We start from the raw sequence: 115,343 nt of genomic DNA, 5'->3' as shown, positions 1-115,343 counted from the left end.
ACTGGCGCGTATCGAAGAAATCCTGCGGGAAACCGGGGCCGACAAGGTCAACCTGATCGGTCATAGCCAGGGCTCGCTGACCGCCCGTTATGCAGCGGCCAAGCGCCCGGACCTGGTGGCATCGGTGACCTCGGTGGCGGGGCCGAACCATGGTTCGGAGCTCGCCGATTACCTGCACGAACATTATTCCCACGAGAGCGTCCGTGGTCGTCTGCTGTGCTTTTTGCTACGGATCGTCGGCGCGTTGATGGGGTTGTTGGATACCGGTTACCGCGGGCCGAAGCTGCCGGTGGATATACCTGCGTCCCATCACTCCCTCACCAGCGCTGGCGTCGCGCTGTTCAACCAGCGTTATCCACAGGGGCTGCCCGACACCTGGGGCGGTCATGGGCCGGAGGAGGTCAACGGCGTGCGCTATTACTCCTGGTCCGGCACCTTGCAACCGGGCATTACCGATCGCGGGCGCAACCTGCTGGACGGCACCAACCGCAGTTGCCGGCTGTTCGCTAAAACCTTCGTCCGCGAAGCCGGGCATTGCGACGGCATGGTCGGGCGCTACAGCTCGCATCTGGGGACGGTGATTGGCGATGAGTATCCGCTGGATCACTTCGATATCGTCAACCAGTCGCTGGGGCTGGTGGGCAAGGGGGCTGAGCCGATCCGGTTATTTGTCGAGCATGCGGCGCGGTTGAGTGCGGCCGGGCTCTAGTCCGCGTTATCGTTCATCGCGGGCAAGCCACGCTCCCACAGGTTTCCGGTTGTTCACAGAAATCAGATTCGACACAAAACCTGTGGGAGCGAGCTTGCTCGCGATGGCGTCAGATCAGGCAACACTGACCTTGCGCCCCAACACCGTCGTCCAACGCTCGGAAACGATCACCCCGCCCAAGGTCAACACCCCGCCCACCAGGTGATACATCGCCAGTTGCTCATGCAGCACCACCGCCGCAATCAATGCGGTAATCAGCGGCAGCAAATTGAAAAACTGCGTGGTCCGGCTCGGTCCCAAACGCACCACGGCCTGCATCCACGCCAGCGGCGCGACCATCGAAGCCAGCAGGCAGGCGTACAGCACCAGTGGAATGTTCTGCAGGGTCGGGCCGACTTTCGGTGAGGCGATGAACAGCGGGAACAGCACCACCACGGCCACCAGCACCTGCAGATACAGAAGCACCAGCGGCGGCAGTTTCAGTTGCCACTTTTTCAACAGGGTGCTGTAGACCGCGTAGGCCAGGGTGGCGATCAGCATCATCGCATCGCCCAGGTTGACCCCGTGTTCGAGCAGTGCGCCAAGGCTGCCGGACGACACCACCACCAGTACACCTGCAAACGACAGCACCGCACCGGCCAGGGCACCCATGGTCAGGCGCTGGCCGAGGCTGATGATCGCCATGGCGAGCGACATCAGTGGCATCAGCGACAGGATGATGCCCATGTTGGTGGCCGAGGTCAGGCTCGCGGCGAAGTACGCCAGGCTTTGATAGACCGCCATGCCGAGCACACCGAGGACAAAGATCTTGCCCAGTTTCGGGCGGATCTGCGACCAATGGGCGAGCACCGGTTTGAGCATGAAGGGCGTGAACAGCAACCCGGCCAGCAGCCAGCGGTAGAAGCCGATCTCGGCGGGGAAGATCGCCCCGGCCGACATTTTGGTGATCACGGTGTTGCCGGCCCAGATAAAAATGGCCAGCAGGGGATAAGCGTATTGCATCGGGAAAAACCAGAACGTTAATGAAGGGCAATTATCCGCTTGTCTGGATGCAAGCCTATACTTCGATCCAGACAACCGGCCCCTGATGACGGACAGCATGCGCAGTAAACACATCGATCTGCTGGATTTCAGCGAATTGCCTTCGGCGGTGTACTTCCGCTACGCCGATTTCAATACCCACGAATTCGCCGCTGCGCACCGTCATCCGTGGGGCACTCTGGAGTATGCGGCCCACGGGGTGTTGCACATGGATGTCGACGGCAGCCGTTTCCTCTCGCCGCCGCAATACGCGGTGTGGGTGCCCCCCGGAAATCGAGCACAGTTTCTACAGCCACCAGCCGATCAACTACCGTGCCGTTTGCCTGGCGCCGGCGGTCTGCGAGGATCTGCCACAACAGGCCTGCACGCTCGCCATCAGTGACATCCTCAAGGCGATCCTCAAGGACTTCGCCGTCCGTGACGTCAAGATTCCCGAGCAGGCCGCGGATAAACGCCTGGCTCAGGTTCTGGTGGATCAGTTGCAACAGGCGCCGGTGCATGAGTGTTACCTGCCCTATGCCAGCACACCGGGACTGCTGGGCATATGCGAGGCCCTGCAAGCCGAACCCGGTGACAACCGGCCCTTGGCGCATTGGGCGGCGCAGGTTCACGTCAGTGAACGGACCCTGGCGCGGCAGTTTGTCCGCGAGTTGGGCATGAGTTTTGGTGAGTGGCGTCAGCGTCTGCGATTCCTGGCCGCGATTGAAGCACTGGACAGCCATCGCAGCATTCAGGAAATCGCCTTCGACATGGGCTACAGCACCGGTTCGGCGTTTATCGCGATGTTCCAGCGTCAGGCCGGGTGCACGCCCGACTACTATCGACGCAACAAGAAGTTTTAACGCACTCGTTAAGAATTTTCATACAGCATTATCCGAAACAAACTTCATGGGAACAGAATTGGGGCGCTGTAGGCTTCGATCCTCTCTCTAAGTTTGCGAGTAATGATTGTGAAAAATTTGTTGTTGAAGTCTGCGAGTAGCCAAGATTATTTCGATATAAACCAAGAGCACAGTACTCACTACAACTTTATCAAAAGCGCCATTCCCGACTGGATTGTCGATTCTTCGCTTCAGCGGGTGGGTGATTTACGCAACACACCCAAAGTTATTCCCGCCTGGAGCAAAGCGGCGTCCCATACGGAGCATGTGGCAGCGAAAGAAGCCACAAAGGTCAGTTGGCAGGCGCAGAACCAGGTCGACCGGATGCTCGGGAAGCTGCAAGATGCCGAATCCTTTGCCCTGCCACTGCTGACCAATGCCCTCAAGAAGCAATTCGGTGTAGTGGTCGATGTTCGTGAAATTTTTCTGCGGTTGTATTTTTCGGCTAAAACATCCGCTTGGGCATTCAATGTCACCGGCGGTGTCGGCAGTCGAACTGTCTCGTTACTTAACGCATCTCTGCAAAATTTTGCCGAGGGCGAAGTATTTACCAGCGACTCTGCATTTATCACCAGGCCCGACGACATCGGGCGGTTTGAAATAAAGAAGTTGGGAATAACGATCGAACAGTTCAAGACGCTGTGCCGAACTCTGGATATTGGGTCCCAATATAAAAAGTATCTGGAAAGTTATCTGGCTCCTGAAGGTGCCATGGTCCGGGAGGCGGTGCAGCACCGCATCGTCGCCAGTCAGAAAAGCGCCATGAAAGCTGCAGCACATCTGGCATTGATGAAGAAGGACATCGGGGCAGCGGCCTACCTGACCGTGTTGAACATGGTCCTGGGTAAAAAGGGACTGGTGTGGGATGGCGGTCCCGTGCGTTTCTACCACTTGAGCATGCTCGACACCCGTCTGACCGGGATTGTACTGATCGCCGCCGATCTCGATATCCCCGGTGCGAATGTCCGGCGCGTCATTGCCTACGTACCGCACGATCCCGAGCATCCGCTGAAAGAGTATGCCTCGACGGCCGAGTTCGCGCTCGAACTGACTCACCAGCTACGGGGCAACGATCAGGCATCCGGCGCTACCCGGCGCAGCTATCAGGCGTTTTTCAGTCGATTCGTGGATCATTACCAGCGTGGTCATTTCTTCGCCGCGCTCAACGCGAAACTGTGGGAAATCACTTACCACGGCACACAACCGGGCTCCAATCTGCCTGCCTGGCGCGAAACTCAAGTAGATCGCCCCGATTTGCGGATAGCCGCGGTATCGTTCGAAAACGATACCGTCAGCCGTTATAACGGCGATCCGTGGGTTTATCTCTATCAGCAGCAAGTTGACAAGATTTTTGCCGACGGGCGCGCGCTGGCCGTGACCACCGCCGATGCGGACAGTGCCGCACGTTGGGCGTGGATCGAAAACCTGGAAAAAATGCTCTCCGACATCATGCAGGTTGCCTTGCTCGTCGCGACCCCCTTTGTCCCGGTGCTCGGGGAGCTCATGCTGGGGTATATCGCTTATCAACTAGTAGACGGGGTCGTGGAAGGTGTCGTTGAACTCACCCAGGGCGAGTACGTTGAAGCGGCGGAGCATCTGGTCGGCGTCGCTGAAAACCTGGTTCAGTTGGGCACGTTTGCCGTGGGCGGTGCTATCGCCACTCAAGTGGTGAAGCCCAGGTTGTCGTCCTTCCTCGAAGGCGCCCGTCAAGTCACGCTCCGAAACGGTGAGCAGCGGCTATGGGGGAAAAATCTGCAGCCGTACCTGCAACAAAACCTGCGTCTGGCGACGGATTCCAAACCTGACCTTTACGGTCTGCATCAGCATCAGGGCCGGCAGATTCTGTCTTTGGACGATGATCATTTCGAACTCAGGTTCGATTCGCAAACCGGCAAACACCGGGTTCAGCATCCGACCCGTCCCGAGGCCTATCAGCCGGTGGCGGAGAGTAACGGTACTGGCGCTTTTGTAATCGAGGGTGAAACACCTCACACCTGGGATGCCGATGCGCTGATCAAGCGACTCGGTCCGTCGGTGGAGGGGTTGACCGACAAGTTCGGCGACATTCGCACTGTCAGCCGTGCCGATGTCGGTGCGCTGGTACGCATGTACGCCGATAACGAGCGGGCGATCCCTTTGCTCAGCGATACGGTGACCCGGTTCCGGATCGACCGGGATATCCACACCTTCATCCAAAACATCGGCAGCGCCCGTGCACAGGATTATTTGCAGGCCGACCCGCTCTGGCAGTTTCAATTGCTGGACGGCTTGTGGCCCGGCAGAGCGATTGAGCTCAAGGGGGCCGATGGACGAGTGCTGTACGCCATCGGGGTCGACGACGAACCTGTCTCTTTCTCTGTGAACCAACTGGCGGATACCGACCTGATCGACACCTTGCTGTTGTTTCTCGATGATGCCGAGACCCGGCAACTGCTGGGTGATGAGCCTGATGCACTGGTCGGCAGCCGCACACAAAATGCCACGCGTTTGAGGGGGCAACTCGCGCAATTGGCAGATCGGCGCAAGGCCTCGTTGTTCGACAAACGTTACCGGGATGTCGGGCAAGCCGTCAGTGCCGAGGCAAGGTTCATCCAGGGCGAGGTTCCAGGAATGCCCGGTGTCGTTGCACAAGAGCTGGTCGCGCTGGCGCGCCCGGAGGAGTTGCAGACGCTCAAGCTGCGCAGGCTTCCCGAGCGACTGCAAGGGTGCGCCGATTGGGCGCTCAGGGACGTGCGGATCAGCCGTGCGTACGAGGGTTTTTATCTGGAGTCGGTCGACAATCCGGACTTCGACGCCCTGGCGTTGCATTCCCTGGAAAACCTGCCGGGCTGGAATGCCAATGTGAGGATCGAGCTGCGTCACTACCGTTTCGATGGCCAACAACTGGACAGCATCGGCCCCGAGGATGCCGCCATCCGGCGTACGCTCGTCTTAAGCGAAAACGGGTTGATCCAGGCTTGCGACGAGCAAGGCAATGCCCTGCATTCGGGCGGTGATTTGTTTACCTCGATCTTGCAGGCATTACCCGATGCCGAGCGTGATGCGTTGCGGATTCATATCGGTCAGGGCCCGGTCCTGAAGGCTGCATTGCGCGACCATGCCCTGAAACCCTACAGGCTGTTAAGTGTTCTTTCCGGTTTGCCGGAGTTGAAAATTCCGACGTTTGATCCGGCGATCATGCGCCTGCGTGGGGGGGCTCCTACCGTGACCGGTGAGATTGCGCAACTGCAGGACGTCGAGCAACGCAGCGTGGCTTTTGTCGACGGTGCATTCCATCCGAGCGTCCCCTCGTTTGAACGATATAACTATCTGCGCGGACTCAAGTTGATGGACGAAAGCTTGTCCGACGATTGCTGGCGCGCGCTCTGGTATGGGCTCAGGAAGGCGAATGCCGAGGGCTCCGAGGCCAATCTGCGAACGGTACAAAGTATTGAAGTATTGCCCGATCTGCAAAAGCTGATGTCGCCTGAGCAGTTCGATGCATTGGTCGAGCGGTTGTTCACCGTACAGGGGTTGGTGGAGCTCACGGAGTCCGAGCGCAATCTGGGCGCCCGCGCGCGCGATCTCGAGCAAACCGGGCGTCTCGATGAATATCAGGCGCTGCAGCGCGCCGTGAGGGAAAACCTCCCGGTGTCCAGCGACCGATGGGTGCCGTTGCAGAAGTATGCCGCTGACCTTGAAAGCGACGTCACGACGGCCGCGCAGCCAATTGAAGTGACACCCCAGGTCATGGCCAATCTGCGACAGGCACAGCGTGCCATCCATCGATCCAAGGAGCTGTTGCCTCTGTCGGGCAACCAGCTGCCGAGCATCTGGGAAAACGGCGGTTCAGCGATCGCGAAAATCAAGGGGCTGCGAGGACTGGATCTGCAGGAAGGTCAATTCACAGCACGGATGTCTCTCGCCGAACATGCGCGTAAAGCCATTGAAATCAAGGGAGGCAATTGTTCGGAAAACTCCAAGGTGACCTTCGCGCTGCTGGCCAGCCAACCGAGAACCTCGCGGATCCACCTCGTCAGAGCCACCGCATTCGATCATCAGTACGTGGTCATTGGCGATGACTTGACCGATCTCAAGCAACTGGTGGTTGCCGATTCGTGGCCGGAGTTCCCTGCCGCCCATATGGCGGATAATGGTCGTTTCGAGTTTGAACTGCCCCCCATTGCAACCCTTGAACCGGGACCCGCCAACGCGGATTTTGCCTTTATCAACGATGTGCCTGCAGGCCCGGCGATGCTGCCGGAGGTTTCCCGGGACAACACCATCAGGCAGATAACCATAAACAAACTGTACCAGTCGGGGGCTTATGCTCAATTCACGTCATTGAAGACGTTGGCGACACGATACAGTGTGCCTGGGGAAGCCTGGGTGTCGTTTGAGCGGTTGCCGGGTTCCGTGATCGAAAAGCGCCTGTCAGCCTGGCGAGACTATCAACACGCCTTCAAGAACCTGCTGGAGCAACAGTCCGCTGGTACCTCACCGGGCGAATGATCATCTGTGGCTGGAGGAAGGTGTAACAAGGCTTGACTACACTCCTCGTGGAGGCCGCATCTCTCGATGCGGCGACACGGAGAAAACTCCATGAAGATAATGCGTGCCCCTTTGTTGATGATCGGTTTGCTGCTCTGTTCCCAAATCTTCGCCGCCACAGACCAACAGAACAAGATGACCACCTGCAACGCCGAGGCGACTGCAAAAACCCTCAAGGGCGATGAGCGCAAAGCCTTCATGAGCAATTGCCTCAAGGCCACCCCGGCGGCCAACGGTGCCGGCAAAGCCTTGACCCCACAGCAAGAGAAGATGAAGACCTGTAACGCCGACGCCGCCACCAAAGCCCTCAAGGGTGACGAGCGCAAGGCATTCATGAGTGATTGCCTGAAGAAGAAATAAGATCGGCTCAAGGACAGTGGTGGCTGTGCTGGCTCCATCGCGAGCAGGCTCGCTCCCACATTTGTCCGGTGTACTCAGTTCCACTGTGGGAGCGAGCTTGCTCCGGGCGGCGCTCCGACGATGGGGCCGCAGAAGGCGCTGCAAGAAATCCTGAACCACCACTAAGGTCGCCCCACACAATCCCTAGTGCTCGCACCGGATCGCTGGCAGACTGCCAATCCTTTTTACGCCGTTCGTTTTTGAGGCTGTATGCCAACGTTTTCTCAGCGTCAAGTCTTGCTGGTCATCAGCTGGGTCATCATTTTTGGCGGACTGCTGCTGGTCCTGCCGCTGCGATTGCTGCCCAGCCTGCTCGCCGGGTTGCTCGTGTTCGAACTGGTCAACATGCTCACCCCGCAACTGCAACGGCTGATCGAAGGCCGGCGTGCGCGCTGGCTGGCGGTGGCGTTGCTGGGGACTCTGATTGTCAGCGTGCTGTCGCTGATCTTTGCCGGTGCCTTCAGCTTCCTGCTGCACGAGGCGGAAAACCCCGGCGCGTCCCTCGACAAGTTCATGGGAGTGGTCGACCGCGCGCGCGGGCAATTGCCGCCGTTCATCGACGCCTATCTGCCGGCCAGTGCCGCGGAGTTCCGCGTGGCGATTGGCGAATGGGTCAGCAAACACCTCAGTGATTTGCAACTGGTGGGCAAGGACGCGGCGCACATGTTCGTGACCTTGCTGATCGGCATGGTGCTGGGGGCGATCATTGCCTTGCAGCGCGTTCCGGACCTGACCAAGCGCAAACCGCTGGCCGCGGCGTTGTTCGAACGTCTGCACCTGCTGGTCCAGGCGTTTCGCAACATCGTGTTCGCTCAGATCAAGATTTCCCTGCTCAACACCGTCTTCACCGGGATTTTCCTGGCGGTAATCTTGCCGATGTTCGGTATCAAGCTGCCGCTGACCAAAACCCTGATCGTGCTGACGTTCCTGCTCGGCCTGCTGCCGGTGATCGGCAACCTGATGTCGAACACCCTGATCACCATCGTCGGTTTGTCGTTGTCGATCTGGGTCGCTGTGGCGGCACTGGGTTACCTGATTGTTATCCACAAGCTCGAATATTTCCTCAACGCGCGCATCGTTGGCGGGCAGATCAGTGCCAAGTCGTGGGAGTTGCTGCTGGCGATGCTGGTGTTCGAGGCCGCGTTCGGCCTGCCGGGGGTGGTGGCGGGGCCGATTTACTACGCGTATCTGAAGAGTGAGTTGAAGCAGGTGGGGATGGTTTGATCCGCTGGATCTTTGTTGGCTGATCTGGCCCCATCGCGAGCAAGCTCGCTCCCACAATGGACCTGTGCTCGCAGGACTAATGTGGGAGCGAGCTTGCTCGCGATAGAGGCGCCTCGGTTTTGGATCAGTCCATAGAGCCGTAACGCTTGGCCGCTTCAATCGCCAGACCGCTACCGATACTGCCAAAGATGTTCCCTTCCACATGCCGTGCATTCGGCAACATCGCCGAAACACTGTTGCGCAGTGCCGGAATCCCGCTCGAGCCACCGGTGAAAAACACCGTATCGACCTGATCGACCCGCACATCGGCGTCTGCCAGCAGTTGGGTGACGCTGTTGCGCACCCGCTCCAGCAAGCTCTCGATGGCTGACTCGAACAGCGCACGGCTCAGGTCCACGCTCAAGCCCGCTTCAATGCGATCCAGCGGCACGTGGCGATTGTCGGCGTGGGTCAGCTGGATCTTGGTTTCTTCCACTTCCATGGCCAGCCAGTGTCCGGCGCGCTGTTCGATCAACTTGAACAGGCGATCGATGCCGCCGGTGTCCTCGATGTCATAGCGCATGCTGCCCAGGGCCAGTTGCGACTTTTGCGAGTACACCGAGTTGATGGTGTGCCAGGTCGCCAGGTTCATGTGGTGACTGGTCGGCATGTAGGCGCCGCTCTTCATGCGGCTGCCGTAGCCGAACAGCGGCATCAGGCCTTGCAGGCTGAGCTGTTTGTCGAAGTCGGTTCCGCCGATGTGCACACCGCCGGTGGCGAGGATGTCCTCGTGGCGGTTATCCACACCCCGACGCTCCGGCGACAGGCGCACCAGCGAGAAGTCTGATGTACCACCGCCGATGTCCACAATCAGGACAAGCTCTTCTTTCTCGATGGTCGACTCGTAGTCGAACGCGGCGGCAATCGGTTCGTACTGGAACGAGACTTCCTTGAAGCCGATCTTGCGCGCCACGTCTACCAGGGTGTCTTCGGCTTCCTTGTCGGCCATCGGGTCATCGTCGACGAAGAACACTGGCCGACCCAGTACCACCTCTTCGAATTCCCGACCAGCGGCGGCTTCGGCGCGGCTCTTGAGTTGACCGATGAACAGCCCGAGCAGGTCCTTGAACGGCATCGCCGTGCCCAAGACGCTGGTGTCGTGCTTGATCAGCTTGGAACCCAGCAGGCTCTTGAGCGAGCGCATCAGGCGGCCTTCGTAGCCTTCCAGGTACTCGTGCAGCGCCAGCCGGCCGTACACCGGGCGACGTTCTTCGATATTGAAGAAGACCACCGACGGCAGGGTGATCTTGTCGTCCTCCAGCGCGATCAGCGTTTCCACGCCGGGGCGCAGCCAGCCGACAGTGGAGTTGGACGTGCCAAAGTCGATACCCAAGGCACGGGCTGGAGATGCGTTGTTCATGTCTTTCAGGTTCCGGTTAAAAAACGGCCGCGCAGTGTATGTCAGAGCGCGCCAGATTCGAAGGCCGGTTATCTGCTAATTCTTCGCAGACAATGCCTTGAAAGATGGGGCATCCCCCCCAAACTACCCTGCATCAACCGGACAGCCGCGGGAGTGCTCGCAAGAAGCCCCGCCTACTGCCGATAAACTTCTGCTGCGCCGCCCGGTCACAAACTTGAGATCGGTCAAACCAATGGCTGCAAACAAGCGCATGCTGTGGCCTGTGGCGCGATTCTGATAACGGATGGTGATTCCCTCGATGGACTTCAAAGACTATTACAAGATTCTCGGTGTGGAGCCGACCGCAGACGACAAGGCGATCAAGGCCGCCTATCGCAAGCTGGCGCGCAAATACCACCCCGACGTCAGCAAGGAAAAGGATGCCGAGTCCAGGTTCAAGGATGCCTCGGAAGCCTATGAAGCGCTGAAAAGCGCCGACAAACGTGCCGAATATGATGACTTGCGTCGCTATGGCCAGCACGGCCAACCGTTCCAGGGACCTCCGGGCTGGCAGAGCCGTGGTGGCTTCGGTGGCGGTGGCCAGGACACGGGCGATTTCTCGGACTTCTTCAGTTCGATCTTCGGTAACCGTGGGCCAGGTTTTGGTGGTGGTGGACAGTCGCGTCGCAGCACCGGACGTCGAGGGCAGGACGTGGAAATGGAACTTGGGGTCTTTCTCGAAGAAACGCTGTCGACCGAGTCGAAGAAGGTGACCTTCCAGGTACCTCAGTACAACGCGGCCGGCCAGCATGTGAGCAACACCAGCAAAAGCCTGAACGTGAAGATTCCGGCCGGTGTGAGCGACGGTGAGCGCATTCGCCTCAAGGGGCAGGGTGCTCCGGGCGTGGGTGGCGGGGCCAATGGCGACCTGTACCTGACGATCCGTTTTGCGCCGCACCCGAAGTTCGACGTCGAAGGCGAGAACCTGATCATCACCTTGCCACTGGCACCGTGGGAGCTGGCGCTGGGCGCCGAAGTCGCCGTGCCGACCCTGACCGGCAAGATCAACCTCAAGGTCCCGGCCGGCAGCCAGAACGGCCAGCGCATGCGCGCCAAGGGCCATGGCCTGATGAACAAGGCCGGTGAGCGCGGTTACCTGTTCGTGCAGTTGAAGGCTGTGATGCCGAAGAAATCCGACGATGACATCAAGGCCCTGTGGCAGGAGCTGGCGAAAAAAGCCGCGTTCGACCCGCGAGAGCATTTCTGATCCCTTGGAACCGAGGAGTCACTGACTATGAGCAGTCCCCTGATCGTTCAACTGGACATGGCCGAATTCTGTGAGGCGACCGAGTTGTCGGACGTCTACGTGATCGAAATCGTCGAGCACGGCATCCTCGAACCTCAGGGCGCTCAGCCCAAGGACTGGGTTTTCAACGACTACGAGTTGACCCTGGCCAAGCGCGCCGCCAAGCTGCGGCGCGATCTGGACCTGGAATGGGAAGGCGTCGCCCTGGCGTTGGACCTGCTTGAAGAAGTCCAGCAATTGCGGGCCGAGAACCGCATGCTCAAGCAGCGATTGGGGCGGTTGGTGGTCGAATGATTTCCAACAAGCACAAAAGCATCAGACCTTTCTGGGCAACTCCACGGTAAACGTCGTGCCATCAAGCTCATGGGAGCTGACTTCAATCGTCCCCTCATGGGCGTCGACCACTTCCTTGACGATAAACAACCCCAACCCAAGGCTGGTAGTAGGCTCGCCGAGCTCTTCACAGGCGCTGCGCACCAGCGGGTCGAAAATGGTCGGGATCGCATCGGAGGGGATCGGGTCTCCGTCGTTGTGCACTGTCAGTCGGACACTGTCGGTCTCACCCTTGAGAGTCAACTTCACCTCGCGTTTGCTTGAACCATGCTGCAAGGCATTGCCGATCAGGTTCTGCAGCATCTGATCGAGCCGGCGCAGGTCCCAGGTGCCACGTGTGTCACCCTGTACATCCAGGGTCGGTTCGCATTCCGGTTGACCGGCACTGGCCCGGGCAATCGCTTCGCGCGCCGCTTCGGCCAGGTCCATGGGCGCCGGCTCGATCGGCAGACGCTTGCCCAGGCGGCTGCGCACCAGTTCAAGCAAGTCCCCGACCATCACCGCCAGGTGCCCGGTACTGCGCTGGATATTGACCGCGCACTTGAGCGCATCACCTTCGAGCACGGCTTTGCGCAGCAGTAGTTCGGTGGACATGCTCACCGCCTGCAGGGGCGCGCGCAGGTCGTGGCCGAGGATCGCCAGAAAAATGTCCCGAGAGCGATTGACCTGCTCGGCATAAGTGGCCGTGGACTCCGCCAGGGCTTCGTCGATGGCTTCGTTGAAGCGGATCATGTCCTGGAAGTAGGTCAGGTCAGGCGATTGCAGGCTGTTGACCCACAGGCGGATGACACAGGCGCGCAAGTGACGGAACTCACTGGTCATTTGCACCAGATCAAAACCCACGGTATGGCGCAGTTCGCCGTGGCTGGCACCGGCCACGTCGAGGCTGGGGGTTTTCTCCGGTCCTTCGCCGCGCGACTTGGCCGCCTGTTCGGCAGGTGTCTGGGGCTTGCACATGTCCCGCGCCGAGGCCAGCAGGATCGACCGGGCATGGTCGCGCAAGGCAGCGCTGTCCATGGTTTCGGCGGCCGGGGTGATGGTTATGGCGAACTGCTCCCACTCATCGACGATGCGATCAACATGTAACACGATGAATTCGGAAAGACGCATGGCGGTTACCTGAGCAAATCGGGGACAGCGATTCGAATAGTAGTCCCTTTGCCGGAAAAAACACGACCGCTCATGCAGCGGCATAACCGCAGGCATTTCTGGTGGTACATATCTATCGATGGCTCCTTGATTTTCGAACCTTGCGGGCCTTTTTTCAGCCTTGGCCCAACAGTAATTTGGACTTTTGTTTCAGGCGCGGGTGGATAAGTCTGTTAGCTCCAACCCAGCCATCAAGGTGAAAAAACAGTGTCTGATTTGCATGGAAGCAACTCGCTGGAAACGCCCGCCCCAAACAACGGCGTTCATTACGAGCGTGTACTGGGCGCCATACCCGACGCGATAAAAAAGGCGTCGATGTCGAGAATGAAAACCCTCGAAACACTAAGGCCCGAGATCCCCGAGTGGTACAGCGCTGCACGGGAAATCGACCGTCAATACCTGAAGGAGTTGATTGAAGAGCAGGGACGCTTGCAAGGCACTCTGGACAAGACCCTGGGCAACTTGCAACACGACATCAATGCCTTCGCCAAACCGCTGCTCAGTGCGTCGATGCAGGCGAACTTCAATACTGTGGAGAATTTCGACGCACTCAGCGTGCAACTTGAAGTACCCAGTAAAATTGCCTTTGTCATTGATACCGGGGCCAGTCGCGTTCGACAGTCCACGTTGCTGGAAGCGGCGTTGCACAATTTCGAGGAGGCAGAAACTACCGAAGACGCCTGGCGCAGCAGCTCCGGTATCTATCGCAAGGATGAGCGCGGCAGCCTTGCGCTTGAGCCCGCGATTTCCTTGCCCAGGTTTGCATCGATGTGCCGCAGCCTCGACATTGGCGGACAGTACCAGCGGCATATCAAATCCATCCTGCTGCCGACCACAGCTGAAGCGCGACGTGCCTTGCAGGACGAGTCGGTGGCCAGTGAAAAAGCCGCTTTCCAGGTGGCGTCACTGGTCGCCCGAATGAAAGGCGATATCAGCGACCATGCCTACGGCAAACTCGGGCAGATACGCGAGAGCCAGGCCGATACCACGCTGTACGACCGGCCGCTGCATGGTCATCGATTGTCGCTGATGGGCTTTCGCTTGACGGGCATCGTGCTGTTCAGTGCCGTCAGCGATCCGTCGCAGATCAAGCAGGCGATCGATGCCTTGACCCCCGACTCAGTGAAATTCTGGAGCGAATGGTCGCAGCGCCTCTCGATATTGCCTGGTGCGGAGTACGAGCGGTTCAAATTACTGCAGGCGTTTTTCGCCAATGGGCCGCAGGGGCTCAACGATGAGCTTTTGCGCCGCGACGACATCTACCATCAGAGTCGTTTGTCCGGCCACGTGATCGCCTATGTACCGGATGATCCGCAACATCCGCTCAAGGAATACCCCTCGCTGGCCGCGTTCATGAAAACCCTGATCGGTCAGCTGCGAGACACGCAATACCAGGCGTTTTTCAGCCGATTCGTGGCGCAAAAGGACAAGGGGCTGTTTTTCAGCCGGGTCAACGAACGTCTGAAGACGTTTACCTGGCAGCAACGCGAGCCATTGGACATGGGGCCATGGTGGCGTGAAACGGCGGTCGAGAATCCCGATGCAGAACCCATTACCAATCAGATCACGGGCGACCTGTGGGTGACATTGTTCGTTGAACGCCGCGACAAGGCCATCGTCGATGCCCGACGCATCGCGGTGCCGACCGGCGACGAGGACGCCAGCGCCCGCTTCAAGCGCCTGACCAGTTACCTGAACATTGGCTGGAACCTGTTCAATTTCGCCGCGATGCTGGTGCCCGGTCTGGGCGAAGCGATGCTGGGCATCATGATTGCGCAGATGCTCGCCGAGGTTGCCGAAGGCATCGAAGACTGGAGCAAAGGCGACAAGGAAGAGGCCTCCGCCTATTTCAATGGCGTGCTGATCAACTTTGCGCAGTTGGCGCTCATGGGCGCCGGTCACGGGTTGCCAGGCGGCCAGCTGGCGCCGATCAAGGTCTCGCCCTTTGTCGAAGGGCTCAAGCCTGTGGAGGTCGCCGGCAAGCAGCGTTTGTGGAATCCGGACCTGACGTCATATCAACAATCGGTCACCTTGCCCAGGGATGGCGTCGTCGGTGAAAAAGGCTTGTACCGGCACCAGGATCAGGACCTGCTGCATCTCGACGACAAATGCTACGAAGTCAAACAGGACCCGAACACTGGCCAGCATCGCCTGCAACACCCCTCGCGAGCCGATGCCTATCAGCCCTTGCTGGAGCACAACGGCACCGGCCTGTGGAAAACTGAACTCGATCAACCGCTGGAATGGGATCGGCGTCAATTGCTCCAGCGTCTGGGCGCCTCGGTGGATGGGTTCAGCGATGAAACACTGGAGCAGATCCTGACCGTCAGTGGCGTCAACGAAAATGCGTTGCGCCGGCTCCACGTGGAGCACGAAACCCCACCCGCGCTGCTGACCGATACCCTCAAGCGCTTCAAGGCGTACGCCGACGCCGAAGCTTGCGCAGAGCAGATCCTGGCCGACCGGGTCGGCCAGGAGTGGGCCGATCTTGCCGTGCGCTTCATGACTGAGTTGCCGGGCTGGCCCGAGGGCAAGGCCATCGAAGTGTTCCAGGGGCCGGGCCTGTCGGGGGCGGCGTTCAAGGAGGGCTATGCCGGCGCGTTGCCCGCCGATACCTTGCAGATGACCTGGCAGGATTTGCTCGCCGGTGCGCTGCCTGCACGTGTGGTCGGGTTCCTGGATGAACAGGCCCTTCGCGAGATGCAGGGGCAGTGGTTTTCCGGAGACAAAACGGCGCGCACCAAGGCCTTGCGCGATCGCCTGGCCGAGCAGGCGCGGGGCAGCAAAAGGCGTTTGTTCGACAAGTTGTACGAGCGTCGGGAGCGTGCAGACGATCCCCGTGTGAGCTTGCTCAAGGGGCACGAGTCGTCGCTTTCGACCAGTGTGGCGCAAGCGCTTGTGGAACACGCACACCCCTCGGACCTGCAACATTGGGCCGAGAAACAGCGCGTGCCCTTGAGGTTGTCCCAACAGGCCTTCGAAGCGGCGGACCAGCTGCGAGTGGCGCGAGCGTATGAAGGCCTGTACCTCGGCGAGCTGCACAACACCGACACCGAGCGCCTGGAGCTGCACTCACTGGCAGCCCTGCCGGGCTGGCCCTCGGACCTGCGCCTGGAAATCCGTGAACGTTCTTTTTCAGGGACGCTGCTAGACAGCCTCGGCCCGCAGGACGCGCCCATCCGCAGAGTGTTGATCCAGAGTTCGGATCTCCGATATGAAGCACGGGACGCGGGCGATCAACACCTGCACGGGTTGGACAATCTGTATGCCGCCGTGCTGCACGCATTGCCCGACTCCCAGCGTGTCGCCCTGGGTTTTGAAATTCATGACGCGGCAGGCCTTGAGCAGGCAGTAAAGACAAAGCCACTGGATCGAGCTGTGCTCGAGCCGATCCTGCGCGACAACCCGGTGCTCAAACCGTCCTACGACCCGACCGTCATGCGCTTGCGCGGCGGCATGCCGGGTTATGCGCAACAGGTCCCGCGCGGCATGGGGTTGCGCCAGCGGGCTCGCTCGCTGTATCCGGCCTTCACCCCGGAGGAAATCGAAACGCTGTTGACCGGGTTCAGCCAAAACGGTGGTTCGGTCCATGAAGGCCTGGCCGCGCTGGAGGCCGAGCTCAATCAGTTGAACCGCGCCATGCAACGCTGGATGAACTCGCCGACCGAGTCCTTTCGTTTTAGCCCGGCGGGCGTGGCGCAGTGGCATGCGCGAAACAACATCTACAAAGCGCTCAGGCAATGCTGGCAGCGCACCGGGCCGGAGGGCATCGAGGCTTCCGGCATCGTGCGGCCCCAAGCGTTGAAACTGGACAACATTCCCAAGTTGAGCCAGCTGCTTGAAACCCTGCCGAGGCTCGAGGCCAACTTCGATCATGTCACCAGCCTGAGCCTGCGCGGTGGGCAGTTGCGTTCCGGGAACATGTCGTTCCTCGACTCGTTCCATCAGGTGCGCTACCTCAATCTGCAAGACAATCTGCTGACGGCCATTCCGCAAGGGCTGAAGGACATGCGTCATCTCACCGACCTGTTCCTCAACGACAACCGCATTGAGATGGATGTGCTGGCGGTGGATCGCCTGAAGAATCTGACACGCTTGAGGTCGTTGGGGCTGCGCGGCAACCCGCTGAAGCTCATTCCTGATGTCAGCCGGATGCCGCATTTGCAGGTGCTGATGCTGAGTGACGCCGGTCTGGACAGTTGGCCTGTCGGACTGTTTTCCCAATCGCGGCCTCGCAGTATTTTCATTGATCTGAGCCGCAATCCGATCAGCCGGATACCGGAAGTCGCACCCGGATCGTTTCGCGCCGAGTTGCTGGCGCGCACGGTGATCAGTCGGGGGCCGCACTGGATCTCGCCGGAAAACCTCGACACCCTCAAGTTTTACATCGAGTCGGTCGGCATGGACCCGGACCGCCCTTACCCACCCCGAGGCCTGCTCGACAGCTCGGAATGGGCGGCGGGCATGACCGAGCGGCAATGGCAGGAAAAACAGGAAGTCTGGAACGCCGTCGAGGATGAATTCGATTCGGTGCCGTTTTTCAACGAAGTCCGCAAACTCACCCAATCCGCCGACTTCAAGGCCGGCGATACCTATCAGTCGGAACTGACGGCCAAGGTCTGGCGCATGCTTGAGGCCATGGCCAGCGACACTGAACTGCGCATCAAGTTGTTCAACGAAGCCGCAACCCCCACCGAATGCGTGGATGGCGGGACGCAACTGTTCAATGCCATGGGCGTGCAGGTGATGGTTCACGAGGCCTACGCCCTCGTGCGCGCGGATCTGATCGAGACGCAATTGCTTGAACTGGCCCTGGGTAAATCCCGGCTCGATGAACTCGGCGCCATCGCCCGTCACCGGGTGTCTGAGCGATTGGCGAAGGGAGAACAGTTCCGTCGGACTGGTGCCGATGGCGAAGTGACCGGCACTATCGATGAAGTGGAAGTACACCTGGCCTACATGACCGATCTGGCGCAGCGCCTGGATTTGCCGTGGCAGGCACGGGGCATGCAGTTTCGCAGCATCGCCGAGGTCAGCAAAGAGATGATCGAGGCAGCGCTCCAGCGGATCAAGGCGCTGGAGGAGGGTGATCTGCTGATCGACCGGGTCTTTGAGCAACCGCTCTGGAAGTCCTGGCTGGAGTCGACTTACCGCGAGGAATTGAATGGCTTGAAACGCCGGATCGACGCCACCACCGATTTGCAGGACGCGTTGCAGCGCAGGGCTGAAGGTACGCGGCTCACCACCGAGGAAAAGGCTGCAGTGGAGTTGGAAATCAAGGGGCTGTGCAGCGAATTGGACAAACCTGAAACTGACTTTGCGGATGGCCGGCTGATGACTGAAGAGGCGTATGGTCAAGCCTTGAATGACATCGACCGACAGATCACGCAGCAGCTGAAAAACCTGACCCGAGAAGCGATGACGCGGGCCAGGCTGGACCGACTGCGGATTGGGGCCGATCAATAATCACGGAAAAAACAAAGGCCTCGACACCCTGGGTGCGAGGCCTTTGTGTGGGGTGCAACAAACGGCTCAGAACAGGAAGTAACGCTGGGCCATCGGCAAGGTTTGCGCTGGCTCACACCACAGCAACACACCGTCGGCCTTGACCTGATAGGTCTGCGGATCGACGTCGATGTTCGGCAGGTAGTCGTTGTGGATCAGGTCGGTTTTTTGCACGTCGCGGCAACCTTTGACCACTGCGATTTTCTTTTTCAAACCCAGGGCTTCGGGCAAGCCTGCATCCTGCGCCGCCTGGCTGATGAAGGTCAGGCTGGTGGCGTGCAGCGAACCTCCGTAGCTGGCGAACATCGGGCGGTAGTGCACCGGTTGTGGCGTCGGGATCGAGGCATTGGCGTCGCCCATCAGGCTGGCCGCGATGGCACCACCCTTGAGAATCAGCGTCGGTTTCACGCCAAAAAACGCCGGGCGCCAGAGCACCAGGTCGGCCCATTTACCCACTTCGACCGAGCCCACTTCATGGCTGATGCCGTGGGTGATCGCCGGGTTGATGGTGTACTTGGCGATGTAGCGTTTGGCGCGGAAGTTGTCGTTGCCTGCACCATCGCCGGGTAGCGGCCCGCGTTGTCTTTTCATCTTGTCGGCAGTCTGCCAGGTGCGGGTGATGACTTCGCCGACCCGCCCCATGGCCTGGCTGTCTGAGCTGATCATCGAGAACGCACCGAGGTCGTGGAGGATGTCTTCGGCGGCAATCGTCTCGCGGCGGATTCGGCTTTCGGCGAAGGCCACGTCTTCGGCAATGCTTGGGTCGAGGTGGTGGCAGACCATCAGCATGTCCAGGTGTTCATCAATGGTGTTGCGGGTGAACGGCCGGGTCGGGTTGGTGGAGCTTGGCAGCACGTTAGCAAGACCGCAGGCCTTGATGATGTCCGGCGCGTGACCGCCACCGGCACCTTCGGTGTGATAGGTGTGAATGGTGCGGCCCTTGAAGGCGGCGAGGGTGGCTTCGACGAAACCGGACTCGTTGAGGGTGTCGGTGTGGATCGCCACCTGCACGTCGAACCGGTCGGCCACGCTCAGGCAGTTGTCGATACTCGCCGGCGTGGTGCCCCAGTCCTCATGCAACTTGAGGCCGATGGCGCCGGCCTTGACCTGTTCGATTAACGGCTCGGGCAGGCTTGCGTTACCTTTGCCGGTGAGGCCGATGTTCATCGGGAAGGCATCGGCGGCCTGGAGCATGCGCGCCAGGTGCCACGGCCCGGAGGTGCATGTGGTCGCATTGGTGCCGGTGGCCGGTCCGGTGCCGCCACCGATCATGGTGGTGACGCCGCTCATCAATGCCTCTTCGATCTGCTGCGGGCAAATGAAGTGGATATGGGTGTCGATGCCGCCGGCGGTGAGGATCATGCCTTCGCCAGCGATGACTTCGGTGCTGGCGCCAATGGCGATGGTCACGTTCGGTTGCACGTCCGGATTGCCCGCCTTGCCTATGCCGGCGACCCGTCCGTCCTTGAGGCCGATGTCAGCTTTGACGATGCCCCAGTGATCGATGATCAGTGCGTTGGTAATCACCGTGTCGACCACTTCGGTGGCGAGCAGCTGGCTTTGGCCCTGGCCGTCGCGGATGACTTTGCCGCCGCCAAATTTCACTTCTTCGCCGTAGGTGGTGAAGTCCTGTTCCACTTCGATCCACAACTCGGTGTCGGCCAGGCGCACCTTGTCGCCGACGGTGGGACCGAACATGTCGGCGTAGGCTTGACGGGAAATCTTCATGTGTTCGCCTTGAGATTCAATTGAATTTGAAATCGTTCGCTGCGCTCACATCGCGAGCAAGCTCGCTCCCACAGTTGATCGCGTTCCCCTGTGGGAGCGAGCTTGTTCGCGATGGGGGCGGTACTGACAACGCATTAATCAGAGATCGCCCATGATCTGCCCGGCAAACCCGAACACCCGACGATGCCCCGCCAGATCGACCAGTTCGACCTGGCGACTCTGCCCCGGCTCGAAACGCACGGCGGTGCCGGCGGGGATGTTCAGGCGCATGCCGCGGCTGGCGGCGCGGTCGAAGTTCAGGGCGTCATTGGTTTCGAAAAAGTGGTAATGCGAACCGACCTGGATCGGCCGGTCACCGCTGTTGGCCACCGTCAGGCTGATCGTGCGGCGGCCGACGTTAAGTTCGATGTCGCCGGGCTGGATCTGGTATTCACCGGGAATCATCAATGGGCTCCTTGGAGAATCTTGTAGAAGAAGGCAGTGGGCTTGTAGCGGCCGCTCGGGTCGCAGGCGTAATCGGGAATTTCCCCGGCCCGGGTGTAACCCAGGGCTTTGTAGAAATCTTCGGCGGGCGAGCCTGCTTCAGTATCGAGGAAGAGCATGCCGCGCTTGTGTTGCAGGGCGGCCTGTTCCAGCGCACTCATCAACTGTTGGCCTAGACCACGCCGCCGGGCATGCTCGCGCACCAGCAGTTTCTGCACTTCGGCACGGTTCAAACCGTTGGCTTTGCGGCACAACCCCAATTGCACGCTGGCTTGCACCTGTTCGTCCTTGACCACCACCCACAGCAACACATTGCCCTTGATCAGATTGTCCTGAACCTCATCGAAATAGGCGTGTGCCTGCGTCGCATCGAGATCGGCCATGAAGCCAACGCTGGCGCCATAGCCGACGGCGTCGAGTAGCAGATCAATCAGGCCCTGACGGTAGTGCGCGAAACTTTCTACATTGACGCGTCGCAGTTGGGCGGGGTTCATGGGCAATCACTCCTTGTTGGCGGCAGGTGGCTGTGCGCCAGGATTGAGGGTCAGTTGCATGAAGGTCAGGTCCAGCCAGCGACCGAACTTGGTGCCCACCTGTGGCATCTGCCCGGTGGTAATAAAACCGATGCGCTCATGCAGGCGAATCGAGGCGGCGTTGCCACTTTCGATGGCCGCGACCATGACGTGTTTGCCACAGTCTCTGGCGCGCTCGATCAGCACGTCCATCAGCTTTGGACCGAGGCCATTGCCGCGTTGATCGCTGCGCACGTAGACCGAATGCTCGACGGTGTGGCGGAAGCCGTCGAACGGGCGCCAGTCGCCGAACGAGGCGTACCCGAGCACTGTGTCGTCGGCATCGACAATCACCAGAATCGGATAAGCCTGGGATTGCCGGGCGCTGAACCAGGCCTGGCGGTTGCCGAGGTCGACCGCCTGCTCGTTCCAGATCGCCGTGGTGTTGAGTACCGCGTCGTTGTAAATGTCACGGATGGCTGGCAGGTCGGCATGCACGGCATCGCGGATGTGGTAGGTCATGGCGCGGCCTCAGGCGATGGGTTGGTGGACGGTGACCAGTTTGGTGCCGTCGGGGAACGTGGCCTCGACCTGGATTTCCGGGATCATTTCCGGGATGCCTTCCATCACTTGTTCGCGGCTCAGCAGGGTGGTGCCCAGGTGCATCAGGTCGGCCACGGTCTGGCCATCGCGGGCGCCTTCAAGCAGCGCGGCGGAAATGTAGGCCATGGCCTCCGGGTAATTGAGTTTCACGCCTCGAGCCAAACGTCGCTCGGCCACCAGGCCGGCGGTGAAGATCAGCAGCTTGTCTTTTTCGCGTGGGGTCAGGTCCATCGTAGACATCCATCCGGGCAGATTAAAAAGAGTGGGATCTGCTTGCACAGAACCCCTGTAGGAGCGAGCCTGCTCGCGATGGCGTCGGCACATTCAACATAAATGGCGCCTGATACACCGCTATCGCGAGCAGGCTCGCTCCTACAGAAAAGCAATTCAGGTGTTCCATATTCTGGGTGGCAAGGCTTCACGGCCAAGCAAGACTGGGCGCAACAACTTCCAGAGTTCAATCAACCACCCCCGCGCCAACAGCGCTTCACTGGTCAGACACCGCGCCACCAACAACCCCGGCAACTGCGTCAGATCCCCGCGCACGTCATGGCTCAGCGAGCGGCAGCGCTCCAGCAGTTCGCTATCAATTTCACCCGTCACCAGCAATGTCGCAAACACCGGTTGCCCATCCAGCCCAATCGGCGAATCGAGCAAACCGTCCGCCCCGACAATGCGCTGGCGTTCGTGCCAGAGCAACTGGCCGTCGCGGCGGATATCCAGTTGTGCCTGAAAATGCCCGAGGTCGAAGCGTTCGCCACTGGCCGGACGGCCCAGGGCCACGACGTCCCAGTAGAACAAACGGGCATCACCTTCAAGGTCAATCCCGGTGCTGAGTTCAGCCTGCGCCGCACTGAAAATGATCGTTTCCTGGGGCAACCATTCCAGTGTCGCACCGGCCGCCACCTTCAACTTCAGCTGCTGATAGGCGGGGCCAGCGGCGCGATACCACTTGGCCGCGCCGGGGCTGGTGATTTGTGCCCAGGCATCACGCTCGACGCTGGCCGAAATGTCCAGCCGATCACCGCCGGCTATTCCGCCGGGAGGGTGGACGATGATGTGCTGGCAGACCTCTGGCCCCTCTGCATACAGGTGCTTTTGCACCCGCAACGGACCTTTGTGACGGCGCTGGACCGGGCGAGTGGTGTTGTCGAATCGGGCGTAGCCCAGTTCCAGTTCGGCATGCCAACTGGGGGTAAACAAAACGCCGGATGCAGGAAGAGTCATGGTCAGTGCTTATCGAGAGGTCCTCAGGAGGGTTGCAAAGGCTGTGCCGCAGGGCATCACTGGAAGGAGAGCGCTGTTGAACGTCGCCGCGCACCAGTTGAGGGCGCGGCGTGGAAGATGGTGCGACAAAATGGTGCTTCGAGCCCGCTGTGGACAGAAGCTCAGATCGTGACCAGCCCGCGCACCCCTTCAGCTTCCATATTCTCGCCGCGACCCTGTTGCACGATTTCGCCCCGGGACATCACCAGGTATTGATCGGCCAGCTCGGCGGCGAAGTCGTAGAACTGCTCCACCAGCAAAATCGCCATGTCGCCACGGGCGGCGAGTTTCTTGATCACCGCGCCGATCTCCTTGATCACCGAGGGTTGGATGCCTTCGGTGGGCTCATCGAGGATCAGCAGGCGAGGGCGGCTGGCCAGTGCACGACCGATCGCCAGTTGCTGTTGCTGGCCACCGGACAGGTCACCCCCTCGGCGTTGCTTCATTTGCAGCAGCACCGGGAACAGCTCATAGATGAACGCCGGCACTTCTTTCGCCTCGCTGCCGGGAAACCGCGACAGGCCCATCAGCAGGTTTTCTTCCACGGTCAGGCGACCGAAGATCTCCCGGCCCTGCGGCACGTAGGCGATACCGGCATGCACCCGCTGGTGCGGCTTGAAGGCGGTGATTGGTTTGCCTTCCCAATTGACCGCGCCTTCTTTGGCCGGCAGCAGACCCATCAGGCATTTGAGCAGGGTGGTCTTGCCCACGCCGTTACGCCCGAGCAGGCAGGTGACTTCGCCGACCTTCACGTCAAACGTCAGGCCGCGCAGGATGTGGCTTCCGCCGTAGTACTGGTGCAGCTTTTCGACTTGCAGCATTTCCAGATTCTCCTCAGATCCCACAGTTGGATAGGTGTTTGCAGGTTTAGCGACCGAGATACACCTCGATCACCCGCTCGTTGTCCTGCACCTGCTCCAGCGACCCTTCGGCCAGCACGCTGCCCTGATGCAACACCGTGACGTGGTCGGCAATCGAGCCGACGAAGCCCATGTCGTGTTCCACCACCATCAGCGAGTGCTTGCCGGCCAGGCTCTTGAACAGCTCGGCGGTGAATTCGGTTTCGGCGTCGGTCATGCCCGCGACCGGTTCGTCGAGCAGCAGCAATTGCGGGTCCTGCATCAGCAGCATGCCGATCTCCAGGAATTGTTTCTGGCCGTGGGACAACAGGCCGGCCGGGCGATTGACCGACGAGGTCAGGCGAATGGTATCCAGTACTTGGGCGATGCGGTCTTTCTGCTCGCCGCTCAAGCGCGCCCGCAGGCTGGCCCAAACGGATTTGTCGGTTTTCTGCGCCAGCTCAAGGTTTTCAAACACGCTCAAGGCTTCGAACACCGTGGGCTTCTGGAACTTGCGGCCGATACCGGCCTGGGCGATCTGCACTTCGCTCATTTGCGTCAGGTCCAGGGTTTCGCCGAACCAGGCCTTGCCGTGACTGGGGCGGGTCTTGCCAGTGATCACGTCCATCAGCGTGGTCTTGCCCGCGCCGTTGGGGCCGATGATGCAGCGCAGTTCGCCGACACCGATGTACAGGTTCAGATTGTTCAACGCGCGGAAGCCATCGAAGCTGACGCTGATGTCTTCCAGGGTCAGGATGGTGCCGTGGCGCGTGTTCAGGCCTTTGCCGGCACGTTGGCCGAGGCCGATGGCATCGCGGCTGCTGCCGGCGTCGCGGTTGGGTTCCAGTGGCGGAAAGAACGCCGGTTCGAGCATGAATTCAGCGGTTGCAGTGACTCTCATTGCTCACCTCTTTTCTTCAACAGACCGATCACGCCCTTGGGCAGGTACAGGGTCACGACGATGAACAGCGCACCAAGGAAGAACAGCCAGTATTCGGGGAATGCCACGGTGAACCAGCTCTTCATGCCGTTGACCACACCGGCACCGAGCAACGGACCGATCAAGGTGCCGCGACCGCCAAGGGCCACCCATACCGCGGCTTCGATAGAGTTGGTCGGCGACATCTCACTCGGGTTGATGATCCCCACTTGCGGCACGTACAGCGCACCGGCCAGGCCACACAACACCGCGCTCAATACCCAGACAAACAACTTGAACCCGCGCGGGTCGTAGCCGCAGAACATCAGGCGGTTTTCTGCATCGCGCAGCGCAGTCAGTACCCGTCCGAATTTGCTTTGCGCCAGGCGCCAGCCGATAAACAGGCTCGCCACCAGCAACAGCACCGTGGCGAAAAACAGCACCGCGCGGGTGCCCGGCTCGGTGATGCCGAAGCCGAGAATCGTGCGGAAGTTGGTGAAGCCGTTGTTGCCGCCGAAGCCGGTTTCGTTGCGGAAAAACAGCAGCATCCCGGCGAAGGTCAGGGCCTGGGTCATGATCGAGAAATACACACCCTTGATCCGCGAGCGGAAGGCAAAGAAGCCGAACACCAAGGCCAGCAACCCCGGCGCCAAAACCACCAGGCACAGGGTCCAGAGGAAGCTGCTGGTACCGGTCCAGAACCACGGCATTTCGGTCCACGACAGGAACGTCATGAAGGCCGGCAAGCCATCACCCGCGGCCTGGCGCATCAGGTACATGCCCATGGCATAGCCGCCGAGGGCGAAGAACAGGCCGTGCCCCAAGGACAGCAGGCCGGCGTAACCCCACACCAGGTCCAGCGCCAGTGCGACGATGGCGTAGCAAAGAATCTTGCCCACCAGGGTCAGCGTATAGGCTGAAACATGCAGTGTGCTGTCCACCGGTAACAACGACAGGAGCGGCAGCGCCAACAGTAGAGCGAGGATCACTGCACCGACGGCAATCGAGGCTTTAGGGCCGGCTTTTTGGGTCGCGGTAACGAGCAGGGGCTGGTTCATCAGTCGATCACCCGTCCTTTGAGTGCGAAGAGGCCTTGCGGACGTTTCTGGATGAACAGAATGATCAGCGCGAGGATGAGGATCTTGCCGAGTACGGCACCGATCTGCGGTTCGAGAATCTTGTTGGCGATTCCCAGGCCAAACGCCGCCAGCACGCTACCGGCCAACTGACCGACACCGCCGAGCACCACCACCAGGAACGAGTCGATGATGTAGCTCTGGCCGAGGTCCGGGCCGACGTTGCCGATCTGGCTCAGGGCCACGCCGCCAAGGCCGGCGATGCCCGAACCGAGACCGAAGGCGAGCATGTCCACGCGTCCGGTGGGCACGCCGCAGCAGGCGGCCATGTTGCGGTTCTGGGTGACGGCGCGAACATTCAGGCCCAGGCGAGTCTTGTTCAGCAGCAGCCAGGTCAGCACCACCACAAACAGCGCAAAGGCAATGATGACGATGCGGTTGTACGGCAGCACCAGGTTCGGCAGCACTTGAATGCCGCCCGACAGCCACGCGGGGTTGGCCACTTCGACGTTCTGCGCGCCGAACACCAGACGAACCAGTTGAATCAGCATGAGGCTGATGCCCCAGGTGGCGAGCAGGGTTTCCAGTGGGCGGCCATAGAGGTGGCGAATCACCGTGCGCTCCAGCGCCATGCCGATGGCCGCGGTGACGAAAAACGCCACCGGTAGCGCGATCAGCGGATAGAACTCGATGGCCTGCGGGGCGAAGCGCTGGAACATCAGTTGCACGACGTAGGTCGAGTAGGCGCCGAGCATCAGCATCTCGCCGTGGGCCATGTTGATCACGCCGAGCAGGCCGAAGGTGATCGCAAGTCCCTGGGCCGCGAGCAGCAGAATCGAGCCCAGGGACATGCCGCTGAATGCCTGGCCGAGCATCTCGCCGACCAGCAGTTTGCGTTTGACTTGAGCGAGGCTGGTTTCGGCCGCAGTGCGTACGGTGGCATCGGCTTCAACGCCAGGCTCGAGCAAGCCTTCGAGACGGGTGCGGGCCAGCGGGTCACCGGTTTCACCGAGCAGGCGGACGGCTGCGAGGCGCACGGCCGGGTCGCTGTCGACCAATTGCAGGTTGGCCAGGGCGAGACTCAGGGCACTGTGGACGCCTTCGTCCTTTTCGCCCGCCAGCTGCTGGTCGAGGAATTTCAACTGCGCCGGTTTGGCACTTTTCTGTAGTTGCTGCGCAGCGGCCAGACGCAGTTTGGCGTCGACGGCGAGCAGTTGGTGGCTGGCCAGGGCGGTGTCGATCAAGCCCCGCAAGCGATTGTTCAGGCGCAAGGTTTTCGGCTGGCCGTCGACGGTCAGTTCGCCTTGTTGCAGGGCGTTGATCAATTCGATGCGGGCCGGATCGGGCTGCGCGGCCCAGGCTTCCAGCAGCCTGGCTTGCTGCACGGGATTGGCGGCGACGAAGTCTTCGGCGTCGCCAGCGTGAGTGGCCATCGGCAGCAAGAGTGCAATGGCGAAAATGATGCGGTAAAGGGCGGTGGGCATAGAGAGTCGCCTTGACGCGGAACATTGTGGGAGCGAGCTTGCTCGCGATAGCGGTGGCCCAGTCAAAGAGATGTCGAATGTGCCGACCTCATCGCGAGCAAGCTCGCTCCCACAGGGAGTTGTGTCGGCCTCAGGCACTGAGCCTGGCGCCGACATCCAGTGGCTTAGTTGCTCTTCATCGCGTAGTCCGGTTTCTTGTCGTTACCCGGAATGAACGGGCTCCACGGCTGGGCGCGGATCGGGCCTTCGGTCTGCCACACCACATTGAACTGACCGTCGGCCTGGATCTCGCCGATCATCACCGGCTTGTGCAGGTGGTGGTTGGTCTTGTCCATGGTCAGGGTGTATCCGGACGGCGCGGCAAAGGTCTGGCCGCCCAGGGCTTCGCGAACTTTGTCGACGTCGGTGGACTTGGCTTTTTCAGCCGCTTGCGCCCACATGTGGATGCCGACGTAGGTGGCTTCCATCGGATCGTTGGTCACCGCTTTGTCGGCGCCCGGCAGGTTGTGTTTCTTCGCGTAGGCTTTCCAGTCGGCGACGAATTTCTTGTTCGCCGGGTTCTCAACCGACTCGAAGTAGTTCCACGCCGCGAGGTTGCCCACCAATGGCTTGGTGTCGATGCCACGTAGTTCTTCTTCGCCCACCGAGAACGCCACGACCGGCACGTCGGTAGCTTTCAGACCCTGGTTGGCCAGTTCTTTATAGAACGGTACGTTGGAGTCGCCGTTGACAGTGGAGATGACCGCCGTCTTGCCGCCTGCCGAGAACTTCTTGATGTTGGCGACGATGGTCTGGTAGTCGCTGTGACCGAACGGGGTATAGACCTCTTCGATGTCCTTGTCGGCCACGCCTTTGGAGTGCAGGAACGAACGCAGGATCTTGTTGGTGGTTCGCGGGTAGACGTAGTCGGTGCCGAGCAGGAAGTAGCGCTTGGCGCTGCCGCCTTCTTCGCTCATCAGGTATTCAACGGCAGGGATCGCCTGCTGGTTCGGCGCAGCGCCGGTGTAGAAGACGTTCGGCGACATCTCTTCGCCTTCGTATTGCACCGGGTAGAACAGCAAGCCGTTGAGTTCTTCGAACACCGGCAGTACCGATTTACGCGATACGGAAGTCCAGCAACCAAACACCACGGCGACCTTGTCCTGGGTCAGCAATTGACGACCCTTCTCGGCGAACAGCGGCCAGTTCGAGGCAGGGTCGACCACCACCGGCTCGAGCATCTTGCCGTTCACGCCGCCCTTGGCGTTGATCTCGTCGATGGTCATCAGCGCCATGTCTTTCAACGACGTTTCGGAGATCGCCATGGTTCCGGACAACGAATGCAGAATACCGACCTTGATGGTCTCGGCGGCCTGGACAGTCCAGGTCATGCCCATCGCGGCAATGGATGCCGAGAGTGTGAAAGCCTTGATCAAACTGCGACGCTTCATTGTGCGATCTCCATGAACTTATGAGTTTTCTTGGTTGGCAGATGCGGACTACTGAAGGTGTGTTTTGCAAGGGCTGTGCCCGGTCGGCAAAGGCAGGGAAATGTCGGTTTAGAGCGGTCGTGCGGTTTGATGGCGCACCATGAAGGATCGCGACAGGCGTGTTGGTGCGAAGAGGTGCGCCAGATTGGAGCGCAGATCTTGTGGGCAACCCCAATCAACTGTGGGAGCGAGCTTGCTCGCGATAGCGGTGGGTCAGACACCGTCATGTTGGATGTGCCGCCGCCATCGCGAGCAAGCTCGCTCCCACAGGGATCAGCGACGGCGCATCAGGCCGATGAAGAACAGTCCGCCAATCGCGGCGGTAGCGACGCCAATGGGAAGATCTTCAGGAGCAATCATGGTCCGGGCGGCGACGTCGACCCAAACCAGAAACACGCTGCCAAGCAACACGCACACCGGCAGCAACCGTCGGTGTTCAGCCCCGACCAGGCGCCGCGCAATATGCGGCACCATCAACCCGACAAAACCAATCGAGCCGCTGATCGACACCAGCACTCCGGTCATCAACGAGGCAATCAAAAACACCCGCAGGCGCACGGTGCGTGCATTCAGGCCCAGGGTCACCGCTGTCTGCTCACCGGCCATCAGTGCATTCAGCGGTCGCGCCATACCCAGCAGCAATATCAGCCCGAACAACACACTGGCTGTCGGTACCGCCAGCAATTCCCAGCGTGCCAACCCGAGCCCGCCGAGCATCCAGAACATCACCGCCGAACTGGCTCGATGGTCGCCCATGAACAGCAGTAAATTGGCAATCGCCATCATCACGAATGACACCGCCACGCCGCACAGCAGCAAGCGGTCACTGTCCAGGCGTCCATGACGACTGGCAATCATCAGCACCACCAGCATGCTCAGCAATGCCCCGATGAATGCCGCGATCGGCAAGGTCAGCAGGCCAATGATTTCACCGACATGCAGCACCACGATCACCGCGCCAAGTGTGGCACCGGAAGTCACGCCGAGCAGGTGCGGGTCAGCCAACGGGTTGCGCGTGACTGCTTGCAGCACCGCGCCGATCAACGCCAGGCCCGCGCCCACCAGCGCGCCGAGCAGCATGCGCGGCACGCGGATCAGCCAGACGATATGTTCCTGTCCGGGGTTCCAGTCCACCACACCGAAACCGAACAGTTTATGCAACAGGATGCGCCACACCACATCCAGCGGCACCCGCGCCGGGCCGAAACCCAGGGACACCACGCACGACACCAGCAACAGGGCACCGAGTGCGATCAGCATCAGGGCGTAGCGACGGTTGGTCATTCGCCGTGGAAACCCTTGGCCAGGGTTGCGACCGCCAGCACGTTATCGATCCCCGGCGTGGCCTGCACGTAAGGGATGACGATGAAGCGCTGGTGCCTGATCGCGTCCACCGATTGCAGGGCCTTGTTGTTCAGCAGGAATTGAATCTTCTGATCGGCAGTGACTTCGCTGTAGTCGACGATCACGATCACCTGCGGGTTGCGCTCGACCACGGTTTCCCAATTGACCCGGGTCCAGCTTGCGTCGACATCCTCCAGAACATTGCGCCCGCCAGCGGCGTCGATCAGCGCTTGCGGCATACCCAGGCTTCCTGAGGTCATGGCGCGATCTTCGCCGCTGTCGTACAGGAAGACCCGCGGTTTTTCCGCGGGCAGGTCTTTGCCAATGTTTGCCACTTGCGCCTGCATGTGGGTGATCAGGGCATTGGCGCGGTCCTGCACGTCAAAGATTCTGCCGAGGTTGCGCAGGTCGTTGTAGGTGTCTTCGAGGCTGGCCGGCGGGCGCTTCATCACGAAGGCGCAGGACTCGCTCAGCTCATACACATTGATGCCCAGCGGTTGCAGGGTTTGCGGCGTGAGATCGCCGCCGATACGCATGCCGTAGTCCCAGCCGGCGAAGAAGAAATCGACGTTGGCATTGAGCAGGGTTTCCACCGACGGGTACTTGGCCGCCAGTTCCGGCAGGCCTTCGAGAATGCCCTGCATCTCAGGCGTCACGGCCTTCCAGCCACTGATGCCGCTGTAACCGGCCATCCGTGGTTTGAGGCCGAGGGCGAGCATCATCTGGGTCATGTTGATGTCGTGGCTGAGCGCGTGTTTTGGTGCCTGCTTGAAGGTCACTTCGCGGTTGCAGCTTTTGATTGTCAGCGGGTAACGGGTGGCTTCGGCCAATGCCTGGACGCTGCCCAGCAGCATCACGAGAGAGAGGCAGGAGCGCAGCAGGGAACGCAAAGTCATGGTTGGGTTATCCAGGTGATTCGTGGGTAGCCGTGCAGTGGATGTTCATCGATCAGTGCTTGGACGCCGAACACATTGCGCAGCAGCGCAGCGGTCAGGACTTCTTTCGGCGTGCCGCTGGCGACGATACGACCATGGTTGATCACGTACAGTCGATCACAAAAAGCCGCCGCCAGATTGAGGTCGTGGATGCTCGCCAGGGTGCCGATATTCAAGCACTTGACCAACTTCAAAAGCTCAAGCTGATAACGCGGGTCGAGGTGGTTGGTCGGCTCGTCAAGGATCAGCAGTTGTGGTTGCTGGGCCAGAGCGCGGGCGAGGATGACCCGCTGTTTTTCACCACCGGAGAGAGTGGCGAACCCGTGGTCTTCGAAGCCCTTGAGGCCGACGGATTCCAGGGCCTGATTGACCAGGTCGCGGTCTTCAAGGGTGTCGCCATCGAACAAGCCTTTGTGCGGCGTGCGGCCCATGGCGACCACCTCCTCGACGGTCAGGCCGAAGGCATCAGGGAACTCCTGCAACACCACGGCGATGCGTTGCGCGCACCAGCGCGAGGAGTGCTTCCAGACGTTCTGGTGATCGAGTCTGACCTCGCCGCTTTCCGGTTGATTGAAGCGCCAGGCACACCGCAACAGGCTGGTCTTGCCACTGCCGTTGGGGCCGATCAGCCCGACGAACTCACCGGCGGCCACGTGTAGCGAGGCGTCACGCAGCTGGAATTGGTGGTGGCAATGGCCGTGACCCAGTGGGGACCAGGTAAGGTTTGTCAGATTCAGCGAGGTCATGCAGTGACTCTTGAGGTGATGCTGATGGCCCCTTCGCGGGCAAGCTCGCTCCCACAGGTCTTACGCAATCCCTGTGGGAGCGAGCTTGCTCGCGATGGGGCTGAGGTGATGCGCGGGGAGTTTACAGTGCCTTTCTCCCGGCGCATCTCGCCTGTTTCAAGATGAAGATGAAGCCGACTCAGTTTGCCGGGTAAAGCGCGACAGCAGCACGCGATCGAGCACCCACACCGCCACCAGAGAAGCACCCACCAACGGGAAGGCCACTGCCAGGGCGAACATGATCACCATCGCGGTTTTCCATTTTGGCAGGTCATGGCGCAGCGGCGGCACGCCGAGTTTTCCTTGCGGACGGCGCTTCCACCAGATCACCACGCCGCTGACCGCGCTGAGCAAAATCATCAGGCAGATCAGCAATACGACGATCTGGTTGAACACGCCGAACATCTTGCCCTCGTGCAGCATCACGCCGATTTCCGTGGCGCGGGCGACGGTGCCGTACTGCTCGAAGCGTACATCGGCCAGGACTTTGCCGGTGTACTGATCGATGTGCAGCGTGGCGTCATTGCGCGGGTCGTCGGCGAATACGGCGATGGTGAACACGCCGGTCGCGGTGGTCGGCAGGGTGATGCTGTAGCCCGGTTCGACCTTGCGCTCTCTGGCGATGTTTTGTACGTCCTGCAGGCGGATGGTCGGCGATGCCGGACCGGCCGCTGCGCCGTCGTGGGCCATGTGCTCGGCATGGTCGCCAGACATCGGCATCGGGGTGTTTTCCATGGCCCACGGCACGGTCTGGCGGGTGGCGGTGTTGAGGCTGCGTGCCTCGACGTCGGACTTCGGCACGTCATCCCACATGGCCGCCGGGAATACGTTCCACACTTCGGCGTATTGCTTGCCCCAGAAACCGGTCCAGGTCATGCCGCTGAGCAGCATCACCAGCAGCAGGGACGCGCCCCAGAACCCGGTGACCGCGTGCAGGTCGCGCCACAATACGCGACCTCGACTGTTCAGGCGTGGCCACAAAATGCCTGCCGCCTGACCGCGCGGCCACCACAGGAAAATGCCGGACACCACCAGCACCACGCCCCACCCGGCGGCCAGTTCGATCAGCCGATCGCCAACGGTGCCGATCATCAGCTCGCCGTGAATCGACCGGGCGATGGCTTGCAGGTTCTTCTTGGCGTCTTGTTCACCGAGGATGTCACCGTGGTACGGATCAACGAAAACGTTCAGCTCCTTTTCATCGTTGAGCACGACAAACTGCGCGCTGCGCTCGGCAGTGACCGGCGGCAGGTACTGGGTGACCTGACCTTGTGGGTAAGCCGTTTTCACCCGTGTCAGCAGGTCGTCGGCCGGGACGGTGTGATGACCGGCCGGGACGTTGAGCAGGCTGCTGTACATCAGCGAGTCGAGCTGCGGTTTGAACAGGTAGACGGTGCCGGTCAACGCCAGCATCACCATGAATGGCGCAACGAACAATCCGGCATAGAAATGCCAGCGCCAGGCCAGGTTGTAGAAATTCACTTTGGGCTGTTTCATCACGTGTGCTCCGCTTGGCTGGATCTTTTAGTTGTTTGTTTTTGCGGTTGCTGCGCAACCGATCGCGAGCAGGCTCGCTCCCCTGTAGGAGCGAGCCTGCTCGCGAAGCTTTTAGAAACTCATGTCCACCTTGGTCCAGAGCGTTCGCCCCGGTTCCTTGATGGCTTGCGGGTCATTGGCCGGGTAGCCGAAACCGGCGTTGCCGGCCAGGTTCAAGTGTTCGGCGTAAGCCTTGCCGAACAGGTTGTCGACGCCGCTGCTGACCTTCCAGTTGCTGTTGATCCGATAGGCTCCGTTGAGGGAGAACACGCCGAAGCCCGGCGTCTTGTCGAAGTCCTTGCCGACCACGTTGCCCTTGTTCTGGTCGATGCGGTTTTGTGCGGCGACCACTCTCCACAGTGCGCCGGCGCTCCAGTTGTTTTCGCTGTAGGTCAGGCCGAAACGGGCATCCAGCGGCGGCATCTGCGGCAATGCACTGCCATCGCTGCTGTTCTTGCCCCAGGCGTAGGCCAGGATCGCGTCGGCTTTCCAGTTGTCGGTGAAGTTGTAAGCGGCGCCCAGTTCGCCGCCCATGATTCGCGCGTCGATGTTTTCGGCTTGCGAGGTCGTACCCATCATTGTCGGGGTGTAGTTGAACAGGATGTAATCGCGCACCTGTCCGACGTAAGCCGAGGCCCAGGCTTCGAGGTCTTCGGTCTTGTATTGCAGGCCGAAATCGAGCTGGGTGGTTTTTTCCGGTTTGATCGAGTCGAAGGCATTCACCGAGCCGGCGGGGCCGGACTTGGGAGAGAAAAGCTCCCAGTAATCCGGGAATCGCTGGGAGTGACCGAGGCCGGCATACAGGGTGGTCGGGCTGTCGGCCAGGTCATGCTCATAGCGGATGAAACCACTCGGCAGGGTGTCGGCGCGGGTGTCGTCGGCGGTCGGATTGGGGCGGGTCATCATGCCCGAGCCGGTGGTCTGCCGATAATCCTTGGCCGAGGCGCGGTCCAGGCGCGCGCCGCTGATCAGGCGGTCACGGTCGGCGGCGTACCAGGTCAATTCGCCGAAGACTCCGTAGTTATGGAAGTCGGCATCCTTGGTGTACGGCAGGTCCTTGTAGGTGTCGACGCCCATGGCGCCGCGCTGGCGATGTTCGTTGGTCTGCGCGTCGATGCCGCTGATCAGTTGCACATCAGTCCAGCGCCAGGTGGCCTTGACCCGGGCGCCGAGGGTGCGGCGGTCGACGTTGGAGGCCATGGGGCCGGCCATCATCCCGGTGCCGGAGGGCGTGCGCAGGGTGTAGTTGTCCATCACGTGATCGGCGTAGTTGTAGTAGACCTGCGCCTCGACCTTATCCAGTACCTCGCCGATGTTGGATTGCTCGAAGCGCAGGCCAAGGCTTTCGCGCAGGAACTGCGAACCGTCCATGCCGCGCCCGGCGTAGCGGGCTTCACCATCGCCATGGCCGGCGGTCAGTTCCAGCAAGGTGTCGGTATTCGGCGTCCAGCCGACGGCCACGTCGCCGTTCCATTTGTCATAGCGCGACGCCACGGTGTCGTTGTTGCCGTCCTGGTAGTCGTCGGAGTGCGCGGTGTTGCCGATGACCCGCACATAACCCGATTGTCCACCGACGGCAGCGTCCACCAGTTTGTCGAAGCGGCCGTTGGAGCCGGCCAGCACGCTGGCGTTGACCCGGGTGCCGAGTGCGCCGAAGTGCTCCGGCTCGCGGTCGAACAGGATAGTGCCAGCCGAGGAACCCGGTCCCCACAGCACGGTTTGCGGGCCTTTGATCACGGTGAGCTTGTCGTAGGTTTCCGGCGAGATGTAGGAGGTCGGGGCGTCCATCCGGCCCGGGCAGGCACCGAGCATCATGCTGCCGTTGGTGAGGATGTTCAGCCGCGAGCCGAACATGCCGCGCAGCACCGGGTCACCATTGGTGCCGCCATTGCGCACCATGGCAAAGCCGGGGATGGTCTTCAGGTAATCGGCGCCATCGCTGGCGGGCACCGGTTGTCGCGGGTCCTTGGGGTTGGTGACGATGGTCAGGGGCGAGCTGGGCGCAACGGCGGTAATCACCGTCGGGCTCAGTTCTTCGGTGTGACCGGCATGATCATCGGCCAGCGCAGAAGGCGCCAGCAATGCACCGCACAGGATGGCGGTGGCGTGTCTGAAACGAACACCGGATTCGTTCAGGGCATAAGAGGCTTGGGCAGGGCTCAAGCACGGGACAGCGGAAAACCTGGACATGACAATTTCCATCGAACAGTCGTAAACGACACGGCCGGCAGCCTGAAGCTGTCCCTGTGGGAGCGGGCTTGCTCGCGAAAGCGGTGTGCCAGACGACATCAACGTTGACTGACACTTCCTCTTCGCGAGCAAGCTCGCTCCCACAGGTTGCTTTGGCTGTCTTGCGGACCGTGTGAAATCAGAAGTGAGTGTTTACGCGACGACGGGCGGGGCGCGGGTGCGGGCGCCGGGGAAGAAGGTTGGCCGGGCATGGCCCTGGCGCGCAGAGGGTGTGGTGAAGGTATTGATGGGCGGGATGACGAAGTTGGCGAAAGACACGCCACCGGTCAGCGCCGGGCAATTGAACAGCAGGCTGCAATAGCCACACTTTTCCCACAGCACATGGTGCCCGGGGGCTGGCGGGCAATGCTCGGTGGTGGCTTGCGTGGCTTGCGTGGCATGGTCGGCATGCTCCATCGCCGACATGTCCATGCTCATACCCGTAGGCATGCTCATCGACATGGCGCGCGAATCCATCGGCATCGACTGAGAAATCAGCGGACCGATAAAGATCATCAGCATGGCGAACAGGCTGATCCAGCTGCCACGTGTCAGGCTCAATGCCTGATTGCGTGACCTGAATGACCTGGCGCTAAGCGGGCGCATGGGCGTATTCAGCGCGGGTGGTTATTGCGCGTGCTTGTGTTCTTGCATGGCGTCCGGCGCCTGCTTCTGCACCGCGACTTCGACCGTCACGTCACCGGACTTCTCGAAGTGCAGCGTCATGGGGAAGCGCTTGCCGTCAGTGAGCAGGCTGCGGTCCTTGAGGCCCAGCAACATCACGTGATAGGCCATGGGTGCGAAAGTGACCTCGCCACCGGCGGGCACTTCCACGCTCGGTACGTGCTGCATTTTCATCATGTCGCCTTGCATCACGTGCTCATGCAATTGCGCTTCGCCCGCAATGGGGGTGTCGACGCTGAGCAGGCGGTCGGCGGTCTTGCCTTGATTGTTGATCACGAAATACGCCGCAACGGTGGGCGCATTGGGCGGCAACTCCTGGGACCACGGATGAGCGATTTCCAGTGTGCCGACCTTGTATTCGTGGGCATTGGCAAAGCAGGCAGGCAGCAGCAACGCAGCCAGAACGATGAGTTTGTTCAACATGGCAATTCTCCGGAACGATTTAAAACGCAGTCAATTGCGAGAAAAAATCACACCAGAGGGGACGCGCGGGGGTTGAGACTCGGCCATTGCTGGCGCGGTGACGGGCTTTCCAGAGAGGCGGCAGGCAGGCTTCGGTTGGACTCGAAGTGCGCGAAATACAGTTGTGGCGTATGCCCCGGCAACGCCACCAATGGCGCGGAACCCGAGCAGCACCAGCAATGCTGCATGTTGGAATGATCGTCGCTTTGCGGGGCTTTGTGTTCAAGGTCCCCGATGGAAATCGCCACCATCCTGGTGCCACTGGAGCTGCAGAAGCTACCCCACAACAACTGTTCGGCGGATGACTTCGCCGTTTGCGCCATCGCTCCGGACATCGGCATGGCGAGCATGTTGAACAGCACTGCGAAGCAGGCTATCCAGGCAATTGCGAGCCGGTGTCGGGACATGGGACAAAATCCGTTTGGGTGGGCGATCAGGCGCGGGCTATTTAGCCTGATCAGGGCCGATAAGTAAAAAGGCGGCGTGCGGTGTGGTGTCGCAGCATCAGACAGCGATGGCGTGCAAACGCAGACCCAAGGCTTTCATAACCTTCATGATAGTCGCGAATTCCGGATTGCCACTACTGCTCAGCGCCTTGTACAGACTCTCGCGCCCCAAGCCGGCATCACGGGCTATTTGTGTCATGCCCTTTGCCCGGGCGATATCGTTGAGCGCTGCACGTATCAGCACGCCGTCTCCGGCATCCTCTTCAAAGCAGGCATCCAGATAAGCCGCCATTTCTTCCGGTGTCTTGAGAAACTCGGCGGCATCAAAACGGGTAAATTGTTCGGCCATGATTTACTCCTCATTACCGATATTGTGTGCCATTTGAATAGCACGTTTGATATCTCGTTTTTGAGTCGACTTGTCACCCCCGATCAACAGCAAGTAAATCACCTCATCTCTGCGAGTGAAGTACAACCTGTAGCCTGGGCCGTAGTGAACGCGCATCTCGTAAACCGCAGCACCTACAGATTCGCAATCACCAAAATTTCCATACTCGGCTGCCCGGAGTCTGGCGATTATTCGAGCTTTGCCGATGGTGTCCCTCAGCGAGTTGAGCCAGTCAGCAAATACTTGGGATCGCTCAAAATCGATCATGTTGAATCGTATTCCTTGGGATACAGAGTGGCAAGCGGCACTTTCTTTTGGGCGAGGCCATTCATCCCCGTGGATGTCGGGTGCGCTTGATCGGTTCAGGAGGAGGCGAACTATAGGACTGCGGTCGTAGAGTAGATAGCCAGCTGCGTCTGAGTTTATTGCCAGCGCAATCACTGGATTTAGCAACTCTCAGGAACAGTCCTACATCGATAGGACATCCAGCATATCCGCCACCGAGAGGAATTCACGATCCACGTCGGGCAACACCGGCCGCTTCAAGACAATCACCGGCACCCCACGTTCACGTGCGACTTCCAGTTTCGGTTCGGTCGCCGTGCTGCCGCTGTTCTTGCTGATCAGCACGTCGATGTTTCGCCGTTCGAACAACTCACGTTCATCGTCGATCAGGAAGGGCCCACGTGCGCCAATCACTTCGCAGCGCTCGTTACCCGGATACACATCCAGTGCGCGCAGGGTCCAGAATTGTTCCGCTGGAATTTCGTCCAGGTGTTGCAGGGGCTCGCGACCGAGGGTGAACAGCGGTCGACGGAAGGGCTTCAGGGCGTCGATCAGTCCGGCCCAATCGCTGACTTCCCGCCAGTCATCACCCGCTTGGGCTTGCCAGGCCGGACGCCGTAGCGCCCAGCAGGGAATGCCGCTCAAGCGCGCGGCGGTCGCGGCGTTCTGGCTGATCCGGGCGGCGTAGGGGTGAGTGGCGTCGAGCAGCAGATCGATGCCTTCATCGCGAATAAATTGCGCCAGACCCTCGGCACCACCGTAGCCGCCGACGCGCACCTGGCATTGCAGATCCGTCGGAATCCGACCGACACCGGCCAGGCTGTAGATATGCTGCGGTCCCAGCGTGCGGGCAATGGCCATGGCTTCGGTCACGCCGCCGAGCAACAGGATGCGCTTCATTGAAAGGCTCCCGCATGGCCAACGATCCCGCCCTGGCGATCGATGGCGAAGACTTCCACCTGAACCTGCGCCGGCACCACGCTGCGGGCAAAATCCAGGGCGTGCTGACAGACGGCATCGCCCAGGGCGACCCCGGCTGTGGCGGCCATGGCCAGTGCCTGCTGGCTGGTGTTGGCCTCGCGGATGCTCTGCTGCAACGCCACATCGGCGCCGACCTGCGCCGCCCATAACGCCAGTTGCGGCAGGTCAATGCTCGAATGGCGACTGTGCAAATCCATGTGCCCGGCCGCCAGTTTGCTGATCTTGCCGAAACCACCGCACAGGCTGAGTTTATCCACAGGTACTTTGCGCAGGTGCTTGAGCACGGCGCCAACGAAGTCGCCCATTTCGATCAGGGCGATTTCCGGCAGGTTGTAGACCCGGCGCATGGTGTCTTCGCTGGCGTTGCCAGTGCAGGCGGCGATGTGCAGGTAACCGTTGGTTTTCGCCACGTCGATACCCTGGTGGATCGAGGCGATGTAGGCCGCACAGGAAAACGGTCGGACGATACCACTGGTGCCAAGGATCGACAGACCACCAAGGATGCCCAGGCGCGGATTCATGGTTTTCAGTGCCAGTGCCTCGCCGTTCTCGACATTGACCGTGACCTCGAAACCACCGCTGTAGCCAAGCTCGTCAGCCAGTCGGGCCAGGTGTTCGCTGATCATTTTGCGTGGCACCGGGTTAATCGCGGGCTCGCCGACTCCCAGCACCAGCCCGGGCCGGGTCACGGTGCCGACACCGCGACCGGCCTTGAAGCGCGTCCCCGGTTCGCTGCTCAGGCGCACCTGGGAGTAGAGCAGGGCACCGTGGGTCACGTCCGGATCGTCACCGGCATCCTTGAGGGTTCCCGATTCGGCGCCGTCCTCGGTGAGGCGGCAGAACTCCAGGCGCATCTGCACCTGTTTGCCCTTGGGCAACACGATTTCCACCGCATCGGCCGATGTGCCAGCCAGCAGCAGACGTGCGGCGGCAAGGCTGGTGGCCGTGGCGCAACTGCCGGTGGTCAGGCCGCTGCGCAGAGGGGCGGGGTGTTCGGCGGTTTCGTCACGCATCGAAGGGTTTCGTCACGTCCAGCAAGGTAATCGGCAAGGCCTGGCGCCAGGTGTCGAAGTCGCCCAGTGGTTGGGCCTGGGCGATATGAATTCGCGTCAGCTCCCCGCCGTGTTGCTCGCGCCAGGCCATCAGGGTCATTTCACTTTGCAGTGTGACTGCGTTGGCAATCAGTCGGCCACCGGGTTTGAGTTCGGCCCAGCAGGTATCGAGCACGCCCTCGCGGGTGACACCGCCGCCGATGAAAATCGCATCTGGCCGCTCCAGCCCGGTCAGTGCCTGCGGCGCGCTGCCGCGAACCAGTTGCAGGCTGGGAACGCCTAGGGCATCGCGGTTGTATTCGATCAACGCTTGTCGGCCCGCATCTGCCTCGATGGCCAGTGCGCGGCAACCGGGGTGGGCGCGCATCCATTCGATGCCGATCGAGCCACTGCCGGCGCCGACATCCCACAACAGTTCGCCGGGGGTCGGGGCCAGGCGCGCGAGGGTGATGGCGCGCACATCGCGCTTGGTCAGTTGGCCGTCGTGCTTGAAGGCGGAGTCCGGCAGGCCGGCCAGTCGCGACAGGCGTAGCGTGTCCGGCTCGGCGATGCACTCGATAGCGATCAGGTTCAGGTCGGCGATCACAGGATCGGTCCAGTCATTGGCGATACCGTCGACACGTCGCTCGGCTTCACCGCCCAAATGTTCGAGCACCGTTATCCGGCTCGGACCGAAACCACGTTCACGCAGCAGTGCGGCGATGGCGGCGGGGCTGCGGCCGTCGTTACTCAACACCAGCAAGCGCACGCCACTGGACAATTGCGCGTTGAGTGCGGCGACGGGGCGGGCAACCACTGACAACGTGACCACTTCCTGCAAAGGCCAACCCATTCGCGCCGCGGCGAGCGAGCAGGAAGAGGGAGCGGGCAGAATAAGCATTTCATCGCTGGATAAATGTCGGGAGAGACTGGCTCCCACCCCGAAAAACATTGGATCACCGCTGGCCAGGACGCAAACGGGTTCTCCCTGTTTCGCCAAAACCGGTTCAAGGGCGAAAGGACTGGGCCACAATTGCCGTACACCGCAGATGCAGGCTGGCAACAGGTCCAGTTGCCGTTGACCGCCAATGATCCGCGTAGCGTTCAGCAGAGCGTGTCGGGCATTTTTGCCAAGCCCCTTGAAGCCTTCTTCTCCAATGCCTATCACTGTCAGCCAGGGGGTCATGCTGTTCCTCTTCTATCAATCGAAGCCAAATCATCGCGCTGCCGGTCTGTGTCGACCTGTGCGGTGGTGCATCATAGCGCGGTGTGGATTGAGTTCGCCGGTTGTCAGCGGGAGAAAGCGTCATTGACGGTGATAGCGCACTATTACGGATGTATTGTTGGTACCTTTTGCAGGTCGAATCTCTTCATCCTGATTTCGCTCCGTTTGCGGTCTATGAGCGCTCTTTTGCTTTCGAGTACGTTTTTGTCAAGTTTCAGAGTGGCTCGGTGCTGAATGATCTTTGTCGTCTGTTCTTCCATGTGAAAAAATAGAAAATTGCTCCTTTTTGTAGATGTCACCAATTCGAGATTAAAAACTGCGATCTCAAGAAAACCCTTTGAATCATAGCGTGCAGGTATTACCTGAAACCGCTCTCCCAAGAGACTTTGTTGATCCAGCGAATACAGCGCGGGCTCGTCGGTTTTCAGCGCGTCGAGCGTGTCAATCATGGCGTTCCCTTGTCGGATGTCCGGCATGGCTTGAGCGCTTTGGACCAGAAACTCCGCAATGCTTTTCGAGAAGGTGTGTTGAGTGCGGGTAAAGATCGCATCCTGAAAGACGGACCAGCCAAGAAAATTCAACGTTGTGACGTATTCATGCAGCCACTTTGTCGAGTTGGCAAAGCGACTGCTGACCATGTCGGCGGACTGGGTGGCTATCTGAGTGCAATGAGTGAAGTCATCGTAATCTTGCAGCGAAAGTTGCTCAATGCATGAAATGAGATTGTGGGCGGTCAATGCTCCAGCCGGTGTTTCCGTGTTCATGTACTACTCCTTGAATATATCTAAATTCCGGTGTTGTTTGTTTTGTATGTTGGGCAAAAGTACAAGAGTGGCCGTGTGGTTTGAATAAGATTGATGGGTGAAGTTGATTCTTGCTGTTTGCAAGCGAAGCAACGTTATGTCTGGATCGAGAGTATTTCGTCGTCAAGCCGCTTGGGCTTTTCATCAGACCGCCCAAAGCAGGCATAATGCTGTCCTTCGTCTTGTACCGGTCGTCCTGTGAAGTCACGTCAGATACCCAACCGCTTGCGCCCTTCCGCCTGTCCCGGGTTGTTGCGTGTCGTCCAGGCATTGGACGGTGGTATTTGCCGGATCAAACTCGACGGTGGCGCCATCCGCGCGCACCAGGCAATCGCTGTGGCCGATGCCTCCGAGCGATATGCCAGCGGAGCGATCGAGGCGACCAACCGGGCCAACCTGCAGATCCGCGGCATTGGCAACGAACAAGCGGCGTTGATCGACAGCCTGCTGGCCGCCGATCTGGGGCCGCGTACGGCGGCTGGCGACGATGTGCGCAACCTGATGCTCAGCCCCGGTGCCGGGATCGATCGGCGCATGCTGTTCGACACCCGCCCGCTGGCCGGGCAGATCCTCGCCACACTGCAAAACCAGGAAGCGTTCCACGACCTCAGTGCCAAGTTCGCCGTGCAGCTTGATGGCGGTGAAGACCTGACGATGCTCGAGCATCCCCATGACCTGTGGCTCTCGGCGTTTGAACAAGACGGCGAGCGACGGCTGGCGTTCGGTCTGGCGGGATGTCCGACGGACAGCCCCGCCGGTTCGGTTGCACTGGCTGACGGGCACGCGCTGGTAGTCGCGGTCCTTGAGTTGTTCCTTGAACTGGCGCGCCCCGAGCAGACGCGAATGCGCCATTTGCTGGCCGAGTACCCGATCGGGGGCATTGTGCTTCGACTGGCTGAGCGAGTGCCGCTGCAGGCCGTTATCGGTTGGCAACGGGTTTCGGGCTCCAGTGATTTGCACATGGGTGCCCATCCCCAGGCCGAGTCCGGTGTTGTCTATGTGGGAGCCGTCCCGCCGCTGGGGCGACTCGATCCGGCGATGCTGCGGGGTGTGGCACAACTGGCGCGGGAGTTCGGTGATTCCAGTCTGCGCTTCACGCCTTGGCAAAGCCTGCTGTTGCCCAATGTCCGCACGGAAAACGCCGCTGAGGTCATTCGGCAATTGCAATGTCTGGGCTTGCAGTGCGAAGCCGATCTGCCATTGTCCCGGTTGATTGCCTGCACCGGCTCAAACGGCTGCGGTAAAAGCCTGGCCGAGACCAAGGGTGATGCCTTGCAACTGGCGACATTGCTGCAACGTCACGGACAAACGCCGAGTGTCCATTTGAGCGGGTGCGCGCGCTCCTGCGCCGCCGCGCATACGGCGCCCGTCACATTACTGGCCGTCGCCCACGGTCACTACGACCTCTATTTTCGCGATGCAGCGCTGCCGGGTTTCGGCGCGCTGCACGCACGCAACCTTACTATTGAAGCGGTCGCGGCCCTGCTCGACGCCCGCTCACGGAGCCCCCTTGATGCTTGATTACATCCGCGACGGTCAGGAGATCTATCGCAACTCCTTCGCGATCATTCGCGCCGAGGCCAACCTCGACCGAATCCCGGACGATCTGGAGAAACTCGCGGTCCGTGTCATTCACGCCTGCGGCATGGTCGAGGCCATCGACGGCCTGCAGTTTTCCGAAGGTGCGGGCAAGGCCGGGCGTGATGCCCTGGCGGCCGGCGCGCCGATTTTGTGCGATGCGCGGATGGTCTCCGAAGGCGTGACCCGTGCGCGGTTGCCGGCGAACAATCCGGTGATCTGCACCTTGCGCGACGAGAGTGTTCCGGAACTGGCTCGTGATTTGGGTAACACCCGCTCAGCCGCTGCGCTGGAACTGTGGCGCCCGCATCTGGAGGGTAGCGTGGTGGTCATCGGCAACGCTCCGACGGCACTGTTTTACTTGCTGGAAATGCTTGACGCCGGTGCGCCAAAACCGGCGCTGATCCTCGGTTTTCCGGTGGGCTTCGTCGGCGCCGCCGAATCCAAGGCCGCGCTGGCGGCTGACAGCCGTGGAGTGCCTTTTGTCATCATGCAGGGTCGCCTGGGCGGTAGCGCCATGGCCGCCGCCGCCGTCAATGCCCTCGCCACGGAGATCGAATGATGCAGCAACCTGGACGTTTGATCGGCCTCGGCGTCGGTCCCGGTGATCCGGAACTGATTACCGTCAAGGCCCTGCGCTTGCTGCGCGAATCCCCAGTGGTGGCGTACTTCGTGGCCAAGGGCAAGAAAGGCAACGCTTTCGGCATCATCGAGGCGCATCTGCAGGAAGCGCAGAATTTGTTACCGCTGGTGTACCCGGTGACCACCGAAGCCTTGCCGGCACCGTTGTCCTACGAGCAAGTGATCAGCGACTTCTACGATGACGCAGCCGACGAATTGGCGGCGCATCTCGATGCCGGTCGCGACGTGGCGGTGATCTGCGAGGGCGATCCGTTCTTCTACGGCTCCTACATGTACCTGCACGACCGGCTCGCCGAGCGTTATCAGGCCGAAGTCGTGCCCGGTGTGTGCTCGATGCTCGGCGGGGCCTCGGTGCTCGGTGCGCCGCTGGTGTATCGCAATCAGAGTCTGTCGGTGTTGTCCGGTGTATTGCCGCATGACGAACTCAAGCGTCGCCTGGCCGATGCCGATGCGGCGGTGATCATGAAGCTTGGGCGCAACTTTCCCAAGGTTCGCCAAGTGCTGGAAGAACTCGGCCTGGCCGAGCGCGCGTTGTACGTCGAGCGCGCGACCATGGCCAATCAGAAGATCGTGCCGCTGGATCAGGTCGAGCCGATGTCCTCGCCGTACTTCTCGTTGATCATCGTTCCTGGTGAAAGGTGGCAAGGCTGATGACCCGTCCAGTTCCGGCGATTGTCATTCTTGGCAATGGCAGCCTCGCCACCGCGCGTAGTATTCAGCAGGTGTATCCCGACGCCCTGATCCATGGCTTGGCCGAACGGGTCGAAGGTGCGGATCGGGCCTATCACGAGTTCGGTGCGACCCTGCGCGAACTCTATCAACAGGGCACGCCGATCATTGCTCTGTGCGCGGCCGGGATCGTGATCCGCACGCTGGCGCCCTTGTTGCTGGAAAAAGGCGCCGAACCACCGGTATTGGCGGTAGCCGAAGACGGTAGCGCCGTGGTTCCACTGCTGGGTGGTCTTGGTGGGGTAAATGTGATGGCGCGGGAGATTGCCGCCGCGCTGGAAGTCGCGGCGGCGATCACCACCAGCGGCGAGTTGCGTTTCGGCACGTGCCTGCTCAACCCGCCCAGTGGCTATGCCCTTGGTGATCTGGAGTTGGGCAAGCGTTTCGTTTCCGATTTGCTCGCCGGCGAAACGGTGCGCATTGAGGGTGAGGCTCCGTGGCTGGCACACGTGCAGTTGCCTGAGAATGAGCAGGCGCGGCTGACCGTTCACGTCGGCCATACCGAGCGCGAGCCAGCCGCCAACGAATTGCTGATCTATCCACGCAACGTGCTGGTTGCCGTCACGGGCGAATCGAGCAATGTGTCGGGGACCATTCGCGAGGCTTTGCATCAGGCCGGAATCGCCGTGCAATCGATGGCTTGCCTGTTGGCCGCCGACACCGAAATGGCCAGCTCCGCGCTGCGCGAAGTTGCGCTTGAGCTGGGTGTGCCATTGCGTTTTGTCAGTGCTGCAGGTGCGGCCAGTGAACTGCTGCGGCATGCCATAGCGCAGCCTGTCTCCATCGTTGGTGATGACACTATTGCCATTGCGGTCGCCGAGCAGCCGCTGGACCCCTTGCAGATCGGCCGCCCTCGCGGGCGCCTGGCGGTGATTGGTCTCGGGCCGGGCGCTGCCGAATTGATGGTGCCGGCGGTGAAGGCGGAACTGGCTCGTGCCAACGATGTTCTCGGCTACGAGACCTACGTGCGCATGGCCGGGCCGTTCCGGGCTGATCAGATCCTGCACTGCACCGATAACCGTGAAGAAATGCAGCGCGCCCGTCACGCCTTTGAACTGGCTGCCCAAGGTCGGTCGGTGGTGGTGGTGTCGTCTGGCGATCCGGGTGTCTTCGCCATGGCAGCCGCTGTGCTTGAGGCGCTTCACGAGTCTAGCGATGCCATCTGGCACAGCGTCGATCTTGAGATTTTGCCGGGTGTCTCTGCTTCGTTGGCAACGGCTGCCCAGGCCGGTGCGCCCTTGGGGCATGACTTCTGTGTGCTGTCGCTGTCGGACAACCTCAAGCCTTGGTCGATCATTGAAAAACGCCTGGATCTGGCCGCTCAAGCCGATCTCGCTCTGGCCTTTTACAACCCGATCTCACGTTCGCGGCCGTGGCAATTAGGGCGGGCGCTGGAGATTGTTGGCCAGCATCGTGAACCGGCCACTCCGGTTGTGTTGGGGCGGGACATCGGCCGTCCGGGTCAGACCTTGCGGGTGACAACACTCGGTCAACTGAGTGTCGATCAGGTGGACATGCGGACCATGGTACTCATCGGCTCTTCGACAACGCGCGTGATTCCTCGCCTCGATGGCAGTACGTGGGTGTACACGCCGCGCAGCTATGGCGATAAGCTCACCCCCCTATAACAGTCAGTATTTTTTAGTTATTGGATAAAACCGGATCGTCATAGGTTAATGACGGTCCGGTTGTCTTGCGTGCTTTATTTGTATGTGCTCTTAGTAAATATTGATTGAGGTACATATGTTGTATTTAGTCGCTGTTGATAGTCTGGATAGGGCAGGTTAGATTCAGGGCGCTCCCGGATGGGGCGCTTATTAATATATAAAGGAGTATTGTTTGTGGATGATTTTGAGAGTGCGGTAAGTGTTTCGCAACGCGTTGACTTTGTAAGAAAGTGCATTCAGAAGCGTAAAGTTGCCTTGGCTGGCAGGCCGCGTGTAAGGTCCTTGGCTTTGTCGATTGCATCGAGCCCTACAAAGGAGCTCAACGCGGTGGTACTTGGCAACAGTCTAGTCGGGTACGGAGACAAAATAAGTCTCGAGAACATGGCGATTGTTGAAAACTTGATCACCATGTCGAAGATGGAAGCAACTTACGAGGTTTCTGATAGTAAGGATCCCAAGGCTTGGTACCATGCGTTTACAAAGTGCATGGAGGATCTTGGATGTTTCGTGCCGGATAAAGGCTATTCAAAATACAGCGCCACTTCGCTTAAGGTAACGATGGATAATGTCATGGTCGATATTATTCAGGCGGCCGTCGAAGCCGCAAAGGCTGCAATTCCAGGGGCATCCGTGCTCAGTGCAGTGACCAGTTCTACATTGGATGCATTGAAGAAAGAGCCTGAGGCGATCAACCTGTTGAATCTTGAGTCGAAGAATGCCGAAGGCGTGCGCTTGTCCACTATTCCCTGCGAACAAATGGCAAACGGAATTATCCTGATTGCGATAGGCGCGGTTGATCATCAGGGTGGGGGGAAGGACGGCGGCTTGCTGTTTGTTGATTGGAAGACGTCCTCTCTGGATATTTTTCACGGAAAGTCGTTCATTACTTTCAATCCCGTCCGTTATGCGGAAATCAAGTCGGATATCGAAGAGTATCTTGGCGTCCACCGAAAGGAAGTTCTGGTCAAGCGTTTCAGCCGGCGCAAGTGAAGGGGCAAGGCCAGAGGCTTTGTGTCTCTGGCCTTCTTGAAAAAAAGGAAAGCGTATGGCGTATTCCGTATTGATAAATTCAGGCAGCGTTTTGCTGTTGTCGACGTCGTTGTCGGCTGCAGTCGGGCAGGACGCCCTTGACACTATTTTATTTGCGCAACTCGCGGCAGAGGAAGATTTTCCAGGCGGCAGGAACCACGCTCAATGGACCGATGTATTTGTGGATACGCTGGTTGCCTGTGGTTGGAAGTTCCACGATCAAGGGAGAACTTCGGGAATGTTCCCGGTTGCAGGTGTTACGGTTTTCTCAATACAGGACGCTGTCCATGCGGCCTTTCAATCAAGTCTGTCCGCTGAGCAGATCGTGCTGACGGCAAGTGCTTTGCGCAGGGTCGCGCAATTGCCGGAGACGTCGGTGGCAGCCGGTGTTTTCCGTGGGCAATCGATCATGACTGTCGAGACTGAATCGGCGAGCACGGCAGGTCATTACGCCGGCAACCGTCATCATCGCGTGAGAGTGCTGGCAGGCGTTGTCGAGGCTGATGGCTTCCTGACGTTGGCTTCGGTGTTTTTTGAAACGGGTCAGCCGATAGATCGCCAGTTCATCAGGCAGGATTTTGCCTTGAGTCGCGTTGTGGGAGGTGTGAGCACTTCGTTCCTTCATTCGCGGTTTTCGGTCGACGAATACAAGGCATTCAGAGAAGACACAGTGCTGTGGTTAGGGTCGCAACGACAGGCACTGTGCATCAAGGTCAGCGAGCACGCTGTGCAGTCTCCTCGTTGATTGATGCCGGTTTTCCGACACCGCTCAAGGGGAGACCGAGAACAAGAACGGTGAGAGACATGACGGGCTAAGGAAGCAGGTAGCCCCTGACCCCGGTGAAGATGATCTGTGCCGCCAGTGCACACACGAACAACCCCATTAATCGGCTGACGATCTGTAACCCCTGGTCGCCGAGAATCCGTTCGATGCGGCTGGACAAGAACAGCACGACGCCCACGGTAAAACTGGCCAGAGCAATGCCGACAATGGCCGTGAGCTTGTCGTCCCAGTGCGGCTGGCTCACGCCCATCACCAGCAAGGCACCGATGGTGCCGGGGCCGACTGTCAGCGGGATGGTCAATGGAACGATGGTGACATCCTGCTGCACATTGTCGGTCTGTACCGCCGATTTGCCTTGCGCCATGCCCAGCGCCGAGATGAACAGCACACTGCCGGCACCGATACGAAAGGCGTCCACGGTAATGCCGAACACACTGAAAATCACTCGGCCGAACAAGTACAGCAGAACGCTGGAGACCAGGGTGGCGACCGCTACTTTCCAGGCCAACCGACGCTGTTCCTTGCGCGAATAACCACGGGTCAGGCTGATGAAGCAGGACAACACGAAGAATGGGCTGTAGAGCACCAGCATCTTCAGATAAACGCTGAACAACACATGGAGCATGGTGCCGGGCTCACTGGTGAGGGAAGTCGAGGGGGAGTCTATCAGGGGTTGCGAAGTCTGTCGGCTCAGGACGTTGGGGTCGTCGTGCGTTTCTGCTGATCACGCTGGGCGACCCAGTGTTCGATTAGTTCGCGCAACTGCGACAGTTCCACCGGCTTGGCCATGTGTCCGTCCATGCCAGCCTGGCGCGCACGCTCTTTGTGTTCGGCAAGGATATGGGCGGTCAATGCCACCACAGGGGTGCGAACCCGCTGGTTGCCGACTTCCCAGGCACGCAATTGCTGGGTGGCCGAGAAGCCGTCGAGGATCGGCATTTCGCAGTCCATCAGCACCAGGTCGTAACGCTGGGCTTTCATCGCCTGCAGGGCTTCTTCGCCGTTGCAGGCGGTATCCGGTTGCAGGTTGAGCTTGCTCAGCATGCCGCGGATCACCTTGGTCGAGATGCTGTTGTCTTCAGCCACCAGAATGCGGAAGTCGCAGGGGACCTTGACCGGCAGCGTCGGGCCGATTGGCACGGGCTGGGTCGCGACGAGCCCTTTGTTGCGCTGGGTCAGTTCGTCGGCCAGAGTGGTCTTGAGGGTGTAGCCGGCAACCGGCTTGGCCAGGATGCGCTTGATCCCGGAGTTGCGCGCGATGATCTTGCTCGGTGCGTTGCTGATGCCGGTGAGCATGATCAGCAGGATGTCATGGTTCAGGCTCGGGTCTTCCTTGATCTTGGCCGCCAGTTGCATGCCGGTCATGCCGGGCATGTTCTGGTCCAGCAAGACTATATCGAAGTAGTCGCGCAAATGAGCCTTGGTGCGCAGCAGGGCCAGCGCCTCCTTGCCGGAAGATGCGGCGCTGACGTTCAGGCCCCAGGCGCTGCATTGCTGCACCAGCACCTTGCGACAGGTGTCATTGTCATCCACCACCAATACCCGCGCGCCTTGCAGCGGGCCGTCGAGGTCGGAGGTCGGGTGTTCGAGGCGATCCGGGTCCAGCGGCAGGGTCAGCCACAGGGTGCTGCCCTGGTTGTTGCCGCTCTTGATCCCGAATTCCCCCTGCATCAAGCGGATCAGCTGGCGGGCTATCACCAGCCCCAGGTTGCCGCCCAACTGGGTGGCCGAAAGAAAATGCCGGCTGTGCAGTTCGGCGTGCATCAGGGCGTCACGCTCTTCGGCGTCCATGGGCTCGCCGCTGTCCTGCACGGCGATACGCAGGCGTGGTTTGGTGTTGCGCTCGTCGAGCGCCACGACGATCAGGATTTCGCCTTCATCGGTTTTTTTCAGGGCGTTTTCAAGCAGGCTCAACAGCGTCTGGCGCAAGCGTGTCGGGTCACCGCTGATCACCCGCGGCACTTGCGGCTGGATGAAGCTGATCAACTCGACGTTTTGCTGCTCGGCCTTGGCGCGGAAGATGCTCAGGCAGTCTTCGATCAGCGCGTTGAGGTCGAACTGCACGTCGTCCAGTTCAATCTGTCCGGACTCGAGTTTGGAAATGTCGAGAATTTCGTTGATCAGTGTCAGCAGTTCGTTGCCGGCGCTGTGGATTGTCTGTACGTAGTCGCGTTGCTTGACCGATAGCGGTGTGCCCAGCAGCAGTTCGGTCATGCCGAGGACGCCGTTCATCGGGGTGCGGATTTCATGGCTGATTTTCGCCAGGAACTCGGCCTTGGCGTTGATCTCGGCGTTGCTGGCCGCCAGGTCACGACTGATGCTGAAGCGGTCTTCGGTGATGCGTCGCTGGCGCTCGCTCAGTGCAATGCTCATCAACAGGCCGCTGATGCAGATGAACGCCAGCAATGTGGTGATCAGGCCATGGGGTTCGATCAGGGTCAGCCCCAACAGAGCAGGCAGGATGACCAGTGTCCCGAGGTTGAACACCACCATGGCCGCCACGAAGAGGCGAGCCGGGCGATAACCTTTTTGCCAGTGATAGGCGCTGATGAACAGCATGGTCAGGCCAGCCAGGGCTACCAGGCCGTAGGTGATGAAGTTCAGCGGCAAGGTATTGACGAACAGCAGCATCAGGCTGCAGGCGGTGATCAGCACGACCTCGCCAAGCAGCAACCGGTTCAGCGGATGCGGCCCGAGCGGGGCGAAGAAGCGATAGGCAAGCATCAGGCCGCAGGGGGCAGTCATTAATAATGCCAGGTAAGCCCCCGGCGTTTGCAGTGCATGCCAGTCCGGCAGCCAGGGGCCGGCGAGATTCAGCAACAACAGCAGACTGAGCATCAACAGCCCTTCGCACGTCGCCAACCAGAGGGCGCTGTGCGAGCGGGTGTAGGCGTAGCGGATGAGGTTGTGCAGGATCAGCATGGCGATGCAACCGAACAGCAGGCCATAAATCAGCGTCTGGTTCTGGTTGGCGGCCGAGTTGATCGCTGACTGCAGGGTGATGTAGGGTCGTAACTGGTGGTCGGAGGCCAGTCGCAGGTATACGTCGAGGGGGGTGTCGCTTTGCGGCAGGGCCAGCATGAAGTCGCTGCTGGGCAATGGTCGCTCGGATTGGGGGTGTTCGTTGCCCGTGCTGGATTGATCGATCAGCTTGTCGCCGTCCAGTACGTACATGTTGAACTGGCGCAGGTCAGGTGCGAACACGCGCAGCAACTGTTCATGTTTGCCCGGTGCAAGCCTGAATCGCAACCATAACGCGCCATCGGGTTCGGCGGCGGTAATGTGGTCGAGTTCGATAGGGCTGAATTGATTGGTGTAACGTGCGGAACGGATGTCGCTCAGTTGCAGGTCGCCCTGTTCGTCGAGCAATACCGCCCAGCCACTGCCTTGCGCGGCCTGGGCCGGTAGCATGCAGAGCAAGGTCAGCAAAGTGACGGTCAAGCTTATGGCAATCCTGAGCCAGCGCACGGCGAAATCCCTTCGTTAGGTTGATGCCAGAATATAACGATGCGCGGCGCCGGAATAGCCAGGCAATAAACAGTGTTCATTGCCTGGCGCGGTGTTTACCTTATTCCTGATTTTCGCCACGCTCGCGGGCAATGGCGCGGTAGCCAATGTCCTTGCGATAGAAGCAGCCTTCCCAGTCAATCGAAGCCGCGAGCTTGTAGGCCTGCTGCTGTGCAGCGTCAACGCTGGCGCCCATGGCCGTTGCGCAAAGCACCCGACCGCCGGCCGTTACGACTTGACCGTCCTTGAGCGCAGTACCGGCGTGGAAGACTTTGCCTTCCAGTGCGGCGGCTGCATCCAGCCCCTTGATGGCCACGCCTTTGGCGTAGTCACCAGGATAGCCGCCAGCGGCAAGCACGATTCCGACGCTCGGGCGTGGATCCCATTGCGCTTCTACTTTGTCCAGCGCCTGGGCCAGAGCAGCCTCGACCAGCAGCACCAGGCTCGACTGCAGGCGCAGCATCACCGGTTGGGTCTCAGGGTCGCCGAAGCGGCAGTTGAATTCGATGACTTTTGGGTTACCAGCCTTGTCGATCATCAGACCGGCGTACAGGAAACCAGTGTAGACGTTGCCTTCCTCGGCCATGCCGCGCACGGTCGGCCAGATCACCAGGTCCATGACGCGCTTGTGCACTTCGGCGGTGACCACTGGCGCCGGGGAGTAAGCACCCATGCCGCCGGTGTTTGGCCCGGTGTCGCCGTCGCCGACGCGTTTGTGGTCCTGGCTGGTGGCCATCGGCAGGACGTTCTTGCCGTCGACCATGACGATGAAACTGGCTTCTTCGCCGTCCAGGAACTCTTCGATGACCACGCGCGAACCCGCATCGCCAAAGGCATTGCCCGCCAGCATGTCGCGCACGGCGTCTTCGGCTTCGGCCAGGGTCATGGCGACGATCACGCCTTTACCGGCGGCCAGGCCATCGGCCTTGATCACGATCGGAGCGCCTTTTTCACGCAGGTAAGCCAGGGCCGGCTCGATCTCGGTGAAGTTCTGGTAATCGGCGGTCGGGATCTTGTGGCGAGCCAGGAAGTCCTTGGTGAAGGCTTTCGAGCCTTCCAGCTGCGCAGCGCCAGCGGTCGGACCGAAGCAATCCAGGCCACGGCTGCGGAACAGATCCACAACACCGGCAACCAGCGGCACTTCAGGGCCAACGATGGTCAGGGAAACGTTTTTCTCGGCAAAGTCTGCCAGTTGCTCAAGCGCCAGAACGTCGATGGCGACGTTCTCGCACTTGGCTTCGATGGCGGTACCGGCGTTCCCCGGAGCTACGAACACCTTCTGCACGCGCGGATCCTGAGCCACTTTCCAGGCCAGGGCGTGTTCACGGCCACCGCTGCCAATGATCAAAACATTCATTTCAAAAACCTCGGATGACGCAAATCTGGGAACTGTAGGAGCGAGCTTGCTCGCGATGGTGGTTAACGATAACGCGGGGTGTCTGAAACACTGTGGCGTCTAGTCGTTCTTCGCGAGCAAGCTCGCTCCTACAGGGGAATGCTGTGCTGTCAGTGACGGAAGTGGCGCATGCCGGTGAACACCATGGCGATGCCGGCTTCATCAGCTGCAGCAATCACTTCGTTGTCACGCATCGAGCCGCCTGGCTGGATCACTGCAGTGATACCGACCTTGGCCGCGTTGTCGATGCCGTCGCGGAACGGGAAGAATGCGTCGGATGCCATGACTGCACCTTGAACCTGCAAACCGGCATGTTCGGCCTTGATTGCAGCAATACGCGCGGAGTTCACGCGGCTCATCTGGCCGGCGCCGACACCGATGGTCTGGCGATTCTTGGCGTAGACGATGGCGTTGGACTTCACGTACTTGGCAACTTTCCAGGCGAAGATCAGGTCATGGATTTCCTGCTCGCTCGGTGCGCGCTTGGTCACCACTTTCAGGTCGTCGGCGCCAATCATGCCGATGTCGCGGCTCTGTACCAGCAGGCCACCGTTGACGCGCTTGTAGTCCCAGGCCGCCGCGCGGTCAGCCGACCACTCGCCGCAGGCCAGCAGGCGTACGTTGGCTTTGGCAGCGACGATGGCGCGGGCCTCTTCGCTGACCGACGGAGCGATGATCACTTCGACGAACTGACGTTCGACGATGGCCTTGGCAGTCTCGGCGTCCAGTTCGCGGTTGAAGGCGATGATGCCGCCGAAGGCGGATTCGGTGTCGGTGGCGTAGGCCAGGTCGTAGGCCTTGCGGATGCCGCCTTCGGCATCAGGGCTGACAGCCACGCCGCACGGGTTGGCGTGCTTGACGATCACGCAAGCCGGCTTGACGAAGCTCTTCACGCATTCCAGCGCGGCGTCGGTGTCGGCCACGTTGTTGTACGACAGTTCCTTGCCTTGCAGCTGGGTCGCGGTGGCGATGCCGACTTCGGCAGGCTTGGCTTCAACATAGAACGCCGCGCTCTGGTGCGGGTTCTCGCCGTAGCGCATTTCCTGGGCCTTGATGAACTGGCTGTTGAAGGTGCGCGGGAACTCGCTGCGACCTTCGGTGCTCAGGGTGTCGGCAGACTGGTTCACGGTGCCCATGTAGTTGGCGATCATGCCGTCGTAGGCGGCGGTGTGCTCGAACGCCTTGAGCATCAGGTCGAAACGCTGGACGTAGGTCAGGCCACCGGCCTTGAGGTTTTCCAGGACGCTGGCGTAATCGCTGGCGTTGACCACGATGGCCACGTCCTTGTGGTTCTTGGCGGCGGAACGGACCATGGTCGGGCCGCCGATGTCGATGTTCTCGATGGCGGTCGGCAGGTCGCAGCCTGGCTTGTTGATGGTGGCTTCGAACGGGTACAGGTTGACCGCTACCAGGTCGATCGGCTTGATGCCGTGCTCGTTCATGATGGCGTCGTCGATACCGCGACGACCGAGGATCCCGCCGTGGATTTTCGGGTGCAGAGTCTTCACCCGGCCGTCCATCATTTCCGCGAAGCCTGTGTAATCCGCGACTTCCACTGCGGCAACGCCGTTGTCCTGCAGCAGCTTGAACGTCCCGCCGGTGGAGAGGATCTCGACGCCCAGGGCTTCAAGCTCCTTGGCGAATTCGAGGATCCCGGTCTTGTCGGAAACGCTGATCAAGGCGCGGCGGATCGGCAGGCGGGTAGTCTGGTCGGTCATCTCAATTTCCATCAAAAGCAAAGGAAGTCAGCAAAAAAGGCGACCGGTTTTACGCGGGCGCCTTTCTGGTTTGATTGAATGCTTACAACAAATCGTACTGCTTGAGTTTCTTGCGCAGCGTGCCCCGGTTAAGCCCGAGCATCTCGCTGGCCTTGGTCTGGTTGCCCTTGACGTAGTTCATCACGCACTCGAGCAGGGGAGCCTCGACTTCGGAGAGCACCAGGTTGTACACATCCGTGACGGCAGCGCCCTCAAGGTGGGCGAAATAATTGTGCAGCGCCTTCTCGACACTCCCGCGAAGGGTCTGACCTTCTTCGCTTGGCGTATTGAGGTGCTGTTTCAAATTCACGTTGTCGCTCACGGGTGTTGTTCCACTCACTAAAGTCTCGGTCATCATCGTCATGCGGCCACCCACTCTCCGTCCCCTGTCAGGCTCTTGTAACGCTCGGCGAAAAACGCCCGAACGTTGGCGCATTGTGCATCCGTACCATCCAAACGATTGAAGTGGGCGCGAAACTCCCTGGCGCCCGGCAGGGTTGCGAGATACCAGCCCACATGCTTTCGAGCAATGCGTACGCCCATGACATCACCATAGAAGGCGTGCAGGGCAGCCAGATGCTCTAGCAGAATGCGTTCCACCTCGATCAGTTCCAGCGCCGGGAGTTTCTCGCCGGTACGCAGGAAATGCTCGATCTCGCGAAAAATCCATGGCCGCCCCTGGGCAGCCCGGCCAATCAACAGGCCATCGGCACCGGTCGCGTCGAGCACGTACCGGGCTTTTTCCGGCGAATCGATATCGCCATTGGCGAAGACCGGAATCGACACCGCCTGCTTGATTGCGGCAATGGTGTCGTACTCGGCTTCACCGGTGTACAGGTCGGCACGGGTGCGGCCATGCACCGCCAGCGCCGTAATGCCTGCCTGTTCGGCGATCTTCGCCACCGTCAGGCCGTTCTTGTTGTCCCGGTCCCAACCGGTCCGGATCTTCAGGGTAACCGGCACATCGACCGCAGCCACGACGGCCTGCAGGATCTCGGTTACCAGGGGTTCATCCTTCAACAGTGCGGAACCGGCAGCCTTGTTGCAGACTTTTTTTGCCGGACAGCCCATGTTGATATCAATGATCTGCGCACCCATTTCAACGTTGGCACGTGCGGCGTCCGCCAGCATCTGCGCGTCCCCACCGGCGATCTGTACCGAGCGTGGCTCGGGATCACCTTCGTGGATCATGCGCATGCGCGACTTGCGGGTGTTCCACAAACTCATGTCGCTGGTGACCATTTCCGAGACGACCAGTCCCGCGCCCAAGCGCTTGCACAGCTGACGAAAGGGCTGGTCGGTGACACCCGCCATGGGGGCGAGAATCAAGCTGTTATGTAATGTGTATGGGCCGATGCGTACCGCCGACATAGGACTTCCCTGTTGTGGGGCCGGATCATGAGAGTTCGAAAAAGGGTTGGCATGATACCCGCTCTCGATGACTGGATAAAGGCTGAATTGAACAAATTCTGAACAGTTATTCTGTTATTACCCGTGGTTTGGTTCGCCTGGAACAGCCAGAAAGCCGGAGTTAATCCGGGAGTAATGAAGCGTTTCACTCCGGAGAGTGGAAGCTCAGACTGTAGTTCACGGCCTTGGCACCTGGGTCGAGAATGTCCAGGGCGATGTGGATCGGCGTTTGCGGAGGCATCTCCGCCATGCCTTCGAGATCGCCATTGAGGTACTCGCCAGGCTTGAAGCGACGACTGGCGATCAGATGGCCATTGAGGTCGGCGAAGCGCAGTTCCAGCAGCGGGAAGGGCTGGGAGAAGGGCGCGCGGTTATAGATGATCGCATCGACCACCAGGGCGCCATTGAACTCGGGGTGGCTGCGCACCACCAGGTTGCTGCTTTTGATTTTCGCGATGTCGACTTTGGAGGGCACGGTGCAGCCGATTTGCGGGCACAGTTGCTGGAACCACGGGCGATATTGATCCTGTCGCGCCAGTTCGTCGAAATGGTAGGCGATGTACTGGCCAGCGAGGGCGCCTGCGGCAATCAGCACCAGCAGCAACCACAACAGCCGTCGGCCCCAAGGTGAGCGGCGTTTTTGCCAGTCCAGTTGCAGCGGGTCGTCGGTCAGGTCTTGCAGCGCTTCGGCGCGCACGCCCGGTTCGCTGCGTTCGCGTCGCTTGCGCAGCGGTTCTATCGAGGGCAGGTTGTCGTCGATTTCGCTCTCGTCGGCGGCCGACAGGCGTTCATGGTTCAGCGGCGCATCAAGAGGGTCGTGCAATCGCAAATGGGGTGGTTGCGATTCGTCGTCGAGATCAACCGGTTCCAGGGACAGCGAAGGTTCGGTGCGTGAGGTTTTGCTCGTTTCGACCGTCGGCTCTGGTGTTTCAAGGCTGTCGAGCGGTTCGTCGACTGGCGCACGATCGGCCGCCGACGCGCTGAACAGGCTGTCGGACCACGGCTCTTCGTCGTCCTGCCCGGCGCTGTCGCGACGGGCGCTCAGCGAGTCGTCGCGATGGCGGCCGAGTTCGGTGGCCGGCTGGATTTCCCGCTGTTCGAGCCGGGCGAGTTCTTCGTCGAGGTCGAGACTGTCCAGGTCCAGTTCGGTCGCGCTCCATTGCTTTTGGCTGATGGCGCGCGGTGGCGATGGCTCAAGGGGCTCCTCAGGCTGCACAGGCGGGAGCGGCGTCGCGACCGGTGCCTCCTTGCCGGCCTGCTCAAGCAATTGCCTGGCGGCATTGAACACCTGCAGGCAGGAGCCGCAACGAACCACCCCGCGAGCCACGCTCAACTGGGCATGGCTGACGCGGAAGCTGGTTTGGCAATGCGGGCACTGGGTGACGAAGCTGTCGGTCATGCGGCGATCCGGATTATGCAGGCGATCATTCTAGCGCCGACGGCCAGTGATGCGCACCCAGCCATCGCGATTGGCGATCGGGTCCAGATCGAAGTCCTTGGCGTAGGCGGCAGCGACTTCGTCACCCTGTTCGGCGAGGATGCCCGACAGCGCCAGGCGACCGCCCGACTTGACCAGGCCCGACAGCTGCGGCGCCAGGGAAACCAGCGGGCCGGCGAGAATGTTGGCCACCAGCACATCGGCCTGAACCTGCGGCAAATCTTCCGGCAGATACAGTGGGAACAATTCATCAGCGATGTTATTGCGCCCGGCGTTGTCGCGAGAGGCTTCCAGCGCCTGCACGTCGATGTCGGTACCCACGGCCTCCTTGGCGCCCAGCAACAGGGCGGCAATCGCCAGAATCCCCGAGCCGCAGCCGAAGTCCAGCACGTTGCAGCCTTTCAGGTCCTGGCCGTCGAGCCATTCCAGGCACAGTGCGGTGGTCGGGTGGGTGCCGGTGCCGAACGCCAGACCCGGGTCCAACAGCAAATTCACTGCATCAGGCTCCGGCGCGGCGTGCCAGCTCGGCACGATCCACAGGCGCTGGCCGAAACGCATTGGCTGGAATCCGTCCATCCAGCTGCGTTCCCAGTCCTGGTCTTCGATCACCTCGCTGTGGTGCTCGGGCAACGGGCTGCCGGTCAGCAGCTCCAGATGGGCCAATACCGGGCCTGGCTCGGTGCCGCCTTCGAACAGGGCCAGCAGGTGCGTGTGGGACCACAGCGGCGTGGTGTTGAGTTCCGGCTCGAAGATCGGCTGATCTTCGGCGTCCATGAAGGTCACCGACACGGCGCCCACTTCAAGGAAAGCGTCTTCATAGGTTTCGGCTTGTTCTGGGCTGATGGCGAGACGGACTTGCAGCCAAGGCATGGCGGGCACCTTTGAAAAATATTGATTGCAGCCTAGCGGGCTGCGAGAAGCGCGCAAGTTTACGCGAGCGCGGAGGTTTTGTGGGAGTGGCTTGCCCTGTACATCGACACATACCCCTGTGGGAGCGAGCTTGCTCGCGATGGCGGTCTATCAGTCGACATCGATAGTGGATTTGCCGACGCTATCGCGAGCAAGCTCGCTCCCACAGGGGGGGCAGTCGGATGAAATGTCCAGATACAACAAAGCCGCCCGAAGGCGGCTTTGTTGATCGGGTCGAAGCTTAGTGCTTCTCGCCAGCCAGCTTGTGCTCGAGGTAGTGAATGTTCACGCCCCCTTTGCAGAAGCCTTCATCGCGGGTCAGGTCGCGGTGCAGCGGGATGTTGGTCTTGATCCCGTCGACCACGATCTCGTCCAGCGCATTGCGCATGCGCGCCATGGCTTCGTCGCGGGTTGCGCCGTAGGTGATCAGCTTGCCGATCAACGAATCGTAGTTCGGCGGAACCGCATAGCCACTGTACAGGTGCGAGTCGACACGAACGCCGTTGCCGCCTGGAGCGTGGAAATGCTTGACCGTGCCCGGGCTTGGCATGAAGGTTTTCGGGTCTTCGGCGTTGATCCGGCATTCCAGCGCGTGACCGCGGATGACCACGTCATCCTGGGTGAACGACAGCTTGTTGCCGGCGGCGATGCTGAGCATCTCCTTGACGATGTCGATGCCGGTGACCATTTCCGAAACCGGGTGCTCTACCTGGACACGAGTGTTCATCTCGATGAAGTAGAAGCGGCCGTTTTCGTACAGGAACTCGAAAGTGCCTGCGCCACGGTAGCCGATATCGATGCAAGCCCTGACGCAGCGTGCGAGTACTTCCTCACGTGCGTTTTCGTCGATACCTGGTGCCGGCGCCTCTTCAAGAACCTTCTGGTGACGACGTTGCAGCGAGCAGTCGCGGTCGCCCAGATGGATAGCCTGGCCCTGGCCATCGGAAAGGACCTGGACTTCCACGTGACGTGGGTTGGTCAGGAATTTTTCCAGATAGACCATCGGGTTGCCAAACGCCGCGCCTGCTTCGGAGCGGGTCAGTTTCGCCGAGGCAATCAGGTCTTCTTCCTTGTGCACAACGCGCATGCCGCGACCACCACCGCCGCCAGCGGCCTTGATGATCACCGGGTAACCGACTTCGCGACCAATGCGCAGAGCGGTTTCTTCGTCTTCCGGCAGCGGGCCGTCAGAACCCGGAACAGTCGGTACGCCGGCAGCGATCATGGCGTGCTTGGCCGATACCTTGTCGCCCATCAGGCGAATGGTTTCGGCTTTCGGGCCAATGAACGCAAAGCCGGATTTCTCGACCTGCTCGGCGAAGTCGGCGTTTTCCGCAAGGAAACCGTAGCCCGGGTGAATGGCGGTGGCGCCAGTCACTTCGGCCGCGGCAATGATTGCCGGAATGTGCAGGTAGGAGTGGGCGGCCGATGCCGGACCGATGCAGACGGATTCGTCTGCCAGGCCCAGGTGCATCAGTTCCTTGTCAGCCTTGGAGTAAACGGCGACGGTCTTGATGCCCATCTCTTTGCAGGCGCGCAGGATCCGCAGGGCGATCTCACCGCGGTTGGCGATCAGAACTTTTTCCAACTTCGCAGTCATCAAAGGCTCTCCGCGGTTCAAACGATGGTGAACAGCGGTTGGTCGTACTCAACCGGCTGGCCGTCTTCGACGAGGATGGATTCGATCACACCGCTGGTTTCAGCTTCGATGTGGTTCATCATCTTCATGGCTTCAACGATGCACAGGGTGTCGCCTTTCTTCACGGTCTGGCCGACTTCTACGAAGGACGGCGAGGTTGGCGAAGACTTGCGATAGAACGTACCGACCATCGGCGAACGGGCAACGGTGCCGTTCAGTGCTGGCGCGGCGGCGGCAGCAGGTGCGGCAGCGGCAACCGGAGCGGCGGCAGCGACAGGCGCGGCAGCCGGAGCATGCATTGGAGCTGGCGCGTAGTACTGCTGAGCCGGGGTCTTGCTATGACGGCTGATGCGTACGGACTCTTCGCCTTCCTTGATCTCGAGCTCGTCGATGCCGGACTCTTCCAGCAATTCGATCAGTTTCTTAACTTTACGGATATCCATGAATCATCAACTCCCAAGGGTCGGTCAGGGGCGGTTAACTTGTTGTTCAAGCTGTTCCAGGGCGGCCTCCAGGGCCAGTCGATAACCGCTGGCGCCAAGGCCGCAGATCACTCCCACCGCTACGTCGGAGAAGTAAGAGTGATGGCGGAAAGGTTCGCGTTTGTGCACGTTAGACAAATGCACTTCGATGAATGGGATGCTCACCGCCAGCAGCGCGTCACGTAATGCGACACTTGTATGTGTAAAAGCTGCTGGGTTGATCAGAATGAAGTCCACGCCTTCACTGCGGGCAGCGTGGATGCGGTCGATCAATTCGTACTCGGCGTTGCTTTGCAGGTGCAGCAAATGGTGACCGGCTTCGCGGGCACGGCGTTCCAGGTCCTGGTTGATCTGCGCCAGCGTCGTGGCGCCGTAGGTGCCCGGTTCGCGAGTGCCGAGCAGGTTCAGGTTGGGTCCGTGCAGAACGAGTAACGTCGCCATCGGCGGTTCCTATGTTATCTGTGAGCAATTGTCAGAACCCGGCGACTATGCCGCAAAGCCTTTGTGACTGTCCAGTTCTCTGCAATAGCCAGCACGATGACCGATGTTTGCGCGAAATATATGACTGCTTGATTAAAATTGGTCATTCGCCCTGATTACACGTTCGGCGAAGTCCCTGGCGTTGATCTCGCCGATCACTCGCACATCGGCGCGTTCGACACCGTCCTTGCCAAAAAACATCAGGGCCGGGGGGCCGAACAACTGGTAGCGATCGAGCAGGGCGCGTTGCTCGGCGTTGCTGGCGGTGATGTCGAAGCGGATCAGCCGGTAACCCTTGAGGCGTTCGATGACGACAGGGTCATCCAGTACCTCGCGTTCGATGACCTTGCAGCTGATGCACCAGTCGGCGTACCAGTCGAGCAGCAGCGGTGTACCGGACGACCGGGCCTCAGCGAGCACGCGGTCCAGATCGGCGGAAGTGCTGACGGTTTGCCAGGTGCTGGTGTTTTGCGCGGGTCCGTTGTTTTCAGCGATACGGGGCTGGCCGATCGGGTTGAACGGGTCGGTCTGGCCGCTGAAGGCGCCATACCAGCAGGCCAGTGCGTAAAACAGCAGGAACATGCCGAACAATTGCCCCAGGCGTTTGCGTGGTGGTTTATAGACGAACTCCAGCGCACCCATGAACAGGCCGACACCGCCGGCCAGCAAACCGATCAGCAGCAAGGTGACCTGCCCTGGCAGGACACGGCTGAGCAGGCCGACGGACAACCCGAGCAACAACACACCAATGGCGTTTTTCACGTAGACCAGCCACGGACCGCTCTTCGGCAGCCAGGCTGCGCCACCGGTGGCCACCAGCAACAGCGGCGCGCCCATGCCGAGGCCGAGCATGAACAGTTTCAAGCCGCCGCCCAGCGCATCGCCACTGGCGCTGATGTACAGCAGCGCCCCGGCCAATGGTGCCGAAACGCAGGGTGAAACCAGCAGGCTGGAGACCACGCCCAACACTGCGGCGCCCAACAGTGATCCGCCTTTGGTGCGGCCGGCGATGCGGTCCAGGCGACTGCTGATGGCATGCGGCAGCTTGAGTTCGAAAACGCCGAACATCGCCAAGGCAAACACGGCAAAAAACATCGCGAACGGCACCAGCACCCAGGCCGATTGCAGCCGCGCCTGTAGATTGAGCTGGGCGCCGAACAGGCCCATCAGGGCGCCGAGCAGGGCAAAACAGGCGGCCATCGGCAGCACATAGGCCAGCGAAAGATTGAAACCGCGCCAGCCACCGACCTGACCGCGCAGCACCACCCCGGAAAGGATCGGCAGCATGGGCAGCACGCATGGCGTGAACGTCAGGCCCAGGCCGGCGAGGAAAAACAACGCCAGTTCGCGCCAGCTCCATTGATAAGCCGTCGCCGGAGCGCCGCTGCCGTCGATGCTCAGGCGCTCGGTTTCCGGCGGATAGCACAGGCCTTTGTCGGCACATCCCTGATAGGTCACGACCAGGGTGAAGGCACGTTGGTCGGTGCGCGGCAACTCAACGTCGAGAATGCCGTGGTAGACCTCGACATCGCCGAAGTATTCATCGTGCTTTTTCTGGCCGTCGGGCAGTTTCGCCGCGCCGAGGAGGACATCGGCCGGGTCGGCGCGAAACTGAAAACGGTGGCGGTAGAGGTAGTAACCTTCGGTGGCGACGAAACGCAACTTGATCGATTGCGGTGTGCTGTCTACCAGGCTCAGCTGGAAAGCTTCGCGCACCGGCAGGAAGTCGGCGCTGTTGTTGATCGAGCCCAGGCTTGAGCTGGGTCGGTTCTCCAGCAAGCCAGTGGCGCTGGCCGGCAGGACGAACACTAAAAACAACAGGCAGAGCAAGCGGCGCATGACGATCTCGCGTATCGGAATTGGGGGGATGATAGCGGACGGCGGCGTGATATGCAGGAGGGGAGTCTGAGGTGTTTGTTCTGACGCCATCGCGAGCAAGCTCGCTCCCACAGGGGATTTGCGTCGTGCACAAATCAAATGTGGGAGCGAGCTTGCTCGCGATGGCGGTCTATCAGACGCGGAAGGCCTGAACGGCTGTATGCAATCGACCACCCAGCACCAGAAGATTTTCTCCCTGTTCACGCCCTTCACCAATGCGCAGCAAATTATCCCCGCCCAGCTGGTGAATCCGCTCACTGTGGTCACGGATTTCGCTGACAGCACCGCTTTGCTGGGCGGTGACATCGGCGATGCGTACCGCCGTGTCGGAAATGGTCTGGATCGCCCCGACGATTTTATCCAGCGCGCCATCAGCGGCCTGGGCCTGGCTGGCCGTGGCTTCGGCGTGTTCGACCTGGGCTCGCATGCCCTCCACCGATTGCCGCGCGGCGGTTTGCAGCCCTGCGATCAGCGTCTGGATTTCTGCGGTGGCCCCGGCGGTACGTTGCGCCAGTGAGCGCACCTCTTCGGCAACCACCGCAAAGCCTCGGCCCATTTCCCCGGCCCGGGCCGCCTCGATGGCGGCGTTCAAGGCCAGCAGGTTGGTCTGGTCGGCAATCGAGCGGATCACCGTCAACACGCCGCCGATGGTGGCCGACTCTTCGGCCAGGTGTTCGATCATTTGCGCATTGCCTTGCACTTCATCCACCAGCGCATGCAGGCCGGTGAGGCTCAGGCCGATGACTTTCTGTCCATGCTCCACGGCCAGGCCGGCGTGGCGGCTGGCTTCGGCGGCCTGGCTGGCGTCGCCGGCGACTTGTTGAATGGTCGCTTCCAGTTCGCTGAGGGAGTCGCGGATCAGTGCCGTGTCGCCAGCCTGATGCTCGGCACCGTCATGCAGGTCGTTGCTCAGGTCGGCCAGGGTGCGGCTGCTGCCGGCCACCTGTTCGGCGTTGCGGCGAATGGTCCCCACCAGGTCCACCAGATAAGCGCGCAAGCGGTTGAGGGAGGCTTCAATGTCATGCAATTCGCGGTTGGTGTTGCCCAGTTGAATGTCGCGGCTGAAGTCGCCTTCGGCCCAAGTCGAGAGGGCCGGGGCGAGGTTGGTCAGGGTCCGTGCGAGTTTGCGTTGCAGGGTGTCGATCAGCAATGCGATCAACAGAATCAAGCCGATCATCACGCCTTGCATCAGCCGTACTTCTCCCTGGATCTGCCCGTGCTGGGCGCGCACCACCGGTTCCATCCCTGCAATGGCCTGTTGCACGTCGGCGATTTTCAGGTGGGTCGCCGCGCTGAGGTCGGCGCGTTTGCGGATTTGATCGCGAGTGCGCGAGAGCTCGGCCGGATAGCGGATGAGCAGGCTGTTGAGCTCGCGCTTGAGGCCGACGCCGGCATCTTCGGCGACGGTTGTTTCCTTGTTCTCCAGGCCCATCATCGAGGCGAAATCATCGGTGTTCGACTCGCTGCTGGTGGTCACGCCCAGCAATGGCAGGGCGTCGAGTTTCTCTGCCTGGATACGGATGTTGGCCACTTCGCGTTCGACATCGGCGGCCAGTTCGCTACGGCCGCTGCTGACCAGTTTGTCCCGGGTCAGGGACAATTTTCCCAAGTGTTGCGATGCGGTGAGCAGCGGCGTGAGGTAGGCCGCATTGCCACTGGCGTACTGGCTGAGCTGATCGAGACTGGCGCCCAGTTCCCGCTCGGCCTGCAGCAGCAAGGCCTGCGGATCACCTGCCAGTTTGCCGGCGGCCAGCAGGTCGGTCTTGCTGAATTCTTCAAGGGTCGACAGGCTGGGGCGCAACGCCTCGGCCAAGGCCGGTGGCAATTCGCCGAGTTCTTTTTGCAGGCTGTCGATGCCTTGGGCGGCACTGCTCAGGCGCAGCGCATCGCCGCTGCCCAGGTAATCCTCAATGCTGCGGGCGACGTCATTCTGAAATTGCTGCGACAGGCCCAGGTAGCGCTCCATTAATAGATATGGACGCTCCAGGGCTTTCTGCGACCACCACAGCGTAGCGCCGAGGGCCACGCACACGGCCACCAGAAGGAGGGTATTGAGATTGGTCAGCAGCTTCAGGCGCATTACGGACTACCAACGGCAGAAATGGTAAGTGCCTGAAGTTATTGCGTTTCTGTTACAGGGTTATGACCGTATCGGTCGATTCCGATAAAAAAGTGGCACTTTGCTTTGATGTGCGTGCGCCCTGTACGCGATTGCGTCCGCCGTGTTTGGCGCGATACAGCGCTTCGTCCGCCTGGTTGGCCATCATCAGGCTGTCGGAGCTTTCGCAAAGCTCAACCACTCCGGCACTGAAGGTGCACCACAGATCCTCGGGTTGCGCGGGGTAGTGAATCTCGGCAAAGCGCTGACGGATTTCATCGAGCACGTTGTAGGCCGCTTCGATATCGGTATCCGGCATGACGATGGCGAACTCTTCGCCACCGTAGCGGCCGATGAAGTCGGTTTTGCGCAGGCGTTGCTTGAGAAACAGCGCCAGGCTCTTGATCACCCGGTCGCCCATGGGGTGGCCGTGGCTGTCATTGACCCGTTTGAAGTGGTCAATGTCGAGCATGGCAAAGCTCAGTGGCTTGCTTTCGCGGCGGGCGCGGAACGAGCAGTCTTCGAGCAATTGCAGGATATGCGTGTGGTTGTACAACCCGGTGAGACTGTCGCGGACCATCCGGGCCTTGAGGTTGCGTGCCCGGGCCGCGCGGTTGCGCACGGTGGTGATCAGGTGCCGGGGCTTGATCGGTTTGGTCAGGAAGTCGTCGCCGCCCTCGCTCATGGCGTCGAGCTGCTTGTCCAGGTCGTCTTCGGCCGACAGGTAAATGATCGGCACGCTGACGTAACGGTCGTTATGGCGGATCACCTTGGCCAGTTCCGTACCGGTGCAGGCCGGCATGTACATGTCGAGGATGATCAGGTCCGGCTGGAAGTCCGCCAGTTCGGCCATGGCCTGGATCGGCTCGATGAGCGTGCGGGTGACGATCCCGGCGCTGTTGAGCAGACGCTCGGTGTGCAAGGCCTGGGCGCGGGAGTCGTCGATGATCAGCACTTTATATGGCTCGTACTGGGCAACGCAGGTCAGGACTTCGATCTTCTCCAGCAGGCTCGACGCTTCGAGGGTGCCGGTAAGGAATTCCTGGCCGCCGGCACGCACGGCGGCCAGGCGGGTCGGGGTGTCGGTTTCGTGCAGGCTGAAGAACAGCAGCGGCAGCTGATGATCGAGGCCTTCCTGGGCTTCGGCGGCCAGTTTCAGGCCGACACCGGTGCCACTGAAGTCCACGTCCATGACAATCGCCGCCGGCATGCGCTCGACCATCGATGAGCGAAACGCGTCTACGCTGTCCAGGGACTGGGCGCTGAGGCCGAAGAATTCCAGTTGTTTGGCCAGGCGCTCGGCGCGGTCGTGATCCTGCAACATCACGTAGATGGGCTTGCGCAGCGGCGGCAGGAAGGTTTGATCGAGTTGGTCGCCATGGCGCAGGCCAGTGCGTGACAGGCGCTGCATCAAGCGGTTGAGATCGGTGATCAGGCCACTGCTCAGGCGTCCGCGATTGGCGTCGACCGCTTCCAGTGCCTGACCGATGTGGCGTGCCAGTTGCGAGTGTTCCGGTTGTTCGAAACGCTCGGCGAAACGCAGCAGGCGCAGATTGGCCTCGCTCAGTTCCGAAAGGTCGGCGGTGGACCACTCACTGCGTTGCAGGCGCTGCCATATCTCAAGAATCTGACGAGCCTGATGAATTACCCGCTGGGCAAAGTGGTGCTTGAGGCGCTCGCGGCTGGGATCTTCTGGCTCGGTCATATCCTGACTACTAGTTAGGGTGCACACTGAGGTCGAGTGGTGGCTCTATGCTAGCACCACTTTTCCATTACATGAGTGCTGTACGTCAATAATCTGCAATGTGTCTTTATTCAGTTTGTGACTGGCCGGTCTTGTTCTAGCCTTTCAAGTCGCGGTTTTAAGGGGCGAAGTACCTGAATCAGGGCACTTGGCGGGGGCGGGGTGGAAATGGGCGAGTGACGGAACGCCGGCCATTCATGATTTTTTTGCCAGTGCTGATCGGCCCGTTTTTTCGGGTATTAGAGGGTCGGGGATTCCCTTAGGGTGGCAATCCAAACCATTAGGGGGGATTTTGAGGGTCGCCGCGTCGTCGGATGCGCAGACGTTCTTTTGATCCGCAAGCCCGGTAATTTTCCGCATCGGTGCGATGGCGGGTGCCGGGCCAAGGCACGTTGTTGTATGGTTGTGGTCGAACCGTTGAACTCAAGAGCTTGAAAGGATATCGCCATGCTGGACTGGAAGAACCGCACAGACAGTGCGCCTGAACGTGCCGCTGAACCGAAGTCGGAGACCCGCAGTTATCTGGGTGGTCTGTTGTTCAGCCGGGCGCTGGCCACTCTGCTGGGCATCTACCTGTTGGTGGCGAGTGTCCTGGGCTGGTACTGGAGCCAGGAGCCGGCGCTGTTCCCGGTCCAGCAAACCGCTCAACTGGCGGCCGAAAAAGAAGGCAAGCAGATGGTCGTCGGCTACACCACGGTGGAAACCCTCAAGACCGTTGCCGGTACCTTGCTGACCAAGCAGGGCGGCTATATTTCCAACGACCGATTCCCGCCAGGCCTGTGGATGGACAACATGCCGAGCTGGGAATATGGCGTGCTGGTGCAGGTCCGCGACCTGAGCAGGGCACTGCGTAAAGACTTCGCCCGTTCGCAATCGCAGTCCGCCGAAGACGCCGACCTGGCCAAGGCCGAGCCGCGCTTCAACTTCGACAACAAGAGCTGGGTGCTGCCATCCAGTGAGTCCGAGTACCTGGAGGGCATCAATTCCCTGAGCCGCTATCAGGCGCGACTGTCCGATCCTAACCAGAAGAGCGCGTTGTTCTATGCCCGCGCCGACAACCTGAACAACTGGCTGGGTGACGTCGGCACCCGTCTGGGTTCGCTGTCGCAACGACTGTCGGCCAGTGTGGGCCGGGTCAAGCTCAACACTGCGCTGAAGACCGAGGTGGTGACGCCGGGTGTGGCGCCGCAAGTCGATGAGGAAATCGTCGAAACCCCATGGCTGCAGATCGACAACGTGTTCTACGAAGCTCGCGGCCAGGCCTGGGCTCTCTCGCATTTGCTGCGCGCCATTGAAGTCGACTTCGCCGATGTGCTGGCCAAGAAGAACGCCACGGTCAGCGTGCGCCAGATCATTCGTGAACTGGAAGCGTCGCAGGAGCCGGTGTGGAGTCCGATGATCCTCAACGGCAGTGGCTTCGGCGTACTGGCCAACCACTCGCTGGTCATGGCCAACTACATTTCCCGGGCCAACGCGGCGGTGATCGATTTGCGTCAACTGCTCAATCAGGGCTGAGTCATGGTCGATAATGCCAGGGAAGCCGCGCACCGTGCGGCTTCCGATGCCGAACAGATCGCCTGGGTTGACGAGCAGGACAACCTGCTCGGCGCCCTGGTCCGTTCCGATTTGCGCGAGCGCGGGCTGATCGGGCGCGGCACCTACATTATGTTGTTCAACTCCGCTGGCGAGCTGTGCGTGCATCGCCGCACCCTGAGCAAGGCAATCTATCCCGGTTTCTGGGACGTGGCGGCGGGGGGTATGGTGCTCGCCAGTGAAACTTATGCCGAGTCGGCGGCAAGGGAGCTGGAGGAAGAACTGGGCGTGAGTGGTGTGGAACTGACCGCCCATGACCACTTTTACTTTGAGGACACCGGCAATCGCCTGTGGTGTTCGGCGTTCTCGGCGGTGTGGGACGGCCCGTTGATCCTGCAACCGGAAGAGGTGCTCGAAGCGCGCTTTATCCCCATCGATCAGGTCATGCTGGAAATCGAGCAAAAGCCTTATTGCCCGGACTCTCTGGCCGCATTGAAGCGCTATTTGCGCTCACGCCGGATCGACGTCGCAAAACAGCTATAAATTGGCGCCGATTGGCTCTTAGCAATCGGCGTTTTTGCCGTTACACTGCGCGACCTTTTTAAACTGAACCGGTATTGCTGGTTGTTGCTGTAGGAGCGAGCTCGCTCGCGATGGACGTCAACGATAACGCGGGCATCCAGAATGAACGCGTCGCTTTTGAGTTCATCGCGAGCGAGCTCGCTCCTACAGTGAAATGAATGTCGTACCGTTTCAGTAGCGCTGCCCCTGCCTGAGTGGGGCTTCGCGGTCGATAGCCTTCCCAAGTGCTGCGACCAGTCTTTGTCCTCCGAAGAGGATTGCCGGTGGCCAAAAAAGCCGCATCCTTCGCCGCCTTGGGCGGCCTGGTATTTTCCACCGACGCAGGTCGTCATTGCCCGGAATGCAGTAAACCGGTGGACGCCTGCATCTGCAGACAGACCGTTATCCCGGCCGGCGACGGCATCGCTCGCGTGCGTCGCGAAAGCAAGGGCCGTGGCGGCAAGACGGTGACCACCATCACCGGCGTGCCGTTGGCTGAAGACGCGCTCAAGGACCTGGCCACGACGTTGAAGAAACGTTGTGGTACCGGTGGGGCGCTGAAAGACGGTGTCATCGAAATCCAGGGCGATCATGTCGAGCTACTCTTGGCAGAACTGATCAAGCTCGGTTTCAAAGCGAAGAAGTCCGGCGGCTAGCAGCCTCTGTGAAAACCACCCTCGGCTTGATCCGGTCCTGATGACATTCAGGTCCGGCATCGTCTACATGGTTTTCACAGAGCCTGTTCATGACCGGTATCTAAACTCACTGCGGTCGGCGGGGTCTATTGCCTCGTTGACGAACCGTCATTTTCATTCTTTAGACTGCGCCGGCCTGAACCCAGGCGACGCACTATGACTTCTTTATAGGGGACTTCGATGTCCGTACGACGCACACGCAAAGACGATGGCAGCCAATGGACAGTTGCGGACAGCCGCAGTGTTTACGGGATTCGCCATTGGGGGGCCGGGTATTTCGCGATCAATGACGCCGGTCGCGTCGAAGTTCGTCCGAACGGTCCGAGCAGCTCGCCTATCGACCTGTACGAGCAAGTCGACCAGCTGCGAAAAAGCGGCCTGTCCTTGCCATTGCTGGTCCGTTTCCCGGACATCCTGCAAGACCGCGTGCGTCAGCTGACCGGCGCATTCGACGCCAACATCGAGCGTCTGGAATACCAGAGCAAGTACACCGCGCTGTACCCGATCAAGGTGAACCAGCAGGAAGCGGTGATCGAAAACATCATCGCCACCCAGAACGTTTCCATCGGCCTGGAAGCCGGCTCCAAGCCTGAACTGCTGGCAGTGCTGGCACTGGCGCCGAAGGGCGGCACCATCGTCTGCAACGGCTACAAGGACCGCGAGTTCATTCGCCTGGCGCTGATGGGCCAGAAGCTCGGCCACAACGTGTTCATCGTGATCGAGAAAGAATCCGAAGTCGGCCTGGTGATCGAAGAAGCGGCTTCGCTCAAGGTCAAACCTCAGGTCGGCCTGCGCGTGCGCCTGTCGTCCCTGGCCTCGAGCAAGTGGGCGGACACCGGCGGTGAAAAATCCAAGTTCGGCCTGTCGGCGGCGCAACTGCTGTCGGTGGTCGAGCGTTTCCGCGCGGCGGGCCTGGACCAGGGCATTCGCCTGCTGCACTTCCACATGGGCTCGCAGATCGCCAACCTGGCGGACTACCAGCACGGTTTCAAGGAAGCGATCCGTTACTACGGCGAACTGCGCAACCTCGGCCTTCCGGTGGATCACATCGACGTCGGCGGTGGCCTGGGCGTGGACTACGACGGCACGCACTCGCGTAATGCCAGTTCGATCAACTACGACATGGACGACTACGCTGGTGTCGTGGTCGGGATGCTCAAGGAATTCTGCGATGCGCAGAGCCTGCCGCACCCGAACATCTTCTCCGAAAGCGGCCGTTCCCTGACCGCGCACCACGCGATGCTGGTGATTCAGGTGACCGACGTCGAGAAACACAACGACGACGTGCCGCAGATCGAGAACAAGGAAGCGCTGCCGGAAACCGTGCAGTGGCTGGTGGACCTGCTGGGTCCGACCGACATCGAAATGGTCACCGAAACCTACTGGCGCGCCACGCACTACATGAGTGATGTTGCCTCCCAGTACGCCGACGGCAAGCTGACCCTGGCCGAGAAAGCCCTGGCCGAGCAGTGCTACTTCGCCGTGTGCCGTCGCCTGCACAACTCGTTGAAGGCACGCCAGCGTTCCCACCGTCAGGTGCTGGACGAACTCAACGACAAGCTGGCCGACAAGTACATCTGCAACTTCTCGGTGTTCCAGAGCCTGCCGGACACCTGGGCCATCGACCAGGTCCTGCCGATCATCCCGCTGCACCGTCTCGACGAAGAGCCGCTGCGTCGTGCGGTACTGCAAGACCTGACCTGTGACTCCGACGGCAAGATCAACCAGTACGTCGACGAGCAGAGCATCGAGACCAGCTTGCCGGTGCACGCGTTGAAAGAAGGTGAGGACTACTTGCTGGGTGTGTTCCTGGTCGGTGCCTACCAGGAAATTCTTGGCGACATGCACAACCTGTTCGGCGATACCGATTCGGTGAACATCTACCAGAACGCCGATGGCAGCGTGTACCACGCCGGTATCGAAACCCACGACACCATCGAAGACATGCTGCGTTACGTGCACTTGTCGCCGGAAGAACTGATGACCCACTACCGCGACAAGTGCGCCAGTGCCCGCATCAGCGCAACCGAGCGCACGCAGTTCCTCGATGCCTTGCGTCTGGGGCTGACCCGTTCGTCTTACCTGTCTTCCTGAGGTAAGCGTCACGCTCATCAGGTTGTCTGAAAATTTACCGTTCGCTGCGGAAATTTCAGATGGCCTGGTGCGGCAATTCTCCTGTTCCAGGCGAAATTTCCAGCATCTTCGACGACCCAACGCATTTGGTCTTCTTTTCGCGTAGGTTATTTCCTAATTTGTATTTCGGCACTCTACTCGGCCATGTCTCTCAGCGAGAATCCCCGGCCGCCCCTCCTGTAGAGAAACGCCGATGTTCAATCCAGTCAGCGAACCGTCATTTCGTCTGGATGTAGCAGGTCTGCCCGATTCCTTAGAGGTCCTGGTCTTTACCGGCAGAGAAGCCATCAGCGAGCCGTTCGTGTTCGACCTGGAACTGCTGATCGAAGACCCGGTGCTTGACCTTGCCAGTTTGCTGTATCGCCCTGCCTCGTTGCATTTCGGACCAGCCGGAAGCTACGTGCATGGACAATTGCATGAGCTCGTCCAGCGTGACCACGCCAGCGGACCCCGACTCTGCCAGGTGCGTCTGGGGCCAAAACTGGCTTGCCTGGCCCAGCGCTTCAGCCAGCGAATCTTCAGTGCCCGATCAGTGCCGCAAATCCTCGACCAGGTCCTCAAGGAGCACGGCATTACCGGCAAGGATCGACGTCTGGAGCTAAGTGGCCAATACCCGCCCCGGGATTTTTGCACACAATATCGAGAGTCAGACCTGCAATTTCTCCAGCGACTGTGCGCCCAGGAGGGGCTTCACTACCACTTCGAACACCGGGCCCGCGGGCACTGTGTGGTGTTTGGTGATGACCGGCAGCATTTTCCAACCGGCGAACCTGTGGTATTGCGCAGCGAGGGCGATCGACCGGCGGTGCGGCAGTTCGAACGTCGGCGTAGCGGTGGGACAGCTGTGCAGTGCGTCGAATGCCGGACGGACCTGGCGACCTTGCGCAGCGGTCGACTGATGCCGCTGTCCGGTCATCCGGTTGCCGATTGCAATCGGCTCTGGCTGCTGACCCGCGTTGAGCATTGGGGCAGCCAGGATACGACGACGCCTTACCACAACCAGGCCCGTGCCCTGCACTGGCCGGCACCCATCAAACCGCCCTGTGCGACGATCGAACCAAGGATGCATGGCCCGCAACGGGCGTGGGTCGTCGAGGTCGATGAGCCAAGCCCTGACCCGCAAAGGCCGGTACCGGTGCAGTTCGATTGGCTTTATCAGGGCGAAGGGGCGACGCCCAGTCATTGCTGGCTGCCCCTGGCCAGGCAGTTGCAGGCCTCGACGTTCACGCCGATACGGGAAGGGACTGAGCTGGTCGTGGGTTTTGTCGAGGGCGATCCCGATCAACCGCAGATAACCGGGGTGCTGCATGCGCCGGCAACGGTCGAGGTGACGGACGCCGACACCCCCCAGCCCGGCTGCACCCATGATGAGGGCCTGGAGCAATGGTTGCGCTCGGGGGAGCCATTGCTGATGTTGTGCCTGCTACCCGGTGGCGGCAGCTTCAACCATTGCGCACAGGCTTTGTGCACCTGTCGTCTGGCGACGCAGCTTGGCCAGAGCTCTGGAGCATGATTGTCACACGTACGCCCGAGGCACCCCCGCAGTGGCTGTTGCTGGATGTACCGGGCACGCCGCAGGCGGGTGTCACACTTCGGCAAATGTTTACCCAGGCCCGATGGTTCGGGTTGTTCGAAGGCACGGAGTGGCATGCGCTGCATGAACAGGGGCCGGTCCTGGTCGATCTGCGCACCTGCCCGGCACTGGCCGATTTATGCATCGTCGACGGAAAACGCTGGCCCGGATTGCTGGTGGTCAGCGAGGCGGGCGCTTCGTCGTTGCTGGCGCATTTGCGGCGCATGCTCACGGTCACGCTTGGCCTGCACCGGGCCCTTCTGAGTTACTACAACCCAACCACGGCCAGTTATTTTTTCGATGCCTGCGATGCGGTTGAACTGAGTCGCTGGCTAGGACCTATCCACCAGTTACGCTGGTTCGGCGGTAGTTGGGCCGACCGCGCGATGGGGTGTGAGGGCTGGCAGCGCTTGTCCAGCCCGGGGTTGTCGGTCAGCCCGTTGGCAGTCGAGGAAAGCCTCAGCGTTGGGCAGCAGGGAAAATTGCAAACCTGCCTGCTCGAGCAGCATGCCTGGCGCTGGAACCGATCCACCGGTGTCGATTTTCCCCGCCTGTGGGCTCATGTGCAGGAGGGGATCGCGCTGGGGTTCAGCGAGCGCCCGGTGCTCGATGGCTGGATATGGCTACGCCTGCAGTATCCCGACGCGGCGCCCGTGCAGCCGTTGCCGGGCGGAACTCAACAGGAACGCCTCGATCACCTGCGAAACCTGTGGCAGAACGATCCACCCTGGCCATGAGGTCGAAATTGATTGTCGGGGCCACGCCCGATCAGTGAATACCGCCGGCGAACCAGCCATCGTTACGGCGCAGGCGCCAGGCGATCATGCCAAGGGTCAGGCTGCGCAGCAGCATGAACAACAGAAAGGTTATCCACAGGCCATGGTTGCCCCCGCCTTGCAGTGCCCAGCCGAAAGGCAGCACCAGCGCCACGGTCAACAGCATGCCGTTGCGCATTTCCCGGGCGCGGGTGGCGCCGATGAACAGGCCGTCGAGCAGGTAACTCCAGACGGCAATCAGCGGCAGTACGGCGAGGTAGGGCAGGTAGATGAACGCGGTGTCGCGCACACTTTGAATGTCGGTCTGCATCTCGATGAACAGATGCCCGGCGAACAGAAACAGCGCGGCAAAGCCCAGGCTTGCGAGCAACGACCAGCCACCGGCCACCACCAATGAACGGCGCAGGGCATCGCGGTTACGGGCGCCAAGAGCATGTCCGCACAGGGCTTCGACAGCGTGGGCCAGGCCATCGAGGGCGTGGGCGGTCAGCAGCAGGCCATTGAGCAAAAGAGCGTTGGCCGCGACCGTGGCGTCGCCCAGCCGTGCGCCTTGCACCGTGATCAGGAAGAACACCGATTGCAGTGCCAGGCTGCGGATGAAGATATCGCGGTTGACCGCCAGCAATGGCCGCCAACTCTGCCACAGCGCCAGTGCCGCCCAGACGATATGCCCGGGGTAGGCGCGCAGGGCTTTGCGGGTCATCAGCAAGCCGATCAGTGCGCCGGTCCATTCGGCAATCACCGAGGCCCGGGCAGCACCGACCACGCCCCATTCCAGGCCGAGGACGAACCACAGGTTCAGGGCAATGTTGACCAGGTTGGTACTCAGCAAAATCGCCAGGGGTGCCCGGGCATTCTGGGTGCCGAGGAACCAGCCGACCAGTGCATAACTGGCGAGCGCCGCCGGCAGGCCGAACAGGCGGGTATGGAAGAACTCGCGGGTCAGCTGATCGAGCTCAGCCGACGGTTGCATGAAATGCAACGCGACCCCGCTCAAAGGCACGCCAACCGCACCCAGGACCACGGCCAGGCCGATGGCGAGCAGCAGGCCCTGCAACAGAATCTGCCGCAAGGCGGCACCATCCCCACGCCCCGCTGCCTGGGCGGCGAACCCGGTGGAGCCCATGCGCAGAAAGCCCATGGCCCAGGCAAGGAAGGTGTACAGACTGGCCCCGACCGCGACGGCGCCGAGTTGATGGGCGTGGGGCAGGTGACCGATGACGGTGCTGTCGACCAATGCCACCAGCGGTACGGAAATGTTCGAGAGAATCATCGGCGCGGCGAGTGCCCAGACCCGGCGATGGGTAGGGTGGTCGCGCCAGTCGGCGGTCAGGTTGGACATGCAGGCTCCTTGGAGGAGCGGGCATTGTAGCGGTGAAAACGGATTAGCTAAGTGAGCTCAATTCATAAAACACCAGAGATCCAATGTGGGAGCGAGCTTGCTCGCGATAGCGCTCTTTCAGTTGAATCAATTTTTGATGTGCCGACGCCATCGCGAGCAAGCTCGCTCCCACAGGTGTTCGGTGGGGTCAGTGGATGATCCAGCTGAGCAACCACAGCCCCAGCACCAACCAGATGAAACCCATGATGAACGACGCATTGAGAAAGGCGCGGATCGCTGACCACAGCAGGATCAGGCCGAGGATCAAGGTCACGATGCTGATGACCGAGGTATCCATGCCCAGCGCCTGGGACAGGCCTTCGATGAAATTGCTGCTGGCGTTGCTCAACAGATTGAACAGACCACTGAGGCCATCAACGATGAAGCGGATGATCGAGCCGAGTACCTGGCCGAGCCATTCGGAAAAACCTTCTACCTGCATGAAGTGAACGTCCTGTTTAAAGAGAATTGAGTCTTGGGCTGTCGATCAGGCTGCCGAGTTCCCACAAGCATAGAGGGTTGCACAGAGAACATGCATCTTCTGCCCTTGCCTTCACCTGTGATCCCCCCGAAGCTATACGTCTTCAGGAGAGCCCGATGAACCTTGTTGAACTGACCGAACGCCTGCACGCCATTCGTGACCGCAATGACTGGCGGCAATTTCACAGCCCGAAAAACCTGGCCATGGCCGCGAGCGTGGAAATGTCCGAGCTGGTGGAAATTTTCCAGTGGCTGACCGAAGACCAGTCACGCCAGTTGCCGGCGGACAAACTCGCCCACGCCGGGCAGGAAGTCGGTGACATCGTGCTTTATCTATTGCTGCTATGCAGCGAACTGGGCCTGGACATGGACGCCGTGGTGCGCAGCAAACTGGCGGACAGCGAACGGAGGTTCAGCTGATGAGCGACCGTCATTTCGATCAACTGGCGACCCGTTTCGCCGAAAAAATCTACGGCGGTGCCAAAGGCGCGATCCGTCTGGCGGTGTTGCAGGCCGATCTGGCCGAAGTCTTGCCCGACCGGCCGCTGCGCGTGCTGGACATCGGCGCTGGCCTTGGCCACATGTCGTTGTGGCTGGCCGAGCGGGGCCATCAGGTGACCCTCGCCGAGCCTGCCGAGCCGATGCTCGAAGGCGCCCGCCAGCGTTTTGCCGAAGCAGGGCAGAGCGCCACGTTCATTCAGGCACCCTGGCAGGAGCTGCTCGGGCAACTCACCGAACCCTACGACCTGGTGTTGTGCCACGCCGTGCTGGAATGGCTGGCCGAACCCCACGCCATCCTGCCGGTGCTGCATCAGCTGACCAAGGCTGACGGCTGGCTGTCCCTGGCGTTCTACAACCGTGACGCGCTGATATATCGCAACTTGCTCAAGGGGCATTTCCGCAAGATGCGCAAGAACGACATGGCCGGCGAAAAGCAGAGCCTGACCCCGCAACAGCCCCTTGATCCGCGTGAGCTGGCGGCGCAACTTGAAGGTCTGTGGCAGGTCGAAACCATGAGTGGCGTGCGGGTTTTCCACGATTACATGCCGGTGGAATTCCAGGCCCGCGCCGAGCTGGCGGACCTGCTGGAAATGGAACTGGCCCACCGTCGTCATCCGAGCTTTGCCGGGCTTGGACGTTACTTGCACTGGATCTGTCGGCCTGTCTGATCGGAGCACGCAATGAAAAGTCATTCAGGTGTACTGGTGTTCTGCCTGGGGCTGGCTGCCTGTCAGGGCAGCAACCCCTATGTCGCCACGTCCAACCCATTGCCACCGGCGCCGCCCCAGGCCGCCAACACCTTTGACCGCAGCGCTTACCCGGCAGCCCCCCGTGACTATGGGCGCTACCGCAGTTGGGCCTGGCTCGACGGGCATCTGCCACCGGGCACCGCCTGGGCCGACTCGGCACAGATCGCCGAAGCGGTCAGCAATGCGCTGGATCAACGCGGCTTGCGCCCGTTGCACGACAATCGCCCGGCCGACCTGTTTGTCAGCGCCGACCTGCGCCTGGAAACCCGTTTGCGCCAGGTACAGGACGACTATTACGGCGGCGGTTATGGTGGCTACAACGGCTACGGCCCTGGGTATGGCGGGTACGCCACCGTACCTGTCGTTCGTACCTATCAGGAGCAAGTCGTGGTGGTTCAGGTGGATATGTTTGACGCCAGGAGCGGCCAGCCGGTGTGGAGCTCCAGCGCTGAAACCGGCAACCGGGGCAGCGAAAGCGAGCGGGCCGATGCCATACGGGAGGCTGTGAAAAAGGCAATGTCGGCGTATCCTCCTAGTTAGCTTCTTGTAGATAAGAAGCATTCCGCAGGATCATGCCTTCAACCGGAGACTCATCATGTTCCGCCGTTTTGTTTTACTGGCAGTGGCCGCGCTGCTCAGTGCCTGCGCCGCCAACCAGGTCAATCATGACTTCGACGCCAGCCGCGACTTTGCTGCCTATCGCAGCTGGACCTGGAAAGAACCCGCCCTGCAATACCGTCCCGACGATCCACGGATCAAGAGCGACCTGACCGAGCAGCGCATCCGTCAGGCGGTTGCCGATCAACTGGATCAGCGCGGTCTGCGCCCGGCCGCCGCAGGCGCCAAGGGCGATTTGAATGTGCAGACCTACCTGATTGTCGAAGAGCGGCAACAACAGGTGACCACCAATTACGGTGGCGGCTGGGGTAACCCGTGGTATGGCTACTACGGCGCCCCTATGTATAACGAAACCCGCAACGTCAGCTACAAAGTGGCGACCATCCAGATCGACCTGCTCGATGGCAAGGACGGCAAACTGGTGTGGCGTGGCAGTGACGAACAGATACTCAGCCGCACGCCGAACCCGACGGATCGTCGCGATGCCATCTGGGAAACGGTCACGCGGATATTGGCCAACTACCCGCCGCACGCATCCTAGAGTCAGCCAGTCTCTCAACCCCTGTGCCCTACAGGGGTTTTTATGCCTGGCACTGGCGAGCCTGGGGATCGACCTGAACAAAGTCGAGGTGGGTGCCAACCTCCGTTGTCACTCGGGACGCCCATCCCCGGCGATCTGATCCGGCAGCACAATCGGCAGTTCTATGCAGAAACGCGCACCCTCGGTGGAGTTCCTGACGCTCAGCTTGCCGCCCATGTTCTCGACAATGTCATAGCTCACCGAGAGCCCCAGACCGGTGCCGAAGCCCACCGGTTTGGTGGTGAAGAACGGCTCGAAAATCCGCTCCAGCAAACGCGGGTCGATACCGCCGCCGTTGTCCTCGACCCACAGGCGTACCGAGTGTGTATCCCGTTCGGTGTACAGCGAAATCCACGGCTTGAACCCGGGCAGGGTTTCGCGCTTGCCGAGCAACGCGTCCCGAGCGTTGACCATCAGGTTGATCAGTACCTGTTCAAGCTGATCGACATAGCCGCGCACCTGCACTTCAAAACCGGTCTCGCTGATGCGCAGGTCGACGCCTTTGTCGCGTAGGTCCTCGGACAACAGTGACAGCGTGCCTTCGATGGCCTGGACCGGGTTGAACGGTTGCTGCTCGGTTTCCGAGCGGCGGCCGAACACCCGCATGTGGTCCACCACCCGCGCGGCACGCTGCACTTGCGTGTCGATGTGCGTGAGCTTGTCGATCAGGTAGTCGACCTGTACGTCGCCGTTGTTCAGGCGCTTGAGTACGTTGACGATAGCCATGCGCATCACGTTCAGCGGCTGGTTGATCTCATGGGCCAGGCCGGTGGCCATTTCTCCGAGGGTGGCCATTTTCGCGCTTTGTGTGAGCTGCTGCTGCGCGCGCCTCACCTCGGTGTTGTCGCGCCCCACGGCCTGGACCTCGAGCAACCGGCCCTGTTCATCGAACACTCCACGATCGGACCAGACCCACCAGGCGTGTTCGCAGCCGGGCAGTTGCAGGTTGATCTCGGCGGTGCTGACCGGAAACTCGGGGCTCAGTCGGTTCAGCCGCTGGATGAATGCAGTGCGCTGTTCCCCGGACATCCAGTCGCCCAGATTCACCCCCGGCAATTGCTCGGGTGTCAACTCCAGACAGGTGGCCAGCGGGCGGTTGCCGAAGGTCAGGGTCAAGTCCGGCTGGTAGCGGCAGATCATCGCCGGCGAGTCTTCCACCAACATCCGGTAGCGTTCTTCACTCTGCCTGACCTGTTCGGTGGCCAGGGTCGCTTCGGTGATGTCCAGCCACAGGCCCACGGCTTCCACCGGCAGGCCGAGGTCGTTGCGCAACAACTTCGCTTCATCCAGCAGCCAGTGATAGTCGCCGTGACTGTCACGCAACCGATAGCGGGCACGCACCGAGCCTTCACGCAGCAACAGCCGCGTGCGCTCGAAATACTGCAGTCGGTCGTCGGGATGCACCCGCTCCCCCAGCGCCCCGGGTGCGCAGTCGGCGAGGGTCCAGCCGAGCAGTGGCAACAGGCTGTCGCTGAAAAACACCGGGTGCAACGTACCGTCGACATAGCGCTGTACGTAAATCACCGCCGGAGAGCTGGCGATCAGATTGTCCAGACGTGCATGGGCGGCGATGGCGCTCTGTTCCTGGTTCTTGATGTCGCTGATGTCGAGCATGAACCCCACCAGACGACGGTTTTTTCCCGCGCCCAGCGCCTGGCCTTGCAGGCGATACCAGGCGGGTGCGGGCGCACCGTAGGGGCGATACAGGCGCACGCACAGCAGCAGGGGAGTGCCAGTCTCCTGCAAGTCTTGCAGGCAGATGCGCAGCTCTTCGCGGTCGGCGGGATACACCTGATCGAGCCAGTCCTGCATGGATAAACGCGACATTCCAAGGTTCAGGGTTGTCGCCAGCGAAGGTGCCAACTGAACCTCGTCGCTGTCGCTGAAAACTTCCCACCAGCCTGTTCCCAGCAAGGCTTGCAGCGATTCCAGGCGTTCCAGTTGCAGGTGATGCCGGTGCTCGCGCAGGCGCCCGAGCAAGGGACTGGCGAGCGCGGCGGTGATTTGTAGCCAGTCGCGTTCCGTGACATCGGGGGCGCGTTTTTGCGCCGTGAAGAAACCGCACAGCAACCAGGCGACCACCCCTTGCGCATCATGATAGGGCACGGCGAAGCCATCGGTATTGCCGAACGTACCTTGCAGGCGCGGGTGTTCGCGCGGGGTCAGGTGCTGCGGAGCCGAGCCGCTCAAACTGTCCAGCCCCGTGCCCAGGCGTTGACCGTTTTGCCACAGTTGCGGTGCATCCGGGGCCGCGTAGTGCTGTTGAATCTGCCAACCATGTTCCTGCTCATCGAGTAAGGCGAGGGCAATGCAGGGGATCTGAAAACGCTGGGCCAGGCTTTGCAGTTGCTCGGTCAGCACCTCGGGCAGGCGCGTCAGGCTGCACAGGCGCAACTGTTCGGCGATTTGCTGCGCCAGCACCTGGCATTGTTCGCGGTTGCGCGATTGCAGGCGCTCAAGCAGCAGGTCGCCGATGTCCAGCATCTGCAACAACCAGGTATCGGCCAAGGGCTGCACCCAGCCGCGCAAATGCAGCGGGGGGCCGTTGAGGCTGTAGAAGTCCAGGTCCAGGGTTTGCCCCTGCCAGTCCGCCGGCGAGCCTTCGATGATGAGGCTGCTGTGGGGCAACAGGAAGTCGAACAGATGCGGTGCCTGCTCGCTGGGGGGGTGCTGGGCCAACAAGTGCCGCAGCGGACCGCTCAGTTGAACGACACGCCCCTCGGCATTGAGCTGCATCTGCAATCCGAAACTGTGCACCCGCGGTGCCTCTTGCGGCTCCGGCGGGGGCGGCGGATGGCGATGGAGCAGGCGCCCGAAGAGTTTGTCCCCGGCACTCAAAATTGCAGGCTCGCACTGGTCGTGAGGGTCGCCGGCAGATTCGGTACCTGTCCGATGCCCGGCAGGTTCAGATGAATGGCGGCGGTCAGCAATCCCAGGGCGAACTCATTCGCGGCGGCACTTTTTTGTTTGTGGGGGAGGCTGGCTTTCATGAGTGCGTCTACCTTGACCATCACTGAGTAATGTCAGCATAGAATCATTCCGCCAAAACGGAGGTTTGGGTTGTGTACATATCCATTTCTTCGGTAACGGCCACTTATGGTTCCGCTCTTAGCGGGTCACTTTTGGCTGTGGGAGCGAGCTTGCTCGCGATGACGCCCTTTCAGCCAACACATTCCTGTGTAGTTTTCCTCAGATCCCGAGGAAATCTCCGACATGTTTCTCAGGTTGTCCGTCGGAAGCGCGATCTCTAGCCTTTGTCGGTCGCTGCAAATTCAGTGACCGGGCTGTCGCGGCCTTTCAATCTACTTGGTGCATAATCCACCGGCTTAAACCGGAGCGCTTCGGTGCTTGTCGTTTGATGTAATGGTGGCTGTGCGCGGGATACCTTCGGGTATGCCGGGTTTCCAAGTAGCTCGGTCCGCGACCCCGCGTACAGCTGCCACCCTTGATTGCTGTCGCGGCAATCAGTGGCAGTTCCATCCCATACTTGGAGCTTCACCATGTTCAAACCCACCCCAAATCCCCCCGAAACCGACGACGTTTCCCCCTACCAATCCCCTCACTCAAATAAATTCCACGAAGCCGCCGACCGCGCCCTCGATCACTACCTCAATCCGCCCAAGCCACCTGCCGTTCACAAACCCAGCACTCTGTTCGTCATCGCCCCGGACATCGATACCGAGACCCTGCTGGCCCACGCCTGTGAGTCGCTGGCGTCGGCGAGTGTGATGGCGAGTGATTTCGCAGGTTTTCTGGAGGGCTCGCAGCGCAACACCCTGCTGGGGATTGCGCAGGTGATCATGCTGGGTGAGCTGGCGGTGAACCGGGCGTTGGATAATCTCGATCCGCAAAACTAACCTCGGAGCTTTTGTGGCGAAGGAGCCAGCGCCCTCGCCACGTCGAGGTATCAGCTTTATCAGGCAACCGGCCGCCAATGCCCGACCATATGCTCCAGCTCCCCGACACCCACCAACTGAAAATCCCCGCTCGGCCCTGGCCCACTGGCCATTAACGTCACCTCACTGGGCAACCGTACCGGTTTCTTGAACTGCACCGCGATCTCGACATTCGCTACAGGCAGATGCCCGGCCAGCGCAGCCAACGTGCGTGCCTTGTTCCACAGGCCATGGGCGATGGCGGTCGGGAAGCCGAAGAGTCGGGCGCTGGCCGCGCTCAGGTGGATCGGGTTGTAGTCGCCGGACACCTTGGCGTATTGCCGGCCGATGTCCGAAGGCGCTTTCCAGTGCTCGACTTCGCTCAGGGCCAGGCTGGATACCAGGCTCTCTTCGAGCGGTTCACCCTCGAGTTTGACGCCGCGACAGAGCATCCGGCTTTCTGCTTCCCACAACGGCCCCAACTGATCGTCGAGGGTGGTCAGCAGATCGAACGTCGCGCCTTTGGCGTGGGGTTGCAGGTTCTGCACATGCACGCTGACACGCACCCGATTCACTCCACCCATGGGACGCAGTACACGAACGCGATTGCTCAGGTGAATCAGGCCCAGTAGCGGGAACGGGAAGTCCCTGGTCGTGAGCAGTTGCATCTGCAAGGCAAACCCGAGGATGTGCGGGTAGGTCGGTGGCAGCAGGCCGTTGTCGGCGAAACCACAGACCTTGCGATAAGCCGCCAGGCGCTTGGGATCGGCTTCGACCCAGCAACGCAAACCCGAATCGGGTAGGGTGGTGCCCGTGATTTTTCGCCGTGTCGCCGCTCGTGCGTACAATCCCGGCAGGCCGGGTTCGCGGTTGAGTGTGTGCCAGTCGGTGATCATCCTTAAGCCCCCAGAACGCTTTGCCCGCATACGCGCAACGCTTGCCCGGTAAACGCGCCGGTGCCCGGTTGCGCGAGCCAGGCCACGGCCTCGGCGACGTCCTGCGGCAGGCCGCCCTGGCCAAGCGAACTCATGCGGCGTCCGGCTTCGCGCAGGCCGAAGGGAATGTGCGCGGTCATCTGCGTTTCGATGAAGCCCGGTGCCACGGCGTTGATGCTGATGCTGCGCTCGTGGAGTAGCGGCGCCCAGGCTTGCGCCAATCCGATCAACCCGGCCTTGCTCGCCGCGTAATTGGTTTGCCCGCGATTGCCGGCGATGCCGCTGATGGACGCCAGCAGGATCATCCGGCCGTTGTCGTGCAGGGCGCCGCTGTCGAGCAGGGCTTTGGTCAGCACTTGCGGCGCATTGAGGTTGACCGCCAGCACCGCGTCCCAGTATTCCGGGGTCATGTTGGCCAGGGTTTTATCCCGGGTGATGCCGGCGTTGTGCACCACGATGTCGAGCCCGTCGGGCAGTTGTTCAATCAACTGCGCGGCGGCGTCTTCGGCGCAGATGTCGAGGGTGATGGTGCGCCCGCCGAGGCGCGAGGCGAGGGCTTCGAGATCGGTTTTGGCCGGCGGCACGTCGAGCAGGATGACGTCGGCACCATCACGGGCCAGGGTTTCTGCAATGGCGGCACCGATACCGCGCGCCGCACCGGTGACCAGTGCCTTGCGCCCGGCGAGCGGGCGTGTCCAGTCGGTGACGGGCGTCAAACACGGATCCAAGCGAATGACCTGCCCGGACACGAAGGCGCTTTTCGGTGAGAGGAAAAACCGCAGCGGGCCTTCCAGTTGCCCCTCGGCACCTTCACCGACGTAGATCAATTGCAGGGTGCCACCGCTGCGTAACTCCTTGGCCAGTGAACGGCTGAAACCTTCCAGGGCACGCTGGGCACTGGCGGCGAACGGGTCACGCAAGGTTTGCGGATCGCGCCCGAGAATCACCAGGTGCGCACAGTGGTCGAGGTTTTTCATCAGCGGCTGGAAAAACTCGCGAAGTTGCTTGAGCTGATCGGTGTGCAGCAGGTCACTGGCGTCGAACACCACGGCCTTGAGTTTCGGTCCATGGCCGGGAATCCAGGCCGTGGCCATCGAAGGCTCGGCGCCGTAGCTGTAGATTGCGTCGGTCAGACGGTTGGCGAAAGCGCTGACGTGTTCGGCCAACGGCCCGCCTCCAATCAGCAGGGCGCCTTCTACAGGTCGCAACCGGCCCGCTTGCCAGCGCTCCAGTCTGGTCGGTGTCGGCAACCCCAGGGCGCCGACCAGGCGATGGCCGATGGACGAATTGGCGAAGTCGATATAGCGGTCAGACATGGAACACGCTCCGAAAGCTGGGGATCAAAGTGTGGACCATGAATGGCGATCAGTCGTTCGATCCACGAGATAAGGCCTACGCTTGGTTACAGTGTAGGAGCGAGCCTGCTCGCGATGGCGATAAGTCAGTCGACATCAATGTAGCTGACAGGCCGCCATCGCGAGCAGGCTCGCTCCCACAGGGGTTAGTGTTTACATCAGGTCTTTTGTCAGGAGCTCTTCATGACCCAACTGCACCGCGTCGCGATCATCGGCGGTAACCGGATTCCCTTCGCCCGCTCCAACGGCCCCTATGCCACGGCCAGTAACCAGGTGATGCTCACCGCCGCCCTCGAAGGCCTGATCGAACGTTACAACCTGCACGGCCAGCGCATTGGTGAAGTGGTCGCTGGGGCGGTGCTCAAGTTGTCACGAGACATGAACCTCACGCGCGAGTGCGTACTGGGTTCGCGACTGTCGCCCGCCACTGCGGCCTATGACATCCAGCAGGCGTGCGGCACCGGGCTGGAAGCGGCACTGCTGGTGGCGAACAAGATTGCCCTGGGCCAGATCGATTGCGGCATCGCCGGTGGCGTGGACACCACCTCGGATGCGCCGATCAGTGTCAGCGAAGGCCTGCGCAAAATCCTCCTGCAAGCCAACCGCGCGAAAACCACCGGCGACAAACTGAAAACCTTCCTGCAATTGCGTCCCAAACATCTGATCCCCGAATTCCCGCGCAACGGCGAGCCGCGTACCGGGTTGTCCATGGGCCAGCATTGCGAGCTGATGGCCCAGACCTGGAACATCCCTCGCCAGGCACAGGATCAATTGGCGCTTGAGAGCCATCAGAAACTGGCGGCGTCCTACGCCGAGGGCTGGCACAACGACCTGATGACACCGTTCCTGGGCCTGACCCGCGACAACAACCTGCGCCCGGACTCCACGCTGGAAAAGCTCGCCGCGCTCAAGCCGGCCTATGAGAAAAGCGCCAAGGGCACCCTGACCGCCGGCAACTCCACGCCACTGACCGATGGTGCGTCACTGGTGCTGCTGGGCAGCGAGGAATGGGCCAAGGCACGCGGGTTACCGATTCTGGCCTACTGGCGTGACGGTGAGGCGGCGGCGGTGGATTTCGTCAACGGTGCCGAAGGGTTGTTGATGGCGCCGGTCTACGCCGTACCGCGCTTGCTCGCGCGCAATGGCCTGACCTTGCAGGACTTCGACTACTACGAAATCCACGAAGCCTTCGCCGCGCAAGTGCTGTGCACCTTGAAGGCCTGGGAGGATCCGGAGTACTGCAAAACCCGTCTCGGGCTCGATACGGCGCTGGGCTCGATCGACCGCAGCAAGCTCAACGTCAAGGGCAGCTCACTGGCTGCGGGGCATCCGTTTGCCGCCACGGGCGGGCGCATCGTCGCCAACCTGGCGAAGTTGCTGGATGCGGCGGGCAAGGGGCGGGGGCTGATTTCGATTTGCGCGGCGGGCGGGCAGGGCGTGACCGCCATTATCGAGCGTTGAACAGAAACAACTGTGGGAGCGAGCTTGCTCGCGATGGGGCCATCAGCTTCAACATCCATGTTGACTGCCATACCGCTTTCGCGAGCAAGCCCGCTCCCACAGATTTTGTGCCTGGCTCAGATTATGTGAGCGACACCGAAACCTTGTGGGAGCGAGCTTGCTCGCGATGGGGCCATCAGCTTCAACATCAATGTTGACTGCCATACCGCTTTCGCGAGCAAGCTCGCTCCCGCAGGGTAATGGGGTGTGCCGGTTGATCAAGTACGGAACCTGCGCACCAACCCGTCCAGTTCATTGGACAACCCGGCCAGGCTCTGGGAGTCCAGGCGGGCCGAGTTGGCCAGTTCCGCCACCAACTGCGCATCGCCATGGATCTGGCTGATGTGCCGGTTGATGTCTTCAGCCACCTGATGCTGTTGTTCCGCCGCCGTGGCGATCTGGGTGTTCATGTCGCGGATCACGTCCACCGATTCGCGGATCTGCCCGAAGCTGTTGCGGGCCTCGCCGATGCGCGTCACCGATTGCTGGGACACTTCCAGGCTGGCGTGCATCTGTTGGGTCACCTGGCTGGTGCGTTTGGCCAGGTTGCCCAGCAGCCCGTCGATTTCCGCCGTGGAGTCGGCCGTGCGCTTGGCCAGGGCCCGCACTTCGTCAGCCACCACGGCAAAGCCGCGTCCCTGTTCACCGGCCCGGGCCGCTTCGATCGCGGCGTTCAGCGCCAGCAGGTTGGTCTGTTCAGCGATCGAGCGGATGGTCCCCAGGATCGACTGGATGTCGTTGCTGTCGCGTTCGAGCTGTTGCATCGACTGGGCCGACTGTTCGATTTCCTGGCTCAGGCGATCCACGCTGTTCACCGCCGCATCGATCTGCTGCTGACCTTCGCGCGCCTGGCGCTGGCCACTGTCGGCAGACTCCGCCGCCTGGCTGCAAGAGCGCGCGACTTCGTTGGCGGTGGCGACCATTTCGTGGAACGCCGTGGAGACCATGTCCACCGCTTCACGCTGGCGTCCGGCGGCTTCGGCCATGTCGCTGGAGACCTGGGTCGAACTCTTGGACGTGGCGAGGATTTTGCCCGCCGCGCCGCCGATGTTCTGGATCAGGTTGCGAATCGCCGTCAGGAACTGGTTGAACCAGTTGGCCAGTTGCGCGGTTTCATCGTTGCCACGGATTTGCAGGTTCTGGGTCAGGTCGCCTTCGCCCTGGGCGATACCTTCCAGGCCGCTGGCCACGCTGCGGATCGGGCGCACGATGAGGCTGGCAAAACTGGCGCCGACGATGGCGAAGATGACGGCCAGGACGGTGGCGATGATGGCGATCAACCAGGTCAACTGGGTCGCGGAGCTCATCACGTCGTCCTGTTTGATCAGTCCGATGAAGGTCCAGCCCAGTTGCTCGGACGGCCAGACGTTGGCCATGTAGTGCTCGCCGTTCAGCTCCACTTCCACCAGGCCCTTGCCGGCCTTGGCCAGTTGCGCGTAGCCGTCGCCAAGGGTGCTCAGCGGTTTGAAGTTGTGTTCCGGTTGTTTCGGGTCCACCAGGACCATGCCGGTGTTTTCCAGCAGCATCAGGTAGCCGGTTTCACCAAGCTTGATCTGTTTGACGATTTCGGTGAGCTGCTTGAGCGTCACGTCGATGCTGACCACGCCGCCGTTGGTGCCCAGCTTGTTGTCGATGGTGCGCACGGTGCTGACATAGGTCGCGTCATCCTGGGCCCAGTAGTAGGCCTCGGTGCGAAACGGCTTGCCCGGTTTGGCCTGGGCGGCCTTGTACCAGGGGCGCTGGCGCGGGTCGTAGTTATTCAGCTTGGGATCATCCGGCCACGACACATAGCCGCCCGCCGCCGTGCCGAGGATGGCATAGGCGTAGGCAGGGTGGCTGTTGCCCAGATCCTGGAGCAGGGCGAAGACTTTTTTGTCAGCCTCCCCCTGAGGGACGCTTTCGGCGTTGGCGGCCATGTAAGTCTTGAGGCTGTCGTCGGAGTTTCGGATCAGCGGCTGCTTGGCCAGGTAATCGACGTTCTGGCTGATGCCGTCAAAGAACAATTGCATGGCGTTGCTGACCTGACGAATCTCGCGGGCACTGCCGTCGACGAATTCGTCCCTGGCATCACTGCGCAGGTTCAGCACAACGAGGGTGGCGACCAGCACCACGGGCAGGCAGGCGATGATTGCAAACGCCCAGGTCAACTTCTGTTTGATGTTCATCCGCGCTCCAGATTTTCTTGTAGGCCCACGCAGTGCAGATGACTCGCGGTTTATTGGCAGCCGTAAACGTTCTTGGTCAACCCGGGTCCTTGAGTGCGGCATCGCTATTATTGGGGGAGCGATTGTCGGACAAATCACTTTGTCACTTAGGACTTCGGCTGTTGTCGGAGGAAATTGAGGTCTGCTGGGAAAAATCCTACGGAAGGCATGAACTGTGGTGTCAGCTTCTGTCGCAATTGCCCTCAATGCCTCTGCACAACAAGTGAGGCAGGCTCGGCTATGATCTGGAACGACCATGGCGGTCGTCGGTTTTACCTGATGAGAACGGTACATTGTGTGCATCTGCAATGTTCATAAGTCGGCAACCCCTCCCCCCCGTGAGTGGATTGCCGTATAACGAATGACTTTCGCGTGTTTGGTAATAAAGGACCCACAATAAAAGCTGATGAAGACTCCAAAACGCATTGAACCCCTGATCGAGGACGGTCTGGTCGACGAGGTGCTGCGCCCACTCATGAGTGGTAAAGAAGCAGCTGTTTATGTGGTGCGCTGCGGCAACGAGTTGCGTTGCGCGAAGGTTTACAAGGAGGCGAATAAACGCAGTTTCCGTCAGGCGGCCGAGTACCAGGAAGGCCGCAAGGTGCGCAACAGCCGTCAGGCCCGCGCGATGGCCAAGGGCTCCAAGTTTGGCCGCAAGGAAACCGAGGACGCCTGGCAGAACGCCGAAGTGGCGGCGCTGTTCCGTCTGGCCAGTGCCGGTGTGCGGGTGCCCAAGCCGTTCGACTTCCTCGAAGGCGTGCTGCTCATGGAGCTGGTGGCCGACGAGTACGGCGATGCCGCGCCGCGTCTGAACGATGTGGTGCTGGAACCGGACCAGGCGCGCGAGTATCACGCGTTCCTGATTTCGCAGATCGTGCTGATGTTGTGTACCGGTCTGGTGCACGGCGACCTGTCGGAGTTCAACGTGCTGCTGACGCCGACCGGCCCGGTGATTATCGACCTGCCGCAAGCGGTGGATGCGGCTGGCAACAACCACGCGTTCAGCATGCTGGAGCGGGACGTGGGCAACATGGCGTCCTACTTCGGGCGGTTTGCGCCGGAGTTGAAGAAGACCAAATACGCCAAGGAAATGTGGGCCTTGTACGAGGCTGGCACCTTGCACCCGGCCAGTGTCCTGACCGGCGAGTTCGCCGACACGGAAGAGCTGGCCGACTTGGGCGGAATCATGCGCGAGATCGAGGCCGCGCGCCTGGATGAAGAGCGCAGGCAAGCCGTACGCGCGGCGGACGATGCGCCGCCGGGCAAGACCGAAGAACCGCCTCCACCGTGGATGCAGTGATCGGTTAAAGAAAAACCCGGCTTCGGCCGGGTTTTTTGTGTGCCATCCAAATCCCTTGTAGGAGCGAGCCTGCTCGCGATGACGTCGGCACATCCAACATTGATGTGTCAGATACACCGCTATCGCGAGCAAGCTCGCTCCCACAGGTTTTTGCGGTGACCTGCAATCACGATGGGGCCGGGGTGACACAACACCCCGATTCCAGATTCTTGAGAATCGGGCAATCCGGCCGATGATCGCCCTGACAGTGCTCAACCAGGTCCTGCAAGGTGTCGCGCAACTGGCCGAGCTCACGGATCTTCTGGTTCAACTCATCGATGTGCTGGCGGGCCAACGCTTTCACATCGGCGCTGGCGCGCTGGCGGTCTTGCCAGAGGGTCAGCAACTTGCCGACTTCTTCCAGGGAAAACCCCAGGTCCCGCGAGCGCTTGATGAACGCCAGCGTGTGCAGGTCGTCTTCGCCGTATACCCGGTAGCCGCTGTCGGTGCGATGGGCTGCCTTGAGCAGGCCGATGGATTCGTAATAACGGATCATCTTTGCGCTCAGGCCGCTGTGGCGGGCCGCTTGGCCGATGTTCATCGGTTGTCCTCCAGGTCCTTGGGTTTCCAAGTTTTCAACAGTAGCGCATTGCTTACCACGCTGACGCTCGACAACGCCATGGCCGCACCGGCCAACACCGGGTTGAGCACGCCAAACACGGCCAGCGGAATGCCGATCAGGTTATAGACGAAGGCCCAGAACAGGTTCTGCCGAATCTTGGCGTAGGTCTTGCGGCTGATCTCCAATGCGGCCGGCACCAGTCGTGGATCGCCGCGCATCAGGGTGATGCCGGCCGCGTGCATGGCGACGTCGGTGCCGCCACCCATGGCGATGCCGATGTCGGCGGCGGCCAGTGCCGGGGCGTCGTTGATGCCGTCACCGACCATCGCCACCACCCCGGTCTGTTTCAGTGCGGCGACCGTGGCGGCTTTGTCCGCCGGCAGCACTTCGGCATGCACATCGTGGATGCCCAAGGCCTGGGCCACCACGTTGGCGCTGCCACGATTGTCGCCGGTCAGCAGATGGCTGCTGATGTTTCGTGTGCTCAGTTGTTGCACCGCTTGCAGCGCGCCGGGCTTGAGGGTGTCACCAAAGGCGAACAGGCCCAGCACGTGGGGTTCGGGGGATTGTTCGATCAGCCAGGACAAGGTCCGGCCTTCTTTTTCCCACGCGATCGCCGAGTCGGCCAACGGCCCGGCACTCAAGCCGCTGTCTTCCAGCAGACGCCGATTGCCCAGCGCCAGGCGACGCCCTTCGAGGCTGCCGGCGATGCCGCGACCAGTCAGGGACTGGCTGTCGCTGACATCGGCCACCTTCAGTCCACGCTCGGCACAGGCATCCAGAACAGCCTTGGCCAACGGATGCTCACTGCCGCGTTGCAGGGCGCCGGCCAATTGCAGCAGGCTCGCCTCATTACCGTCGATGGCACTCAGATGAGCAATGCGCGGGGCACCGGAGGTCAGGGTGCCGGTCTTGTCGAACACCACCGCGCTGACTTCATGGGCTCGCTCCAGTGCTTCGGCGTCCTTGATCAGAATTCCGTAGCGCGCCGCCACGCCGGTGCCGGCCATGATCGCCGTCGGTGTGGCCAGGCCCAAGGCGCATGGGCAGGCGATCACCAGCACTGCCACTGCGTTGATCAGTGCGGTTTCCATCGGCGCGCCATACAGCCACCAGCCGATCAGGGTGGCCAGGGCAATCAGCAGTACGGTGGGCACGAACACCTGGCTGACTTTATCCACCAGTTTCTGGATCGGCGCTTTTGCGGCCTGGGCGTCTTCCACCAGGCGGATGATCCGCGCCAGCACTGTTTCCGCACCGAGGGCCTGGGTACGCACCAGCAACCGGCCTTCACCGTTGATCGCGCCGCCGGTGACCTTGTCGCCGGGCTGCTTGGGCACCGGCAGGCTCTCGCCGCTGATCAGGGCTTCGTCGGCGTGGCTCTGGCCTTCAATCACTTCGCCATCCACCGGGAAGCGTTCGCCGGGTTTGACCATCACCAGGTCATTGAGGCGCAGGGCGCTGATGGCGACGTCTTGCTCGTGACCATCGGTCACCCGAATCGCCCGTTCCGGACGCAAGGCTTCGAGGGCTCGAATGGCGCTGGCAGTCTGGCGCTTGGCGCGGCTTTCCAGGTACTTGCCCAGCAGCACCAGGGCGATCACCACCGCCGAGGCTTCGAAATACAGATGTGGCATGCGCCCGGCGGCGGTGGCCCATTCGTACAGGCTCAAGCCATACCCGGCGCTGGTGCCCAGGGCGACCAGCAAATCCATGTTGCCGGCCCCCGCGCGCACGGCTTTCCAGGCGGCGACGTAAAACCGTGCGCCGAAGATGAATTGCACCGGCGTGGCCAAGGCGAATTGCGCCCAGGCCGGGAGCATCCAGTGCACGCCGAATGGCTGTAGCAGCATCGGCAATACCAGCGGCAAGGCGAGGGCAATGGCGATGATCAAGGCCAGGCGTTCGCGGTGCAGGCGCTGTTGCTGATTGTCGGTTGGCGGGTGTTCGGCTTCCCAGACGCTGGCGCTGTAGCCAGCCTTTGTCACAGCGGCGATCAAGGTCTGCGGATCGATCTGGCCAAGCAGTTCAAGGTGGGCGCGTTCGTTGGCCAGGTTGACGCTGACGCTTTTCACTCCGGCCACCTTGCCCAGCGCACGCTCGACGCGACCGATGCAGGATGCGCAGGTCATGCCGTCGATGCTCAATTCCAGGCTCTGTTGCGGCACGCTGTAGCCGGCCTTGGCCACGGCATCTATCAAGGCCGGCAAGCTGTCGCCGGGTGCCTGGACCCGCGCCTGCTCAGTGGCGAGGTTGACGCTGACGGCACTGGCGCCAATGACTTTGCTCAAGGCGCGCTCGACCCGCCCGGCGCAACTGGCGCAGGTCATGCCGGCAATCGGCAGGTCGAACGTGGTGGATTCGGACATCGGTCGCACTCCCTGTAGTAGATGACCACAGGATCAACCTTGCCATGCTGGCAAGGTCAAGCGCCAATCTTAAACGTGCCGCTGATCCCCTGTGGGAGCGAGCTTGCTCGCGATGGCGGAGTACCGGTCAACAGAGTTGTTGAATGTTACGGCCTAATCGCGAGCAAGCTCGCTCCCACAGGGGGTATAGATGTCAGTAGCCGAGACCGGCGCGCTTGAGGTACATCCCTTCCTGCGTCATCGCGATCCGGTACTTGAGCACATCGCCAGCCTTGAGCTGGATATCCTGCGAACCCGGCGCGAGCATGCCCGGATTGCAACCCGGCATCTGGCCCGGCAGCAGTTTCAGGCGTAGCGAGACGATGCCCGGCGGCAGGTTGAACGAGGTGCTCTGTTCCTGAAACAGCCGCGCCGCCAGTTGATCCTGGATGTACACGCCGATTTCGCAACTGGTCGCGACTTCCAGGCGCTCGCGGGAAATGATCAGCACGCCATAATCCTGACTGGCAGCATTGGCCGAAGGCACGGCGGCGAAAAGGCTGAGAAAGCCAAACAGGCTGAAAACTGACCAGCGCATGGCTGAATCTCCTGAGTTCGAGTCATTGATGGACGCAGCTTGGCCGAGCGTCGCGCCGATTGCCAGCCCGGCAGCTCACTTCAGAACTTGACCTTGCCATGGTGGCAAGCTCGAAACTGGATTCAACCCTCGGAAAAAGGAGTCATCCCATGCAAGTGTTCAACGTCGAAGGCATGTCTTGTGGTCACTGTGTCAAGGCCATCACCCAGGCGCTCCAGGCCAAAGACCCGGCAGCCAGTGTGCGGGTCGATCTGGCTGCCAGGGAGGTCGGTGTCGAAAGTGCGCTGACCGCCGAGCAGGTGATCGAGGCGATCAGCGAAGAGGGTTACGGCGTCAAACTGGCCTGAATTTGATAGTTAGCGAGCTACCTGAATGTTCAAGGCGTCCGTGCGCGGCTAGACTGTCGGGCTGCCGACTTCTGCCCCACTGGATGCCTGATGAACTTCCGTACCATTCTGATTCTCGGCGCCTTGAGCGCTTTCGGTCCGCTGGCGATCGATTTCTACCTGCCGGCCTTCCCGGCCATGGCCCTGGCTTTCGGCACGGACGAAAATCATGTCCAAATGACGTTGGCGGCCTACTTCCTCGGCTTGTCCATCGGTCAGTTGGCCTATGGTCCGGTGGCGGATCGTTTCGGGCGACGCATTCCGTTGCTCATCGGTGTCGGTTTGTTCACCGCGGCTTCCGTGGCGTGCGCCTATGCGCCGAACCTGGAATGGCTGATCGGCGCGCGTTTCATCCAGGCGTTGGGCGGTTGCGCGGGGATGGTGATTTCCCGGGCGGTGGTCAGCGACAAGTGTGATGCGGTGGGGTCGGCGAAAGTCTTTTCGCAGCTGATGCTGGTGATGGGACTTGCTCCCATCCTTGCGCCATTGCTGGGTGGGTTGTTGGTCAACACGACAGGCTGGCAGTCGATTTTCCTGGCCTTGACCGGTTTCAGTGCGCTGGCGGGCCTGGCGGTTGCGACGGGCTTGCCGGAAAGCTTGCCGGCCCACATACCGCGTCAACCGCTGTCGGGTGCGCTGCGTCAGTACGGTCGGTTGCTGGCCGATCCTATATTTCTTGGCCATGCCTTGACCGGGGGCATCGCCATCGCCGGGATGTTTGCCTACATCGCCGGTTCGCCCTTCATCTTCATCAAGCTCTACGGCGTTGCGGCCGAGCATTTCGGCTGGCTGTTCGGCATCAATGCGGCGGGCTTCATTCTGGTGGCGCAGGTCAACGCGCGGTTACTGGCCAAACGTGGCCCGGTGTTTTTGCTGGCGCGCGCGGTGTGGGTTTATCTGGCGGCCGGTTTGACCCTGCTCGCTGTCAGCTCTCTGCACACGGCACAATTGTGGCCGCTGCTGATTCCATTGTTCATCTGTATCGCCAGCCTCGGTTGCATCAGCCCCAACGCGGCGGCTTGTGCGATGAGCGGGCAGGGCGCACGGGCCGGCAGCGCGTCGGCGCTGCTCGGTTGCCTGCAATTCAGCGTGGCTGCCGGCGCCTCTGCGCTGGTGGGCGTGTTGCACGACGGCAGCGCCGTGCCGATGGCCATGGTCATCAGCCTGTGTGGAATTCTGGTGGTGAGCGCGGCGGTGCTCACCCGGCGTTTGCAAAATGCCCGGGCGCTGGCGCAAGCCCGGGTTTGAGGCCGGAGTCAGCCGGCTGCGCGCTGCGTGAGGAGGACGGGAATCGGGTGAGGGGCCTGGATGCGGGCTTCAAGGGTACGCGTGAAAGCGCGAGCTTCTGCTTCGCTGCGGAACGTCACAGCATGTTGGTCAAGACGGACTTGCCACTGGGATTTTGCCAGTTCTTTTATCAGGATCTTCACAGCTGATCACCTCTCGTAAAAGACGTTACGCAAAAGAATGCCTCGCAGGAGATTCGATTGTAGTCCCGTACACGGTCACCATTGTGACAAGGATCAACTGTCTGACTGACGGTTTGTAACTAAAAAAAACACGGCTTTTCGAGGGCGCCCACAGAGGTTGTCCGCGACCGGAGCGTCCCGGTCGCAGACGGAAAACAGCAGAAAGCGATGAAATCAGTGGTGGTTTTTTCAGCGCTTCAGAACCCTTCCAATACAATCTTGCCCTTGGCTTTGCCGCTTTCCAGTAGGGCATGGGCACGGCGCAGATTGGCCGCGTTGATCGTGCCGAAGTGTTCGCCCATCGTGGTTTTCAGTGTCCCGGCATCGATCAGCCAGGCGACGCGATTGAGCAGGTTGTGCTGTTCGATCATGTCCGCGGTTTCAAACAGCGAACGGGTGTACATGAACTCCCAGTGCAGTGACAGGCTCTTGCGCTTGAGCTTGGTCACGTCCAGCGACTTGGGGTCATCGATCAGCGCCAGTTTGCCTTGGGGCGCCAATGCCTCCACCAATTGGTCCAGATGCTGGTCGGTCTGGGTCAGGCTGGCGACGTGGGTAACCTGGTCCACACCGGCACGCTTGAGTGCTTCGCTCAGTGGCTGGCCATGGTCGATCACCAGGTCAGCGCCCAACTCCTTCACCCAGCTTTGGGTTTGCGCACGCGAAGCGGTGCCGATGACTTTCAGGGCCGTCAGTTGGTGAGCGAGCTGCGTAAGAATCGAGCCCACGCCACCTGCCGCGCCGACGATCAACAGGCTCTGGCCTTCATCGGTTTTGCCTTCGCGCACTTGCAGGCGCTCGAACAACAGTTCCCAGGCCGTGATCGCGGTAAGCGGCAGGGCAGCGGCTTCGGCGAATCCGAGGGTCTTGGGCATGTGGCCGACGATGCGTTCGTCCACCACATGCAACTCGCTGTTGCCGCCCGCCTGCGCGATGGAGCCGGCGTAAAACACCTGGTCGCCGACCGAGAACAGCGTCACCTCACTGCCCACTGCCTTGACCACACCGGCCACGTCCCAACCCAGCACTTTGGCCGCGCCGCCTTCGGGCTGGACGTTCTGGCGCACCTTGGTGTCCACCGGGTTGACCGAGATGGCTTTGACTTCCACGAGCAAGTCGCGGGGGCCGGCAACCGGCTCTGGCAGCTCGATGTCTTGCAGAGCCTTGTTGTCGCTGATCGGCAACGAGGCGTAGTAGGCAATGGCTTTCATGGGCGGCTCCTGAACACTAATAAAGAAGGGATTCGATGGGGCAGATGATTGGCTATTTCTCCTGAAGATAAAACCGGCTAAAAGAGCAGTCTCTTTCAATATTTTTTTGATAATCGGTGTTCTTGATGCTGCGTTTCGATGACTTGCAGTTGTTTGTCCGGGCGGCGGACTTGGGCAGCCTGTCCGCCGCCGCGCGGGGTATGGACATGTCGGCGGCGGTGGCCAGTGCGGCGCTCAAGCGCATCGAACAGCAACTCGGCGTCCGTTTACTGGCCCGCTCTACCCGCAGCCTGCGCCTGACCGCCGAAGGCGAGGGCTTTCTTGAATACGCCCGCGCGGCCCTGAGCAATCTCGACGAGGGCCGGCGATTGCTGGCCAGTGGTCAGGATCAGGTCAGCGGGATGCTGCAACTGTCGGCGCCATCGGACTTTGGCCGCAACCTGCTGCTGCCCTGGCTCGACGAGTTTCAACGCGAGCATCCGAAACTCACCGTGCGCTTGCTGCTGGGGGACCGCATCGCCGACCTGTTTCGCCAGCCGGTAGACATTGCCCTGCGCTACGGTGAACCGGAGGACTCCAGCCTGGTGGCGCTGCCCATCGCCCCGCAGAACCGGCGGGTGTTGTGCGCCGCTCCCGGCTATCTGGCCCGGCATGGCGAGCCGCGGCAGCTGGAGCAACTGGCACAGCACAATTGCCTGTTGTACATGCTCGGCAGCCGGGTCCACGATCACTGGAGTTTTCACGACGGCAAACGCGAAGTCAGCCTGACCGTCAGCGGCGATCGTTTCAGCGACGATGCCGATGTCGTGCGCCTATGGGCGGTGGCAGGTGCCGGGATCGCCTACAAATCCTGGCTCGATGTGGCCGCCGATGTACTGGCCGGCCGCTTGAAGGTGCTGATGCCGGAGCTGCTCTGTGAGCGCGCACCGTTGAATCTGTTGTGCGCCCATCGCGCACAATTGAGTAAGCCGGTGAACCTGTTGCGTGAAATGCTTGCCAGACGATGCGCCGTTTTGAGCAGTCAATTTCCAGGCTTTTCGGAAATCGATCATTAGTCGCACGAAAAAAGAGAAATTTCCCTCAGGAACGATCACCACCTACGCCGGGTGGAGGAAAGGATCCGCCGACCAACCCGCATATACTAGCGCCCTCATCATGTAAGTAGCGTCGATCCCCAATGGTGGGTCCACGTTCGAGTCGGCCCGGCTGCACGGTCATCCTTCTGACCTTCGCAGCATCGGCCGGGCAGCGCAAATGGTTGAGCAAGGCGTTGCCGGGCTTATGGCAGTTTCCACGGATTGGCCGACGACACATTACTGGTCAAGATTTCTCTGGGCAGTAGACGAAACGATTCAACAGGGAGTGAATACATGGAACATGCACCTTGCATCAGCCAGATCGCCACGTTGCTGGCTGACCCAAAGCGCAGCGCAATGATGTGGGCCTTGATGGATGGTTCGGCGCGAGCAACCGAAGAGTTGGCATTGCTGGCCGGCCTGTCATCGTCGTCGGCCAGTGCACACTTGGGCCGTTTGTCCGCCGGAGGTCTGCTGAAGGTTGAAAACCGCGGCCGCAAACGCTTCTTCCGCCTGGCCGCTCCCGAGGTCGGAGCGGCAATCGAAGCACTGGCCAGCGCGACCTTCGCCAGCGCACCCCAGGATATTCCGGACGTATTCAAGCGCAATGCACCTCTGGTCAAACCCCGGGTGGTGCGGTCGCCATTGTTGAGTGCCCGACTGTGCGACGATCATTTGGGGGGCACCCTGTCGGCCGATCTGTATCAGCGGCTGCTGGAGGCGGGCTGGATCGAACACTTTGATCAGCGGGTCACGGTCACGCTCAAGGGCGCGACAGAGTTGGCGGCACGGGGAGTGTTCATCCAGGCGCTGGCCCATCACAACGGCAGGGTTGCCTGCGCCTGCCCCGACTGGAGCGAAAGGCGCCCGCACATGGGCGGCTCGCTGGGCGCGGCATTGTTGCAGCTGTTCATGCAGTCGGGGTGGTTGAGCCTGCCCAACGATTCCCGAACCTTGCAGGTGACGGCCTCCGGGCAACGGGAAATTCATCGCTTTGCCAGTGAGTCTGAACTGGAAATGGCGTTGTAGGAGCCGGCTTGCCGGCGATGGCGGCCTCTCATCCAGCATCAATACTGGAGGTGATGGCCTTATCGCTGGCAAGCCAGCTCCTGCAAGGTTTGCGTTTGCCTTTAGGGTTTTACCAACCGCGCATCGAGACTGTTCTGCGCCAGGCGCTTGGCCTGATCCTGGGTCATGCCCAGATGGGTGTGCAACGCATGGAAGTTCTCGGTGACATAACCGCCGAAATACGCCGGGTCATCGGAGTTCACGGTCACTTTCACGCCGCGTTCGAGCATGTCGAGAATGTTGTGCTGCGACATGTGATCGAACACGCAAAGCTTGGTGTTCGACAACGGGCACACGGTCAGCGGGATCTGCTCGTCGATGATTCGCTGCATCAGGCGCTCGTCTTCGATGGCGCGCACGCCATGGTCGATGCGCTGGATTTTCAGCAGGTCGATGGCTTCCCAGATGTACTCGGGCGGGCCTTCTTCACCGGCGTGGGCGACGGTCAGGAAGCCTTCGTGGCGGGCACGGTCGAACACGCGCTGGAACTTGCTCGGCGGGTGGCCCATCTCGGAGCTGTCCAGGCCCACGGCGACGAACGCATCGCGGAACGGTAGCGCCTGATCGAGGGTTTTCTGTGCTTCGTCTTCGCTCAGATGGCGCAGGAAGCTCAGGATCAAACCACTGGTGATGCCCAGTTGCTGTTCACCATCCTTGAGCGCGGCGGCGATGCCGTTGAGCACCACTTCGAACGGGATGCCACGGTCGGTGTGGGTTTGCGGGTCGAAGAACGGTTCGGTGTGAATCACGTTCTGCTCTTTGCAGCGCAGCAGGTACGCCCAGGTCAGGTCATAGAAGTCCTGGGACGTGCGCAGCACATCGGCACCCCGGTAATACAGATCGAGGAACTCCTGCAGGTTGTTGAAGGCATACGCCTTGCGCAAGGTTTCGACGTCGTTCCATGGCAAGGCAATCTTGTTGCGCTCGGCCAGGGCGAACAACAGCTCCGGCTCCAGCGAGCCTTCCAGGTGCAGGTGCAATTCTGCCTTGGGCAGGGCGTTCAGCCAGTCGTACATAATTCTTTTCTCATCAGGTGCAATGGTCGCCATTCTACAGAGGGTTGCCGCAACAATTGGTAAAACCTGACCAGGCGGTTGATCACACCGCTTCCTGTTCCCGTCGATAAGCGTAGGTATCGGCGAAGCGCGAGAGCAGGAACTCGGCGCAGGTGGTGGCCGGGTATTTCGCCGGATGCAATGTGTCCTGACATCCGGGCAGGCATTCGATGCGGGTATCCGGGTGCGGCTCGGCGAAGAACGGCATCGAATAACGATCCACGCCCTGGGGGCTGATCACCCGGTGCGGCGTCGACAGGTAACGGTCGTTGCTCCAGCGCGCCATCATGTCGCCGAGGTTGACCACGAACGTACCTTCGATCGGCGGCGCGTCGATCCATTCGCCTTTGACGTTGCGTACTTGCAAGCCACCGGCGGCGTCCTGATAGAGCAGGGTGATGCAGCCGTAGTCGGTGTGCGCGCCGGCACCTTGTTGCTCTTCGGAACTGGCGGTGTGGCGCGGCGGGTAATGGATCATCCGCAGCACGCTGACCGGCTCATTGAAGCGCGCGTCGAAGAAATCACGCTCAATCCCCAGCGCGATGGTCATTGCCCGCAACAGCGTTTGCGCGAGGGCTTGCATGTCGACGTAGTGCTGTTCCATCAACGCTTCCCAGCCGGGTATGGACGGATGGCGATTGGGGCCGCGCAGGGGTTTTTCCGCCAGTACGTCAGGGTGCTCGGCCGGCAGGTGCAGGCCCATGTCGAAGGTTTCTTTGAGGTCGCTGGGTTTGCTCGGGTCCAATTGCTCGGTAGCAATGGCGCCGTAACCGCGATGGTAACGGGTCTGGGTGATGTCGATCTTGAGCTTTTCGGCGGTAGGTTGGCCGAAGAAGCGTTTGGCGCTGTCGAGTAGTTCGTCGATCCGCGCAGTGCTGATCGGATGGCCCTTGATGTAGAAGAAACCCCACTCGCGGCAGGCGAGGTCGATTTGTTCGGCCACCGCTGGCCAGGCGGATGGATCGTCGCTGTAGAGCGGGGTGATGTCGATGATGGGGAGGCTGTTCATGGATTGTCCTGAAAAAACGCAGACTGGAAAACACTGAAGAACCCTGTGGGAGCGAGCTTGCTCGCGATGAGGCCAGCACAACAAACATCTTTGCTGACTGAAAGTCCGCCATCGCGAGCAAGCTCGCTCCCACAGGGACGGTGTTTCAGCATTGGAGAATTACTTCGGAATCTCGGCCTTCATGCCTTCCACGTAGTAATTCATCGACGCCAGTTCCGCCGTGGTCGCACTCTCGCCCGCCGGGATTTTCTCGACCCCGGCCTGATCCTTGATCGGCCCGGCGAACAGTTGCAGCGCACCGCTCTTGATGTCGGCGATGAGCTGCTCGGCTTCGCTCTTCACCGTCGCCGGTACCAGGTCGCTGATCGGCAGCTCAACGGTGCCCTCCTTCAAACCGCCCCAGTAGTCCCGGGATTTCCAGTCATGGTCGAGCACGCTTTGGGTTGCTTGAACGTAGTGCGGCCCCCAGTCATTGACGATGGAGGTCAGCACCGCTTTCGGCCCGAAGTGCGCCATGTCCGAAGCGTAGCCCACGGCATACACGCCGCGACGTTCGGCGGCCTGGATCGGCGCGGGACTGTCGGTGTGCTGGAACACCACGTCCACGCCCTGATCGATCAACGCGTTGGCGGCGTCCGCTTCCTTGCCCGGATCGAACCATGAGTTGACCCACACCACCTTGATCTCGGTGCCGGGATTGTATTTGTTCAGGGCCAACTGGATGGCGTTGATGTCGCGGATCACTTCCGGGATCGGGAAGGAGGCGACGTAGCCGACCTTCTTGGTCTTGGTCATCTTCGCCGCGAGGAAGCCGCCGACGTAGCGGCCCTCGTAAGTGCGCGCCAGGTAAGTGCCGAGGTTCTTGTCCTGCTTGTAGCCGGTGGCGTGTTCGAAGGTCACCTTGGGAAACTGTTTGGCAACTTTCACCGTCGGGTTCATGTAGCCGAAGGAGGTGGTGAAGATCAGGTCGTAGTTGTCCTTGGCCATGTTGCGGATCACCCGCTCGGCGTCGGCGCCTTCGGCGACGTTTTCCACGTAGTTGGTGGTGATCTGCGAGCCGAATTTTTCCGCGAGTTCCTTGCGCCCCTGTTCATGCTGATACGTCCAGCCGTGGTCACCGATCGGACCGATATAGACGAAGCCGACTTTCAGCGGATCGGCGGCTACGGCGGTCAGGCTGGCGCTCAAACCAATGGCCGCCGCAACGGCGCAAAGCAGCTTCTTCAACGGGCGTTTGTGCATGAATTGAAACTCCATTTTGTTGTGAGGTTGGCTGGGCTCTCGGGCTTGCACAGGGCAATGCAAGTTGCTGACCAACAAGACAACAAAATTGGAATCCACGGTGATGCCATCGCGAGCGGGCTCGCGACAGGTCCTTCAAGTCCGATAACAGTGCGTGTCCTTGCACAGCTGCCACCCACTGGTGCGCCAATCCACAAAACCAATGTGGGAGCGGGCTTGCTCGCGAAGGCGGTGTGTCAGTCACATAAATATCGACTGATACAACGCCTTCGCGAGCAAGCCCGCTCCCACATTTTTTACTCGGTGTTCGTCAGACCCCTGCAATCAACTGCCGTGCCGCCTGGCTGTGATCAGCAATCAACCCCTTCAGATCCAGCCCCTCGACCTGCCCGTCGATCACCCGCCACTTGCCGCCGACCATCACTCGATCCGCGCGATCAGCACCACACAGCAGCAACGCCGACACCGGATCATGACTGCCGGAGAAACGCAGTTCATCGAGCTTGAACATCGCCAGGTCAGCCTGTTTGCCCACCGCCAACTCGCCGATATCAGTACGACCCAGCAGGCTCGCCGAACCCTTGGTCGCCCAGCCCAACACGCGCTCCGGGGTGATCTTCTCGGCGCCATAACGCAGGCGCTGGATGTACAACGCCTGACGCGCTTCGAGCATCATGTTCGAGGCATCGTTGGATGCCGAACCGTCCACGCCCAAACCAAGCAAGGCTCCAGCATCGGTCAACTCGATGCTCGGACAGATGCCCGAGGCCAGGCGCATGTTCGAACTCGGGCAATGGCAAATACCGGTGCCGGCGGCGCCGAGGCGGGCGATTTCATCCGGGTTGAAATGGATGCCATGGGCCAACCAGGTGCGCGGGCCGAGCCAGCCAACACTGTCCAGATAGTCCACGGTGCGCAGGCCGAAGCGTTGCAGGCAGAAATCTTCTTCATCGAGGGTTTCTGCCAGGTGGGTGTGCAGGCGCACGTCGAGTTTGTTCGCCAGCTCGGCACTGGCCGACATGATTTCCGGCGTCACCGAGAACGGCGAGCACGGTGCCAGGGCGATCTGGATTTGCGCGCCGTCACCGCGTTCATGGTACTCGGCGATCAACCGCTGGCTGTCGGCGAGGATCACTTCGCCTTCCTGCACGGTCTGTTGCGGCGGCAGGCCACCGTCCTTTTCACCGAGGCTCATGGAACCACGGGTGAGCATGGCGCGCATGCCCAGTTCACGAACGCTCTCGACTTGCACGTCGATCGCGTTTTCCAGACCTTCAGGGAACAGGTAGTGATGGTCGGCGGCGGTGGTGCAACCGGACAGCAGCAATTCAGCCAGCGCGACCTTGGTGGCGAGGGCGAGTTTTTCCGGGGTCAAGCGTGCCCAGACCGGGTACAGGGTTTTCAGCCACGGGAACAGCGGCTGATTGACTACCGGCGCCCAGGCGCGGGTCAGGGTTTGATAGAAGTGGTGATGGGTGTTGATCAGGCCCGGCAGGATCACATGCTCGCGGGCATCGAACACTTCATTGCACGGTGCGGACGGTTGTTGACCGGCGCCGAGCACTTCGACGATCAAACCGTCTTGCAGCACCAGACCGCCACGGGCATCGAGACCATTGGACGTGAAAATGGCGAGGGGATTCTTTAACCAGGTACGGGTCGCAGGCATGTTGGCCGGCTCCTCTGAAAGTTGGGTTCAGGGTTGCCAGCTCAGTGTTGCCCTGTCTGCTGATCCAGGTTCGCCGGGGAGGCGAGGTGCGAAGTGTCGATCAAAACGGCCCGGCGGGCAAGCCCAACCCGACAGGCCGATGCAACCCGGCGGTATTACCAGGGAATGGTTTCGCCCCGGTAATTGATGAAGTGATGCCCACCCTTGCCGACATACGCATTCACCTGATCGACCAGGCCACGGGTGCTGGTTTCCACGTCGATGTCCGCGCCTTCACCACCCATGTCGGTTTTCACCCAGCCCGGGTGCAGCGACAGCACGGTGAGCCTGGTTTCGCCCAACTGAGTGACGAAGCTGTTGGTCATGGAGTTCAGCGCCGCCTTGCTGGCCTTGTACAGTGCCAGTTCCGGCGCATCGGGCATGGTCACGCTGCCCAGCACCGAACTCATGAACGCCAGCACGCCGGTGTCCGGTCGCAGTTGCTCGACAAAACTCTGGGCCAGGTTGATCGGTGCCACGGCGTTGGTGAAAAACAGCTGACCGACTTCGGCCATTGTCGCGCCACCGTTCGGCGTTTGGACATCCGGTCCCTTGACCCCGGCATTGACGAACAACAGGTCAAACACGTCGCCCTTGAGTTGTTGGCTCAGGGTGGACACCGCGTGCTGATCGTCCATGTCGAGCGTTTCGATCCGCACCTTGCCCAGGGCCTGCAAGGCTTCGGCTTTTTGCGGATCGCGCACGGTGGCGGTGACTTGCCAGCCATCGGCCAACAGGGTTTTCACCAGCCCGAGGCCAAGCCCCCGGGAGGCGCCGATGATGAGCGCGGTTTTTGCCTTGGACATGAGTGGCTTCCTTGAAAATTCAGAGTCGTGGATTCAATGGACACTGTTGCCCGAGCCGTTGTTGCAACTCTTCGCGCAGTGCGCCGAGTTCGGCCATGCGGGCTTCGATCAGTTTGAGTTTGTCTTGCAGCAGTTGCGTGACGGCGCTGTCCGGATCGGGCGATTTCCAGATTGTAGCGACGCTGTTGCCGATCTCGCCGAGGGTAAAGCCCAGTCGTTGAGCGGTCTTGATGTACTGCACCAGTTGCACCATGTCTGGCGGATAGTCGCGATACCCGTTGGCGCTGCGTTGCGCCGCAATCAATCCGCGCTGCTCGTAAAAGCGCAGCGTGTCGCGGCTGACGGCGCTGGCCTGGGCTAATTCACCGATGCGCATCATGACGTCTCGAGGGGGCTTGACCCTGGAGCATACTCCAGGCTTTAGCCTTGTTGCTCCCTGAATTGTTGGAGCAATGTCGATGTGGACTACAACGCAATATCGCCGGTTGGTGCAAGGCAGTGCCTGGTATGACCTGATCGTGATGGTCGCGTTTGTCACGCCGTGGAGTTTTGCGGCGTTGCATGGGGTTTTGACGTGGGTGAGTCAGGCGTTGAGTTTGCCCGGTGAGCTGCCACCGTTCGAGCCGGTGCACATGTTGATGGCGAATTTGTTGGGCTCGATTGTGTGCGTATGGGCGGTGTTGCGGATTCGTGATCCGCAGCAGGTTTATGGGCGGTATGACGCCGTGGGCAGATTCCTGTTCTCGGCCTGGCAGGCTTATGCCCTGATCCATGGCGCGAGTTCGCTGCTGGTGGTTTTTCTGGTGTTTGAATTGGCGTGGGGCATTGCTCAAGTGTTGCCTGTTCGGCAGCCATCGCGAGCAAGCTCGCTCCCACAGGGTCTGCGCCAGACACATTAATTACGCAAGATGCGGTTATGTGGGAGTGAGCTTGCTCGCGATGAGGCCAGACCAGACAACCACTAATGCCCGGCCTGCCACGGCTGCCCCAACGACACCGGAGCATACAACCGTGTGCGCACCGCCTCCCGGGACAGCAGCACCAGCACCCCAATGGTCGCGACATACGGCAGCATCGCCAGCAGACTGGACGGAATCGCCAGCCCCACCCCCTGCGCCACCAGGTGCAGGATGCTGGCGAGCCCGAACAGGTACGCGCCGAGCAGCAGGCGCCACACCCGCCAACTGGCGAACACCACCAGCGCCAGGGCAATCCAGCCGCGCCCGGCGCTCATGTTCTCCGCCCACATCGGCGTGTAAGCCAGGGACAGGTAAGCCCCGGCCAACCCGGCCATCGCACCGCCGAACAACACCGCCAAGGTCCGCACGGCCAACACCGGCAAACCCATGGCGCTGGCCGCATCCGGGTTTTCCCCGACCGCCTGAATGATCAGCCCGACGCGGCTTTTCAGAATCACCCAGGCCACTAATGCAAACAACGCGAACGACAGATACACCAGCAGATCCTGGGCAAACAGCATCCGCCCGATCAGTGGGATTTCACTCAGATAGGGAATCGCCACCGGCTCGAATCCCGCCAGCGGCTTGCCGACCCACGCCGCACCGACGAAGGTCGACAGGCCCACGCCGAAAATCGTCAGGGCAAGACCTGTGGCCACCTGATTGGCGTTGAACACCAGCGCCACCAGGGCAAACAGCGACGACAACAGCATCCCGGCGAGCATTGCCAGCAACACGCCGAGCCACAGGTGACCGGTATTGAACGCGACGATGAAACCGATCACCGCACCAAACAGCATCATGCCTTCCTGGCCCAGGTTGAGGACGCCGCTTTTCTCGCAGATCAGTTCCCCCAGCGCCACCAGCAACAACGGCGTACCGCAGCGGACCATGGCGTAGAAAATATTGCTCAGCAGATCGATATCCATCACATCGCTCCTGTTTGTACGACGGTGGATTGCGCGCGGCGGGCCCAGCGCAGGTTCAAACGCGGTCGGTAGAGGATCAGCACATCACTGGCCAGCAGGAAAAACAGCATCATGCCCTGGAACAATTGGGTGATCGCTTGCGGCAGGTTCAGGCTCATTTGTGCGCTTTCGCCACCGATGTACAGCAGCGCCATCAACAGGCTGGAAAACAGGATGCCGACAGGATTCAGACGACCGAGAAATGCCACGGTGATCGCCGCATAGCCGTAGCCCGGCGAGACTTGCGGCACCAGCTGGCCGATGGGACCGGTGACTTCGCACACACCGGCAAGCCCCGCCAGGCCGCCGCTGATCAACAGCGCGAGCCAGATCAGGCGCTTCTCGCGAAAGCCGACGAAGCCGGCGGCACGCTTGTCCAGCCCCAGCACTTTGATCTGGAACCCGACAAAGCTTTTCTGCAACAGCACCCATACCGCCACCAACGCGAGCAGGGCGAAGTAAACTCCGGCGTGGACCCGGCCATCGTCCATCAGCAGCGGCAGGCGGCTGGCGTCACCGAACATCGCTGACTCGGGGAAGTTGAACCCGGCGGGATCTTTCAAAGGGCCGTGAACGCAGAACAGCAGCAGGTTCAGTGCGATGTAGTTGAGCATGATGCTGGTCAGGATCTCATTGGCGTTGAAGCGCGTACGCAGCCACGCCGTCAGCCCGGCCCACGCAGCGCCCGCCATGGTGCCGGTAAGCAGGATCAACACCAGCGCCCAGCGGCTTTGCATATCGATGATGTTCACCGCCAGCGCACTGCCGGCCAGCGCACCGAGCAGCAGTTGACCTTCGGCACCGATGTTCCAGATGCGCGCCTGATAGGCGACGGCCAGGCCCAATGCGCAGAGCAGAATCGGCAGGGCTTTGACCAGCAATTCGGAGACGCCGTACAGGTCGCTGACCGGTGCGATCAGCAAGGTGTGCAAGGTCAGCAACGGGTCATGCCCGAGCGCGATAAACAACAACGATCCACAGCCCAGGGTCAGTGCAGCCGCCAGCAACGGCGAGCACCACAGCATCAGGCGCGATTGCTGGCCGCGAGGTTCAAGAGAAAGCAGCATGTGACACTCCGTTAGCGCGTGGCGGATGCGAGTGATTGAGGGGCACCGAACTGGCCGGCCATCCAGCCGCCGACATCGCTCAGGCGGGTGTCGACGGTGGCGTGAAGCGCCGACAGCCGACCGCCGCACAAGGCGCCGAGCCGGTCGCTGATCTGGAACAGTTCGTCGAGGTCTTCGGAGATCACCAGGATCGCCGCGCCGGCATCGCGCAAGGCAATCAAGGCGCGGTGAATGGTGGCGGCGGCACCGACGTCCACGCCCCAGGTCGGGTGTGCGGCGACCAGCAGTCTGGGTTGCTGAAGGATTTCCCGACCGAGGATGAATTTCTGCAAGTTGCCGCCGGACAGGCTGCGGGCAGGCGCCTGGCTATCGGGTGTCTTGACCCCGAAACGGCGGATGATTTCCTCGGCCATTGCTTCGACTTTGCCGCGCTGGATCAGGCCGTTACTCACCAAGCCGTGCTGGAAAGCAGTCAGCAGCGCGTTGTCCGCCAGGCTCAGTTCCGGCACCGCACCATGACCCAGGCGTTCGGCGGGGACGAACGCCAAGCCGAGTTGGCGGCGAGCATCGGGACGCAAATGGGCGACTGGTTCCTTGCCAAAACGGATCGTCGCGCTGGCGTTGCGGGGCAGCAGTGCTTCGCCGCTGAGCAAGGCCAATAACTCATCCTGGCCATTGCCGGCGACACCGGCGATGCCGACAATTTCACCGCGGCGCACTTCAAGGTCGATGTTGGCAAGCGAGCAGCCGAATGGGTCCGGGTTGTGCCAGGACAATCCACGGACATCAAGGCACGCATCACCTCCGGTAACCTTCGGATAGTCAGCGATCAACTCCGCCGCTTCACCGACCATCAAGCGCGCCAGTTGCTGGTCCGAACACTCGGCCGGCACGCAATGCCCGGCCACCCGACCGCCTCGTAAAACCGTTGCGCTGTGGCACAACGCACGCACTTCCCCGAGCTTGTGGCTGATGAACAAAATGCTGCAGCCTTCGGTGGCGAGGCAGCGCAGGGTGACGAACAAGTCGTCGGCCTCCTGCGGCGTCAGCACCGAAGTCGGTTCATCGAGAATCAACAGGCGGATGTCCTGCATCAGACAGCGAATGATTTCCACCCGCTGCCGTTCACCGATCGACAGGCTGTGGACAAGTCGCTCCGGTTCCAGCGTCATGCCGTAGCGCCGGGACACTTCGCGAATCTTCGGCTCAAGCTGTTTGGGTGTGCCTGCCGCCGCGCCCATGGCCAGGGCGATGTTCTGTGCCACGCTCAGGGTTTCGAACAGCGAAAAATGCTGGAATACCATGCCGATTCCCAAACCCCGGGCCTGGGCCGGATTGCGCAGGCTCACCCGCTGACCTTGCCAGATCACCTCGCCGGAATCGGCGTGGGTAACGCCGTAGATGATCTTCATCAGCGTGCTTTTGCCCGCACCGTTTTCGCCGAGCAGGGCATGGATCTCGCCAGGGGCAATGGTCAGGTCGATGGCATCGTTGGCCAGGCAGCCGGGGTAGCGTTTTGTGATTCTACGCAGTTGCAGGCGCGGAACTGGATCAGGGATTGGAGCGTGATTGGGCATGACAGGCTCAGTGCTGTTGGACTTGTGCCTGTGGATAAAGCAATTTTCTGGCCACTAGGTCAGGAAAATCTCGAAGTCCTGCGACCAGAGGCGTTCAGTACGCAGCTTTCAAATGTGCCACGCACAGCCCGGCACCACATGGGGGCAATGGCGCAAATCAAGCCCCGATTTTGCTCGTGGGGTTTTGCTCAAAAAATGAGCAATCGACCACAAGCCATACCGTACAGGGCGCCGAGACGGCCATGAACGGGTTATCCACAGATTGCTCCACAGTATTTGTGCGCAAGCTCACTGCACGGGCATAAGCACTGAGTGGCTACTTCTAAAGGCGATAAACCGCTGTAACTATTTGTTTTTATTTGAATTTGACGTGCTTGATGGCAGATTGGACGAAAATTGAGCAAAGTCCGCAAAGCCGCATGACAAAAGGGTTACAGCGGTATGTGCTCAGGTTATCCACAGGCGGGTGCACAGCAGATGTGGGCAAATATGGAATAAGTGAAAAAGCGGCGTGCCCCAAAAAATTGCAGCCGGTGCTGAAGCCTTTTAGCGCCGTAACAAAATTCGCCCGCGACTCAAATCGGCCAGTTGTGACTGTAAGGTGTCGATTTGCGCATCGCCTACGGCCAACTGCAACTCGACACCATTGGCGGTGAAGCTTTCATCCACAACCAATCCACCTGCCTCCGCCACCCGCAGCTTGACCAGGGCCAACTCGGCAAATCCGCAAGCGCAATGCAGTGGCACCCGGCTGATCAGCTCGAGCTTTGGCGCCGCTTGCAGGCATTTGTTTGCACCTCCGCCATAGGCCCGGGCTAGCCCCCCGGTGCCCAGTTGGATGCCGCCATACCAGCGAATCACCAGCACCGCGACCTGATCGCAATCCTGTGCCTCGATCGCCGCCAGAATCGGCCGGCCGGCCGTACCGCCGGGCTCGCCATCATCGGTGCTGCGGTACTGATCACCGAGCTTCCAGGCCCAGCAGTTGTGCGAGGCATTCAAGTCGCTGTGCTGTTCAATGAACGCCTGGGCCTCGGCGGGGCTGGAGATCGGCGCGGCGAAGGTAATGAAGCGGCTCTTGCGAATCTCTTCGCGGTATTCGCAAAAACCGCTGAGGGTAAATGGCATAAGTGCTTAGATGGCAGGTTTCAGGCCGCAGCCCTTGAGAATGATGCGGATCAGGTTATCCCCGGCGTCTTCCATGTCCTGTTTGGTCAACTTGGTACGTCCGGTGACGCGGCAGATCTGCGTGGCGAAGTCGGCGTAGTGCTGGGTGCTGCCCCACAACAGGAAGATCAGGTGCACCGGATCGACCGGGTCCATTTTACCGGCGTCGATCCAGGCCTGGAACACGCCCGCACGACCCTGGAACCAGGCGCGATAGTCCTGGTTGAAATACTCGGTCAGGCACTCGCCGCCGCTGATGACTTCCATGGCAAAAATCCGCGAGGCTTGCGGCTGGCGCCGGGAGAACTCCATTTTGGCGCGGATGTAGCGGGTCAAGGCTTCGCTCGGATCGTCCTCGGCGGTGAGGGTGTTGAACGTGCTGTCCCACAGCTCGATGATGTTGCTCAGCACCGCCACGTACAAGCCGAGCTTGTTGGTGAAGTAGTAATGCAGGTTTGCCTTGGGCAACCCGGCGTTCTGGGCGATGGTGTTCATGCTCGTGCCTTTGTACCCGTGACGGGCGAACTCGTCTTCGGCGGCCTTGATGATGGTCTCTTCGTTTTTTTGACGAATGCGGCTGACAGATTTTGCGCCGTGGGCTGGGACTTCAAAGGTCATAAGCACTTCCGAACGGGTGGGTGGGACGGCCAGTGCGTTGATAACGTACCCACCGGCTTCAGACAAGACCTCACACAATAAAACCTTACTCCGCTCCCACAATGTTCAACGCGTCGCGGCCAGGCTCTCGAGAAAACTCTCCAGCACCAGATGCGGTCGGCGCCCCTTGCGTGTGACCGACGCCAGGCTGAGGTCATAGAAGCGTGTTTTTGCTTTCAACGCTCGCAACCGGCCTTGCTGCACCCAAAGACTCGCGTAGTGATCTGGCAGGTAACCGATATAGCGTCCGGTCAGGATCAGGAAGGCCATGCCTTCGCGGTCCGAGGCGCTGGCGGTGCAATTGAGCGCCTGATAATGGGCCTGGATTTCCGCCGGCAAACGAAAGGTCGGGGCGATGGCGTCCTGGCTATTCAGACGCGTGTCGTCCAGTTGTTTGTCGTCGACATAAAACAGCGGGTGACCGACCGCGCAGTACAACAGCGATCGCTCGCTATACAGCGGTTGATACTCCAGCCCCGACAATGCGCTGGCCTGCGGTACCACGCCGACGTGCAGACGACCGTCGAGTACGCCTTGCTCGACTTCATTGGGCGCGATCATACGGATCTGGATCTGCACGTCCGGGCCGCGTTCTTTCAATTGCGCGAGGGCATGGGTGATGCGCATGTGGGGCAGGGTGACCAGGTTGTCCGTCAAACCGATGATCAATTCGCCGCGCAAGTGCTGGTGCAGGCCATTGACCTCGGTGCGGAAGCTTTCCAGCGCACTTAACAGCTGCAATGCCGATTGATAGACCTCGCGGCCCTCTTCGGTCAGGGAAAACCCGGCACGTCCCCGTTGGCACAGGCGCAGGCCGAGGCGTTGCTCCAGATCGCTCATCTGTTGGCTGATCGCCGAGCGACCGATGCCCAGCACGGTCTCCGCCGCGGAGAAGCCGCCGCACTCCACCACGCTGCGGAAAATCCTCAGCAGGCGAATATCAAAGTCGCTGACCTGGGCCAGCGGATCGGGACGGCGAGTACTCATGCGGGTTACTCAAAGTTTAGTAGTTGGCTGACTGAACATTAGAAAAGTTGGATTTCACCGACTTTATCCCCGTGGCAATTTAGCTGCAACAACGGTTTTCAATCCTTACGCCGCTTATTGCCTTGCGAGGTTACGCCCATGAACCAGCCTGAAAACGCACCGACTTCCCTGGCCAGCCAGCTCAAGCTCGATGCTCACTGGATGCCTTACACCGCCAACCGCAACTTCCAGCGCGACCCACGGCTGATCGTTGGCGCCGAAGGCAGTTGGCTGATCGACGACAAAGGCCGCAAGGTATATGACTCGCTGTCCGGTCTGTGGACCTGTGGCGCCGGGCACACTCGTAAGGAAATCCAGGAAGCGGTCGCCAAGCAACTGGGTACCCTCGATTACTCGCCAGGTTTCCAGTACGGCCATCCGTTGTCCTTCCAGTTGGCTGAAAAAATCACCGACCTGACCCCGGGCAACCTCAACCACGTGTTCTTCACCGACTCGGGTTCCGAGTGCGCTGACACCGCTGTAAAAATGGTCCGTGCTTACTGGCGCCTGAAGGGCCAGTCGACCAAGACCAAAATGATCGGCCGTGCCCGTGGCTACCACGGTGTGAACATCGCCGGCACCAGCCTCGGTGGCGTGAACGGCAACCGCAAGCTGTTCGGTCAGGCGATGATGGACGTCGATCACCTGCCGCACACTTTGCTGGCAAGCAACGCTTACTCCCGTGGCATGCCGGAGCAGGGCGGTATCGCCCTGGCTGACGAGCTGTTGAAGCTGATCGAACTGCACGATGCGTCGAACATCGCGGCGGTATTCGTCGAGCCATTGGCCGGTTCCGCTGGCGTGCTGGTGCCGCCACAGGGTTACCTCAAGCGTCTGCGTGAAATCTGCGACCAGCACAACATCCTGCTGGTGTTTGATGAAGTAATCACCGGTTTCGGCCGTACCGGCACCATGTTCGGTGCTACCACCTTCGGCGTGACACCGGACCTGATGTGCATCGCCAAGCAAGTTACCAACGGTGCGATCCCGATGGGTGCGGTGATTGCCAGCTCTGAGATCTACCAGACTTTCATGAATCAGCCGACGCCTGAATACGCGGTTGAATTCCCCCATGGCTACACCTATTCCGCGCACCCGGTGGCTTGCGCCGCTGGCCTGGCAGCACTCGACCTGCTGCAAAAGGAAAACCTGGTACAGAGCGTGGCCGAAGTCGCACCGCATTTCGAAAATGCGCTGCACGGCCTCAAAGGCACCAAGAACATCATCGACATCCGCAACTACGGCCTGGCCGGCGCGATCCAGATCGCTCCACGTGACGGCGACGCGATCGTGCGTCCGTTCGAAGCCGGCATGGCGCTGTGGAAAGCCGGGTTCTACGTACGCTTCGGCGGCGACACCCTGCAGTTCGGCCCAACCTTCAACAGCAAGCCGCAGGACCTGGATCGTCTGTTCGACGCGGTCGGCGAAGTGCTGAGCAAGATCGACTGATTTGACAACACACCTGTAGGAGCGAGCTTGCTCGCGATGGACGTTAACGATGATGTGGGCTGCCTGGATGAACACAGCGCCCTCACCATCTTCGCGAGCAAGCTCGCTCCTACAAAAAGCATCTATATAGCAGGCGCTCTTTAACGGACGCCTGTGGACAACTTTTCAGGAGCTTCCATGAGCGTTATTCCGCATTTGATCAATGGCGAACTGGTGACCGAGAACGGTCGCGCGGTTGATGTGTTCAACCCGTCTACCGGTCAGGCAATTCACAAGTTGCCGCTGGCGACCCGCGAAACCATCCAGAGCGCCATCGACGCGGCCAAGGCTGCATTCCCGGCCTGGCGCAACACGCCGCCGGCCAAGCGTGCCCAAGTGATGTTCCGCTTCAAGCAACTGCTGGAGCAGAACGAAGCGCGTATCGCCCAACTGATCAGCGAAGAGCACGGCAAGACCCTGGAAGATGCTGCCGGTGAATTGAAGCGCGGCATCGAGAACGTCGAGTTCGCTTGCGCGGCTCCGGAAATCCTCAAGGGCGAGTACAGCCGTAACGTCGGACCGAACATCGATGCCTGGTCTGACTTCCAGCCGCTGGGCGTGGTGGCCGGTATCACTCCGTTCAACTTCCCGGCCATGGTGCCGTTGTGGATGTACCCGCTGGCGATCGTCTGCGGTAACTGCTTTATCCTCAAGCCTTCCGAGCGTGACCCGAGCTCGACGCTGCTGATTGCACAGCTTCTGCTGGAGGCGGGCCTGCCCAAAGGCGTGCTGAGCGTGGTACACGGTGACAAGACTGCGGTGGACGCATTGATCGAAGCGCCGGAAGTCAAAGCGCTGAGCTTTGTGGGTTCGACGCCGATTGCCGAATACATCTATTCCGAAGGCACCAAGCGTGGCAAGCGCGTCCAGGCCCTGGGCGGTGCGAAGAACCACGCCGTGCTGATGCCGGATGCAGACCTGGACAACGCCGTCAGCGCACTGATGGGCGCGGCTTACGGTTCTTGCGGCGAGCGTTGCATGGCAATCTCGGTAGCGGTGTGCGTGGGTGATCAGGTGGCCGATGCACTGGTGGCCAAACTGGTTCCGCAAATCAAGGCGCTGAAAATCGGTGCCGGTACCAACTGCGGCCTGGACATGGGCCCACTGGTGACTGGCCAGGCGCGCGACAAGGTCAGCGGTTATGTAGAAGACGGCGTAGCTGCCGGCGCGACACTGGTGGTGGACGGCCGTGGCCTGACCGTCGCTGGTCACGAAGAAGGCTTCTTCCTGGGTGGTTGCCTGTTCGACAACGTCACGCCAGAAATGCGCATCTATAAAGAAGAGATCTTCGGGCCGGTGCTGTGCGTTGTTCGGGTCAACAGCCTGGAAGAAGCCATGCAACTGATCAACGATCACGAATATGGCAACGGCACTTGCATCTTCACCCGTGACGGCGAAGCCGCGCGATTGTTCTGCGACGAAATCGAAGTCGGCATGGTCGGCGTCAACGTGCCGCTGCCGGTGCCGGTGGCTTATCACAGCTTTGGCGGCTGGAAGCGTTCGCTGTTCGGCGACCTGCATGCCTACGGCCCGGATGGTGTGCGTTTCTACACCCGTCGCAAGGCCATCACCCAGCGCTGGCCACAGCGTGCGAGCCACGAGGCTTCGCAATTCGCGTTCCCTAGCTTGTAAGTAGAAGGGCGCAGAAGGCCGACCCATTGGGTCGGCCTTTTTGTTTTCGGGGCTTTTTTGCCCTATATGACAGAATTGTGAAAATAGCTGTTGACGGCAGATTCCAGGTGTCTATAATTCGCCCCACTTCCGGCGCAGTCGAAACGGAAAACTCCTTGGTAAACAAAGAGTTACGCGGTTTTCGGCAGCAGGTTGCTTCAGTTCATCGAAGCACAAAGGGAGTTGAAAAAGAGGTGTTGACAGCAGCGTGTAACGCTGTAGAATTCGCCTCCCGCTGACGAGAGATCTGAAGCGCAAGTGGTTGAAGTTGAAAAGGAAACTTTGAAAGCTTCTGAAAATAA

At 60.7% G+C, this 115,343-nt stretch carries 98 protein-coding genes and 2 pseudogenes (1 of these 100 running past the window's edge); 34 read left to right on the top strand and 66 right to left on the bottom strand.

The window, feature by feature from the left end; all coding sequences use genetic code 11:
* Window positions 1–709 carry the 3' portion of a triacylglycerol lipase gene (locus KW840_RS11145; protein WP_218495172.1) on the top strand. Its footprint begins 182 nt before the window's first position, so 709 of the gene's 891 nt are visible here — the last part of the coding sequence; the start codon falls outside the window, past its left edge; it ends in the stop codon at window positions 707–709.
* A 114-nt stretch (window positions 710–823) separates the two neighbouring features.
* Here KW840_RS11145 and KW840_RS11140 read toward each other — a convergent pair whose 3' ends face one another.
* Window positions 824–1,711 (bottom strand): DMT family transporter, encoded by an 888-nt coding sequence (locus tag KW840_RS11140; protein WP_218495171.1) that lies wholly within the window; start codon window positions 1,709–1,711, stop codon window positions 824–826.
* A gap of 97 nt (window positions 1,712–1,808) precedes the next feature.
* Between KW840_RS11140 and KW840_RS11135 the strand changes: the two are divergent.
* The 4 genes and pseudogenes from KW840_RS11135 (at window position 1,809) to KW840_RS11120 (ending at window position 8,784) form a co-directional block, all read left to right on the top strand.
* Window positions 1,809–2,592: pseudogene (locus KW840_RS11135) on the top strand (helix-turn-helix transcriptional regulator).
* A gap of 102 nt (window positions 2,593–2,694) precedes the next feature.
* A complete protein-coding gene (locus tag KW840_RS11130; RefSeq protein WP_218495170.1) occupies window positions 2,695–7,122 on the top strand; it encodes a dermonecrotic toxin domain-containing protein in 4,428 nt (1,475 codons plus the stop codon).
* 90 nt (window positions 7,123–7,212) lie between these two features.
* The gene (locus tag KW840_RS11125) at window positions 7,213–7,521 is read left to right on the top strand and encodes a PsiF family protein (protein ID WP_218495169.1); all 309 of its coding nucleotides are present in this window, start codon (window positions 7,213–7,215) and stop codon (window positions 7,519–7,521) included.
* Between the two features lie 249 nt (window positions 7,522–7,770).
* Window positions 7,771–8,784, top strand: coding sequence for an AI-2E family transporter (locus tag KW840_RS11120; protein ID WP_056725372.1), 1,014 nt, complete (start codon window positions 7,771–7,773; stop codon window positions 8,782–8,784).
* Window positions 8,785–8,908: 124 nt separating this feature from the next.
* Here the strand turns inward: KW840_RS11120 and KW840_RS11115 are convergent, their stop codons facing one another.
* A complete protein-coding gene (locus KW840_RS11115) occupies window positions 8,909–10,183 on the bottom strand; it encodes an Hsp70 family protein (RefSeq protein WP_057712201.1) in 1,275 nt (424 codons plus the stop codon).
* 298 nt (window positions 10,184–10,481) lie between these two features.
* Here KW840_RS11115 and KW840_RS11110 point away from each other — a divergent pair, with 298 nt between their 5' ends.
* The gene (locus tag KW840_RS11110) at window positions 10,482–11,429 is read left to right on the top strand and encodes a DnaJ C-terminal domain-containing protein (RefSeq protein ID WP_057712200.1); all 948 of its coding nucleotides are present in this window, start codon (window positions 10,482–10,484) and stop codon (window positions 11,427–11,429) included.
* A 27-nt stretch (window positions 11,430–11,456) separates the two neighbouring features.
* The gene (locus KW840_RS11105; protein ID WP_057712199.1) at window positions 11,457–11,762 is read left to right on the top strand and encodes a chaperone modulator CbpM; all 306 of its coding nucleotides are present in this window, start codon (window positions 11,457–11,459) and stop codon (window positions 11,760–11,762) included.
* Window positions 11,763–11,783: 21 nt separating this feature from the next.
* Here KW840_RS11105 and KW840_RS11100 read toward each other — a convergent pair whose 3' ends face one another.
* On the bottom strand, window positions 11,784–12,911 hold the full coding sequence (locus KW840_RS11100) for a sensor histidine kinase KdpD (RefSeq protein WP_218495168.1): 1,128 nt from the start codon (window positions 12,909–12,911) through the stop codon (window positions 11,784–11,786).
* Between the two features lie 246 nt (window positions 12,912–13,157).
* Between KW840_RS11100 and KW840_RS11095 the strand changes: the two genes are divergently transcribed.
* A complete protein-coding gene (locus tag KW840_RS11095) occupies window positions 13,158–18,416 on the top strand; it encodes a dermonecrotic toxin domain-containing protein (protein ID WP_218495167.1) in 5,259 nt (1,752 codons plus the stop codon).
* Between the two features lie 66 nt (window positions 18,417–18,482).
* Here the strand turns inward: KW840_RS11095 and ureC are convergent, their stop codons facing one another.
* The 25 genes from ureC to KW840_RS10970 all read right to left on the bottom strand — a co-directional run bounded on the left by ureC (window position 18,483) and on the right by KW840_RS10970 (window position 41,929).
* The gene (gene ureC, locus KW840_RS11090) at window positions 18,483–20,183 is read right to left on the bottom strand and encodes an urease subunit alpha (protein ID WP_218495166.1); all 1,701 of its coding nucleotides are present in this window, start codon (window positions 20,181–20,183) and stop codon (window positions 18,483–18,485) included.
* Window positions 20,184–20,321: 138 nt separating this feature from the next.
* A complete protein-coding gene (locus KW840_RS11085) occupies window positions 20,322–20,627 on the bottom strand; it encodes an urease subunit beta (RefSeq protein WP_218495165.1) in 306 nt (101 codons plus the stop codon).
* The gene (locus KW840_RS11080; protein WP_090452874.1) at window positions 20,627–21,160 is read right to left on the bottom strand and encodes a GNAT family N-acetyltransferase; all 534 of its coding nucleotides are present in this window, start codon (window positions 21,158–21,160) and stop codon (window positions 20,627–20,629) included. Before KW840_RS11080 ends, KW840_RS11085 begins: the two co-directional genes overlap by 1 nt.
* A gap of 6 nt (window positions 21,161–21,166) precedes the next feature.
* On the bottom strand, window positions 21,167–21,700 hold the full coding sequence (locus KW840_RS11075; RefSeq protein WP_057712193.1) for a GNAT family N-acetyltransferase: 534 nt from the start codon (window positions 21,698–21,700) through the stop codon (window positions 21,167–21,169).
* A 9-nt stretch (window positions 21,701–21,709) separates the two neighbouring features.
* On the bottom strand, window positions 21,710–22,012 hold the full coding sequence (locus KW840_RS11070) for an urease subunit gamma (protein WP_057712192.1): 303 nt from the start codon (window positions 22,010–22,012) through the stop codon (window positions 21,710–21,712).
* A gap of 156 nt (window positions 22,013–22,168) precedes the next feature.
* Window positions 22,169–23,008, bottom strand: a complete 840-nt coding sequence (locus KW840_RS11065) for an urease accessory protein UreD (RefSeq protein ID WP_218495164.1) — start codon at window positions 23,006–23,008, stop codon at window positions 22,169–22,171.
* A 161-nt stretch (window positions 23,009–23,169) separates the two neighbouring features.
* Entirely contained in the window at window positions 23,170–23,868 is a 699-nt protein-coding gene (urtE, locus tag KW840_RS11060; protein WP_057712190.1) for an urea ABC transporter ATP-binding subunit UrtE, read from the bottom strand.
* Between the two features lie 46 nt (window positions 23,869–23,914).
* A complete protein-coding gene (urtD, locus tag KW840_RS11055; RefSeq protein WP_057712189.1) occupies window positions 23,915–24,787 on the bottom strand; it encodes an urea ABC transporter ATP-binding protein UrtD in 873 nt (290 codons plus the stop codon).
* Window positions 24,784–25,863: an urea ABC transporter permease subunit UrtC gene (gene urtC / locus KW840_RS11050; RefSeq protein WP_218495163.1), complete on the bottom strand. Its 1,080-nt coding sequence runs from the start codon at window positions 25,861–25,863 to the stop codon at window positions 24,784–24,786. Before urtC ends, urtD begins: the two co-directional genes overlap by 4 nt.
* Window positions 25,863–27,365 carry an urea ABC transporter permease subunit UrtB gene (urtB, locus tag KW840_RS11045; RefSeq protein WP_218495162.1) on the bottom strand — a complete coding sequence of 501 codons (1,503 nt, stop codon included), beginning with the start codon at window positions 27,363–27,365 and terminating at the stop codon, window positions 25,863–25,865. Before urtB ends, urtC begins: the two co-directional genes overlap by 1 nt.
* A 164-nt stretch (window positions 27,366–27,529) precedes the next feature.
* On the bottom strand, window positions 27,530–28,795 hold the full coding sequence (gene urtA / locus KW840_RS11040; protein ID WP_057712186.1) for an urea ABC transporter substrate-binding protein: 1,266 nt from the start codon (window positions 28,793–28,795) through the stop codon (window positions 27,530–27,532).
* A 312-nt stretch (window positions 28,796–29,107) separates the two neighbouring features.
* The gene (locus KW840_RS11035; RefSeq protein ID WP_218495161.1) at window positions 29,108–30,118 is read right to left on the bottom strand and encodes an iron ABC transporter permease; all 1,011 of its coding nucleotides are present in this window, start codon (window positions 30,116–30,118) and stop codon (window positions 29,108–29,110) included.
* Entirely contained in the window at window positions 30,115–31,074 is a 960-nt protein-coding gene (locus KW840_RS11030) for an ABC transporter substrate-binding protein (protein WP_218495160.1), read from the bottom strand. Before KW840_RS11030 ends, KW840_RS11035 begins: the two co-directional genes overlap by 4 nt.
* Window positions 31,071–31,859 carry an ABC transporter ATP-binding protein gene (locus tag KW840_RS11025; protein ID WP_218495159.1) on the bottom strand — a complete coding sequence of 263 codons (789 nt, stop codon included), beginning with the start codon at window positions 31,857–31,859 and terminating at the stop codon, window positions 31,071–31,073. Before KW840_RS11025 ends, KW840_RS11030 begins: the two co-directional genes overlap by 4 nt.
* Before the next feature lie 156 nt (window positions 31,860–32,015).
* On the bottom strand, window positions 32,016–33,395 hold the full coding sequence (locus tag KW840_RS11020; protein WP_218495158.1) for a PepSY domain-containing protein: 1,380 nt from the start codon (window positions 33,393–33,395) through the stop codon (window positions 32,016–32,018).
* A 111-nt stretch (window positions 33,396–33,506) separates the two neighbouring features.
* A complete protein-coding gene (locus KW840_RS11015; RefSeq protein WP_218495157.1) occupies window positions 33,507–35,624 on the bottom strand; it encodes a TonB-dependent copper receptor in 2,118 nt (705 codons plus the stop codon).
* Between the two features lie 192 nt (window positions 35,625–35,816).
* A complete protein-coding gene (locus KW840_RS11010) occupies window positions 35,817–36,269 on the bottom strand; it encodes a DUF2946 domain-containing protein (RefSeq protein ID WP_154863453.1) in 453 nt (150 codons plus the stop codon).
* A 21-nt stretch (window positions 36,270–36,290) separates the two neighbouring features.
* Window positions 36,291–36,770 (bottom strand): copper chaperone PCu(A)C, encoded by a 480-nt coding sequence (locus tag KW840_RS11005; RefSeq protein ID WP_057712179.1) that lies wholly within the window; start codon window positions 36,768–36,770, stop codon window positions 36,291–36,293.
* 47 nt (window positions 36,771–36,817) lie between these two features.
* Entirely contained in the window at window positions 36,818–37,216 is a 399-nt protein-coding gene (locus KW840_RS11000; RefSeq protein WP_090452899.1) for a DUF2946 domain-containing protein, read from the bottom strand.
* 97 nt (window positions 37,217–37,313) lie between these two features.
* Window positions 37,314–37,604: an addiction module antidote protein gene (locus KW840_RS10995; protein WP_057397803.1), complete on the bottom strand. Its 291-nt coding sequence runs from the start codon at window positions 37,602–37,604 to the stop codon at window positions 37,314–37,316.
* Window positions 37,605–37,607: 3 nt separating this feature from the next.
* Complete coding sequence (locus KW840_RS10990; protein WP_218495156.1) at window positions 37,608–37,910, bottom strand: type II toxin-antitoxin system RelE/ParE family toxin; 303 nt, start codon at window positions 37,908–37,910, stop codon at window positions 37,608–37,610.
* A 201-nt stretch (window positions 37,911–38,111) separates the two neighbouring features.
* Window positions 38,112–38,828, bottom strand: a complete 717-nt coding sequence (locus KW840_RS10985; RefSeq protein ID WP_218495155.1) for a cobalt-precorrin-6A reductase — start codon at window positions 38,826–38,828, stop codon at window positions 38,112–38,114.
* Window positions 38,825–39,922, bottom strand: coding sequence for a cobalt-precorrin-5B (C(1))-methyltransferase (locus KW840_RS10980; protein ID WP_218495154.1), 1,098 nt, complete (start codon window positions 39,920–39,922; stop codon window positions 38,825–38,827). The genes KW840_RS10985 and KW840_RS10980 overlap by 4 nt, the downstream gene beginning before the upstream one ends.
* The gene (gene cbiE / locus KW840_RS10975; protein WP_218495153.1) at window positions 39,915–41,126 is read right to left on the bottom strand and encodes a precorrin-6y C5,15-methyltransferase (decarboxylating) subunit CbiE; all 1,212 of its coding nucleotides are present in this window, start codon (window positions 41,124–41,126) and stop codon (window positions 39,915–39,917) included. Before cbiE ends, KW840_RS10980 begins: the two co-directional genes overlap by 8 nt.
* Before the next feature lie 143 nt (window positions 41,127–41,269).
* The gene (locus KW840_RS10970; protein WP_218495152.1) at window positions 41,270–41,929 is read right to left on the bottom strand and encodes a hypothetical protein; all 660 of its coding nucleotides are present in this window, start codon (window positions 41,927–41,929) and stop codon (window positions 41,270–41,272) included.
* 252 nt (window positions 41,930–42,181) lie between these two features.
* Here KW840_RS10970 and cobG point away from each other — a divergent pair, with 252 nt between their 5' ends.
* The 6 genes from cobG to KW840_RS10940 all read left to right on the top strand — a co-directional run bounded on the left by cobG (window position 42,182) and on the right by KW840_RS10940 (window position 48,358).
* Window positions 42,182–43,489, top strand: coding sequence for a precorrin-3B synthase (gene cobG / locus KW840_RS10965; protein ID WP_218495531.1), 1,308 nt, complete (start codon window positions 42,182–42,184; stop codon window positions 43,487–43,489).
* Entirely contained in the window at window positions 43,482–44,108 is a 627-nt protein-coding gene (locus KW840_RS10960; protein WP_057712171.1) for a precorrin-8X methylmutase, read from the top strand. The genes cobG and KW840_RS10960 overlap by 8 nt, the downstream gene beginning before the upstream one ends.
* Window positions 44,108–44,839 (top strand): precorrin-2 C(20)-methyltransferase, encoded by a 732-nt coding sequence (locus KW840_RS10955; RefSeq protein ID WP_218495530.1) that lies wholly within the window; start codon window positions 44,108–44,110, stop codon window positions 44,837–44,839. Before KW840_RS10960 ends, KW840_RS10955 begins: the two co-directional genes overlap by 1 nt.
* On the top strand, window positions 44,839–46,545 hold the full coding sequence (gene cobJ, locus KW840_RS10950) for a precorrin-3B C(17)-methyltransferase (protein WP_218495151.1): 1,707 nt from the start codon (window positions 44,839–44,841) through the stop codon (window positions 46,543–46,545). Before KW840_RS10955 ends, cobJ begins: the two co-directional genes overlap by 1 nt.
* Before the next feature lie 213 nt (window positions 46,546–46,758).
* Entirely contained in the window at window positions 46,759–47,574 is an 816-nt protein-coding gene (locus KW840_RS10945) for a hypothetical protein (RefSeq protein WP_371318454.1), read from the top strand.
* Window positions 47,575–47,629: 55 nt separating this feature from the next.
* Window positions 47,630–48,358 carry a hypothetical protein gene (locus tag KW840_RS10940; protein WP_218495150.1) on the top strand — a complete coding sequence of 243 codons (729 nt, stop codon included), beginning with the start codon at window positions 47,630–47,632 and terminating at the stop codon, window positions 48,356–48,358.
* Between the two features lie 67 nt (window positions 48,359–48,425).
* Here KW840_RS10940 and KW840_RS10935 read toward each other — a convergent pair whose 3' ends face one another.
* The 14 genes from KW840_RS10935 to gcbA all read right to left on the bottom strand — a co-directional run bounded on the left by KW840_RS10935 (window position 48,426) and on the right by gcbA (window position 67,096).
* Complete coding sequence (locus tag KW840_RS10935; RefSeq protein ID WP_057712167.1) at window positions 48,426–49,022, bottom strand: MarC family protein; 597 nt, start codon at window positions 49,020–49,022, stop codon at window positions 48,426–48,428.
* Window positions 49,023–49,087: 65 nt separating this feature from the next.
* Window positions 49,088–51,865: a hybrid sensor histidine kinase/response regulator gene (locus KW840_RS10930; RefSeq protein WP_090452913.1), complete on the bottom strand. Its 2,778-nt coding sequence runs from the start codon at window positions 51,863–51,865 to the stop codon at window positions 49,088–49,090.
* A 100-nt stretch (window positions 51,866–51,965) separates the two neighbouring features.
* Window positions 51,966–53,261, bottom strand: a complete 1,296-nt coding sequence (gene purD / locus KW840_RS10925; protein ID WP_090452915.1) for a phosphoribosylamine--glycine ligase — start codon at window positions 53,259–53,261, stop codon at window positions 51,966–51,968.
* 149 nt (window positions 53,262–53,410) lie between these two features.
* Window positions 53,411–55,018 carry a bifunctional phosphoribosylaminoimidazolecarboxamide formyltransferase/IMP cyclohydrolase gene (purH, locus tag KW840_RS10920; protein WP_218495149.1) on the bottom strand — a complete coding sequence of 536 codons (1,608 nt, stop codon included), beginning with the start codon at window positions 55,016–55,018 and terminating at the stop codon, window positions 53,411–53,413.
* Window positions 55,019–55,100: 82 nt separating this feature from the next.
* Entirely contained in the window at window positions 55,101–55,421 is a 321-nt protein-coding gene (gene fis / locus KW840_RS10915) for a DNA-binding transcriptional regulator Fis (RefSeq protein WP_015093301.1), read from the bottom strand.
* On the bottom strand, window positions 55,418–56,428 hold the full coding sequence (gene dusB / locus KW840_RS10910) for a tRNA dihydrouridine synthase DusB (RefSeq protein WP_150813557.1): 1,011 nt from the start codon (window positions 56,426–56,428) through the stop codon (window positions 55,418–55,420). The genes fis and dusB overlap by 4 nt, the downstream gene beginning before the upstream one ends.
* Window positions 56,429–56,612: 184 nt before the next feature.
* Window positions 56,613–57,866: a DUF3426 domain-containing protein gene (locus tag KW840_RS10905; protein WP_154910385.1), complete on the bottom strand. Its 1,254-nt coding sequence runs from the start codon at window positions 57,864–57,866 to the stop codon at window positions 56,613–56,615.
* A gap of 30 nt (window positions 57,867–57,896) precedes the next feature.
* Window positions 57,897–58,775 carry a 50S ribosomal protein L11 methyltransferase gene (gene prmA, locus KW840_RS10900; RefSeq protein WP_218495148.1) on the bottom strand — a complete coding sequence of 293 codons (879 nt, stop codon included), beginning with the start codon at window positions 58,773–58,775 and terminating at the stop codon, window positions 57,897–57,899.
* A 280-nt stretch (window positions 58,776–59,055) separates the two neighbouring features.
* A complete protein-coding gene (gene accC, locus KW840_RS10895; protein WP_057712161.1) occupies window positions 59,056–60,414 on the bottom strand; it encodes an acetyl-CoA carboxylase biotin carboxylase subunit in 1,359 nt (452 codons plus the stop codon).
* Between the two features lie 17 nt (window positions 60,415–60,431).
* Entirely contained in the window at window positions 60,432–60,896 is a 465-nt protein-coding gene (accB, locus tag KW840_RS10890) for an acetyl-CoA carboxylase biotin carboxyl carrier protein (protein WP_008053948.1), read from the bottom strand.
* A gap of 24 nt (window positions 60,897–60,920) precedes the next feature.
* Window positions 60,921–61,376, bottom strand: coding sequence for a type II 3-dehydroquinate dehydratase (aroQ, locus tag KW840_RS10885; RefSeq protein WP_007971361.1), 456 nt, complete (start codon window positions 61,374–61,376; stop codon window positions 60,921–60,923).
* A 132-nt stretch (window positions 61,377–61,508) separates the two neighbouring features.
* Window positions 61,509–63,254: a protein-disulfide reductase DsbD gene (locus KW840_RS10880; protein ID WP_218495147.1), complete on the bottom strand. Its 1,746-nt coding sequence runs from the start codon at window positions 63,252–63,254 to the stop codon at window positions 61,509–61,511.
* Between the two features lie 172 nt (window positions 63,255–63,426).
* Complete coding sequence (locus KW840_RS28960; RefSeq protein WP_371318459.1) at window positions 63,427–63,975, bottom strand: methyl-accepting chemotaxis protein; 549 nt, start codon at window positions 63,973–63,975, stop codon at window positions 63,427–63,429.
* A gap of 1,450 nt (window positions 63,976–65,425) precedes the next feature.
* Window positions 65,426–67,096 carry a diguanylate cyclase GcbA gene (gene gcbA, locus KW840_RS10870; RefSeq protein WP_218495145.1) on the bottom strand — a complete coding sequence of 557 codons (1,671 nt, stop codon included), beginning with the start codon at window positions 67,094–67,096 and terminating at the stop codon, window positions 65,426–65,428.
* 486 nt (window positions 67,097–67,582) lie between these two features.
* On the opposite strand from gcbA, the gene KW840_RS10865 reads away from it, so the two are divergent.
* From KW840_RS10865 to KW840_RS10840, 6 genes are all read left to right on the top strand, one after another.
* Window positions 67,583–68,650, top strand: a complete 1,068-nt coding sequence (locus KW840_RS10865; RefSeq protein ID WP_090452925.1) for a DUF2333 family protein — start codon at window positions 67,583–67,585, stop codon at window positions 68,648–68,650.
* A 3-nt stretch (window positions 68,651–68,653) separates the two neighbouring features.
* Window positions 68,654–69,211 (top strand): NUDIX hydrolase, encoded by a 558-nt coding sequence (locus tag KW840_RS10860; RefSeq protein ID WP_057712156.1) that lies wholly within the window; start codon window positions 68,654–68,656, stop codon window positions 69,209–69,211.
* 302 nt (window positions 69,212–69,513) lie between these two features.
* Window positions 69,514–69,885: a translation initiation factor Sui1 gene (locus KW840_RS10855; protein WP_057712155.1), complete on the top strand. Its 372-nt coding sequence runs from the start codon at window positions 69,514–69,516 to the stop codon at window positions 69,883–69,885.
* Between the two features lie 219 nt (window positions 69,886–70,104).
* Entirely contained in the window at window positions 70,105–72,018 is a 1,914-nt protein-coding gene (gene speA / locus KW840_RS10850; protein ID WP_057712154.1) for an arginine decarboxylase, read from the top strand.
* Window positions 72,019–72,250: 232 nt separating this feature from the next.
* The gene (locus KW840_RS10845; protein ID WP_218495144.1) at window positions 72,251–73,570 is read left to right on the top strand and encodes a type VI secretion system Vgr family protein; all 1,320 of its coding nucleotides are present in this window, start codon (window positions 72,251–72,253) and stop codon (window positions 73,568–73,570) included.
* A complete protein-coding gene (locus KW840_RS10840) occupies window positions 73,567–74,367 on the top strand; it encodes a DUF4123 domain-containing protein (RefSeq protein WP_218495143.1) in 801 nt (266 codons plus the stop codon). The genes KW840_RS10845 and KW840_RS10840 overlap by 4 nt, the downstream gene beginning before the upstream one ends.
* Before the next feature lie 31 nt (window positions 74,368–74,398).
* Here the strand turns inward: KW840_RS10840 and KW840_RS10835 are convergent, their stop codons facing one another.
* On the bottom strand, window positions 74,399–75,748 hold the full coding sequence (locus KW840_RS10835; protein WP_218495142.1) for an MATE family efflux transporter: 1,350 nt from the start codon (window positions 75,746–75,748) through the stop codon (window positions 74,399–74,401).
* Window positions 75,749–75,935: 187 nt separating this feature from the next.
* Window positions 75,936–76,229, bottom strand: a complete 294-nt coding sequence (locus KW840_RS10830; RefSeq protein WP_057712150.1) for a hypothetical protein — start codon at window positions 76,227–76,229, stop codon at window positions 75,936–75,938.
* Between the two features lie 155 nt (window positions 76,230–76,384).
* Between KW840_RS10830 and KW840_RS10825 the strand changes: the two genes are divergently transcribed.
* From KW840_RS10825 to KW840_RS10810, 4 genes are read left to right on the top strand one after another with little or no spacing between them, the layout of a single operon-like run.
* A complete protein-coding gene (locus KW840_RS10825) occupies window positions 76,385–76,687 on the top strand; it encodes a MazG-like family protein (RefSeq protein ID WP_085727452.1) in 303 nt (100 codons plus the stop codon).
* Complete coding sequence (locus KW840_RS10820) at window positions 76,687–77,436, top strand: methyltransferase domain-containing protein (RefSeq protein WP_218495141.1); 750 nt, start codon at window positions 76,687–76,689, stop codon at window positions 77,434–77,436. Before KW840_RS10825 ends, KW840_RS10820 begins: the two co-directional genes overlap by 1 nt.
* A 12-nt stretch (window positions 77,437–77,448) precedes the next feature.
* Window positions 77,449–78,057 carry a DUF4136 domain-containing protein gene (locus KW840_RS10815; protein WP_057712147.1) on the top strand — a complete coding sequence of 203 codons (609 nt, stop codon included), beginning with the start codon at window positions 77,449–77,451 and terminating at the stop codon, window positions 78,055–78,057.
* Window positions 78,058–78,112: 55 nt separating this feature from the next.
* Window positions 78,113–78,676 carry a DUF4136 domain-containing protein gene (locus KW840_RS10810; RefSeq protein ID WP_057712146.1) on the top strand — a complete coding sequence of 188 codons (564 nt, stop codon included), beginning with the start codon at window positions 78,113–78,115 and terminating at the stop codon, window positions 78,674–78,676.
* Window positions 78,677–78,784: 108 nt separating this feature from the next.
* Here KW840_RS10810 and KW840_RS10805 read toward each other — a convergent pair whose 3' ends face one another.
* Window positions 78,785–81,553, bottom strand: coding sequence for an ATP-binding protein (locus tag KW840_RS10805; RefSeq protein WP_218495140.1), 2,769 nt, complete (start codon window positions 81,551–81,553; stop codon window positions 78,785–78,787).
* Window positions 81,550–81,705: a hypothetical protein gene (locus tag KW840_RS10800; RefSeq protein WP_198530222.1), complete on the bottom strand. Its 156-nt coding sequence runs from the start codon at window positions 81,703–81,705 to the stop codon at window positions 81,550–81,552. Before KW840_RS10800 ends, KW840_RS10805 begins: the two co-directional genes overlap by 4 nt.
* Window positions 81,706–82,215: 510 nt before the next feature.
* On the opposite strand from KW840_RS10800, the gene KW840_RS10795 reads away from it, so the two are divergent.
* Window positions 82,216–82,572, top strand: a complete 357-nt coding sequence (locus tag KW840_RS10795) for a DUF6124 family protein (RefSeq protein WP_057712144.1) — start codon at window positions 82,216–82,218, stop codon at window positions 82,570–82,572.
* Window positions 82,573–82,631: 59 nt separating this feature from the next.
* On the opposite strand, the gene KW840_RS10790 is transcribed toward KW840_RS10795, so the two are convergent.
* Both KW840_RS10790 and KW840_RS10785 read right to left on the bottom strand, forming a co-directional pair.
* On the bottom strand, window positions 82,632–83,486 hold the full coding sequence (locus tag KW840_RS10790; RefSeq protein WP_218495139.1) for a MaoC/PaaZ C-terminal domain-containing protein: 855 nt from the start codon (window positions 83,484–83,486) through the stop codon (window positions 82,632–82,634).
* A 2-nt stretch (window positions 83,487–83,488) separates the two neighbouring features.
* A complete protein-coding gene (locus KW840_RS10785) occupies window positions 83,489–84,841 on the bottom strand; it encodes a 3-oxoacyl-ACP reductase (protein ID WP_218495138.1) in 1,353 nt (450 codons plus the stop codon).
* A gap of 222 nt (window positions 84,842–85,063) precedes the next feature.
* Between KW840_RS10785 and KW840_RS10780 the strand changes: the two genes are divergently transcribed.
* Window positions 85,064–86,341, top strand: a complete 1,278-nt coding sequence (locus KW840_RS10780) for an acetyl-CoA C-acetyltransferase (RefSeq protein ID WP_057712141.1) — start codon at window positions 85,064–85,066, stop codon at window positions 86,339–86,341.
* A gap of 257 nt (window positions 86,342–86,598) precedes the next feature.
* Here the strand turns inward: KW840_RS10780 and KW840_RS28955 are convergent, their stop codons facing one another.
* Both KW840_RS28955 and KW840_RS28950 read right to left on the bottom strand, forming a co-directional pair.
* Window positions 86,599–87,327, bottom strand: a complete 729-nt coding sequence (locus KW840_RS28955) for a methyl-accepting chemotaxis protein (protein ID WP_371317838.1) — start codon at window positions 87,325–87,327, stop codon at window positions 86,599–86,601.
* A gap of 129 nt (window positions 87,328–87,456) precedes the next feature.
* Window positions 87,457–88,545 (bottom strand): annotated as a pseudogene (locus KW840_RS28950) (cache domain-containing protein); the annotation flags it as partial.
* Between the two features lie 445 nt (window positions 88,546–88,990).
* On the opposite strand from KW840_RS28950, the gene KW840_RS10770 reads away from it, so the two are divergent.
* Window positions 88,991–89,884: a PA4780 family RIO1-like protein kinase gene (locus tag KW840_RS10770; RefSeq protein WP_218495136.1), complete on the top strand. Its 894-nt coding sequence runs from the start codon at window positions 88,991–88,993 to the stop codon at window positions 89,882–89,884.
* 166 nt (window positions 89,885–90,050) lie between these two features.
* Here the strand turns inward: KW840_RS10770 and cueR are convergent, their stop codons facing one another.
* From cueR to KW840_RS10755, 3 genes are all read right to left on the bottom strand, one after another.
* Window positions 90,051–90,464, bottom strand: coding sequence for a Cu(I)-responsive transcriptional regulator (gene cueR, locus KW840_RS10765; protein WP_102672585.1), 414 nt, complete (start codon window positions 90,462–90,464; stop codon window positions 90,051–90,053).
* Window positions 90,461–92,854 (bottom strand): heavy metal translocating P-type ATPase, encoded by a 2,394-nt coding sequence (locus KW840_RS10760; RefSeq protein WP_218495135.1) that lies wholly within the window; start codon window positions 92,852–92,854, stop codon window positions 90,461–90,463. Before KW840_RS10760 ends, cueR begins: the two co-directional genes overlap by 4 nt.
* A gap of 193 nt (window positions 92,855–93,047) precedes the next feature.
* Entirely contained in the window at window positions 93,048–93,431 is a 384-nt protein-coding gene (locus KW840_RS10755) for a hypothetical protein (protein WP_057712136.1), read from the bottom strand.
* 149 nt (window positions 93,432–93,580) lie between these two features.
* Between KW840_RS10755 and KW840_RS10750 the strand changes: the two genes are divergently transcribed.
* Both KW840_RS10750 and KW840_RS10745 read left to right on the top strand, forming a co-directional pair.
* On the top strand, window positions 93,581–93,778 hold the full coding sequence (locus tag KW840_RS10750; protein ID WP_057712135.1) for a heavy-metal-associated domain-containing protein: 198 nt from the start codon (window positions 93,581–93,583) through the stop codon (window positions 93,776–93,778).
* A gap of 90 nt (window positions 93,779–93,868) precedes the next feature.
* Entirely contained in the window at window positions 93,869–95,065 is a 1,197-nt protein-coding gene (locus KW840_RS10745) for a multidrug effflux MFS transporter (protein WP_218495134.1), read from the top strand.
* Between the two features lie 418 nt (window positions 95,066–95,483).
* Here the strand turns inward: KW840_RS10745 and KW840_RS10740 are convergent, their stop codons facing one another.
* A complete protein-coding gene (locus KW840_RS10740) occupies window positions 95,484–96,497 on the bottom strand; it encodes a zinc-binding alcohol dehydrogenase family protein (RefSeq protein WP_218495133.1) in 1,014 nt (337 codons plus the stop codon).
* Between the two features lie 125 nt (window positions 96,498–96,622).
* On the opposite strand from KW840_RS10740, the gene KW840_RS10735 reads away from it, so the two are divergent.
* The gene (locus tag KW840_RS10735; RefSeq protein WP_218495132.1) at window positions 96,623–97,552 is read left to right on the top strand and encodes a LysR family transcriptional regulator; all 930 of its coding nucleotides are present in this window, start codon (window positions 96,623–96,625) and stop codon (window positions 97,550–97,552) included.
* 315 nt (window positions 97,553–97,867) lie between these two features.
* Window positions 97,868–98,602 (top strand): helix-turn-helix domain-containing protein, encoded by a 735-nt coding sequence (locus KW840_RS10730; protein ID WP_057712132.1) that lies wholly within the window; start codon window positions 97,868–97,870, stop codon window positions 98,600–98,602.
* A 101-nt stretch (window positions 98,603–98,703) separates the two neighbouring features.
* Here KW840_RS10730 and KW840_RS10725 read toward each other — a convergent pair whose 3' ends face one another.
* From KW840_RS10725 to KW840_RS10700, 6 genes are all read right to left on the bottom strand, one after another.
* Window positions 98,704–99,657: an adenosine deaminase gene (locus KW840_RS10725; RefSeq protein WP_007996475.1), complete on the bottom strand. Its 954-nt coding sequence runs from the start codon at window positions 99,655–99,657 to the stop codon at window positions 98,704–98,706.
* Between the two features lie 82 nt (window positions 99,658–99,739).
* Window positions 99,740–100,705 (bottom strand): isopenicillin N synthase family oxygenase, encoded by a 966-nt coding sequence (locus KW840_RS10720; protein WP_218495131.1) that lies wholly within the window; start codon window positions 100,703–100,705, stop codon window positions 99,740–99,742.
* A 159-nt stretch (window positions 100,706–100,864) separates the two neighbouring features.
* Window positions 100,865–101,947 carry a BMP family ABC transporter substrate-binding protein gene (locus tag KW840_RS10715; RefSeq protein WP_218495130.1) on the bottom strand — a complete coding sequence of 361 codons (1,083 nt, stop codon included), beginning with the start codon at window positions 101,945–101,947 and terminating at the stop codon, window positions 100,865–100,867.
* A 310-nt stretch (window positions 101,948–102,257) separates the two neighbouring features.
* Window positions 102,258–103,616 (bottom strand): 8-oxoguanine deaminase, encoded by a 1,359-nt coding sequence (locus KW840_RS10710; RefSeq protein WP_218495129.1) that lies wholly within the window; start codon window positions 103,614–103,616, stop codon window positions 102,258–102,260.
* Between the two features lie 155 nt (window positions 103,617–103,771).
* On the bottom strand, window positions 103,772–104,461 hold the full coding sequence (locus KW840_RS10705) for an SDR family oxidoreductase (protein WP_218495128.1): 690 nt from the start codon (window positions 104,459–104,461) through the stop codon (window positions 103,772–103,774).
* Between the two features lie 19 nt (window positions 104,462–104,480).
* Entirely contained in the window at window positions 104,481–104,837 is a 357-nt protein-coding gene (locus KW840_RS10700) for a MerR family transcriptional regulator (protein WP_154861310.1), read from the bottom strand.
* An 82-nt stretch (window positions 104,838–104,919) separates the two neighbouring features.
* On the opposite strand from KW840_RS10700, the gene KW840_RS10695 reads away from it, so the two are divergent.
* Entirely contained in the window at window positions 104,920–105,360 is a 441-nt protein-coding gene (locus KW840_RS10695) for a hypothetical protein (protein ID WP_218495127.1), read from the top strand.
* Between the two features lie 62 nt (window positions 105,361–105,422).
* Here the strand turns inward: KW840_RS10695 and KW840_RS10690 are convergent, their stop codons facing one another.
* The 6 genes from KW840_RS10690 to KW840_RS10665 all read right to left on the bottom strand — a co-directional run bounded on the left by KW840_RS10690 (window position 105,423) and on the right by KW840_RS10665 (window position 111,843).
* Window positions 105,423–106,349 (bottom strand): ABC transporter permease, encoded by a 927-nt coding sequence (locus tag KW840_RS10690; protein WP_218495126.1) that lies wholly within the window; start codon window positions 106,347–106,349, stop codon window positions 105,423–105,425.
* Window positions 106,349–107,455, bottom strand: a complete 1,107-nt coding sequence (locus tag KW840_RS10685) for an ABC transporter permease (protein ID WP_218495125.1) — start codon at window positions 107,453–107,455, stop codon at window positions 106,349–106,351. The genes KW840_RS10690 and KW840_RS10685 overlap by 1 nt, the downstream gene beginning before the upstream one ends.
* 11 nt (window positions 107,456–107,466) lie before the next feature.
* Entirely contained in the window at window positions 107,467–109,032 is a 1,566-nt protein-coding gene (locus tag KW840_RS10680) for an ABC transporter ATP-binding protein (RefSeq protein WP_218495124.1), read from the bottom strand.
* A gap of 546 nt (window positions 109,033–109,578) precedes the next feature.
* Window positions 109,579–110,160 (bottom strand): YigZ family protein, encoded by a 582-nt coding sequence (locus KW840_RS10675; RefSeq protein ID WP_218495123.1) that lies wholly within the window; start codon window positions 110,158–110,160, stop codon window positions 109,579–109,581.
* 6 nt (window positions 110,161–110,166) lie between these two features.
* Window positions 110,167–110,817: a TetR/AcrR family transcriptional regulator gene (locus KW840_RS10670; RefSeq protein ID WP_057712122.1), complete on the bottom strand. Its 651-nt coding sequence runs from the start codon at window positions 110,815–110,817 to the stop codon at window positions 110,167–110,169.
* A 105-nt stretch (window positions 110,818–110,922) separates the two neighbouring features.
* On the bottom strand, window positions 110,923–111,843 hold the full coding sequence (locus KW840_RS10665; protein ID WP_057712121.1) for a LysR family transcriptional regulator: 921 nt from the start codon (window positions 111,841–111,843) through the stop codon (window positions 110,923–110,925).
* 138 nt (window positions 111,844–111,981) lie between these two features.
* Here KW840_RS10665 and KW840_RS10660 point away from each other — a divergent pair, with 138 nt between their 5' ends.
* Window positions 111,982–113,331, top strand: a complete 1,350-nt coding sequence (locus KW840_RS10660) for an aspartate aminotransferase family protein (RefSeq protein WP_057712120.1) — start codon at window positions 111,982–111,984, stop codon at window positions 113,329–113,331.
* 177 nt (window positions 113,332–113,508) lie between these two features.
* On the top strand, window positions 113,509–115,002 hold the full coding sequence (locus tag KW840_RS10655; protein ID WP_090452969.1) for a CoA-acylating methylmalonate-semialdehyde dehydrogenase: 1,494 nt from the start codon (window positions 113,509–113,511) through the stop codon (window positions 115,000–115,002).
* Window positions 115,003–115,343: the final 341 nt, after the last annotated feature.

It is taken from the genome of Pseudomonas sp. PDM30 (genome assembly GCF_019218985.1).
GTDB classification, from domain to species: domain Bacteria; phylum Pseudomonadota; class Gammaproteobacteria; order Pseudomonadales; family Pseudomonadaceae; genus Aquipseudomonas; species Aquipseudomonas jessenii.
Note: the sequence above shows the minus strand (reverse complement) of the source record. Positions and strands in the feature narration are given on the sequence as shown.

Coding starts and splice junctions, on each gene's coding strand:
- KW840_RS11140 (WP_218495171.1), bottom strand. CDS start 1,711: ATGCAATACGCTTATCCCCTGCTGGCCATTTTTATCTGGGCCGGCAAC.
- KW840_RS11130 (WP_218495170.1), top strand. CDS start 2,695: ATGATTGTGAAAAATTTGTTGTTGAAGTCTGCGAGTAGCCAAGATTAT.
- KW840_RS11125 (WP_218495169.1), top strand. CDS start 7,213: ATGAAGATAATGCGTGCCCCTTTGTTGATGATCGGTTTGCTGCTCTGT.
- KW840_RS11120 (WP_056725372.1), top strand. CDS start 7,771: ATGCCAACGTTTTCTCAGCGTCAAGTCTTGCTGGTCATCAGCTGGGTC.
- KW840_RS11115 (WP_057712201.1), bottom strand. CDS start 10,183: ATGAACAACGCATCTCCAGCCCGTGCCTTGGGTATCGACTTTGGCACG.
- KW840_RS11110 (WP_057712200.1), top strand. CDS start 10,482: ATGGACTTCAAAGACTATTACAAGATTCTCGGTGTGGAGCCGACCGCA.
- KW840_RS11105 (WP_057712199.1), top strand. CDS start 11,457: ATGAGCAGTCCCCTGATCGTTCAACTGGACATGGCCGAATTCTGTGAG.
- KW840_RS11100 (WP_218495168.1), bottom strand. CDS start 12,911: ATGCGTCTTTCCGAATTCATCGTGTTACATGTTGATCGCATCGTCGAT.
- ureC (WP_218495166.1), bottom strand. CDS start 20,183: ATGAAGATTTCCCGTCAAGCCTACGCCGACATGTTCGGTCCCACCGTC.
- KW840_RS11085 (WP_218495165.1), bottom strand. CDS start 20,627: ATGATTCCCGGTGAATACCAGATCCAGCCCGGCGACATCGAACTTAAC.
- KW840_RS11080 (WP_090452874.1), bottom strand. CDS start 21,160: ATGAACCCCGCCCAACTGCGACGCGTCAATGTAGAAAGTTTCGCGCAC.
- KW840_RS11075 (WP_057712193.1), bottom strand. CDS start 21,700: ATGACCTACCACATCCGCGATGCCGTGCATGCCGACCTGCCAGCCATC.
- KW840_RS11070 (WP_057712192.1), bottom strand. CDS start 22,012: ATGGACCTGACCCCACGCGAAAAAGACAAGCTGCTGATCTTCACCGCC.
- KW840_RS11065 (WP_218495164.1), bottom strand. CDS start 23,008: ATGACTCTTCCTGCATCCGGCGTTTTGTTTACCCCCAGTTGGCATGCC.
- urtE (WP_057712190.1), bottom strand. CDS start 23,868: ATGCTGCAAGTCGAAAAGCTGCACCAGTACTACGGCGGAAGCCACATC.
- urtD (WP_057712189.1), bottom strand. CDS start 24,787: ATGAGAGTCACTGCAACCGCTGAATTCATGCTCGAACCGGCGTTCTTT.
- urtC (WP_218495163.1), bottom strand. CDS start 25,863: ATGAACCAGCCCCTGCTCGTTACCGCGACCCAAAAAGCCGGCCCTAAA.
- urtB (WP_218495162.1), bottom strand. CDS start 27,365: ATGCCCACCGCCCTTTACCGCATCATTTTCGCCATTGCACTCTTGCTG.
- urtA (WP_057712186.1), bottom strand. CDS start 28,795: ATGAAGCGTCGCAGTTTGATCAAGGCTTTCACACTCTCGGCATCCATT.
- KW840_RS11035 (WP_218495161.1), bottom strand. CDS start 30,118: ATGACCAACCGTCGCTACGCCCTGATGCTGATCGCACTCGGTGCCCTG.
- KW840_RS11030 (WP_218495160.1), bottom strand. CDS start 31,074: ATGACTTTGCGTTCCCTGCTGCGCTCCTGCCTCTCTCTCGTGATGCTG.
- KW840_RS11025 (WP_218495159.1), bottom strand. CDS start 31,859: ATGACCTCGCTGAATCTGACAAACCTTACCTGGTCCCCACTGGGTCAC.
- KW840_RS11020 (WP_218495158.1), bottom strand. CDS start 33,395: ATGAAACAGCCCAAAGTGAATTTCTACAACCTGGCCTGGCGCTGGCAT.
- KW840_RS11015 (WP_218495157.1), bottom strand. CDS start 35,624: ATGTCCAGGTTTTCCGCTGTCCCGTGCTTGAGCCCTGCCCAAGCCTCT.
- KW840_RS11010 (WP_154863453.1), bottom strand. CDS start 36,269: ATGCGCCCGCTTAGCGCCAGGTCATTCAGGTCACGCAATCAGGCATTG.
- KW840_RS11005 (WP_057712179.1), bottom strand. CDS start 36,770: ATGTTGAACAAACTCATCGTTCTGGCTGCGTTGCTGCTGCCTGCCTGC.
- KW840_RS11000 (WP_090452899.1), bottom strand. CDS start 37,216: ATGTCCCGACACCGGCTCGCAATTGCCTGGATAGCCTGCTTCGCAGTG.
- KW840_RS10995 (WP_057397803.1), bottom strand. CDS start 37,604: ATGGCCGAACAATTTACCCGTTTTGATGCCGCCGAGTTTCTCAAGACA.
- KW840_RS10990 (WP_218495156.1), bottom strand. CDS start 37,910: ATGATCGATTTTGAGCGATCCCAAGTATTTGCTGACTGGCTCAACTCG.
- KW840_RS10985 (WP_218495155.1), bottom strand. CDS start 38,828: ATGAAGCGCATCCTGTTGCTCGGCGGCGTGACCGAAGCCATGGCCATT.
- KW840_RS10980 (WP_218495154.1), bottom strand. CDS start 39,922: ATGCGTGACGAAACCGCCGAACACCCCGCCCCTCTGCGCAGCGGCCTG.
- cbiE (WP_218495153.1), bottom strand. CDS start 41,126: ATGACCCCCTGGCTGACAGTGATAGGCATTGGAGAAGAAGGCTTCAAG.
- KW840_RS10970 (WP_218495152.1), bottom strand. CDS start 41,929: ATGAACACGGAAACACCGGCTGGAGCATTGACCGCCCACAATCTCATT.
- KW840_RS10960 (WP_057712171.1), top strand. CDS start 43,482: ATGCTTGATTACATCCGCGACGGTCAGGAGATCTATCGCAACTCCTTC.
- KW840_RS10955 (WP_218495530.1), top strand. CDS start 44,108: ATGCAGCAACCTGGACGTTTGATCGGCCTCGGCGTCGGTCCCGGTGAT.
- cobJ (WP_218495151.1), top strand. CDS start 44,839: ATGACCCGTCCAGTTCCGGCGATTGTCATTCTTGGCAATGGCAGCCTC.
- KW840_RS10940 (WP_218495150.1), top strand. CDS start 47,630: ATGGCGTATTCCGTATTGATAAATTCAGGCAGCGTTTTGCTGTTGTCG.
- KW840_RS10935 (WP_057712167.1), bottom strand. CDS start 49,022: ATGCTCCATGTGTTGTTCAGCGTTTATCTGAAGATGCTGGTGCTCTAC.
- purD (WP_090452915.1), bottom strand. CDS start 53,261: ATGAATGTTTTGATCATTGGCAGCGGTGGCCGTGAACACGCCCTGGCC.
- purH (WP_218495149.1), bottom strand. CDS start 55,018: ATGACCGACCAGACTACCCGCCTGCCGATCCGCCGCGCCTTGATCAGC.
- fis (WP_015093301.1), bottom strand. CDS start 55,421: ATGACGATGATGACCGAGACTTTAGTGAGTGGAACAACACCCGTGAGC.
- dusB (WP_150813557.1), bottom strand. CDS start 56,428: ATGTCGGCGGTACGCATCGGCCCATACACATTACATAACAGCTTGATT.
- KW840_RS10905 (WP_154910385.1), bottom strand. CDS start 57,866: ATGACCGACAGCTTCGTCACCCAGTGCCCGCATTGCCAAACCAGCTTC.
- prmA (WP_218495148.1), bottom strand. CDS start 58,775: ATGCCTTGGCTGCAAGTCCGTCTCGCCATCAGCCCAGAACAAGCCGAA.
- accC (WP_057712161.1), bottom strand. CDS start 60,414: ATGACTGCGAAGTTGGAAAAAGTTCTGATCGCCAACCGCGGTGAGATC.
- accB (WP_008053948.1), bottom strand. CDS start 60,896: ATGGATATCCGTAAAGTTAAGAAACTGATCGAATTGCTGGAAGAGTCC.
- aroQ (WP_007971361.1), bottom strand. CDS start 61,376: ATGGCGACGTTACTCGTTCTGCACGGACCCAACCTGAACCTGCTCGGC.
- KW840_RS10880 (WP_218495147.1), bottom strand. CDS start 63,254: ATGCGCCGCTTGCTCTGCCTGTTGTTTTTAGTGTTCGTCCTGCCGGCC.
- KW840_RS28960 (WP_371318459.1), bottom strand. CDS start 63,975: ATGATCGAACACCTGGCCGAAGAGTCGGCCACCATCGGCGGCGTGTTG.
- gcbA (WP_218495145.1), bottom strand. CDS start 67,096: ATGACCGAGCCAGAAGATCCCAGCCGCGAGCGCCTCAAGCACCACTTT.
- KW840_RS10865 (WP_090452925.1), top strand. CDS start 67,583: ATGCTGGACTGGAAGAACCGCACAGACAGTGCGCCTGAACGTGCCGCT.
- KW840_RS10860 (WP_057712156.1), top strand. CDS start 68,654: ATGGTCGATAATGCCAGGGAAGCCGCGCACCGTGCGGCTTCCGATGCC.
- speA (WP_057712154.1), top strand. CDS start 70,105: ATGTCCGTACGACGCACACGCAAAGACGATGGCAGCCAATGGACAGTT.
- KW840_RS10845 (WP_218495144.1), top strand. CDS start 72,251: ATGTTCAATCCAGTCAGCGAACCGTCATTTCGTCTGGATGTAGCAGGT.
- KW840_RS10840 (WP_218495143.1), top strand. CDS start 73,567: ATGATTGTCACACGTACGCCCGAGGCACCCCCGCAGTGGCTGTTGCTG.
- KW840_RS10835 (WP_218495142.1), bottom strand. CDS start 75,748: ATGTCCAACCTGACCGCCGACTGGCGCGACCACCCTACCCATCGCCGG.
- KW840_RS10830 (WP_057712150.1), bottom strand. CDS start 76,229: ATGCAGGTAGAAGGTTTTTCCGAATGGCTCGGCCAGGTACTCGGCTCG.
- KW840_RS10825 (WP_085727452.1), top strand. CDS start 76,385: ATGAACCTTGTTGAACTGACCGAACGCCTGCACGCCATTCGTGACCGC.
- KW840_RS10820 (WP_218495141.1), top strand. CDS start 76,687: ATGAGCGACCGTCATTTCGATCAACTGGCGACCCGTTTCGCCGAAAAA.
- KW840_RS10815 (WP_057712147.1), top strand. CDS start 77,449: ATGAAAAGTCATTCAGGTGTACTGGTGTTCTGCCTGGGGCTGGCTGCC.
- KW840_RS10810 (WP_057712146.1), top strand. CDS start 78,113: ATGTTCCGCCGTTTTGTTTTACTGGCAGTGGCCGCGCTGCTCAGTGCC.
- KW840_RS10800 (WP_198530222.1), bottom strand. CDS start 81,705: ATGAAAGCCAGCCTCCCCCACAAACAAAAAAGTGCCGCCGCGAATGAG.
- KW840_RS10795 (WP_057712144.1), top strand. CDS start 82,216: ATGTTCAAACCCACCCCAAATCCCCCCGAAACCGACGACGTTTCCCCC.
- KW840_RS10790 (WP_218495139.1), bottom strand. CDS start 83,486: ATGATCACCGACTGGCACACACTCAACCGCGAACCCGGCCTGCCGGGA.
- KW840_RS10785 (WP_218495138.1), bottom strand. CDS start 84,841: ATGTCTGACCGCTATATCGACTTCGCCAATTCGTCCATCGGCCATCGC.
- KW840_RS10780 (WP_057712141.1), top strand. CDS start 85,064: ATGACCCAACTGCACCGCGTCGCGATCATCGGCGGTAACCGGATTCCC.
- KW840_RS28955 (WP_371317838.1), bottom strand. CDS start 87,327: ATGGTCTCCACGGCGTTCCACGAAATGGTCGCCACCGCCAACGAAGTC.
- KW840_RS10770 (WP_218495136.1), top strand. CDS start 88,991: ATGAAGACTCCAAAACGCATTGAACCCCTGATCGAGGACGGTCTGGTC.
- cueR (WP_102672585.1), bottom strand. CDS start 90,464: ATGAACATCGGCCAAGCGGCCCGCCACAGCGGCCTGAGCGCAAAGATG.
- KW840_RS10760 (WP_218495135.1), bottom strand. CDS start 92,854: ATGTCCGAATCCACCACGTTCGACCTGCCGATTGCCGGCATGACCTGC.
- KW840_RS10755 (WP_057712136.1), bottom strand. CDS start 93,431: ATGCGCTGGTCAGTTTTCAGCCTGTTTGGCTTTCTCAGCCTTTTCGCC.
- KW840_RS10750 (WP_057712135.1), top strand. CDS start 93,581: ATGCAAGTGTTCAACGTCGAAGGCATGTCTTGTGGTCACTGTGTCAAG.
- KW840_RS10745 (WP_218495134.1), top strand. CDS start 93,869: ATGAACTTCCGTACCATTCTGATTCTCGGCGCCTTGAGCGCTTTCGGT.
- KW840_RS10740 (WP_218495133.1), bottom strand. CDS start 96,497: ATGAAAGCCATTGCCTACTACGCCTCGTTGCCGATCAGCGACAACAAG.
- KW840_RS10735 (WP_218495132.1), top strand. CDS start 96,623: ATGCTGCGTTTCGATGACTTGCAGTTGTTTGTCCGGGCGGCGGACTTG.
- KW840_RS10730 (WP_057712132.1), top strand. CDS start 97,868: ATGGAACATGCACCTTGCATCAGCCAGATCGCCACGTTGCTGGCTGAC.
- KW840_RS10725 (WP_007996475.1), bottom strand. CDS start 99,657: ATGTACGACTGGCTGAACGCCCTGCCCAAGGCAGAATTGCACCTGCAC.
- KW840_RS10720 (WP_218495131.1), bottom strand. CDS start 100,705: ATGAACAGCCTCCCCATCATCGACATCACCCCGCTCTACAGCGACGAT.
- KW840_RS10715 (WP_218495130.1), bottom strand. CDS start 101,947: ATGCACAAACGCCCGTTGAAGAAGCTGCTTTGCGCCGTTGCGGCGGCC.
- KW840_RS10710 (WP_218495129.1), bottom strand. CDS start 103,616: ATGCCTGCGACCCGTACCTGGTTAAAGAATCCCCTCGCCATTTTCACG.
- KW840_RS10705 (WP_218495128.1), bottom strand. CDS start 104,461: ATGTCCAAGGCAAAAACCGCGCTCATCATCGGCGCCTCCCGGGGGCTT.
- KW840_RS10700 (WP_154861310.1), bottom strand. CDS start 104,837: ATGCGCATCGGTGAATTAGCCCAGGCCAGCGCCGTCAGCCGCGACACG.
- KW840_RS10695 (WP_218495127.1), top strand. CDS start 104,920: ATGTGGACTACAACGCAATATCGCCGGTTGGTGCAAGGCAGTGCCTGG.
- KW840_RS10690 (WP_218495126.1), bottom strand. CDS start 106,349: ATGGATATCGATCTGCTGAGCAATATTTTCTACGCCATGGTCCGCTGC.
- KW840_RS10685 (WP_218495125.1), bottom strand. CDS start 107,455: ATGCTGCTTTCTCTTGAACCTCGCGGCCAGCAATCGCGCCTGATGCTG.
- KW840_RS10680 (WP_218495124.1), bottom strand. CDS start 109,032: ATGCCCAATCACGCTCCAATCCCTGATCCAGTTCCGCGCCTGCAACTG.
- KW840_RS10675 (WP_218495123.1), bottom strand. CDS start 110,160: ATGCCATTTACCCTCAGCGGTTTTTGCGAATACCGCGAAGAGATTCGC.
- KW840_RS10670 (WP_057712122.1), bottom strand. CDS start 110,817: ATGACCTTTGAAGTCCCAGCCCACGGCGCAAAATCTGTCAGCCGCATT.
- KW840_RS10665 (WP_057712121.1), bottom strand. CDS start 111,843: ATGAGTACTCGCCGTCCCGATCCGCTGGCCCAGGTCAGCGACTTTGAT.
- KW840_RS10660 (WP_057712120.1), top strand. CDS start 111,982: ATGAACCAGCCTGAAAACGCACCGACTTCCCTGGCCAGCCAGCTCAAG.
- KW840_RS10655 (WP_090452969.1), top strand. CDS start 113,509: ATGAGCGTTATTCCGCATTTGATCAATGGCGAACTGGTGACCGAGAAC.